Annotated in this window: 109 protein-coding genes, 1 tRNA gene, 2 pseudogenes and 1 riboswitch (2 of these 113 running past the window's edge); of the genes and pseudogenes, 60 read left to right on the forward strand and 52 right to left on the reverse strand. The window is 71.6% G+C overall.

The features are described from left to right. The 10 genes from GMA12_RS02735 to GMA12_RS02780 all read left to right on the forward strand — a co-directional run. A protein-coding gene (locus GMA12_RS02735) for a Na+/H+ antiporter subunit A (protein WP_156266980.1) crosses the window boundary here: on the forward strand, nt 1-1,241 show its final stretch. 1,870 nt of this gene lie to the left of the window's left edge; 1,241 of the gene's 3,111 nt are visible here — the last part of the coding sequence; the start codon falls outside the window, past its left edge; the stop codon is at nt 1,239-1,241. Further along, on the forward strand, nt 1,238-1,729 hold the full coding sequence (locus tag GMA12_RS02740; protein ID WP_156266982.1) for a Na(+)/H(+) antiporter subunit C: 492 nt from the start codon (nt 1,238-1,240) through the stop codon (nt 1,727-1,729). The genes GMA12_RS02735 and GMA12_RS02740 overlap by 4 nt, the downstream gene beginning before the upstream one ends. Then, entirely contained in the window at nt 1,726-3,366 is a 1,641-nt protein-coding gene (locus GMA12_RS02745) for a Na+/H+ antiporter subunit D (protein ID WP_156266984.1), read from the forward strand. Before GMA12_RS02740 ends, GMA12_RS02745 begins: the two co-directional genes overlap by 4 nt. Further along, a complete protein-coding gene (locus GMA12_RS02750; RefSeq protein WP_162459391.1) occupies nt 3,363-4,082 on the forward strand; it encodes a Na+/H+ antiporter subunit E in 720 nt (239 codons plus the stop codon). The genes GMA12_RS02745 and GMA12_RS02750 overlap by 4 nt, the downstream gene beginning before the upstream one ends. Further along, the gene (locus GMA12_RS02755) at nt 4,079-4,351 is read left to right on the forward strand and encodes an MrpF/PhaF family protein (RefSeq protein ID WP_162459392.1); all 273 of its coding nucleotides are present in this window, start codon (nt 4,079-4,081) and stop codon (nt 4,349-4,351) included. Before GMA12_RS02750 ends, GMA12_RS02755 begins: the two co-directional genes overlap by 4 nt. Before the next feature lie 5 nt (nt 4,352-4,356). Beyond that, nucleotides 4,357-4,866 carry a monovalent cation/H(+) antiporter subunit G gene (gene mnhG, locus GMA12_RS18715; RefSeq protein ID WP_370830028.1) on the forward strand — a complete coding sequence of 170 codons (510 nt, stop codon included), beginning with the start codon at nt 4,357-4,359 and terminating at the stop codon, nt 4,864-4,866. A 57-nt stretch (nt 4,867-4,923) separates the two neighbouring features. Further along, nucleotides 4,924-5,202, forward strand: a complete 279-nt coding sequence (locus GMA12_RS02765; protein WP_156266986.1) for a DUF4235 domain-containing protein — start codon at nt 4,924-4,926, stop codon at nt 5,200-5,202. A gap of 236 nt (nt 5,203-5,438) precedes the next feature. Next, a riboswitch (TPP riboswitch) is annotated at nt 5,439-5,560 on the forward strand. A gap of 88 nt (nt 5,561-5,648) precedes the next feature. Continuing rightward, nucleotides 5,649-6,269 (forward strand): ECF transporter S component, encoded by a 621-nt coding sequence (locus tag GMA12_RS02770; RefSeq protein ID WP_156266988.1) that lies wholly within the window; start codon nt 5,649-5,651, stop codon nt 6,267-6,269. Further along, on the forward strand, nt 6,266-7,867 hold the full coding sequence (locus tag GMA12_RS02775) for an ABC transporter ATP-binding protein (RefSeq protein WP_156266990.1): 1,602 nt from the start codon (nt 6,266-6,268) through the stop codon (nt 7,865-7,867). The genes GMA12_RS02770 and GMA12_RS02775 overlap by 4 nt, the downstream gene beginning before the upstream one ends. Continuing rightward, nucleotides 7,864-8,661: an energy-coupling factor transporter transmembrane component T family protein gene (locus GMA12_RS02780; protein WP_162459394.1), complete on the forward strand. Its 798-nt coding sequence runs from the start codon at nt 7,864-7,866 to the stop codon at nt 8,659-8,661. The genes GMA12_RS02775 and GMA12_RS02780 overlap by 4 nt, the downstream gene beginning before the upstream one ends. 120 nt (nt 8,662-8,781) lie before the next feature. Here the strand turns inward: GMA12_RS02780 and GMA12_RS02785 are convergent, their stop codons facing one another. From GMA12_RS02785 to GMA12_RS02800, 4 genes are all read right to left on the reverse strand, one after another. Next, a complete protein-coding gene (locus GMA12_RS02785; protein ID WP_162459395.1) occupies nt 8,782-9,663 on the reverse strand; it encodes an aminotransferase class IV in 882 nt (293 codons plus the stop codon). Nucleotides 9,664-9,692: 29 nt separating this feature from the next. Further along, nucleotides 9,693-10,286: a uridine kinase family protein gene (locus GMA12_RS02790; RefSeq protein ID WP_162459396.1), complete on the reverse strand. Its 594-nt coding sequence runs from the start codon at nt 10,284-10,286 to the stop codon at nt 9,693-9,695. Then, entirely contained in the window at nt 10,283-10,819 is a 537-nt protein-coding gene (locus GMA12_RS02795) for a low molecular weight protein-tyrosine-phosphatase (RefSeq protein ID WP_156266992.1), read from the reverse strand. Before GMA12_RS02795 ends, GMA12_RS02790 begins: the two co-directional genes overlap by 4 nt. A gap of 84 nt (nt 10,820-10,903) precedes the next feature. Further along, nucleotides 10,904-12,856, reverse strand: a complete 1,953-nt coding sequence (locus tag GMA12_RS02800; RefSeq protein WP_370830034.1) for a BCCT family transporter — start codon at nt 12,854-12,856, stop codon at nt 10,904-10,906. 323 nt (nt 12,857-13,179) lie between these two features. On the opposite strand from GMA12_RS02800, the gene dnaK reads away from it, so the two are divergent. From dnaK to GMA12_RS02820, 4 genes are all read left to right on the forward strand, one after another. After that, on the forward strand, nt 13,180-15,036 hold the full coding sequence (dnaK, locus tag GMA12_RS02805) for a molecular chaperone DnaK (RefSeq protein WP_156266994.1): 1,857 nt from the start codon (nt 13,180-13,182) through the stop codon (nt 15,034-15,036). A 2-nt stretch (nt 15,037-15,038) separates the two neighbouring features. Continuing rightward, the gene (locus GMA12_RS02810) at nt 15,039-15,677 is read left to right on the forward strand and encodes a nucleotide exchange factor GrpE (protein WP_206064629.1); all 639 of its coding nucleotides are present in this window, start codon (nt 15,039-15,041) and stop codon (nt 15,675-15,677) included. A gap of 152 nt (nt 15,678-15,829) precedes the next feature. Further along, nucleotides 15,830-16,846 carry a DnaJ C-terminal domain-containing protein gene (locus tag GMA12_RS02815; protein WP_156266996.1) on the forward strand — a complete coding sequence of 339 codons (1,017 nt, stop codon included), beginning with the start codon at nt 15,830-15,832 and terminating at the stop codon, nt 16,844-16,846. Nucleotide 16,847: 1 nt separating this feature from the next. Next, entirely contained in the window at nt 16,848-17,288 is a 441-nt protein-coding gene (locus tag GMA12_RS02820; RefSeq protein WP_156266998.1) for a heat shock protein transcriptional repressor HspR, read from the forward strand. Between the two features lie 63 nt (nt 17,289-17,351). Here the strand turns inward: GMA12_RS02820 and GMA12_RS02825 are convergent, their stop codons facing one another. Genes GMA12_RS02825 through GMA12_RS02835 form a run of 3 tightly spaced genes read right to left on the reverse strand, consistent with a single transcriptional unit; the run spans nt 17,352 to nt 19,367 of the window. Beyond that, nucleotides 17,352-17,840, reverse strand: a complete 489-nt coding sequence (locus GMA12_RS02825; RefSeq protein WP_162459397.1) for a GNAT family N-acetyltransferase — start codon at nt 17,838-17,840, stop codon at nt 17,352-17,354. After that, nucleotides 17,837-18,748: a tRNA (guanosine(46)-N7)-methyltransferase TrmB gene (trmB, locus tag GMA12_RS02830; RefSeq protein ID WP_156267000.1), complete on the reverse strand. Its 912-nt coding sequence runs from the start codon at nt 18,746-18,748 to the stop codon at nt 17,837-17,839. Before trmB ends, GMA12_RS02825 begins: the two co-directional genes overlap by 4 nt. A 4-nt stretch (nt 18,749-18,752) precedes the next feature. Then, entirely contained in the window at nt 18,753-19,367 is a 615-nt protein-coding gene (locus tag GMA12_RS02835; protein ID WP_156267002.1) for an LOG family protein, read from the reverse strand. Between the two features lie 234 nt (nt 19,368-19,601). Between GMA12_RS02835 and GMA12_RS02840 the strand changes: the two genes are divergently transcribed. From GMA12_RS02840 to GMA12_RS02850, 3 genes are all read left to right on the forward strand, one after another. Then, nucleotides 19,602-20,942 (forward strand): multidrug effflux MFS transporter, encoded by a 1,341-nt coding sequence (locus GMA12_RS02840; RefSeq protein ID WP_156267006.1) that lies wholly within the window; start codon nt 19,602-19,604, stop codon nt 20,940-20,942. Between the two features lie 158 nt (nt 20,943-21,100). Then, nucleotides 21,101-22,546 carry an alanine/glycine:cation symporter family protein gene (locus tag GMA12_RS02845; protein ID WP_156267008.1) on the forward strand — a complete coding sequence of 482 codons (1,446 nt, stop codon included), beginning with the start codon at nt 21,101-21,103 and terminating at the stop codon, nt 22,544-22,546. 78 nt (nt 22,547-22,624) lie between these two features. After that, on the forward strand, nt 22,625-23,500 hold the full coding sequence (locus tag GMA12_RS02850) for a D-hexose-6-phosphate mutarotase (protein WP_156267010.1): 876 nt from the start codon (nt 22,625-22,627) through the stop codon (nt 23,498-23,500). A 155-nt stretch (nt 23,501-23,655) separates the two neighbouring features. Here the strand turns inward: GMA12_RS02850 and GMA12_RS02855 are convergent, their stop codons facing one another. Together GMA12_RS02855 and GMA12_RS02865 are read right to left on the reverse strand one after the other, a co-directional pair. Then, on the reverse strand, nt 23,656-24,849 hold the full coding sequence (locus tag GMA12_RS02855; RefSeq protein WP_162459399.1) for an HNH endonuclease signature motif containing protein: 1,194 nt from the start codon (nt 24,847-24,849) through the stop codon (nt 23,656-23,658). A 693-nt stretch (nt 24,850-25,542) separates the two neighbouring features. Then, nucleotides 25,543-25,938, reverse strand: coding sequence for a hypothetical protein (locus GMA12_RS02865; RefSeq protein ID WP_156267014.1), 396 nt, complete (start codon nt 25,936-25,938; stop codon nt 25,543-25,545). Nucleotides 25,939-26,125: 187 nt separating this feature from the next. On the opposite strand from GMA12_RS02865, the gene GMA12_RS02870 reads away from it, so the two are divergent. From GMA12_RS02870 to GMA12_RS02880, 3 genes are all read left to right on the forward strand, one after another. Beyond that, the gene (locus GMA12_RS02870) at nt 26,126-26,905 is read left to right on the forward strand and encodes a type 1 glutamine amidotransferase domain-containing protein (RefSeq protein WP_156267016.1); all 780 of its coding nucleotides are present in this window, start codon (nt 26,126-26,128) and stop codon (nt 26,903-26,905) included. Nucleotides 26,906-27,038: 133 nt separating this feature from the next. Continuing rightward, a complete protein-coding gene (locus tag GMA12_RS02875) occupies nt 27,039-27,791 on the forward strand; it encodes an SDR family NAD(P)-dependent oxidoreductase (protein WP_156267018.1) in 753 nt (250 codons plus the stop codon). Between the two features lie 379 nt (nt 27,792-28,170). Beyond that, complete coding sequence (locus GMA12_RS02880) at nt 28,171-29,691, forward strand: DEAD/DEAH box helicase (RefSeq protein WP_162459401.1); 1,521 nt, start codon at nt 28,171-28,173, stop codon at nt 29,689-29,691. Nucleotides 29,692-29,824: 133 nt separating this feature from the next. Here GMA12_RS02880 and GMA12_RS02885 read toward each other — a convergent pair whose 3' ends face one another. Then, nucleotides 29,825-30,484, reverse strand: coding sequence for an HAD family hydrolase (locus GMA12_RS02885; RefSeq protein ID WP_162459402.1), 660 nt, complete (start codon nt 30,482-30,484; stop codon nt 29,825-29,827). Next, the gene (locus tag GMA12_RS02890; RefSeq protein WP_156267023.1) at nt 30,481-31,194 is read right to left on the reverse strand and encodes an HAD family hydrolase; all 714 of its coding nucleotides are present in this window, start codon (nt 31,192-31,194) and stop codon (nt 30,481-30,483) included. Before GMA12_RS02890 ends, GMA12_RS02885 begins: the two co-directional genes overlap by 4 nt. Nucleotides 31,195-31,437: 243 nt before the next feature. Between GMA12_RS02890 and GMA12_RS19485 the strand changes: the two genes are divergently transcribed. Together GMA12_RS19485 and GMA12_RS02900 are read left to right on the forward strand one after the other, a co-directional pair. Continuing rightward, nucleotides 31,438-32,637: an MFS transporter gene (locus tag GMA12_RS19485; RefSeq protein ID WP_156267025.1), complete on the forward strand. Its 1,200-nt coding sequence runs from the start codon at nt 31,438-31,440 to the stop codon at nt 32,635-32,637. Between the two features lie 9 nt (nt 32,638-32,646). Beyond that, nucleotides 32,647-33,198, forward strand: coding sequence for a DinB family protein (locus GMA12_RS02900; RefSeq protein ID WP_156267027.1), 552 nt, complete (start codon nt 32,647-32,649; stop codon nt 33,196-33,198). A gap of 22 nt (nt 33,199-33,220) precedes the next feature. Here GMA12_RS02900 and GMA12_RS02905 read toward each other — a convergent pair whose 3' ends face one another. After that, complete coding sequence (locus GMA12_RS02905) at nt 33,221-33,649, reverse strand: VOC family protein (protein WP_162459403.1); 429 nt, start codon at nt 33,647-33,649, stop codon at nt 33,221-33,223. A gap of 287 nt (nt 33,650-33,936) precedes the next feature. Between GMA12_RS02905 and GMA12_RS02910 the strand changes: the two genes are divergently transcribed. Next, nucleotides 33,937-34,515 (forward strand): CDP-alcohol phosphatidyltransferase family protein, encoded by a 579-nt coding sequence (locus tag GMA12_RS02910; protein ID WP_156267031.1) that lies wholly within the window; start codon nt 33,937-33,939, stop codon nt 34,513-34,515. A 183-nt stretch (nt 34,516-34,698) separates the two neighbouring features. Here the strand turns inward: GMA12_RS02910 and GMA12_RS02915 are convergent, their stop codons facing one another. The 7 genes from GMA12_RS02915 to GMA12_RS02945 all read right to left on the reverse strand — a co-directional run bounded on the left by GMA12_RS02915 (nt 34,699) and on the right by GMA12_RS02945 (nt 41,771). Then, nucleotides 34,699-35,130, reverse strand: a complete 432-nt coding sequence (locus GMA12_RS02915; RefSeq protein ID WP_162459404.1) for a DUF3592 domain-containing protein — start codon at nt 35,128-35,130, stop codon at nt 34,699-34,701. Between the two features lie 199 nt (nt 35,131-35,329). Beyond that, entirely contained in the window at nt 35,330-36,166 is an 837-nt protein-coding gene (gene ppgK / locus GMA12_RS02920; protein ID WP_156267033.1) for a polyphosphate--glucose phosphotransferase, read from the reverse strand. A 197-nt stretch (nt 36,167-36,363) separates the two neighbouring features. After that, complete coding sequence (locus tag GMA12_RS02925) at nt 36,364-36,666, reverse strand: hypothetical protein (RefSeq protein WP_156267035.1); 303 nt, start codon at nt 36,664-36,666, stop codon at nt 36,364-36,366. Between the two features lie 613 nt (nt 36,667-37,279). Then, nucleotides 37,280-38,803, reverse strand: a complete 1,524-nt coding sequence (locus tag GMA12_RS02930; RefSeq protein ID WP_156267037.1) for a SulP family inorganic anion transporter — start codon at nt 38,801-38,803, stop codon at nt 37,280-37,282. A gap of 248 nt (nt 38,804-39,051) precedes the next feature. After that, the gene (locus GMA12_RS02935) at nt 39,052-39,420 is read right to left on the reverse strand and encodes a MerR family transcriptional regulator (RefSeq protein ID WP_156267039.1); all 369 of its coding nucleotides are present in this window, start codon (nt 39,418-39,420) and stop codon (nt 39,052-39,054) included. Nucleotides 39,421-39,465: 45 nt separating this feature from the next. Then, a complete protein-coding gene (locus GMA12_RS02940) occupies nt 39,466-40,386 on the reverse strand; it encodes a ribonuclease Z (RefSeq protein ID WP_156267041.1) in 921 nt (306 codons plus the stop codon). Between the two features lie 29 nt (nt 40,387-40,415). Further along, nucleotides 40,416-41,771, reverse strand: coding sequence for an MFS transporter (locus tag GMA12_RS02945; RefSeq protein ID WP_156267043.1), 1,356 nt, complete (start codon nt 41,769-41,771; stop codon nt 40,416-40,418). An 808-nt stretch (nt 41,772-42,579) separates the two neighbouring features. Here GMA12_RS02945 and GMA12_RS02950 point away from each other — a divergent pair. Together GMA12_RS02950 and GMA12_RS19490 are read left to right on the forward strand one after the other, a co-directional pair. Then, nucleotides 42,580-44,034: a pentapeptide repeat-containing protein gene (locus GMA12_RS02950; RefSeq protein ID WP_162459405.1), complete on the forward strand. Its 1,455-nt coding sequence runs from the start codon at nt 42,580-42,582 to the stop codon at nt 44,032-44,034. Between the two features lie 741 nt (nt 44,035-44,775). Then, the gene (locus tag GMA12_RS19490) at nt 44,776-45,090 is read left to right on the forward strand and encodes an endonuclease domain-containing protein (RefSeq protein ID WP_162459406.1); all 315 of its coding nucleotides are present in this window, start codon (nt 44,776-44,778) and stop codon (nt 45,088-45,090) included. A 66-nt stretch (nt 45,091-45,156) separates the two neighbouring features. On the opposite strand, the gene GMA12_RS02960 is transcribed toward GMA12_RS19490, so the two are convergent. The 6 genes and pseudogenes from GMA12_RS02960 to GMA12_RS02985 form a co-directional block, all read right to left on the reverse strand. Next, a complete protein-coding gene (locus tag GMA12_RS02960; protein ID WP_156267049.1) occupies nt 45,157-45,396 on the reverse strand; it encodes a hypothetical protein in 240 nt (79 codons plus the stop codon). 7 nt (nt 45,397-45,403) lie between these two features. Further along, nucleotides 45,404-45,589, reverse strand: coding sequence for a hypothetical protein (locus GMA12_RS02965; protein WP_156267052.1), 186 nt, complete (start codon nt 45,587-45,589; stop codon nt 45,404-45,406). 27 nt (nt 45,590-45,616) lie between these two features. After that, nucleotides 45,617-45,934, reverse strand: coding sequence for a hypothetical protein (locus GMA12_RS02970; RefSeq protein ID WP_156267054.1), 318 nt, complete (start codon nt 45,932-45,934; stop codon nt 45,617-45,619). A gap of 12 nt (nt 45,935-45,946) precedes the next feature. Continuing rightward, nucleotides 45,947-46,465, reverse strand: coding sequence for a hypothetical protein (locus GMA12_RS02975; RefSeq protein ID WP_156267056.1), 519 nt, complete (start codon nt 46,463-46,465; stop codon nt 45,947-45,949). A gap of 396 nt (nt 46,466-46,861) precedes the next feature. Continuing rightward, entirely contained in the window at nt 46,862-47,677 is an 816-nt protein-coding gene (locus GMA12_RS02980) for a hypothetical protein (RefSeq protein ID WP_156267058.1), read from the reverse strand. A gap of 289 nt (nt 47,678-47,966) precedes the next feature. Then, a pseudogene (locus GMA12_RS02985) lies at nt 47,967-48,333 on the reverse strand (IS110 family transposase); the annotation flags it as partial. A 177-nt stretch (nt 48,334-48,510) separates the two neighbouring features. Between GMA12_RS02985 and GMA12_RS02990 the strand changes: the two are divergent. Next, nucleotides 48,511-49,752 (forward strand): IS30 family transposase, encoded by a 1,242-nt coding sequence (locus GMA12_RS02990; protein ID WP_206064630.1) that lies wholly within the window; start codon nt 48,511-48,513, stop codon nt 49,750-49,752. 109 nt (nt 49,753-49,861) lie between these two features. Here GMA12_RS02990 and GMA12_RS02995 read toward each other — a convergent pair whose 3' ends face one another. Then, nucleotides 49,862-51,172, reverse strand: coding sequence for a hypothetical protein (locus tag GMA12_RS02995; RefSeq protein ID WP_206064631.1), 1,311 nt, complete (start codon nt 51,170-51,172; stop codon nt 49,862-49,864). A 280-nt stretch (nt 51,173-51,452) separates the two neighbouring features. Between GMA12_RS02995 and GMA12_RS03000 the strand changes: the two genes are divergently transcribed. Beyond that, a protein-coding gene (locus GMA12_RS03000) for an IS5 family transposase (protein WP_162459407.1) occupies nt 51,453-52,282 on the forward strand; the annotation gives its coding sequence in 2 pieces (ribosomal slippage) (nt 51,453-51,804 and nt 51,804-52,282; 831 coding nt in all). Here GMA12_RS03000 and GMA12_RS03005 read toward each other — a convergent pair. Continuing rightward, nucleotides 52,276-52,626 carry a hypothetical protein gene (locus tag GMA12_RS03005; RefSeq protein ID WP_156267064.1) on the reverse strand — a complete coding sequence of 117 codons (351 nt, stop codon included), beginning with the start codon at nt 52,624-52,626 and terminating at the stop codon, nt 52,276-52,278. The two genes, GMA12_RS03000 and GMA12_RS03005, sit on opposite strands and share 7 nt — an antisense overlap. A gap of 244 nt (nt 52,627-52,870) precedes the next feature. On the opposite strand from GMA12_RS03005, the gene clpB reads away from it, so the two are divergent. After that, entirely contained in the window at nt 52,871-55,486 is a 2,616-nt protein-coding gene (gene clpB, locus GMA12_RS03010) for an ATP-dependent chaperone ClpB (RefSeq protein ID WP_162459408.1), read from the forward strand. A gap of 258 nt (nt 55,487-55,744) precedes the next feature. Continuing rightward, nucleotides 55,745-55,969 (forward strand): DUF3073 domain-containing protein, encoded by a 225-nt coding sequence (locus GMA12_RS03015; RefSeq protein WP_062735120.1) that lies wholly within the window; start codon nt 55,745-55,747, stop codon nt 55,967-55,969. Between the two features lie 181 nt (nt 55,970-56,150). Here GMA12_RS03015 and purM read toward each other — a convergent pair whose 3' ends face one another. From purM to GMA12_RS03040, 5 genes are read right to left on the reverse strand one after another with little or no spacing between them, the layout of a single operon-like run. Continuing rightward, on the reverse strand, nt 56,151-57,311 hold the full coding sequence (gene purM, locus GMA12_RS03020) for a phosphoribosylformylglycinamidine cyclo-ligase (protein WP_156267066.1): 1,161 nt from the start codon (nt 57,309-57,311) through the stop codon (nt 56,151-56,153). A gap of 2 nt (nt 57,312-57,313) precedes the next feature. Beyond that, complete coding sequence (gene purF, locus GMA12_RS03025) at nt 57,314-59,083, reverse strand: amidophosphoribosyltransferase (RefSeq protein WP_370830051.1); 1,770 nt, start codon at nt 59,081-59,083, stop codon at nt 57,314-57,316. A 15-nt stretch (nt 59,084-59,098) separates the two neighbouring features. Then, nucleotides 59,099-59,554 carry a hypothetical protein gene (locus GMA12_RS03030; protein WP_156267068.1) on the reverse strand — a complete coding sequence of 152 codons (456 nt, stop codon included), beginning with the start codon at nt 59,552-59,554 and terminating at the stop codon, nt 59,099-59,101. A 10-nt stretch (nt 59,555-59,564) separates the two neighbouring features. Then, a complete protein-coding gene (locus GMA12_RS03035) occupies nt 59,565-59,930 on the reverse strand; it encodes a sterol carrier family protein (protein ID WP_162459409.1) in 366 nt (121 codons plus the stop codon). A gap of 4 nt (nt 59,931-59,934) precedes the next feature. Next, entirely contained in the window at nt 59,935-60,966 is a 1,032-nt protein-coding gene (locus GMA12_RS03040; protein ID WP_156267070.1) for an asparaginase, read from the reverse strand. 206 nt (nt 60,967-61,172) lie between these two features. Between GMA12_RS03040 and purD the strand changes: the two genes are divergently transcribed. Both purD and GMA12_RS03050 read left to right on the forward strand, forming a co-directional pair. After that, complete coding sequence (gene purD, locus GMA12_RS03045) at nt 61,173-62,495, forward strand: phosphoribosylamine--glycine ligase (protein WP_162459410.1); 1,323 nt, start codon at nt 61,173-61,175, stop codon at nt 62,493-62,495. Continuing rightward, complete coding sequence (locus tag GMA12_RS03050; RefSeq protein WP_156267072.1) at nt 62,492-63,472, forward strand: phosphoribosylaminoimidazolesuccinocarboxamide synthase; 981 nt, start codon at nt 62,492-62,494, stop codon at nt 63,470-63,472. The genes purD and GMA12_RS03050 overlap by 4 nt, the downstream gene beginning before the upstream one ends. Nucleotides 63,473-63,492: 20 nt before the next feature. Here the strand turns inward: GMA12_RS03050 and GMA12_RS03055 are convergent, their stop codons facing one another. From GMA12_RS03055 to GMA12_RS19200, 3 genes are read right to left on the reverse strand one after another with little or no spacing between them, the layout of a single operon-like run. Further along, nucleotides 63,493-63,834, reverse strand: coding sequence for an MGMT family protein (locus GMA12_RS03055; RefSeq protein ID WP_162459411.1), 342 nt, complete (start codon nt 63,832-63,834; stop codon nt 63,493-63,495). 28 nt (nt 63,835-63,862) lie between these two features. Beyond that, a complete protein-coding gene (locus GMA12_RS03060; RefSeq protein WP_156267074.1) occupies nt 63,863-65,101 on the reverse strand; it encodes a sensor histidine kinase in 1,239 nt (412 codons plus the stop codon). Nucleotides 65,102-65,119: 18 nt separating this feature from the next. After that, entirely contained in the window at nt 65,120-65,248 is a 129-nt protein-coding gene (locus tag GMA12_RS19200) for a hypothetical protein (protein ID WP_276607342.1), read from the reverse strand. 220 nt (nt 65,249-65,468) lie between these two features. Here GMA12_RS19200 and GMA12_RS19495 point away from each other — a divergent pair, with 220 nt between their 5' ends. Continuing rightward, nucleotides 65,469-66,149 carry a response regulator transcription factor gene (locus GMA12_RS19495; RefSeq protein ID WP_162459412.1) on the forward strand — a complete coding sequence of 227 codons (681 nt, stop codon included), beginning with the start codon at nt 65,469-65,471 and terminating at the stop codon, nt 66,147-66,149. 393 nt (nt 66,150-66,542) lie between these two features. Here GMA12_RS19495 and GMA12_RS03070 read toward each other — a convergent pair whose 3' ends face one another. Together GMA12_RS03070 and GMA12_RS03075 are read right to left on the reverse strand one after the other, a co-directional pair. Further along, nucleotides 66,543-67,262: a FadR/GntR family transcriptional regulator gene (locus tag GMA12_RS03070; protein WP_156267457.1), complete on the reverse strand. Its 720-nt coding sequence runs from the start codon at nt 67,260-67,262 to the stop codon at nt 66,543-66,545. Between the two features lie 113 nt (nt 67,263-67,375). Next, nucleotides 67,376-69,028, reverse strand: coding sequence for an L-lactate permease (locus GMA12_RS03075; RefSeq protein ID WP_156267459.1), 1,653 nt, complete (start codon nt 69,026-69,028; stop codon nt 67,376-67,378). Between the two features lie 259 nt (nt 69,029-69,287). Between GMA12_RS03075 and GMA12_RS03080 the strand changes: the two genes are divergently transcribed. From GMA12_RS03080 to GMA12_RS03095, 4 genes are all read left to right on the forward strand, one after another. After that, nucleotides 69,288-70,151 (forward strand): (Fe-S)-binding protein, encoded by an 864-nt coding sequence (locus tag GMA12_RS03080; protein ID WP_156267076.1) that lies wholly within the window; start codon nt 69,288-69,290, stop codon nt 70,149-70,151. Further along, the gene (locus GMA12_RS03085) at nt 70,148-71,740 is read left to right on the forward strand and encodes a lactate utilization protein B (protein WP_162459414.1); all 1,593 of its coding nucleotides are present in this window, start codon (nt 70,148-70,150) and stop codon (nt 71,738-71,740) included. The genes GMA12_RS03080 and GMA12_RS03085 overlap by 4 nt, the downstream gene beginning before the upstream one ends. Then, complete coding sequence (locus GMA12_RS03090) at nt 71,737-72,381, forward strand: LutC/YkgG family protein (protein ID WP_156267078.1); 645 nt, start codon at nt 71,737-71,739, stop codon at nt 72,379-72,381. Before GMA12_RS03085 ends, GMA12_RS03090 begins: the two co-directional genes overlap by 4 nt. 91 nt (nt 72,382-72,472) lie before the next feature. Then, complete coding sequence (locus GMA12_RS03095; protein ID WP_162459415.1) at nt 72,473-73,669, forward strand: glycoside hydrolase family 26 protein; 1,197 nt, start codon at nt 72,473-72,475, stop codon at nt 73,667-73,669. 65 nt (nt 73,670-73,734) lie between these two features. Here GMA12_RS03095 and GMA12_RS03100 read toward each other — a convergent pair whose 3' ends face one another. Continuing rightward, entirely contained in the window at nt 73,735-74,550 is an 816-nt protein-coding gene (locus GMA12_RS03100; protein ID WP_156267080.1) for a VOC family protein, read from the reverse strand. 202 nt (nt 74,551-74,752) lie between these two features. Between GMA12_RS03100 and GMA12_RS03105 the strand changes: the two genes are divergently transcribed. From GMA12_RS03105 to GMA12_RS03160, 12 genes and pseudogenes are all read left to right on the forward strand, one after another. Next, on the forward strand, nt 74,753-75,946 hold the full coding sequence (locus GMA12_RS03105) for a glycosyltransferase (protein WP_240898564.1): 1,194 nt from the start codon (nt 74,753-74,755) through the stop codon (nt 75,944-75,946). Nucleotides 75,947-76,144: 198 nt separating this feature from the next. Beyond that, nucleotides 76,145-76,900 (forward strand): prepilin peptidase, encoded by a 756-nt coding sequence (locus GMA12_RS03110; protein WP_370830060.1) that lies wholly within the window; start codon nt 76,145-76,147, stop codon nt 76,898-76,900. Between the two features lie 245 nt (nt 76,901-77,145). Then, the gene (locus tag GMA12_RS03115; RefSeq protein ID WP_156267082.1) at nt 77,146-77,343 is read left to right on the forward strand and encodes a Flp family type IVb pilin; all 198 of its coding nucleotides are present in this window, start codon (nt 77,146-77,148) and stop codon (nt 77,341-77,343) included. 79 nt (nt 77,344-77,422) lie between these two features. Then, nucleotides 77,423-77,803: a TadE/TadG family type IV pilus assembly protein gene (locus GMA12_RS03120; protein WP_156267084.1), complete on the forward strand. Its 381-nt coding sequence runs from the start codon at nt 77,423-77,425 to the stop codon at nt 77,801-77,803. A 38-nt stretch (nt 77,804-77,841) separates the two neighbouring features. Beyond that, nucleotides 77,842-78,753, forward strand: coding sequence for a pilus assembly protein TadG-related protein (locus tag GMA12_RS03125; RefSeq protein ID WP_370830063.1), 912 nt, complete (start codon nt 77,842-77,844; stop codon nt 78,751-78,753). A 12-nt stretch (nt 78,754-78,765) separates the two neighbouring features. Beyond that, nucleotides 78,766-79,503: a Flp pilus assembly protein CpaB gene (gene cpaB / locus GMA12_RS03130; protein ID WP_162459416.1), complete on the forward strand. Its 738-nt coding sequence runs from the start codon at nt 78,766-78,768 to the stop codon at nt 79,501-79,503. Further along, a complete protein-coding gene (locus tag GMA12_RS03135) occupies nt 79,500-80,711 on the forward strand; it encodes a CpaE/TadZ family protein (protein ID WP_156267088.1) in 1,212 nt (403 codons plus the stop codon). The genes cpaB and GMA12_RS03135 overlap by 4 nt, the downstream gene beginning before the upstream one ends. Further along, entirely contained in the window at nt 80,708-82,156 is a 1,449-nt protein-coding gene (locus GMA12_RS03140; RefSeq protein WP_162459417.1) for a TadA family conjugal transfer-associated ATPase, read from the forward strand. The genes GMA12_RS03135 and GMA12_RS03140 overlap by 4 nt, the downstream gene beginning before the upstream one ends. Then, the gene (locus GMA12_RS03145; protein WP_306438936.1) at nt 82,153-83,094 is read left to right on the forward strand and encodes a type II secretion system F family protein; all 942 of its coding nucleotides are present in this window, start codon (nt 82,153-82,155) and stop codon (nt 83,092-83,094) included. Before GMA12_RS03140 ends, GMA12_RS03145 begins: the two co-directional genes overlap by 4 nt. A gap of 36 nt (nt 83,095-83,130) precedes the next feature. Further along, nucleotides 83,131-84,009 (forward strand): type II secretion system F family protein, encoded by an 879-nt coding sequence (locus GMA12_RS03150; protein ID WP_370830068.1) that lies wholly within the window; start codon nt 83,131-83,133, stop codon nt 84,007-84,009. Nucleotides 84,010-84,149: 140 nt separating this feature from the next. Next, on the forward strand, nt 84,150-84,740 hold the full coding sequence (locus tag GMA12_RS03155; RefSeq protein ID WP_156267092.1) for a thymidine kinase: 591 nt from the start codon (nt 84,150-84,152) through the stop codon (nt 84,738-84,740). Nucleotides 84,741-84,940: 200 nt separating this feature from the next. Then, nucleotides 84,941-85,747, forward strand: a pseudogene (locus GMA12_RS03160) (IS5 family transposase); the annotation flags it as partial. 52 nt (nt 85,748-85,799) lie between these two features. Here the strand turns inward: GMA12_RS03160 and GMA12_RS03165 are convergent. The 3 genes from GMA12_RS03165 to GMA12_RS03175 all read right to left on the reverse strand — a co-directional run bounded on the left by GMA12_RS03165 (nt 85,800) and on the right by GMA12_RS03175 (nt 88,215). Next, complete coding sequence (locus GMA12_RS03165; RefSeq protein WP_156267094.1) at nt 85,800-86,588, reverse strand: hypothetical protein; 789 nt, start codon at nt 86,586-86,588, stop codon at nt 85,800-85,802. 526 nt (nt 86,589-87,114) lie between these two features. Continuing rightward, complete coding sequence (locus GMA12_RS03170; protein ID WP_156267096.1) at nt 87,115-87,675, reverse strand: hypothetical protein; 561 nt, start codon at nt 87,673-87,675, stop codon at nt 87,115-87,117. A 463-nt stretch (nt 87,676-88,138) separates the two neighbouring features. Further along, nucleotides 88,139-88,215 (reverse strand) — tRNA-Pro (locus GMA12_RS03175). Nucleotides 88,216-88,452: 237 nt separating this feature from the next. On the opposite strand from GMA12_RS03175, the gene GMA12_RS03180 reads away from it, so the two are divergent. The 5 genes from GMA12_RS03180 to GMA12_RS03200 all read left to right on the forward strand — a co-directional run bounded on the left by GMA12_RS03180 (nt 88,453) and on the right by GMA12_RS03200 (nt 95,835). Next, nucleotides 88,453-89,694 carry a M28 family peptidase gene (locus GMA12_RS03180; protein WP_162459418.1) on the forward strand — a complete coding sequence of 414 codons (1,242 nt, stop codon included), beginning with the start codon at nt 88,453-88,455 and terminating at the stop codon, nt 89,692-89,694. Nucleotides 89,695-89,841: 147 nt separating this feature from the next. After that, a complete protein-coding gene (locus GMA12_RS03185; protein ID WP_156267098.1) occupies nt 89,842-91,431 on the forward strand; it encodes a M28 family peptidase in 1,590 nt (529 codons plus the stop codon). A 277-nt stretch (nt 91,432-91,708) separates the two neighbouring features. Then, nucleotides 91,709-93,151 carry a M28 family peptidase gene (locus GMA12_RS03190; protein WP_370830075.1) on the forward strand — a complete coding sequence of 481 codons (1,443 nt, stop codon included), beginning with the start codon at nt 91,709-91,711 and terminating at the stop codon, nt 93,149-93,151. A 149-nt stretch (nt 93,152-93,300) separates the two neighbouring features. After that, on the forward strand, nt 93,301-94,887 hold the full coding sequence (locus GMA12_RS03195; RefSeq protein ID WP_156267100.1) for a M28 family peptidase: 1,587 nt from the start codon (nt 93,301-93,303) through the stop codon (nt 94,885-94,887). A 189-nt stretch (nt 94,888-95,076) separates the two neighbouring features. After that, the gene (locus GMA12_RS03200; protein WP_240898565.1) at nt 95,077-95,835 is read left to right on the forward strand and encodes an HAD family hydrolase; all 759 of its coding nucleotides are present in this window, start codon (nt 95,077-95,079) and stop codon (nt 95,833-95,835) included. 74 nt (nt 95,836-95,909) lie between these two features. Here the strand turns inward: GMA12_RS03200 and GMA12_RS03205 are convergent, their stop codons facing one another. Genes GMA12_RS03205 through GMA12_RS03215 form a run of 3 tightly spaced genes read right to left on the reverse strand, consistent with a single transcriptional unit; the run spans nt 95,910 to nt 98,450 of the window. Then, nucleotides 95,910-96,575, reverse strand: a complete 666-nt coding sequence (locus GMA12_RS03205) for a cyclase family protein (protein WP_162459419.1) — start codon at nt 96,573-96,575, stop codon at nt 95,910-95,912. Continuing rightward, complete coding sequence (locus tag GMA12_RS03210; protein ID WP_156267102.1) at nt 96,562-98,028, reverse strand: purine-cytosine permease family protein; 1,467 nt, start codon at nt 98,026-98,028, stop codon at nt 96,562-96,564. Before GMA12_RS03210 ends, GMA12_RS03205 begins: the two co-directional genes overlap by 14 nt. Further along, nucleotides 98,025-98,450 (reverse strand): YybH family protein, encoded by a 426-nt coding sequence (locus GMA12_RS03215; RefSeq protein ID WP_156267104.1) that lies wholly within the window; start codon nt 98,448-98,450, stop codon nt 98,025-98,027. Before GMA12_RS03215 ends, GMA12_RS03210 begins: the two co-directional genes overlap by 4 nt. A 296-nt stretch (nt 98,451-98,746) precedes the next feature. Here GMA12_RS03215 and GMA12_RS03220 point away from each other — a divergent pair, with 296 nt between their 5' ends. Continuing rightward, nucleotides 98,747-99,445: a haloacid dehalogenase type II gene (locus GMA12_RS03220; protein ID WP_156267106.1), complete on the forward strand. Its 699-nt coding sequence runs from the start codon at nt 98,747-98,749 to the stop codon at nt 99,443-99,445. Here the strand turns inward: GMA12_RS03220 and GMA12_RS03225 are convergent. The 4 genes from GMA12_RS03225 to GMA12_RS03240 are packed head-to-tail and all read right to left on the reverse strand — an operon-like array spanning nt 99,435 to nt 104,410. Beyond that, the gene (locus tag GMA12_RS03225) at nt 99,435-100,442 is read right to left on the reverse strand and encodes an NADP-dependent oxidoreductase (protein ID WP_156267108.1); all 1,008 of its coding nucleotides are present in this window, start codon (nt 100,440-100,442) and stop codon (nt 99,435-99,437) included. The genes GMA12_RS03220 and GMA12_RS03225 overlap by 11 nt on opposite strands. Before the next feature lie 59 nt (nt 100,443-100,501). Then, nucleotides 100,502-100,924 carry an organic hydroperoxide resistance protein gene (locus GMA12_RS03230; RefSeq protein WP_156267110.1) on the reverse strand — a complete coding sequence of 141 codons (423 nt, stop codon included), beginning with the start codon at nt 100,922-100,924 and terminating at the stop codon, nt 100,502-100,504. 4 nt (nt 100,925-100,928) lie between these two features. Continuing rightward, nucleotides 100,929-101,519, reverse strand: coding sequence for a MarR family winged helix-turn-helix transcriptional regulator (locus GMA12_RS03235; protein WP_156267112.1), 591 nt, complete (start codon nt 101,517-101,519; stop codon nt 100,929-100,931). 56 nt (nt 101,520-101,575) lie between these two features. After that, nucleotides 101,576-104,410 (reverse strand): FAD-binding and (Fe-S)-binding domain-containing protein, encoded by a 2,835-nt coding sequence (locus tag GMA12_RS03240; protein ID WP_156267114.1) that lies wholly within the window; start codon nt 104,408-104,410, stop codon nt 101,576-101,578. Between the two features lie 185 nt (nt 104,411-104,595). Here GMA12_RS03240 and GMA12_RS18410 point away from each other — a divergent pair, with 185 nt between their 5' ends. After that, nucleotides 104,596-104,754: a hypothetical protein gene (locus GMA12_RS18410; protein ID WP_170301020.1), complete on the forward strand. Its 159-nt coding sequence runs from the start codon at nt 104,596-104,598 to the stop codon at nt 104,752-104,754. Further along, the gene (locus tag GMA12_RS03245) at nt 104,751-105,323 is read left to right on the forward strand and encodes an RBBP9/YdeN family alpha/beta hydrolase (protein ID WP_156267116.1); all 573 of its coding nucleotides are present in this window, start codon (nt 104,751-104,753) and stop codon (nt 105,321-105,323) included. The genes GMA12_RS18410 and GMA12_RS03245 overlap by 4 nt, the downstream gene beginning before the upstream one ends. A gap of 52 nt (nt 105,324-105,375) precedes the next feature. Here the strand turns inward: GMA12_RS03245 and GMA12_RS03250 are convergent, their stop codons facing one another. Both GMA12_RS03250 and GMA12_RS03255 read right to left on the reverse strand, forming a co-directional pair. Next, nucleotides 105,376-106,293 carry a metallophosphoesterase gene (locus GMA12_RS03250; protein WP_156267118.1) on the reverse strand — a complete coding sequence of 306 codons (918 nt, stop codon included), beginning with the start codon at nt 106,291-106,293 and terminating at the stop codon, nt 105,376-105,378. 14 nt (nt 106,294-106,307) lie between these two features. Beyond that, nucleotides 106,308-108,464, reverse strand: a complete 2,157-nt coding sequence (locus GMA12_RS03255; RefSeq protein ID WP_156267120.1) for a transglycosylase domain-containing protein — start codon at nt 108,462-108,464, stop codon at nt 106,308-106,310. A gap of 91 nt (nt 108,465-108,555) precedes the next feature. On the opposite strand from GMA12_RS03255, the gene GMA12_RS03260 reads away from it, so the two are divergent. The 3 genes from GMA12_RS03260 to GMA12_RS03270 are packed head-to-tail and all read left to right on the forward strand — an operon-like array spanning nt 108,556 to nt 110,186. Then, nucleotides 108,556-108,750, forward strand: coding sequence for a DUF4177 domain-containing protein (locus GMA12_RS03260; protein WP_047801917.1), 195 nt, complete (start codon nt 108,556-108,558; stop codon nt 108,748-108,750). Nucleotides 108,751-108,790: 40 nt separating this feature from the next. Continuing rightward, a complete protein-coding gene (locus GMA12_RS03265; protein ID WP_156267122.1) occupies nt 108,791-109,276 on the forward strand; it encodes a RidA family protein in 486 nt (161 codons plus the stop codon). After that, on the forward strand, nt 109,260-110,186 hold the full coding sequence (locus GMA12_RS03270; protein ID WP_156267124.1) for an NUDIX hydrolase: 927 nt from the start codon (nt 109,260-109,262) through the stop codon (nt 110,184-110,186). Before GMA12_RS03265 ends, GMA12_RS03270 begins: the two co-directional genes overlap by 17 nt. 106 nt (nt 110,187-110,292) lie before the next feature. On the opposite strand, the gene GMA12_RS03275 is transcribed toward GMA12_RS03270, so the two are convergent. After that, nucleotides 110,293-110,970, reverse strand: coding sequence for a Crp/Fnr family transcriptional regulator (locus GMA12_RS03275; protein WP_047801914.1), 678 nt, complete (start codon nt 110,968-110,970; stop codon nt 110,293-110,295). 256 nt (nt 110,971-111,226) lie between these two features. On the opposite strand from GMA12_RS03275, the gene GMA12_RS03280 reads away from it, so the two are divergent. Then, on the forward strand, nt 111,227-112,399 hold the full coding sequence (locus GMA12_RS03280; RefSeq protein WP_156267126.1) for a MarP family serine protease: 1,173 nt from the start codon (nt 111,227-111,229) through the stop codon (nt 112,397-112,399). 4 nt (nt 112,400-112,403) lie between these two features. Here GMA12_RS03280 and aroQ read toward each other — a convergent pair whose 3' ends face one another. Next, nucleotides 112,404-112,413: the 3' end of a type II 3-dehydroquinate dehydratase gene (gene aroQ / locus GMA12_RS03285; RefSeq protein ID WP_156267128.1), read on the reverse strand. Its footprint extends 440 nt past the window's final position; only the last 10 of its 450 coding nucleotides appear in the window; its start codon lies beyond the right edge, outside the window; the stop codon is at nt 112,404-112,406.

Here is a 112,413-nt window from a genome sequence, read left to right on the forward strand (position 1 = left end):
CGGCCCTGCTGGTGCCCCTGGCCACGAAGCGCTTCCTGGCCGTGCTCCTGGTCTCGGTCACGGGCTACGGCCTGGCGCTGATGTTCGCCCTGCAGGGGGCCCCGGACCTCGCCCTGACCCAGACGCTCGTGGAGACCATCCTGCTCGTGGCCTTCGTGCTGGCGCTGCGCTCGCTGCCCGCGCCGCTGTGGCACCGCAACCCCGCCGGGCGCCGGCTCCTGCGCGGCACCATCGCGGTGACCTTCGGGCTGTTCATGATGGCGCTGGCGGCCTTCAGCATCTCCTCGCGCACGGCCGAGCCCATCTCCCTGCAGCTGCCGCGGATGGCCTACGAGCTGGGCGACGGGCAGAACGTGGTCAACGTCATCCTGGTGGACATCCGGGCGTGGGACACCTTCGGGGAGATCTCCGTGCTGGTGCTCGCCGCCACCGGTGTGGCGTCCCTGATCTTCGTCACCGGCCGCGGGGACCGGATCGTGCGCTCCGGCGACGACCCGAACACCGAGCAGCTGCGGATCCTGCGCCGGCGCAGCGCCGCGGCCGTGGTCCCGTCCGGCGCGGACCTGGACGCCGTGGTCGACCGGCGCTCCCCGGAGGACCCGGAGGACCCCTACCTGCTGGCGGGGCGGACCCTGGCGCCCGAGCGGCGCTCGATCATCTTCGAGGTGGTCACCCGCCTGCTCTTCCACACGTTCATGATGGTCTCGCTCTACCTGCTGATCGCCGGGCACAACGACCCCGGCGGAGGGTTCTCCGGCGGGCTCATGGCCGGGCTGGCCCTGACCGTGCGCTATCTCGCGGGCGGGCGCTTCGAGCTGGAGCGCGCCACCCCCATCAACGCGGGCACGATGCTGGGGACGGGGCTGGCGCTCGCCGCGCTCTACGCCGTCACCCCGGTGTTCCTGGGCGGCTCGGTCATGCAGAGCTACACCGTGGAGGCGGAGCTGCCGCTCTTCGGCCACGAGAAGTTCGTGTCCGCCCTGGTCTTCGACGTCGCGGTCTACCTGATCGTCGTCGGGCTCGTCCTCGACATCCTCCGCTCGCTGGGCGGGCGGATCGACGAGCGGATCGAGGAGGACGCCGTGCGCCGGCGCCGGAAGGCGCCCGGGCGCGGCACCCGCATCCGGGTCACCCGGCAGCGCCGGGTCACCGCGGGGTCGTCCATGGCGACGTCGGCGACCTCACCCACCCCGGTCACGACCGCCGGGGCGGGGCCCGACGAAGGGAGCGAGCACCGATGAGCGTGAACCTGACCCTGCTGGTCGTGATGGGCGTGCTCTACGCCGTGGGGGTGTACCTCCTGCTGGAGCGCTCGCTCACCCGGGTGCTGCTCGGGCTGATGCTGCTCACCAACGGCACGAACCTGCTGATCCTGCACGCGGGCGGCGTCCCCGGCTTCGCCCCGCTCTACGACGGCTCGATCGCCGCGGAGGACTACAGCGACCCGCTGCCCCAGGCGCTCATCCTCACCGCCATCGTCATCTCGCTGGCCGTCACCGCGTTCCTGCTCGGGATGATCTACCGCTCCTGGGTGCTCGGCCGCCGCGACGAGATCCAGGACGACGTGGAGGACCGGCGCGTGGCCCGGCAGTCCTCCTACGACGTGGAGGACGACGCCGAGGTGCCCGCCGAGACGACCGAGTTCGAGGAGGCGCCCCGCCGCGACGACCCCGGCGAGGACCTCGAGACGCCCGGTCCTTCCGGGCCCCGGCGGGAGGGGAGTCGATGACCGTCCACCTCGCGCAGCTGGCCCCGCTGGCCGTCATCATCCCCTTCCTGGGCGCGGCCCTGAGCCTCGTGCTGCTGCGGCGCAACGCGCTGCAGCGGGCCGTGGCGATCGGCTCCCTCGTGCTCACCCTCGTGGTCGAGGCCATGGTGCTGGTGAGCACCTGGGACGTCGGTCCCCAGGCCGTCCACCTGGGCGGCTGGGCGGCGCCCTGGGGCATCGTCATGGTCGTGGACCAGCTCTCGTCGCTGATGCTCGTGGTCTCCACGGTGGTCTCGCTCGCGGTGCTGGTCTACGCCAGCGGGCAGGGCGTGGCCGACGGGGACAGGGAGGGCCCGATCTCGATCTTCCACCCCTCCTTCCTCATCCTCGTGGCCGGGGTCTCCAACGCCTTCCTCGCGGGCGACCTGTTCAACCTGTACGTGGGCTTCGAGATCCTGCTCACCGCGTCCTACGTCCTCATGACGATGGGCGGAACGGTCCAGCGGATCCGCACGGGCGTCACCTACGTGGTGGTCTCCGTCATCTCCTCGGTGCTGTTCCTGATCACCATCGCGATGGTCTACGCGGCCACGGGCACCATCAACATGGCCGACCTCTCGGTGAAACTCGCCGACCTGCCGGTGGGCACCCAGATGCAGCTGCACGTCATGCTGCTCATCGCCTTCGGCATCAAGGCGGCGGTCTTCCCGCTGTCCTTCTGGCTGCCGGACTCCTACCCGACGGCCTCCGCCCCCGTGACCGCCGTGTTCGCCGGGCTGCTGACCAAGGTGGGCGTCTACTCGATCATCCGCACGGAGACCGTGCTGTTCCCCGGGGAGCGGCTCGACACCCTGCTGATGTGGGTCGCGCTGCTCACCATGGTGGTGGGCATCCTGGGGGCGCTCGCCCAGATCGACATCAAGCGCATGCTGTCCTTCACCCTCATCAGCCACATCGGCTACATGATCTTCGGGGTGGCCGTGGGCAGCCAGGAGGCGCTGTCCGCCACGGTCTACTACGTGGCCCACCACATCGTGATCCAGACCAGCCTGTTCCTGGTGGCCGGGCTGATCGAGCGCCGCGGCGGGTCGACCAACGTGGATCGGCTCGCCGGCATGGCCAAGATCTCCCCGCTGCTGGCGCTGCTCTACCTGGTCCCCGCACTGAACCTGGGCGGCATCCCGCCGTTCTCGGGCTTCCTCGGCAAGACCGGGCTGCTGCAGGCCGGCGTGAACCAGGGCGATCCGCTCGCCTACGTGCTCGTGGCGGGCTCCGTGGCGGTGTCCCTGCTGACCCTTCTGGCCATGATCCGCGTGTGGAACCGCGTGTTCCTGCGCACCCCGGAGGACGCGGAGTACCCGGACCCGATCCTGCTGGCCCCGGTCCCGGCGGGCTCGCGCTTCCTCCTGACCTCCGGGTCCGTCGACGACCAGGAGGGGCGGTTCGCCGGCAAGGGCGACGTGCGCCTCATGTCTCCCTCGATGCTCGGCGGCGCCTCCGCGCTCGTGGCCGTGGGCGTCGCCCTCACCGTCTTCGCCGGCCCGCTCTTCCAGCTCGCGGACAACGCCGCGGAGAACCTGGTCCACCCCGAGCGCTACGTCACGGCCGTCCTGGACCCCGGATCGGTTCCCCTGCCCGTCGTGGAGGAGGCCCCGTGAGCTCGCGACCCAAGAACTCCCTGCTCGTCGAGTTGCCGCTGCTGGTGTGGCTCGTGCTCGTGTGGGGCGCCCTGTGGGGCGACTTCGGCCTCGGCAACCTGCTGTTCGGCGCGGTGCTGGCACTGCTCGTGACCTGGGTGCTCTACCTGCCCCCGGTGCAGCTCTCCGGCCGGTTCAACCTGCTGCAGTTCGCCGTCTTCGCCGTGACCTTCGTGTGGCAGGTCGCCAAGGCCAGCGTGGACGTCATGCTCGTCGCGATCCTCGTGGGTCCGCGGGCCCGCAGCGCGGTCGTGAGCGTGGACCTGCGCACGCGCTCGGACCTGCTGCTCACCGCCACCGGCCACACCATGGCCCTGATCCCCGGCTCCATCCTGGTGGAGGTGGACCGCGCCCGGTCCACCCTCTACTTCCACGCGCTCAACGTCCGCACCCCCGAGGAGGCCGAGTCCTTCCGGCGGTCGGCGCGGCAGGTCGAGGCCGCGTGGATCCGCATCATGGGCACCCGGGCGGAGCTCGCCGCCCTGCGGGCCGAACGGCGCGGGGGCGGCGGGACGCAGGCCGAGCAGCGGGACAGCGCGGCGATCAGCTCCCCGGTCACGGCCGGGCAGCAGATCGTCGGCGGCCGGCGGGGCGACGTCCCCACCGGGACCGCCCGGACGCCCCACACCACCCGGCCCACGCAGACGACCCGGACCACCGAGGAGGACCGCCCGTGATGGAGATCGCCGTGGCCGTCGCGGCCGTGCTGCTCAGCACGGCCGCCGCGGGCACCCTGTACCGGCTGGCCAAGGGCCCGTCGCTGCTGGACCGCGTGGTGGCCACCGACGTCCTGCTGGCCATCGTGGCGGCCGCGCTCGCCGTGGAGATGGCCTATCACCGGCACCTCAACAACCTCATCCTCATGGTGATCGTCTCCCTGGTGGGGTTCATCGGCGCCGTGACGGTGGCGCGCTTCGCCACCCAGACCGCCGAGCACGGGAAGTGAGCCCCGTGCTGGACACCGTCCTGGACGCCGCCGCGGCCGTGTGCCTGGTCCTCGGCGCGCTGATGTCCCTGGCCGCCGCGATCGGTCTGGTCCGGTTCCCCGACCTGCTGACCCGCATGCACGCGGGGACCAAGCCGCAGGTCTTCGGGCTGCTGCTCATGCTCACCGCCGTCGCCCTGGAGAACCGGGACCCGGTCATGATCCCGCTGATCGCACTGGGGTGGATCTTCCAGCTGCTCACGGTGCCCGTCTCGGCGCACATGGTGGGCCGTTCCACCTACCGGACCAAGCACCTCAACCGGGCCACCCTCACGCAGGACGACCTGCAGGAGGTGCTCAACCGTGCCGGCGAGCGGGACGGCAGCGAGCCGGCCGTGGGCGCGTCCGCGCCCGCCGGCACCCCACCGGCCCGCACCGACGAGACGCGCACCGACGAAGCCCTCGTCGACCCGCCGGCCGCGGACGGGCAGCACGCCGACGGACAGCAGACTGACGGATCCGGGAGGACGCGTTAGGCTGGGCACGATCGACGGGCGCATCCGCGCCGCCCCGACGACAAGGAGCAGCAGTCCATGAACACGAAGATCCTCGAACTCGCCGGCACCGGCCTCTCGCTGGGCGGCGTGGCGCTCTCGCACAAGGTGCTCGGTGCCGCGTGGACGCGCATCACGGGGGACCCGCCCCCCGCCAAGAACCCGGACCCGGACGAGGCGTGGACCGGCATCATCATCTGGTCGCTGGTGACCGGCCTCGTCGGCACGGTCATCAAGGTCGGGATCTCCCGCCAGATCGCGAAGATGGACAAGTCGTCCCGGAGCAACCCCAAGGCCTCGAGCCAGGCCGAGGTCTGAGCCCCGGCGGCCGGCTCGCGAGGGGGCCCGTCCGTGCGGACACCACAGCGGTGTCGGCACGGACGGGCCCCTTCGTCGCCCGTGAGCGCGGCGCGGGAGCGACGGCTGCGCCGTGGGCATGGGCGGAGCGGCCGACGTGCGGGCGGCAGCACGGGCGACGGTCCTGGCGACGGTCCGGATGACACCGCGTGCGGCAGTGCAGCAGCGGGGGCGGCGGAGGGGTAGACTCGGTGGCACTGAAACGACAGGGGAGCGCACCCCGCCGGCGACGGCGGCAGAGCGCTGAGAGTGCGGATCACCGCAGACCCTCGAACCTGCTCCGGTTAGCACCGGCGAAGGGAGTCGAGCACCTCAGGGGTGGCTCGCGGACGTGAGCTCCGGCCGTGTCCGCGCGGACCCCTCCCCTCCTGGCACCGATGGCTCGCTGAGCCCAGGAGGAACCCACCATGAACACCACCACGCACCGTCCCGCCGGCCGCAACCGCGCGCCCGGGTCCTCGTCCTGGCGGGTCGTCGACATCGTCGTGGCCGCCGTCCTCGCCGCCGTGTGCGCGGTGGTCTTCTGGGCGTGGTCGAACCTGCTCTACCCCGTGGTCGGCGCCGCCGCGGTGACCTATCCGCCCGCGGTGGGCCTGATCGCCGGCGGCTGGCTCGTGGCCGGCGTGCTCGGCGGTCTGATCATCCGCAAGCCGGGCGCCGCGCTGTTCTGCGAGCTGCTCGCCGCCGTCATCGAGGGCTTCCTGGGCACCCACTTCGGCTGGACCGTGATCCTGTCCGGCCTCCTCCAGGGCCTCGGGGCCGAGCTGGTCTTCGCCGCGGTGCGCTACCGCCGCTACAACGCGGCCGTGGCCGCCGCCGCCGGCGCGGTGAGCGGCATCTTCCTGGGCGTCAACGAGAGCATCATCTACAACTACGAGTGGACCCTCGGCCACCAGGTCGTCTACGTGGTCCTCGCGGCCCTCTCGGGCGCGGTGCTCGCCGGCCTGCTGATGTGGGCCGTGGTGAAGGCGCTCGCGGCCACCGGCGTGCTGCAGGGCCTGGCCTCGGGCCGGGTCGCTCGGCGATGACCGCCGCGGCGGTGCGCCCTCCCGGCACGCCCACCGCCGCTGGGGCCCGCGTCGAGGCCCGCGGCTTCGGCTGGCACCACCCCGGCCGGGAGGCCCCCGCCCTGCAGGGCGTCGACCTCGTGGTCGAGCCGGGGGAGCGGGTGCTCCTGCTGGGGCCGAGCGGAGCGGGCAAGTCGACGTTCCTGCACGCCCTCGCGGGGGTCCTGCACGACGACGACGGGCTCTCCCGCCACGGGGAGCTGCTGCTCGACGGCACGGACCCGGACCGGGCGCGGGGCCGCGCGGGGCTGGTGCAGCAGGACCCCGAGTCCCAGGTGGTGCTCTCCCGGGTCGGGGACGACACCGCCTTCGGCCTCGAGAACCTCGCGGTGCCCCGGGAGCAGATCTGGCCGCGGGTCCGCGCCGCCCTCGACGACGTGGGACTGCCCCTGCCGCTCGACCACCCCACCGCGGCCCTGTCCGGCGGGCAGAAGCAGCGCCTGGCGCTCGCGGGGGCCGTGGCGATGAGCCCGGGGCTGCTGCTGCTCGACGAGCCCACCGCGAACCTGGACCCCGCCGGGGTGCGGCAGGTCCGGGACGCGGTGGCACGGTGCCTGGACCGCAGCGGGGCCACCCTCGTGGTCGTGGAGCACCGTGTGGCGGTGTGGGCCGACGTCGTGGACCGTGTCGTCGTGCTCGGCCGCGACGGGGGGATCACGCACGACGGCTCCCCGGCGCAGGTCCTGGGGGAGGCCGCCGACGAGCTGAGCCGCGCCGGAGTCTGGGTGCCCGGCCGGATCCCGCCCACGCGCGCGCCGGCGCGCCCCCGGGAGGACGCGGAGCCGCTGCTGAGCGCGGGAGGGCTGGCCGTCTCGCGCACCCAGCCCTCCGCGCGGCAGCTGCGCGCCCGGCGCCGGGCGCGGCGCCGCGGCCGCCCGCTGGGCGACGCCGCGGCGGGCCGGGACCTCCCGGTCGCGGCGACCGGCGTCGGACTGGACCTGCGCCGTGGCCGGGCGCTCGCGGTGACGGGACCCAACGGCGCCGGGAAGTCGACCCTCGCACTCACGCTGGCGGGCCTGCTGGCGCCCGTGCGCGGGACCGTGACCGCGCACCCGGCCCTGGCCCGCGGCGCCGGGCCGGACCCCCTCGAGTGGACCGGGCCGGATCTGGTGGCACGGGTGGGGACGGTCTTCCAGGAGCCCGAGCACCAGTTCCTGCGCGCCACCGTGCGGGCCGAGCTCGAGCTCGGACCCCGTCTGGCGGGCACCCCGGAGGCCGAACGGGACCGCCGCACGGAGGAGCTGCTCGACCGGCTGCGGCTGACCCACCTGGCGGACGCGAATCCCTTCACCCTCTCCGGCGGCGAGAAGCGGCGGCTGTCGGTGGCCACGGTGCTGGCCACCGACCCCGACGTCCTGGTGCTCGACGAGCCCACCTTCGGTCAGGACGCCCTCACCTGGGCCGAGCTCGTGGACCTGCTCCTGGAGGTCGTGGGCGCCGGCACGGCCGTGCTCGCGGTGACCCACGACGAGGACTTCGTGCGGGCGCTCGGGGCCGACGTCCTGGAGCTGGGGACTGCCGTGCAGGGTTCCCGGCCGGCCACGGAGCACGTCCGGTGAGCGCGCCTACGATCGGTCCGGCGGCCCGGACCTCCCTGCTGGGCCGCGCCCATCCCGTGGTGAAGCTCGCCGGGGCCCTGGCCCTGACCGTGACGCTGCTGCTCAGCGCGGATCCCGTGACGTCGGGGATCGTGCTCCTGGGCGAGGTGCTGCTGCTGACCCTGGCCGGACGGCGTCCGCCGGCGCAGCTGCTGCGGGCCTGGCCCCTGCTGCTGGCGGCGCTCGTGAGCGGATGGGGCACGGCGCTGCTCGCCGAGGACTCCGGGCCCGTGCTGCTCGACCTGGGGGTCACCGAGCTCTCGGCCGGTTCGGTCGCCGCGGGCGCGGCGATCGCCCTGCGCGGGCTCGCGCTGGCGCTGTCGGGGCTGCTCGTGGTGCTCAGCACCGATCCCACGGACCTCGCCGACGGACTGGCCCAGACGGTGCGGCTGCCCGCCCGGTTCGTGCTGGCCTCCCTGGCGGCCCTGCGCCTGGTGGGCGTGATGCTCACCGAGTGGACCACGCTGGCGATGGCCCGCCGGGCCCGCGGCGCCGGCTCCGGGCACGGCCCGGTGGGCGCGCTGCGGGAGTTCGGCGGGCAGGCGTTCACCCTGCTGGTCCAGTCCCTGCGCCGCGCCACCCGCCTGTCGGTGACCATGGAGGCGCGCGGCTTCGGCGCGGGCCCGCGCACGTGGGCGCGGGTCCCGGAACACTCCTGGCGGGACGCCGTGGTGCTGGCGGGGTGCGTCGGCGTGGCCGTGGCGGGCCCGGCGGTCTCCGTCCTGCTCGGGACGCACCGGTTCATCTGGGCCTGAGCCGGTGCGTCGCGCGGGCCCCTGTCCGCCGGGTCCGCGGGTCCCCGCTCGGCCCGGGTCCGGTCCTCGGCCCGGCGTGCGGGCGCACGTCTGCGCGGCCGGGCCGCGGGCCACTGCCCGTCACGCCCGCGCGACCCAGCCCGTCACGAGCCGGGTGAGCTCGGGGTCCACCGGCAGGGGGCGGGAGTCGAGGCGGCGCACCGGCACGGCGAGCCGCACGCTGGAGACGAGCCAGACGGCGTCCGCCGCCAGGAGGTCGGCGGCCTGCAGCGGTCCGTGGCCCAGCTCCCACCCGTCGCCCCGGGCGGCGTCGAAGATCGTGGCCTGCGTGGTGCCGGGGAGGATCCCGTGCGAGGGCTCCGGGGTCACGAGGGTGCGGACGCCCTCGTGCACGCGGGCGCAGACCACGGAGGACGTGGCCCCCTCCAGCACCCGGCCGTCCGGGGCCGTGAAGACCGCCTCGTCCGCGCCGAGGGACCGGGCATGGCGCAGGGCGGCCATGTTGATCGCGTAGGACAGGGTCTTGGCCCCGGGCAGCAGCCACGGATACCCGGCGTCCTGCGCCGGGTCGTGGCCGCGGGGCAGCAGCACCGCGGAGACCCCCTCCCGGCGCTGCCGGAACGTGGACTCCGGTACGGGGCTGACCACCACCCACGACCACGGGCCGGCCTCGGGGGTGCCGCGGCTGACGACCACCTTGACGCTGTGCTCGGCGCCCAGCCCTCCGTCCCCGCCGGGGGCGGCGTGGTCGAGCCCCAGCTCGACGGCCTGGCGCAGCTCCTGCGCCGAGGGCACAGGGAGCTGCGCCAGGCGCGCCGAGGCGGACAGGCGCCGGTGGTGGACCGCGAACTTCTGCACCCGACCGTCGACGGCGCGCAGGCTCTCGAAGATCCCGTCCCCGCGGGTGAGGCCCTGGTCGTCGATGCGCACGAGCGGGACGGCCGGGTCGGCGAGGACGCCCCCGGGGTGGGCGGCGTCGAGGACGACGACGGTGCTGGTCACGGCTGCCTCCTGTCGGTGCGGGCGCCCGCTCAGTGGACGGGGCCGGGGTGCAGGATGTCCACCTGCTCCCAGACGTGGTCCTCCGCCAGATAGGCGTCCTCCTGCGCGGCCCACTGCTCCCAGTGCTCGGCGTAGTAGGCGCCGTCCCGGCTCAGGGCCCGGTCGTAGCGCAGCGCGGTGGGCAGCTCGACCCAGACCGAGACGTCCAGGAGGGCCCGGGCGGCGGCGGAGCAGGCCCCGACGCCCTCCAGGACGACGACCTCCGCGACGCGCGTCAGGCGCGGGGTGCCCGGGGAGCCGGTGACCCAGTCCCAGGCGCTCCACTCGGCGTCCCGGCCGGCGCGCAGGGGGGTGAGGACCTCCTCGACGTAGGTGCGGGTGCCGGGGCGGAGACCGTCCCAGCCCGGGTAGAGATCCTCCATGTGGAAGAGGGTCACGTCCCGCACGGGGCGCAGCACCTCGGCGAGCTGCTCCGCCAGGCTCGTCTTGCCCGCGCCCGAGCGCCCGTCGATGCCGACGAGCCAGGGTCGTCGGGTGGGGGCGGGGAGCAGCCGGGCCAGGTTGGTGCCGGCGGGGTGGGCCGCGGCGACCGCGGGGTCCAGCTCGAGCTCGATGTCGATCACGCGTCTCCGGCGTCCCGGGCGCGGCCGGTGCCGGGGACCGCGGCGCCCAGTTCCTCGGCGACGGCGCGGACCACCCCCGGCACGGCGGCGGCGATCATGCCGTAGGTGGTCTCGAAGTCCTCGGCGGCCCCGTACCAGGGGTCGTAGATGCCCAGCTCGCTGTGCTCGGAGCCGGCGACGGCGGGGTCGAACTCGCGCAGCAGCCGCACCTTCGCGGCGGTGGAGGTGTCGGGGGCGAGGGCGCGGAGGCGCCGGTGGTGGACGACGTCCAGGGCGAGCACCAGGTCGCGGTCCGCGAACCGGGCCGGGTCGAAGACCTGGGCGGCGTGCGCGGAGGCGTCCAGCCCCTCGCGGCGCAGCAGGTCCCCGGCCCGCGGGTCGACCGGGTTGCCGAGCTCCTCGTCGCTGACGCCGGCCGAGTCGACGCGCACGCGCTCGCCCAGACCGGCGTCCTCGAAGGCGCGGCGCAGGGCGAACTCCGCCATGGGCGAGCGGCAGATGTTGCCGGTGCACACGGCCAGGATCGAATACATAGCGGGCATTCTAAGCCGGACGGGCACGGGACGAGAAGTGCGGCCGCCGCCCGGGGGGCGACGGCCGCACGCGCGGGCACGGGCTCAGGACCGGCGGCCCGCCGGGTCGAGCTCGTGCTCCGGGCCCGTCCCCCGGTCTGCCGAGCGCTCCGGGCCCGCCTCCGGGTCCTGCGCGCGCCCGGCGTCGAGGTCGATCTCGTCGCCGTTCTCGTCGACCCGCCGGTACCAGTCGGTGACGGCCGGGTCGTGGGAGTCGAAGGTCTCGCCGGCGGCGCGGGCGCCCGGGGCGTGCTCCACCTGCAGGGCGAAGTCGTCGCCGTGCTCCTCGATGCCGTGGATCACGGCCTTGCGCACGGCCGAGAGGGCGAACGCGTGCCGGATCGTGGCGGGGTCGCTGCGGAGGTCCTTGTAGAAGGCCACCATGAGGAAGGCGACGACCACGGCGAAGGGCAGCGCCGAGACGGTCACGAGGTTCTGCATCCCGGTGAGGGCGTCGTCACCGCCCACGAGCATCATCACGGCCGCAATGGCCCCGAGGGACACGCCCCAGAAGGCGACGACGGGGCGGTTCGGCTCCGGCCGGCCGCGCTGGGACAGGGTGCCCATGACGATGGCCGCGGAATCCGCGCTCGTCACGAAGAAGATGCCGATGACGACCATCGCGAGCACCGAGCTCAGCGCGCCCAGGGGGAGGGCGTCGAGCATGCCGAACAGGACGGCCTCCTGGCCGCCGGCCGCCGCGAGGTCGGTCCCGGTGCGCTGCAGGTGCATGGCGGTGCCGCCGATCACCACGAACCACAGGACGCACATCGAGGAGGGGACCACGAGGACCACCGTGACGAACTGGCGCAGGGTGCGGCCGCGGGAGATCTTGGCGATGAACATCCCGACGAACGGCGACCAGGACAGCCACCAGGCCCAGTAGAAGACGGTCCAGCTGCCCGCGAACGCGGTGGCGTCCTCGCCCCAGCCGCCGGTCTGGCCGGTCATCCACAGGTACTCGTGCAGGTAGGTGCTGAACACGGCCGGGACGAGGTCCAGGATCAGGACGGTGGGCCCGGCGACGAAGACGAACAGGGCCAGCAGGAAGGCCAGCAGCAGGTTCGTGTTGGACAGGTAGCGGATGCCGCGGGCCACGCCCGAGACGGCAGAGACGACGAAGGCGGCGGTGAGCACGGCGATGATCGCGATCAGGCCGCCGTTGCCCAGCGGGCCCCACCCGGCGACGAGCTCGAGCCCGCGGGCGATCTGCAGGGCGCCGATCCCGAGGGAGGCCGCCGTGCCGAAGAGGGTCGCGAAGATCGCGAAGATGTCGATGAGCCGGCCCAGGCCGCCCTCGGCGCGCCGCTGGCCGATCAGGGGCACGAAGATCCGGCTGATGAGCGGGGGACGGCCGCGGCGGTAGGCGCCGTAGGCCACGGCCGCGCCGACCACGGCGTACATGGCCCAGGGGTTGAGGCCCCAGTGGAAGGCGGTCTGGACGAGGGCGTAGACGGTCATCTCCTCGGAGCCCGGCTCCGCGCCGTAGCCCGGGACGCCCGCGCCGAAGTGGCTCAGCGGCTCGGAGGCGCCGTAGAACATCAGGCCGATGCCCATGCCGGCGGCGAAGAGCATCGCGAGCCAGGAGAAGAAGGAGTACTCGGGCTTCTCGTCGTCCATGCCCAGGGGGATCCGTCCGGTGCGGCTGAAGCCGACGACGAGCATGAACAGGACGGCGGCCGTGGAGAGGGCGGTGAAGAACCAGCCGGTGTTGCCGGTCACCCAGGCCAGTGCCGCGGAGGAGGCCGCGGTCAGGGACTCGGTGGAGAGCACGCCCCACGCGATGAAGGCCACGATCAGCGCGGCGGTGACGCAGAAGACGATCCGGTCGGTGCCGTAGCGCAGCTTCTGGTCCTCGACCGCGAGGCCGGGGACGAGGGCGGGGTGGACGCCGTGCGGATAGTTGATCTCGCGCAGCACCTCACGGGGCCGCCCACGGCGGGCCGAGGAGGAGGGCGGTGCGGAATCCTGCGGGGAATGGGGTGGCGGAGTGCTCACGGGGGCTCCAGAGGTGTCGGGTGCGTGCGGTGTCGTGTCGGTGCGTGCGGTTGCGTGCGGGTCGGGCCCGGAGGTGTCGAGTGGGGCCCGGGAGTGCGGGCACAAGCAACACATCCTACCAATGCGGAATCGCGCCGGGGCCGGAATGGGCGGCACCTCACAATCGGCCCCGGGAGGTTGAGTCGGGCGGACTCAAGTTAACTTGACACCGCACGCTCACGTGGCAGACTTGAGCCAGGAAAACTCAAGACCTGAGACCTCCGGGACCTCAACGGGGCCAGCACGGCCCGCCCGGTTCAGCTCGACCCGAAGGAGAACACTCCATGTCTCGTGCAGTAGGAATCGACCTCGGCACCACCAACTCCGTGGTGTCCGTGCTGGAGGGCGGCGAGCCCACCGTCATCGCCAACGCCGAGGGCAACCGGACCACCCCGTCCGTCGTCGCCTTCTCCAAGGACGGCGAGACCCTGGTCGGCGACATCGCCAAGCGCCAGGCCGTCACCAACGTGGACCGCACCATCGCCTCGGTCAAGCGCCACATGGGCACCGGCTGGTCGAAGGAGATCGACGGCAAGAAGTACACCGCGCAGGAGATCTCGGCGCGCATCCTCATGAAGCTGAAGACCGACGCCGAGTCTTACCTGGGCGACAAGGTCACCGACGCCGTGATCACGGTCCCGGCGTACTTCAACGACGCCGAGCGCCAGGCCACGAAGGAGGCCGGCGAGATCGCGGGCATGAACGTGCTGCGCATCGTCAACGAGCCCACCGCCGCGGCCCTGGCCTACGGCCTGGAGAAGGGCAAGGAGGACGAGCTCATCCTCGTCTTCGACCTCGGCGGCGGCACCTTCGACGTCTCCCTGCTGGAGGTCGGCAAGGACGAGGACGACTTCTCCACCATCCAGGTCCGCGCCACCGCCGGTGACAACCGGCTGGGCGGCGACGACTGGGACCAGCGCATCGTCGACTGGCTGCTGTCGCAGGTGAGGTCCAAGACCGGCGCCGACCTGTCCAAGGACAAGATCGCCCTGCAGCGGCTCAAGGAGACCGCGGAGCAGGCCAAGAAGGAGCTGTCCTCCGCGACCAGCACCAACATCTCCCTGCAGTACCTCTCCGTGACCCCCGAGGGCCCGGTGCACCTGGACGAGCGCCTCACCCGCGCCAAGTTCGAGGAGCTGACCCGGGACCTGCTCGAGCGCACCGAGAAGCCGTTCAAGGACGTCATCGCCGAGGCCGGCATCTCCGTGTCCGACATCGACCACGTGGTCCTGGTGGGCGGCTCGACCCGCATGCCGGCGGTCGCCGAGACCGTGCAGCGTCTGGCCGGCCAGGAGCCGAACAAGGGCGTGAACCCGGACGAGGTCGTCGCCGTCGGCGCCGCGATCCAGGCCGGTGTGCTCAAGGGCGACCGCAAGGACGTGCTGCTGATCGACGTGACCCCGCTGTCGCTGGGCATCGAGACCAAGGGCGGCGTGATGACCAAGCTCATCGAGCGCAACACGGCCATCCCCACGAAGCGGTCGGAGACCTTCACCACCGCCGAGGACAACCAGCCCTCCGTGTCCATCCAGGTCTTCCAGGGCGAGCGCCAGTTCACCCGGGACAACAAGAACCTGGGCACCTTCGAGCTGACCGGCATCGCCCCCGCCCCGCGCGGGATGCCGCAGATCGAGGTCACCTTCGACATCGACGCCAACGGCATCGTCCACGTCTCCGCCAAGGACAAGGGCACCGGCACCGAGCAGTCGATGACCATCACGGGCGGGTCCTCCCTCTCCAAGGAGGACATCGACCGCATGGTCAAGGACGCCGAGGCCAACGCCGAGGCGGACCGGGTGCGCCGCGAGGCCGCCGACCTGCGCAACAACGCGGAGCAGCAGGCGTACTCGGTGGACAAGCTGCTGAAGGACAACGACGAGAAGCTGCCCGCGGACGTGAAGTCCGAGGTCCAGGCCGACGTCGACGCCCTGAAGCAGGCGCTCGAGGGTGAGGACGAGGCCGCCGTGAAGTCGGCCTACGAGAAGCTCCAGCAGTCCCAGACCAAGCTCGGCGAGGCCCTCTACGCGCAGGCGCAGGCCGACGGCGCCGACGGCGCCCCCGGTGCCGGCGCCACCGGCGCGGCCGGTGACGAGGACATCGTCGACGCCGAGGTCGTCGACGACGAGAACGAGAAGAAGTGAGCATGCCCGAGCCCACGCCAGGACCCGACGAGAACCCGGCGGAGAACGCTTTCGAGAACTCCGCCGGGAACCCCGACGAGCAGGCCGCGCAGGACTCCGGCCCCGGCTCCCCCGAGGAGGCCGGGCCGGAGGGCCTGACCGTGGACGACATCCTCTCGACCCCGCAGTCCACCGACGCCGGCTCCGCCGACGCCGGAGCGGCGGCCACGGCGGAGGACCCGTCCGCGGCGCTGGCCGCCGAGCGGCTCGAGGAGCTGCGCCGGCTGCAGGCCGAGTTCGTGAACTTCAAGCACCGCACGGCCCGGGAGAAGGAGCAGCTGCGCACGTTCGTGACGGGCGACCTGCTGCAGACCCTGCTGCCGGTGTTCGACGACATCGACGCGGCCCGCCAGGCCGGGGACCTCGCCGACGGCCCGTTCGCGTCCATCGCGAACAAGCTCGAGGAGATCCTCGTCCGGCAGGGACTGACCCGCATCGGGGCGGTCGGCGAGAAGTTCGACCCGAACGTCCACGAGGCGGTGCTGCAGCAGCCCACCAGCGAGGTCGAGCCCGACCAGGTCTCGATGGTGCTGCGCTCCGGCTTCCGGATCGGCGAGCGCGTCGTGCGGCCGGCCCAGGTGGCCGTCGCCGTCGCCGAGTGAGGCCGGGCCCGGCCTGACCGGCGCGGGAGGGGAGGCCCGTCCACGGGCCTCCCCTCCCGTCCCCCAGCCCTCGGCGCCGTGCCGGGGGACCCCAGGACTTCCACCGGGTGCTGCTCGTCAGGACCCCCACCGGCCCACAGAAAGGAGGCGTCATGGCCAGCCAGGACTGGATCGACAAGGACTTCTACAGCATTCTCGGCGTCTCCAAGGACGCGTCCGAGGCGGACATCAAGAAGGCCTACCGCAAGCTCGCCCGCCAGTTCCACCCCGACCAGAACCCCGGGGACGCGGAGGCCGAGCAGCGGTTCAAGGACATCACCGAGGCGAACTCCGTGCTCTCCGACCCGGAGGAGCGCAAGCAGTACGACGCGATCCGCGCCATGGGCTCCGGCGCCCGCTTCACGGCCGGCGGCCCGGCCGGCGCGGGCGGCTCGGCGAACTTCGAGGACCTCTTCGGCGACATCTTCGGCGCCGGCGGCGGCGGCCGGCGCCGGCGGACCAGCTACTCCACCGGCGGTGCGGGCTTCGGCGGGGCAGGCGGCTTCGAGGACCTGTTCTCACAGTTCGGCGGCCCGGGCGGCTACGGCGCCCCCGGGGCCGGCTACCAGGCCCCGCCCACCCGCGGGGAGGACATCCGCACGGAGACCAGCATCCCGTTCCGCTCCTCGGTGCACGGCACCACCGTGAAGCTGCGCCGCGGCAACGGGCAGGAGACCACGGTGCGCGTCCCCGCCGGGGTGCGCGACGGGCAGAAGCTCAAGCTCGCCGGCAAGGGTCACTCCGGTCCCGGCGGGCCCGGCGACCTGTACGTCACCGTGCACGTGGGCTCGCACCCGTTCTTCACCCGCGTGGACGGCACGGACGACGTCGAGGTCACCGTGCCGATCACCTTCCCCGAGGCCGCCCTGGGCGCCACCGTGGAGGTGCCCACCCTGGACGGCGGCACGGTGCGGCTGAAGGTGCCCGCCGGGACGTCGTCGGGCCGGCGCTTCCGCGTCAAGGGCCGCGGGTTCAGCACGGCCAAGGGCGCGGGGAACCTCATCGTGACCGTCGAGGTGCACGTGCCCGCCCACCTGGACGAGGCGGCCGAGGCCGCGGTCCGCGCGTTCGCGGAGGCGACCGCCGACGACGACCCCCGGGCGGGCCTGGCCGCGAAGGCACGGGTCTGAGATGGCTCTCGACGTCGACCAGCCGCTCTTCGTGATCTCCGTGGCCGCGGAGATCGCCGAGATGCACCCGCAGACGCTGCGCCAGTACGACCGGCTCGGCCTGGTCAAGCCCTCCCGCGCGCCAGGCCGGGCGCGGCGCTACTCCCAGCGGGACATCGAGAAGCTGCAGCAGATCCAGGTGCTCTCCCAGCAGGGCGTCTCCCTGGAGGGGATCCGGCGCATCCTGCAGCTGGAGAACCAGGTCGCGGCCCTGCAGGCGAAGGTGGCGGAGCTGGGGCAGGAGCTCGACGAGGCCCGGGAGCGGGCCGAGGAGTCCTCGCGCATCTTCGCCGCCGGCGTCGGCGGGGACGTGGTGCGGATGGCTCGTGGCTCCCGCCCGCGGGCCCGCAAGATCTCCCAGGCCGTGGTGCTCTACCGGCCGCCGCGGCAGCAGGAGCGCTGAGCCGCCCGCCGTCCGTGCCGACGGCCGGCGCTCCGTGCGCCGGCTCCCCGGCGCGGGCTCGGCTCAGCGCAGGTGCTTCTCGAAGCCCACGTCGTACACGCCGTCCGCGTAGCTGTGGGCGACACCGGGGAGCGGGACGTACCCGCTGCCCCGGTAGAGGGCGTAGGCCTCGGGCTGGCGGTTGCCCGTGGTGAGGTAGATGCGCCGGTAGCCGGCGGCGGCGGCGAGCCGCTCGAGCTCGGCCAGGACCCGCCGGGAGAACCCCCGCCGGCGGTGCCCGGGGTCCGTCCAGATGCGCTTGAGCTCGGCCGTGACGTCGTCGTGCCGCCGGAAGGCGCCGCCGGCCACCGTCAGCCCGCCCTCGAGCAGCAGCACCAGGGCGCCGGTGGGCGCCCGGAACTCGTCGACGGGGTGGTGCTCCATCTCCTCCGCGCCGATCGACGCACCGTAGCGCGCCACGTACTCCCGGTGCAGGCCCGCCAGCAGCGGCCGCGTGCGGGGGTCGCCCGGGGGCACGACGACGAAGCCGTCCGGGGCGGCTGCCGCGCTCACGGAAGCCGGCGGTAGGTCAGGTCGCGCGGCACGCGTCCCGCCTCCCGGGCCTTGCGCTCGAAGCTCGTCAGGACCCGGCCCTCCCAGCGGGGGGCCCAGCCCACGTCCGGGTGCTCGTCGTCCGCGAGCGGACCCGGGTGCAGGTTCTCGAACTGCGGGGCGGCGTCCAGGACCTCGCGCATCACGAGCGCGTACTCCTGCCAGTCCGTGGCCAGACGCCACAGCCCGCCCGGGGCGAGCACCCGTGCGGCCAGCTCGGCGAAGGCGGGGGAGACGAGGCGCCGCTTGTGGTGGCGGGTCTTGTGCCAGGGATCCGGGAAGAACACCCACAGCTCGTCGACCGAGGCGGGGGCGAGCATGTGCTCCAGGACCTCGGGGGCGTTGGCCTGGACCACCCGGACGTTGTCCACCCCGGCCTGGCCCGCCTTGAGCAGCAGGTCCGCGATCCCCGGCTTGTACACCTCGACGGCGAGGTAGTTCCGGGCGGGGTCCTGCGCGGCGGCGTGCACGACGGCCTCGCCCAGCCCGGAGCCGACCTCCACGACCAGGGGCGCCTCGCGCCCAAAGGCCGCGGCCGCGTCGAGCTCGTGGTCGGGGTGCACGGAGGTGTCGGTGCGCACCCGCGGGACGTCCAGCACGCGTGTGGGCGCCCAGTCGTCCCACGCCTTCTGGCGGCGGGCGGTCAGGCGGTCGCCGCGGCGCACGAAGGAGTACGGCCGGCGGTGGAAGGCCTCCGGGACGGGGCCCTGGCCCGCGCCCCCGGCGTGCTCTCCGGCGGCCACCTCGGCAGTGTCTTCGGACGTCGTCCCGGCGCTCTGTGCCGCGCTCTCTGCGGTGCTCTCAGCAGCGGGCTCTTCGGCAGGTGTGTCGGCGGGTGTGTCGGCAGGGGAGGGAGTGTGCTCGGTCATCGCCCTACATCCTAGGCGCAGGCCGGACCGGTGCGGTGGTGCTGTCCGGGGGGAGCGGTTCGGCCCAGCGCCGGCGAGGCGCCTCCCACACGGCGAAGCGGGCCAGCAGCTCGTCCGCGTCCTGGGCGACCACGGCGGCGTCACGGTACTCGGGGCGCACCAGCCCCGCGGCGGACATCTCGGCGACCGCCTCCAGCAGGGGCTGCCAGAACCCGGCGACGTCGAGGAAGCCGACGGGCTTGGCGTGCACGCCCACCTGCAGCCAGGTCCACGCCTCGAAGATCTCCTCCAGGGTGCCGAGCCCTCCGGGCAGGGCCACGAAACCGTCCGCGAGGCGGGCCATCTCCGCCTTGCGCTCGTGCATCGTCCCGACGACGTGCAGCTCGGTCAGGCCGGTGTGGGCCGTCTCGTCCTCGACGAGGGAGCGCGGCATCACTCCGATCACCTCGCCGCCGGCGGCCAGGGCGGCGTCGGCGACGACGCCCATCAGTCCCACGTGACCGCCGCCGTAGACCACGCCCACCCCGCGGCGGGCGAGCTCGGCGGCGAAGGCCGCGGCGGCCTCGGCGAACAGGGGGTCCGAGCCCAGGGAGGCTCCGGTGTATACGGCAAGTCTCATGGGGACATTCTCGCCGCACCGGCGCCGATACCATGAATCCGGCTGCACGGCGCCCCGCCACCCATCCGCAGCGGCGCGTGCCGCCCCGAGCACCGTCCGTCCCTGCACCCAGACCCAGACCCAGACCCAGCCTTAGACCCAGCCATCAGCGTCTGCACCCGCAGACCGCCCGCACCCCCAAGCCCCGCCCGCACCCGAAGCCGCACGTCCCCCGCCCCATCCCGAGGACCCACCATGAGCAAACCGACCCCCGGCCACCCGGTCCGTTCCCGTCTGCGTCTCAGCGGCAGGGCGGACCGGGTCGTGCTGGTGGCGGCACTGGGGATCCTCAGCGCAGTCAGCCCGATGGCCACGGACATGTACCTCGCGTCCATGCCGGCCATGGCCGTGCACTTCGGCGCCTCGACCTCCGCGGTGCAGCTGACCCTCACCAGCTACATGGTCGGCATGGCCCTGGGACAGTTCCTGCTGGGCCCGGTCTCCGACGTGCTCGGAAGGCACCGGCTCATGGTCGCCGGCAACGTGCTGTTCCTGCTCAGCTCCGTGGCCGTGGTCCTCGCGCCCAGCGTCGGCGCAGTGATCGTGCTGCGCGCGGTGCAGGGCGCCGCCGGCGCGGCGGGCGTGGTGATCGCCCGGGCCGTGGTCTCGGACATCGCCTCCGGACGCCGGGCCGCCCAGCTCTTCTCGGTGCTCGCCACCATCACCTCCCTGGCCCCGGTCGTGGCGCCTCTGCTGGGCGGGGTGATCGCCACCGTGGCTCCGTGGCAGACCGTGTTCTGGGCGCTCGCCGCGTTCGGGCTGCTGATGCTCGCGTGCTCGGTCCTCGTGGTCCCGGAGACCCTGCCGCCGCACCGGCGGCACCGAGGCGGGGTCGGGGCCGTCGTCGGCGGGTCCTGGCGCGTGCTGCGCACCCCGTCCTTCATGGGCTACGCGCTGGCCTTCGGGTCGGCGTTCGGGGCGCTGTTCTCCTACATCTCCGCCTCCTCCTTCGTGGTGCAGAACGTGCTCGGCTACTCGGCGCTCGGCTACTCCGTGATCTTCGCCGTCAACGCCTGCGGCTCGATCCTGGGGGCCCTCGTCAACACCCGGCTCGTCGGCAGGGTGGAGCCCGGGACGGTCCTGCGCACCGCGCTCGTGGTCATGGGAACGGTCAACGTGGTGGGCCTGGCCCTGGTCCTCGCGGGCATCACCGGGTGGACCACGCTGGCGCACCTGTTCGTGAGCCAGGCCTGCATCGGCTTCGTCCTCGGCAACGCCGTGGCGCTGGCCCAGTCGCGGGTGCCCGGCCGGGCGGGTGCCGGCTCGGCGGTGCTCGGGCTGGTCCAGTTCCTCATCGGTGGTCTCGTGAGCCCGCTGACCGGTCTGGCCGGGCAGCACAGCGCGGTGCCCATGGCCGTGTCCATGGCGGTGTGCTCCCTGCTGGCCGTGGGCGCCGTGCTGCTCGCGGGCCGGCTCTCCCGCCGTCCGCCGGGAAAGCCGAGCCCGTCCGCCGGCCCGTCCGCCGGCCCGTCCGCCGGCCCGTCTCCGGGCGGCGACAGCCGTGGACCACACCGCGGAGTGCCTCCCGATCCATGACCGGCACCCCGACGTCCCGGCCCTTGACCGGCAGCCGGCCGTCCAGCCCATGACCTGCGGATCGCCGGACCTGTGATTAGATGCCTCCTGCAGAGACGGAGATCACACCCTCGACCGGTTTCCGCTCGACCACCCACCCGACACCCACGGGAGAACACATGCTCCAATCCATCGAGACTGCCCTCGGCACGCTGGGCGGCATCATCTGGGGACCGTACGTCCTCATCCCCCTGCTGCTCCTCACCGGCCTGTACCTCACGGTCCGGCTGGGCGGGCTGCAGTTCCAACGGCTCGGATCCGCGCTGCGCCTGGCGCTGTTCGAGCGCAAGGACGAGGACGCCCACGGCGGCGACGTCTCCCAGTTCCAGGCGCTGACCACGGCGCTCGCGGCGACCGTGGGCACCGGCAACATCGTGGGCGTGGCCACCGCGATCTCGATCGGCGGCCCCGGCGCGCTGTTCTGGATGTGGGTCACCGGTCTGCTCGGCATGGCGTCCAAGTACTCCGAGGCCTTCCTGGCCGTGCGGTTCCGCACCACGGACGCCAAGGGCGAGATCTCCGGCGGCCCGCAGTACTACCTGGAGCGGGGCATCCGCTCCGGTTTCGGCAAGTTCCTGGCGATCTTCTTCGCGATCGCCGCCGCCCTGGCCGCGTTCGGGATCGGCAACATGACGCAGGGCAACTCGATCGCCTCCAACGTCGAGAGCTCCTTCGGCGTGCCGACCTGGATCACCGGCGTGGTGCTCGCGGCGCTGACCCTCGCTGTGCTCGTGGGCGGCATCAAGTCCATCGGCAAGGTGACGGCGGGGTTCGTGCCGTTCATGATCCTCTTCTACGTGCTGGGCGCGCTCTTCATCCTGATCGTGAACGTCGCGGCCCTCCCACAGGCCATCGTCCTGATCTTCACGGACGCCTTCACCGGCACGGCGGCGGTCGGCGGCTTCGCCGGGTCGGCCATCATGCTGGCCGTGCAGATGGGCGTGGCCCGCGGCATCTTCTCGAACGAGTCCGGCATGGGGTCGGCCGCGATCGCCGCGGCCGCCGCCCAGACCACCCACCCCGTCAGGCAGGGCCTGGTGTCCATGACGCAGACCTTCATCGACACCATCATCGTGGTCACCTGCACCGGTCTCGTGCTCATCACCACAGGGGTGTGGGAGCAGGGCGCGGACTTCGCCGCCACCATGACCGGCGACGCCTTCAGCCAGGGCCTGCCCGGACAGTGGGGACACATCGTGGTCACCGTCGGTCTGGTCCTGTTCGCCTACTCCACGATCCTCGGCTGGGCGTACTACGGCGAGCGCTGCATGGAACGGCTCTTCGGCGTCGCTGCGGTGATGCCCTACCGCGTGGTGTTCTCCGCGGTGGTCTTCGTGGGCTGCACGGTGCCGCTGGCCGTGGTCTGGAACTTCGCCGATGTCATGAACGGGCTGATGGCGATTCCCAACCTGGTGGGCCTGCTCATCCTCTCCGGCCTGATCGCCCGGGAGACCAAGCACTACCTGGACCACGACCCGCAGCTGCGGGCGAACCGGCAGCAGATCGATGCGTTCATGGAGGGCCGTCCCGGCTCGATCGACTCCTACGAGCGCACCGGCGTGTGACGCACCGGCGCCCGACCCGCCGGCGCCCGAGGGCCCGACTTCCTGACGGGGGTCGGGCCCTCCGTCTAGCCTGAGGGCATGAGCCGACTTCCCGACCCTCGCCCGTTCTCCTGCGCGGACGCCACCGGTGCGATCTACGACCAGGGCGCCCACGTGACCGACTGGACCCCCCGGGGGCAGGCACCGGTGCTGTGGCTGTCCCCGAGCACGGCGCTGGAGACGGGCACCCCGGTGCGCGGCGGCGTCCCGATCTGCTTCCCGTGGTTCGCCGACGGCGCCGCGGGCGGCCGTGCGCCGAAGCACGGCTTCGCGCGCACGCTCCCGTGGCACGTCGAGTCGCGGGAGTCCTCCGACCACGAGGCCGTGGTCGTCTACCGGCTCACCGACGAGGACGTCACCGACCCGGCCCACCGCGAGCAGTTCCCGTACCGGTTCGAGGCGTACTACGTGGTGCGCTTCGGGACCGAGTTGTTCCTGGAGCTGAGCATCACGAACACCGACGACCGTCCCTTCGACGTCGAGGAGGCTCTGCACGCCTACCTGGTGGTCGGGGACGTGCGGAAGATCCGCGTGGAGGGCCTCGACGGCGCCGGCTACCGGGACAAGGTGCTGGACCGCGACGACTGCGTCCAGGAGGGCGCGCTCCACCTCGAGGGCGAGACGGACCGGGTCTACCGCTCGGACTCGGAGGTCTCCGTGGTGGATCCCGTCCTGGGGCGCGTCCTGCGCATCCGCAAGGAGAACTCGCGGAACACCGTGGTGTGGAACCCGTGGGCGGAGCAGGCGGCCGCCATGCCCGACGTCGGCCCGGACGGCTGGACCGACTTCGTGTGCGTCGAGGGCGCCAACGTCCAGGCCGAGACCGTGCACCTGGAGCCGGACGAGACCCACACCATGGCCTACCGGGTGACGGTCGAGGCCACCGAGCAGGACCCGGGCCGGTCCCCCGCCTGAGAAGAAGGGTGCCCGGGGACCGACACCGGGAGTGGCTCCGGGCCTGCCGCACACGCAGTGCTGCGGAACACCTCGGGCGTCCGGCGGCCGGCACTGGCGGAGGGTGCGGGCCTGTTGCCCGCGCCGCGCTGCGGAACACCTCGGATATCTGACGGTCAGAACGGGGGAGGGTCTGCCGCCTCCGGCGCGCACTCGTCCGGCGGCGTCCTGCCCGGCGGCGTCCTGCCCGGCAGCGCTCGGTCCCGCGCCACTCCGTCCGCGGCCTGCGGCTGCGGCGCCCACGCCGGGGAGGATGTCCCGGTCCACGACGATCCGTCCGGCGACCCGGCCGACGGGTCCGGGACGGTCCGGTACGTCCGCCCGGCCGGGGACGTCCACTCGAGCACTCCGCCGGCGCGCGCCGGCCCCACCTGCCGCACCGACCAGCGGCCGAGCGCACCGCGGCGGTGCTTGACCAGATGGTGGTGACGGCACAGGTGGGCCAGGTTGTCCGCGGCGGTCCGCCCTCCGTCCTGCCACGCCACCGTGTGGTCGAGGTCGCACCGCTCGACCCGTCGGCGGCAGCCGGGAAAGCGGCAGGTTCCGTCGCGCAGCCGCAGCCGGCGGCGCAGGTCCGCGGGCACGGCGTAGGTGGTGCGGTCGTGGTCGAGGACGGCGCCCGTGACGGGGTGCGTCAGGACGCGCTGCCACGAGGATGCGCCCGCGGCGAGCTCCCGCGCGGCGTCCGCGCTGATCGGGCCGTGGCCGGCGAGCACCGGCGCGTCCTCGGGCACCCCGTCGGCGGGACCACCGGGGCGTGCTCCCAGCAGCGTGAGCACGGGAACCGTCACACATACCTGGCCCCGCACGCCGCGCGGGAACGAGGGGTCGTCGGAGACCTCCCCAGCGAGCAGGAGATCGGCGAGGACGTCCGCCCGCAGCTGCGCCTCGGTCCGGACAGCCGCGTGCCCACCGGACCCGGCGACGTGGTCCGCGGAGCTCGGTGCCTCGGCGCCCGGTGCCTCTGTGCTGGTCCCGAACGGCGTGTGCTCGCCGGGCTGCGCCTGCCCGCCGGGCTGCGCGGGCACGGGGCCCAGCGGGCCAGGTGCCGCCCCCGCCGCCGCGGCCGCCTGCTGGGGGTCGAGGAGCGCCACGAGGGCGTCGAGCCGGTCCTGCACCGCGAGCGCCGTGGGCGCGTCGAGCAGCGCGTGCAGGAACGCCATGCCGTCCTCGCCGTGCTCGATCCACACGCGGCGTCCGGCCCGGGCCGCCCGGTGCCTGGCCTCGTGGGTCTCCGCCAGCAGCGCCGCGCGGCGGCGCCGCGACCACGCGCGCAGCTGCGCCACCGTGCAGTGCGGAGCCCGTTCCACCAGTTCGTCAGCGAGCCGCCGCACCAGGGCGGGGGTGCCTCCCGGCCCGGCGGAGCGTCCTCGACCAGCTCCCGCCACTGGTCGGCGATCACCGAGGCGTGGCGGGCGCTGAAGCGGCCCGCCTCCAGCGCCTCGAGCGCTGCGGGGAGGTGCAGGCCCAGCACGAGGGCCTCTCGGACGCGTTCGAGCGCCGTGCCCGCGGGCAGGTGGAGCGCCGGGCCGATCTCGTCGGCGACGTCCCGCACGAGCTGGTCCTCGGTCTCCAGGAGGGAGCACACGAGGTCGTCGGCCGCGGACGGCATCAGCCCCGCGGAGGAGACCCAGTCGATCTCCCGGTCCTCCCAGGCCAGCAGCCACAGACGGTAGATGCCGTGCAGCTGGCGTCCCGCCTCCCGCGCCTGGGCGGCCGCGGAGTCCGCGAGCTGCCCGACGACCGCCCGGACCTCGGCCCGGACGCCGGCGTCCAGCACCCGCTCCCCGGCGGGAGGGGTCCGGTACGGGCCCGGAGCGGGACGGGACCGGCGGTGCGACGTCGTCGTCATGAACCCATTGTCCCGGGCGCCTCGGACGCCCTCAGGGCTGCGCATCCCCGTCCGGTGAACAGGCGGCGCCGGGCCCCGGGTGGGGATGCGAAACGGGTGCCGCCCGTCCGTCAGGACGAGCGGCACCCGCGGAGCTCCTCGGGAGCCGTGCCTACTTGGAGACCACCAGGGCCGCGGCGATCGCGGCCAGGAAGGCGTCCTTCGAGAGGCCGGTGCCGGCCTCGGAGGGGCGGATGCCGTCCTCCTGGGTCATGTCCGGGTTGCGGAAGTACATCGCGAGCAGCCCGGCGGAGAACGCGCCGAGGGCCAGGCCCGCGAGGCGCTTGTTGACGAACGGGGTCAGCAGGGCGGCGCCGATGCCCATCTCGGCGTAGGCCACGAACTTGCCGAAGGCGTCGGCGTCCCACTCCTTGAACTGGGGGACACCGGTGGCGGCGAACTGCTGGAGCCCCGCGGCGGCCTCCGTGGGGAGGTCCTTCTTGCCGTAGCCGGACTGCAGCAGGTAGGCGCCGGAGACGCCGCGCAGGATCGCGTTGGAGAGGCTCATGGTCGGTCCTTTCGGGAGGGGGAACTGGGTCATTGAGTCGTCAATGACCCTATCAGGGGCGGCCCCGCGCCCACCGGGGAACATCGGCCCGCAGCGGACAAGCCGTTCCGGGCGTCCGGCGGCGCCTAGGCTGGCGGTCCGCCCGCGGGACGCCCTCCGCGTCCTGCCACCCGACGGAAGGACAGACATGGACATCGAGACCATGAAGAAGGTTCTGCTCGTTCTCACCAGCCACGACACCCTCGGCGACACCGGGGAGCCCACCGGCTACTACGTCGGCGAGGCGGCCCACCCGTGGAAGGTCTTCCGCGACGCCGGATACGTCGTCGACTTCGCCTCGATCGCCGGTGGGCAGCCCCCGCAGGACGGCAGGGACGAGGACGACGAGGTCCAGCGGCAGTACCTCGAGGACGAGACCGTGCGGGCCTCCCTGTACAACACGCCGCGGATCAGCGTGGTCGACCCGGCCCAGTACGACGCCGTCTACCTCGTGGGCGGGCACGGCACCATGTGGGACTTCGCCGGCAACCCCGACCTGCAGTCGCTGGTGGCCGCCGTGCACGACGCCGGGGGGATCGTCGGCGCCGTCTGCCACGGACCGGCCGGACTCGTCGACGTGGAGCTCTCCACCGGCCTGCGCATCGTCGAGGGACGAAAGGTGGCCGCGTTCACCAACGCCGAGGAGGACGAGGTCGGCAAGTCGGACGTCGTCCCGTTCCTGCTCGAGGACAAGCTCGTCGAGCAGGGCGCGGACGTGCGCACGGCGCCGAACTGGACCGAGCACGTCGTCGTGGACGACCGCCTCGTCACCGGGCAGAACCCCCAGTCCGCGGCCGGTGTGGCCAAGGAGATGACCAAGCTCCTGACCGAGGTGGTGCGCGCCCAGAAGGCCGCCCAGGAGGCGGACTCCACCGCGCTGCGCCAGGCGCGCGACGCCGAGAAGGCCGAGGCCGACGGCGAGGCCTGAGTTCCGGCCGTCGGAGGCGGGCGGCGCGTGCGGGAACGACCCCTGTCCTGCTCGCGGACCCCGCCGTTTCCGGACAGACTGGGGGCGCCGGCCCACCCGGTCCGGCCCAGCGGACACACGGCAGGAGAAGCACATGGCTGACCACAGGAACAAGGTCGCGCTCGTCACCGGCGCCGCCTCCGGCATCGGCGAGGCCTGCGCCAAGGACCTCGCGGCGCAGGGCGCCAAGGTCGTCGTCACGGACATCGACACCCGGCGGATCGACGACGTCGTCCAGGCGATCATGGCCGCCGGCGGCGACGCCGCCGGGTTCCGGCAGGACGTGGCCAAGCCCGAGGACTGCGAAGCCGCGGTCGAGTTCGCCCAGCAGACCTACGGCGGCCTGCACCTGGCGGTGAACAACGCCGGCGTGGGCGGGTCCGCGGACTCCGTCGGCGAGTCGGACCTCGACGCCTGGGTGCGCACCGTGCAGATCGACCTGCACGCGGTGATGTTTGGCATGCGCTACCAGCTGCCGGCCATCGAGCAGGCCGGTGGCGGGGCGATCGTCAACATGGCCTCCATCCACGGCACCGTGGCCACGGCCGCGGGCAACAGCGCCTACACCGCGGCCAAGCACGGGGTGGTCGGCCTGACCAAGCAGGCCGGGGTGGAGTACGGGCAGCGCGGGGTGCGCGTCAACGCGGTCGGCCCCGCCTACATCGAGACCCCGCTGCTGAACAGCGCGCCTCCGGCGGTGCTCCAGGGTCTCGCCGCCAAGCATCCGCTGGGCCGGCTCGGCCGCCCCGAGGAGGTCGCCGCCCTGACCACGTTCCTGCTCTCGGACGCCGCCTCGTTCATGACCGGCGGCTACTACCTGGTCGACGGCGGCTACACGGCGCTGTAACCGGCCCGCCCGTCGCTCTCGCGCCGTTCTCGCCCGTCGCCCTCGCCCGTCGCAGCAGGCCCGTCGTGCAGGCGCGTGGCGCCCGCCGCGACGGGAGCGACGGGCGGCGACGGGCGTGCCGTCCGCCACATCCGGGTGGTGGCACGACGCCCGTGCTGTAGGGTGAGTCGTATTGCATATGGCACTGCTCCCCGTCCCCGGGTGAGCAGGCAGGCGTCGAGCACCCCGTTCTTCTTCCAGCGTGGCACCGTTCCAGACGGTCTCAGCCCGCTCGCAGGGGCTCCAGGAGTCATTCGGCGCAACCCGGCGCGCTACCCCCTTGCCGGGACATCCGATCGAAAGACGTATCCCAGTTTTGGCTACTTTCACCGACCTTGGCGTGCCCAAGGCCCTGTCCGCCGTCCTCGCCCAGCAGGGCATCGAGCAGGCGTTCCCCATCCAGGAGAAGACCCTCCCCGACTCGCTGGCCGGCCGTGACGTGCTCGGCCGCGGCAAGACCGGCTCGGGCAAGACCGTGGCGTTCGCGCTGCCGCTCGTGTCCCGGCTCGCCGGGCTGAGCGGCAACGGTGCCCGTGCGGCCCGCCGCGCCAACCGGCCCACCGGCCTGGTCCTGGCCCCGACCCGCGAGCTCGCCACGCAGATCGACCGCACCGTGGCCCCGATCGCCGAGGCGGCCGGGCTGACCACCACCGTGATCTTCGGCGGCGTCTCGCAGAAGAACCAGGAGAAGGCGCTGGCCAAGGGCGCCGACATCGTCATCGCCTGCCCCGGCCGGCTCGAGGACCTGCTCAAGCAGAACGTCCTCACGCTGGACGACGTCCGCGTGACGGTCATCGACGAGGCCGACCACATGGCCGACATGGGCTTCCTGCCCGTGGTCACCCGCATCCTCAAGCGCACCCCGCAGGGCGGGCAGCGGCTGCTGTTCTCCGCCACCCTCGACGGCGGCGTGGACAAGCTCGTCAAGCAGTTCCTGTCCAACCCGGTCAAGCACTCCGTGGACGCCCCGCAGGCGGCCGTGTCCACCATGGACCACCACGTGCTCGTGGTCGACGCCGACGAGAAGCAGGAGCTCATCGAGGCCCTGGCCGCCGGCACCGGGCGCCGCGTGATGTTCACGCGCACCAAGCACCGCGCCAAGAAGATGGCCCGCAAGCTCACCCAGATGGGCATCCCGGCCGTGGACCTGCACGGCAACCTGTCGCAGAACGCCCGTGACCGGAACCTGGCGCAGTTCTCCGCCGGTGACGTGCGGGTGCTCGTGGCCACCGACGTCGCCGCCCGCGGCGTGCACGTGGACGAGGTCGAGCTGGTCGTGCACATCGACCCGCCCACCGAGCACAAGTCCTACCTGCACCGCTCCGGGCGCACCGCCCGCGCCGGTGCCTCCGGCTCCGTGGTCACGGTGGCCACCAAGGAGGAGCGCCGCGAGGTCACCCAGCTCATGAAGGCCGCGGGCGTCACCGCGAACTTCGACACCGTGACCGTCGGCTCCCCGGCCGTGGCCGAGCTCGTGGGCGAGCGCGCCGAGAAGGTCGCCTACGTGCCGCAGCCGGTCCAGGTGCAGGGCCGTCCGGCGGGCGGTCAGCGCTCCGGCGCCGGCCGGTCCGGCGGCCGCTCCGGCGGCAACCGCGGCCGCGGCGGGCAGAACCGCTCCGAGCAGCCGCGCGGCGCCTCCCGCGACCAGCGCCCCGAGAACGGCGGGCGCGCCGGGTCCCGGCCGGGCAACGGCTCGGCCTCCCGCTCGGCGGCACCGGCGCGCTCGGCCGCGCCCACCCGCTCCGCCGCGCCCGCGTACTCCACCGAGTCCGCGCCGGACCGGGCGACGCAGGCCGCCGCGCGCCGCCGCAGCCGCAGCCCCCGCCGGGCGTCCTCCCCGCAGGGCGCCGCGACCCGCTGAGCCGCGGCTCGCTGAGCGCCGGCACCGTCCACGAGGGCCCGTTCCCCGCTGTCCCGCACTCCGCGGAGCAGCAGGGAACGGGCCCTCGTCGTCGTCCGGGGAGATCGTCCTGCGGGGGTCGTCCGGCGGCTCGTCAGACGGAGGGGGACAGCCCGCGCAGGAACGCCAGGGTGACGTCGGTGTGGGCTTCCACGGGGACGAAGCCGGGCGCGGGCTCCACGGGCAGCTCCCCGGGCACCACGACCACCGGCATCCCGGCGGCCGCCGCGCTCGCGGCCCCGGTCTGCGAGTCCTCGACCGCCACGCACTGCGCGGGGTCCACGCCCAGCCGCCGGGCCGCGAGCAGATAGGGCTCGGGGTGCGGCTTCGCGTGCTCCACGTCCTCCTGGGACACGACCACCCGCAGCACCTCCGGGGCCCCGGACGCGGTGCCCTGCGCGACCACGGTCAGCGCGTTGGTCACGACGGCACCGGGTATGCCGGCCCGTCCCAGCTCGTCGAGCAGCGCCCGCATGCCGGGCAGGAACGGGACCTCGCCCGTGAGGGAGTCGGCCACCTCCTGGCCGAGCTCCGCGGTGATGGCCTCCACGGTGCCCGCGGCCCCGCGCTCGACCATCAGCCGCGCCGAGGCGGGCACGGTCCGGCCCAGCGTGGCGTGGTCGTCCTCGGTGCTCCACCCGACGCCGTACCGGGCGGCCACCGCCCGCTTGGCCACGGCCCACTGGGGCTCCGAGTTCACGAGGGTGCCGTCGTGGTCGAAGAGCACGGCGGCGGGAAAGGCGGGGGAGTTCACGGGCGGGCCTCCTGGGCGGGGTGGAAGGGCGACGACGGGGACTGCGGGTCCAGCGAGCGCAGCAGCTCCAGGGTCAGCTCCCGGTGGGAGCGCAGGTGCAGCAGCCCGGGACCGGGCTCCACGTCCTTCTCCCCGGGCACGACCACCGTGGGCATGCCCGCGGCGACCCCGGCGGCCGCTCCCGCGGGGGAGTCCTCCACCACCACGCACCGCGCCGGGTCCACCCCGAGCCGGCGCGCCGCCGTGAGGTAGGCGTCCGGGTCCGGCTTGGGGCGCACGCCGCGGGCGTAGTCGTCGGTGCCCACGGTGGTCCGCACGAGTCCCGGCGGAGCCGCGGCGGCGGTGTGCCGGGCCAGCGCGGAGCTGGCATTGGTGACGATCGCCGCGGGGATCCCCGCGTCCGCCAGCTCCGTGAGCAGCTCCCCGATCCCGTCGATGAAGGTCAGCTCCGTCCCCTCCAGCACCCGCACGTTGTGCTCGAAGATCGCCCGGAACATCTCGTCGTCGTCGAGCGGCACCCCGATCTGCCGCATGCGGTCGATCGTGGCGGCCACCGGGCGGCCCAGGGTGTCGTCGGTGTCCTGGGGAGTCCAGATCCGGCCGTGCTCGGCGGCGAGGTCCTGCTTGGCGCGGTCCCACAGGGGCTCGGTGTCGACGAGCGTCCCGTCGTGGTCGAAGAGGACGGCGTGCGGGAAACCGGGGGAGGACATGCGCCCCAGCCTACCGGGAGGCCCCCGGCGCTCCCGGGGCGGGGCGGGCGGCGCGGGCGGAGCCGGCCGCCCGCATAGACTGGCGCGCGTGCCGCACGCCCTCGACCCCGCTCCGCCCTGCCCGGGCGCCCTCCTGCGCGGCGGGGCGCCGGCCCCGGGCGGGGACACGAGCGGGACCACGGGCGGGGACACAAGCGGGACCACGGGCGGGACCCCGGGTGGGATCCCCGGCCGGCGGGGCCCGTGACCCGGGCCGACCGCCTGGCCGGGTCCTACGCGCAGATGCTCCGCCGGCCCTGGTCCCGGTCCCTGATGCTGCTCGGCCTGGTGGCCAAGCTGCCCATGGCGATGGTCTCGCTGGCCCTCGTGCTCAGCGTCGACGCCGTGCACGGGCGCGAGCTGGCCGGCTGGTCCGCGGCGGTGCTCGCCCTGGCGCTCGCCGTGACCGGTCCCGCCCGTGGCCGCTGGGTGGACCGCTCGGGGCCGCGCACGGCGATGAGCGTCCTCGGTCTGGCGCAGGCCGCCGCCCTGCTGGGGCTCTGGGCCTCCCTGGCCCAGGCCCCCACGGCGGTGGTCCTGCTCTGCGCCGCCCTGACCGGCGCCCTCACCGCCCCGGGCACCTCGGTGCTGCGCAGCCTGTGGAGCATGCGCGCCCCGTCGTCGTCGTTCGGGCACGCGGCCCAGGCCTGGGAGTCCGTGACCCTGGACGTGGTCTTCATCCTGGGTCCCGCCGCGGTGGCCGCCGTGGCGGGGTGGACGGCGCCCCGGCACGCGCTGCTGGCGGTCGCGGTGCTCGGGGCGACCACGTCCGTGCTGCTGGCCCGTGCCGCAGGTGCCCACTGGCGGATCGCGGTGCGTCCGGCGGCGCCGCACCCCCTGCCCCTGCGGCTGCTGCCCGTCGTCGCCCTCGCGGGCGGCAGCGTGGGAGCCATCACCACCGCGGAGATGGCCGCCGTGGGCGTCGCCGCGGAGGCCGGGCGGGAGGCCCAGGCGGGCCTGCTCGTGGCCCTGCTCTCGGCGGGCTCGATCCTCGGCGGGCTCGTCTACGGGCGCACCGACCCGCCCGGCTCGCGGATCGCCCACATCCACGCGGCGGCGGCCGTGTGGGTGCTGGGCTGCCTGCTCGGGGCCTGGCGCGGCGGGCTCGTGTGGTCGGCGGTGGCCCTGACCGTGGCGGGGCTGGGCCTGGCGATCGTCATCACCGCGCAGTACGGGCTCGCCGCGGCCCGGGCGCCGGAGAGCCGGCGGACCGAGGTGTACTCGTGGATGGCCACCGCCGGGCAGATCGGTGCGGCGGTGGGGGCGGCGGGCTCCGGCTACCTGGACGGCCGGCAGTCCTTCCTGCTCAGCGCGGCCCTGATGGCCGTCGCCTCCGCGCTGGCCGCGGTCTCCGGGATGCCCCGTCCACGGCGCGTCCTCGCCTCGCGCCGGAGCCCCGGGTAGATTGGCCGCATGACCGCCGAGCGCCCCGAGGCCCCCGACATCTCCCCGGTCCCGCCCGAGACCAGGGACTGGACCGTGGTCATCGACCAGGGCTGTGCCGGGTGCGGCTTCGACCCGCGCCTCGACGTCTCCGCCACCGGCGAGCTGGTGCGGAGCACGGTCGACCGGTGGGTCGCCGTCCTCGAGCGCCCCCGGCTGACCGAGCGGCCGCGTCCGGGCACGTGGTCCCCGCTCGAGTACGCGTGCCACGTCCGGGACCTCTGCCGGGTCTTCCGCGAGCGCCTGCGGCTCATGCTCGACGAGGACGACCCGGTCTTCCCCGACTGGGACCAGGACGCCGTCGCGGTCCAGGAGCGCTACAACGAGCAGGACCCGTACGAGGCCTCCGGGGAGATCGCCCAGGAGCTGCGCGCCACGGCCGACGCCTTCGACGCGGTGTCGGCGGAGCAGTGGGACCGGACGGGGCGCCGCGGGGACGGCACGGAGTTCACCGTGGCGCGCCTCGCGGTGTACTTCCGGCACGACGTCGAGCACCACCTGCGCGCCGACGTCCGCGGCTGACCGCCCCGGCCGGGCGCCGGGCTCAGCCCAGGCGCACGGTCCCGTCGTCGTCGACCCGCCATCCGGGGTTGTGCGCGATCTCCCACACGACGCCGTTCGGGTCCGCCACGTGGGCGTGGAACACGCCCCCGAAAGGTCCCTGGCGCGGATCCGTGAGCACGGTCCCGCCGGCCGCCGTCATCGCCGCGACGGCCGCGCGCACCTCGTCCTCGCCGTCCACGTTGTGCGAGAGCGTCACGCCCTGCGCGGACGGCGTCCCCGTGCGGCCGAGGTCCTGGGCGAAGGACGCGGCGTCGAACAGGCCCAGCACCGTGCCGGGGGCCGTCTGGAAGAAGAGGATCTCCCCGGGGACGTCCAGCAGCGGCGCCCAGCCGAGGCCGTGCACGTAGAACCGCCGCGCGGCGTCGAGGTCCGGGGTGGCCAGGGTGACGAAGTGCACGCGCGGGTCCACAGGTGTCTCCTCGGGGTCCGGGGCGCAGTCCGGGGCGGGCTCCGCCTCACCCGACCAGCGTAGCCCGCGGCCGCTGCGCGACGTCAGCCCTGAGCGCGGCCCCGCAGGTGGACGTCACGTGGTCCAGGCTCCGGTGGACGGCGGCGTCGCCGATCGCTCCGAGGGCCCGGGAGGAGGCGGGGCGGTGGCGTCGCGGTGCCGTGTCGGCACCGCGACGGGCTACCCTCGGAAGCAGCGGGGGCGGGCCGGGCCCGCCCGTGCGGGGCGACGGACGGACGGGAGGCCGGATGGCACAGCACCAGGACGAGGTGGAGCCCGCGGAGTCGCCGTACTACCACCGCGTGGTCACGGTGCCCAACGTGGTCTCGGTGGTGCGCTTCGCACTCATCGTCCCGGCCGTGCTCGCGGTGCTGGACATCGAGGAGCGGCCGGTCCGGGCGCTGGTCCTGGTCGCCCTCTTCTCCCTGACCGACTGGGTCGACGGCACCCTGGCCCGGGCGCTGCGGCAGCGCAGCCGGGTCGGGGAGGTGATGGACCCCATCGCGGACCGGCTGGGGACCGTGGCGATCGCGGTGGCCGCGAGCGTCGTGGGGCTCTTCCCCTGGTGGGTCCTGGTGGTCATCGCGGTCGTGGACGTCGTGGTGGGCATCGCCACGCTGGTGCGCGGATCCCTCGGCGCGCTGCGGGTCACCACGGTCGGGAAGGCCAAGACGGCCCTGCTGATGGTCGGGACCGTGCTGGTGCTGGCGGGTCCCGCGTGGTCCAGCCCCGAGGTCACCGACGTGGGCCGGGTGCTGGTCCAGGTCGCCGCGGTCCTGCACGCCCTGGCGGGGATCCAGTACTTCCGCCAGGCCCTCCGGCGCTAGCCATCCGGCCCTGGGCCTCCGATGCCTGGCTCCCGGCGCCGGGGTCCACGGCGCGGCCCACCCCTGGAGGCGCAGCAACGTCCTCGGCGTCGCGTGCCCGCGCCCCGTCGCCGCGCGGCTCGTCCGCGATCGCTGCGGCCCGGCGCCCGTCCGCTCCCGTGTCACGGAGGGACCCGGCGCAGGTCAGGGCAACGGGAAGACGCTGATGAACCACAGGAGGACCAGCGAGAAGACCGCGAAGAAGGGGATGAGGCACCCCAGCACGGTGCGGGGCCCGGAGGTCACCTGGAAGGACTCCGCGGGGGCCGCCGGATCGTACGCCACGTCGATGCCCGAACCGGGGACGGGACGCTGCGCGAGAGGAACCTCCGATTCCCCGGTGACGGATCGTCCCCGGGCGTCGCGGAACCGGTACAGGGCGAAGAAGCGCCGGTTGCGGGTGGTGCCGTCGGCGCCGCTGGTCCAGCCCGCGCGGCTGCCGGTCACGGTGGCCTGCACGCGCGTCCACTCCGCGGCCCGCCGCTCCTGGCGTCCGGCCCGGCGGGCCATGTGGACGAGCGACAGCACCGTGGCCAGGACGAACAACGCCCAGATGACGTACAGCGCGATCCTCACGTGACTCCTCGGCTCCTTCTGGGTGGACACGCTCTCGGTGCACAGGGGGCCGGCTCCGGGTCCGCCCGTCCGCAGGATCGGCTCGGTGCACCCCGCCGCGCCGGGCGGATCCTCCTCGCCGCTGCCTCCTGCCTCGCGGAGGGGCGCGCCCGACGCCCACCGGCACGGGCAGCCACGCACGCTGTGGGGGAGGGGGACCTCAGGCCTCGGGAGGCGGCAGGGCCAGGTAGGCGTGGCGGGCGGCGCCGATGATGCCGGCCGCGTCCCGCAGCTCCGCGGGCACCACGCGCGTGTCGAGGCGCAGCAGCGGGAGGAACAGCTCGTGCTGAGCGGAGATGGCGCCGCCGACGATGATCAGGTCGGGCGAGAAGAGGAACTCGAGGTGGGCCAGGTACTCCTGGAGGCGCTCGGCGTAGACGGGCCAGTCCAGTCCCTCGCGCTCGCGGGCCAGGGCGGAGGCGCGCACCTCGGCGTCCACGCCCCGCAGCTCGAGGTGGCCCAGTTCGAGATTGGGCACCAGCTTCCCGTCCACGATCAGTGCGGAGCCGATCCCGGTGCCCAGGGTGATAAGCAGGACGGTGCCGGCGCTCCCGCGGCCGGCGCCGTAGCGGACCTCGGCGAGCCCCGCGGCATCGGCGTCGTTGATGACCTGCACGGTGCGACCCAGCCTGCCCGTGAGGAAGCGGCGGACGTCCAGCCCGATCCAGGCGTCGTCGATGTTCGCCGCGGAGCACGCCACACCCTGGCGCAGGATCGTGGGCAGCGCCACCCCCACGCTGGCCTCGGGATCCGGCGCGCTCGCCGCCTCGGACAGCTCCGCCACGACGAGCTCGAGCTGCGCGGCGACGGCCTCCGGGGTGGCGGGCTCCGGAGTGGGGCGCTGGAGCACCGGGGTGGTCAGCGCACCGTCGGCCATGTCCACGGCGGAGTACTTGATCCGGGTGCCGCCGACGTCCACGCCGATGTGGTGGCGGTGCAGGGTCGACCAGCCGGTCGAGGCGGGCGTGGGGGCGGAACGGGGCGAGGGACGGACCATCCGACATCCTTGGGTCGAGGTGGGAGCACGCGGCGGCGACGGACCGTGCCGACCGGTTCGACGCGCTCCACCGGAGGCGGGGCGCCGACGTGGCGGCACCCGGCCCATTCTGCCACTGCCTCCGCAGGGCGCCCGGGCAACCTCGAAGCGGTCCTGACCCGCCGCATCGAGGACTGCCGGTCCTCGACCGCGGGGCCTCAGCTGAGAGGTCCGGGGCCCGGCCTCCGACCGGTGCCGGATGAGCCCTCGAGCTCCCAGGAGAAGGGCGCCCGGGGAGCGGTCGTGCCGCCGGCCAGCTCGTTGACCGCGCAGGTGATCAGGTCCCGGTGCCCGGATGGCAGCTGCAGGCACTCGTGCAGGTACGCCTCGATCTCCAGGGCGCCGACCTCACCGCCGAGCTCGAAGTACTGCCACCACAGCTGGTCCGTGGCCAGACCGGCCTGCTCCGCGGCCCGGCGGGCCAGGCGCGCCTGCACGGCTGCGGCGGTGTCGTCGTGCATGGAACCCCCTGGGGTGCGGTCGCTGCGGAGGCGGCCCCGGGCCGGGCGCGACGCTGCGCAGCGGCCCGGGCCGTCTTCGGCGGCGGTGCAGTGGCACCGCCGGGGTCCATCGTCACCGGCGCTCCACAGGGTCGCCACCCTCCGCCCGGCGGCGGTGCGTTTTCCGGACCGGGGGTGCTCTCCTCGGACCACCTGCACCACCTGCACCACCTGCAGCACGGGAACCGTCCGGACGCGAGGGCGCGGGGAGGTCGTTATCAGCAGCCGACGGTGACAGCGGTCCTGGGCGGCGGGTCCGGACGGCGGTTCTCCTCGAGCTGTTTCCGGCGCCGCCTCGAAACAGGGGGAGCGGGGCGGCCCCCCAGCCTGCCCCGCTCCCTGCTGCTCCCCTCCGCGGACCGGTTCTCGACGGCGCCACGGTCCTTCCGGAGCCGGGGTGCCCCACCGGTCGACGCTGTGGGAGCCGGGGGATGGTCCTGTATCGACCACAGAATCCCCTCGTGAGAAGCAAGAATGCTCGCATCGGGGCCGCTCGGCAAGGGCTCGGGTGTGAGCTGGTTCACATGCAGACACAAAGGGTTGTCATTGCAAATTCCTCGCCCTCAGGTGGTGCTCAGTGCCCGCCGTTGAGCATCCCGCCCAGGCGCACGCGCATCCGGCGGCTGGCCTGGTTCAGGCCCACGACCCGGACCTCTGTGCCGTAGCGGGCGTACTTGTCGGTCACCGAGTCCAGGGCCGCGACGGTGGACGCGTCCCACAGGTGGGAGTCCGAGAGGTCGATGACCACGTGCCCGGGGTCCGCGGCGTAGTCGAACATCGTGTAGAGGTCGTTGGAGGAGGCGAAGAACAGCTCCCCGTGCACGGTGTAGACGGCCGTCTCCCGGCCGCTGCGCTGCTGGAGCTCCCGGTCCATGGTCACGAAGTGGGCGACCCTGCGGGCGAAGGCGACCATGGCGACGAGCACCCCGACGACCACGCCCAGGGCGAGGTTGTGGGTCCACACGGTCACGACCACGGTCGAGACCATCACGAGGGTCTCCGGCAGCGGCATCCGGGACAGGGTCGCCGGGCGGACGGAGTGCCAGTCGAAGGTGGCCCAGGACACGAAGATCATGACCGCCACCAGCGCGGCCATCGGGATCACCGCGACGACCTGGCCCAGCGCGACGACGAGGACCAGCAGGAACACCCCGGCGAGGAAGGTGGAGATCCGGGTGCGGGCACCGGAGGCCTTGACGTTGATCATGGTCTGGCCGATCATCGCGCAGCCGCCCATCCCGCCGAAGAGGCCGGAGACCACGTTCGCGGCACCCTGGGCCCAGGACTCACGGGTCTTGGCCGAGGGCGTGTCGGTGATGTCGTCGACGAGCTTGGCCGTCATCAGCGACTCCAGCAGTCCCACCACGGCCATGGTCAGCGCGTAGGGGGCGATGATCCGCAGGGTCTCCAGGTCCAGCGGGACGTCGGGGACGAACAGCGAGGGCAGGGACTCGGGCAGCGCGCCCTTGTCGCCCACCGTGGGGACCTTGGTTCCGAAGGTGACCACGAGCGCGGTGATCACCACGATGGCCACCAGCGGCGCCGGCACCGCCCGGGTGATCCGGGGGAGGAGGAACACGATGGCCAGGCCCAGCAGCGTGAGGGGATAGACCGCCCAGGGCACGCCGATCAGCTCCGGGATCTGCGAGCTGAAGATCAGGACGGCCAGGGCGTTGACGAAGCCCACCATGACCGAGCGGGGGATGAAGCGCATCAGCCGCGCCGCGCCGATCAGGGCCAGCGCCACCTGGAAGAGGCCCGCCAGGATCACGGCGGCGATGAGGTGGTCGATGCCGTGGGAGGCCATCAGCGGGGCGATGACCAGGGCCACCGCGCCGGTGGCGGCGGAGATCATCGCCGGGCGGCCGCCGAGGACCGCGGTGGTGACGGCCATGGTGAAGGAGGCGAACAGGCCCACCCTCGGATCCACCCCGGCGATGATCGAGAATGCGATCGCCTCCGGGATCAGGGCCAGGGCGACCACGAGTCCGGCCAGGACCTCGGTCTTGAGGTGGCGGGGCGAGCGGAGGGTGCGACGGACCGACTGGCGCTGCTCGGGGGTCAGCGCCGGGGCGGGGCCGGCGGTCGTCGTGGCCATGGGAGGGCTCCGTTCATGAGGACAGGAGAGCGGAAGGGCACCGGGGATGGAGTCCACGAGGGCGCGCGGGCCCCGGGGAGTGCGGTCGCGGGGAAGGTGATGCGCCGCGGCGGCACCCGGTGCGGCGCCGTCCGGCGGACGCGCCCCTGCAACCCTAACCTACCGTAAGGGTAGAGTTCGACTCGGGTCGTCCTCCGTGTTCGATCGCACATCCGGTGCGGGGCCGGGGGAGCCGACGACGGGGGCCGTCACCGGCCGAGGCGGTGCTCCAGCAGGGCGATGAACTCGTCCGCCTGGGCCAGCTTGCGGGCCAGCTTGTCCCGTTCCGGCCGCGCGCGTTCCAGGTAGTCCGCGAGCCGCTCCGGGGAGGCCGGCTCGGCGCCGAGCAGCTCCAGGAGCTCGGCCATCTCCTCCAGGGTGAACCCCAGCGGCTTCATCTGCCGGACGACCAGCAGCCGCTCCACGTCCTGCTCGGTGTACACGCGGAAGCCGCCCTCCGTGCGGGAGGCCGGCAGCAGGCCCACGTCGTCGTAGTGACGGATCGTGCGCAGGGACAGGCCGGTGCGCTCGGCGAGCTCGCCGATCTGCATGGTGCCTCCGCGGACACGGTGCGGCATGGGGTGACCTCCAGGATGTACGGGACCCCTGAGTCTAACAATCCGTCAGGGTCGCGCCCCCGGAGCCCCGCCCCGGGATCGGCCGGGACGTCGCGGCGGCAGGGGGAACCGCTCGAGGTCCTGGGCCGCCAGCACGGTGGCGCCCCCGGCGCGCCGGCGTGCCTGCTCCGCGAGCGGGGCGATGTCGGGATAGCGCGACGAGAAGTGGGTGAGGACCAGCGTCCCGGCGCCCCCGGCGGCCGCCAGCGCCCCGGCCTGGCCGGCGGTGAGGTGGAGGTACCGCGCGGCGAGAGCGGCGTCGTCGTCGGCGAACGTGGACTCGGCCAGGAGCAGGTCGGCACGCTCCGCGAGCTCCTCCGCGCCCGGGCACGGCGCCGTGTCCATGACCACGGCGACGCGCCGGCCGGGGCGGGGGACGCTCACGTCCTCGAGACGCACGCCGCGCAGGCGGCCCTCGCGCTGCAGCCGGCCGACGTCCGGGCCGGCGATCCCGGCCGCCGCGAGCCGCTCCGGGACCATCGTGCGGCCGTCGGGTTCGGTGAGCCGGTACCCGTAGGTCTCCACGCGGTGGTGCAGGGGGCGGACCTCCAGGCCGGCGGCCACGGTCCCCGGGCCCCCGTGCGGGTGCAGCCGCAGGTCGAGGCCGGGGGTCGCCAGGGAGACGAGGGCCCGGACGACCTCCTCGCCGGAGGCCGGGTAGTGCAGGTCCACGGGGTGCTCCACGCCGTCCAGGACCATGCGCGAGAGCACTCCGGGCAGTCCGTAGCAGTGGTCGCCGTGGATGTGGGTGAGGCAGATCCTCGTCACCTGCGCGGCGGAGACGCCCGCGTGGATCATCTGCCGTTGCGTCCCCTCACCGGGGTCGAAGAGCAGGCCGGCTCCGTCCCAGCGCAGCAGATAGCCGTTGTGGTTGCGGGTGCGGGTGGGCACCTGGGAGGCGGTGCCGAGGACGACGAGCTCACGCATGGTCCCGAGTGTGCCACCCGTCCCGGGGATCACTGCGGGACGAGCTCGCTCCAGGAGGCGGTGCGGGAGCTGCTCGCCGGGGCGGGGCCCGGCGGCGCGGTCTCGGGCAGGAGCACCACGAGCGTCCCGAAGGTCCGGGCGGGCCAGGAGGAGACGGCTCGCGCCGGGGTCCTCGCCGGAGCGGCACCGGAGCGCTGCATCCGTACGGCGTAGGCCAGGATGAGCAGGCCGGCCAGCGCCAGGCCCACGCCCACCCAGGCCGGGGCGCGGTAGCCCCATCCGGCGGAGATCACGGCCCCGCCGAGAAAGGCGCCCATGGCGTTGGCCAGGTTGAACGCGGCGTGGTTCATGGCCGCGGTGAGGGAGGGGGCGTCCTTGGCCTCGCGCAGCAGGCGCATCTGCAGGGACGTGGTGAACACGGACCCCATGACGCCGATCCACAGCACGCCGAGCACGGCCGCGACGGCCCACTGGGCGAAGAGGCCGAAGAAGACGAGCGCCACGGCGGAGACGGCGCCGGCGCCCAGGACGGTCTTCTCGATCGAGCGGTCCACCAGCGGGCCGACCAGGAGCGAGCCCAGGGTCATGCCCACGCCGAACACGGCCAGCACCCACGGCACCGCCGAGATGCTGAGGCCGGTGAGCTCGGTGAGGGTGGGGGAGATGAAGGTGTACACGGCGAACATGCCGCCGAAGCCCACGGTCCCCGCGATGAGGGTCAGCGTGACCTGGGGGCGGCCCAGGGCCCGGATCTCCTGCGCGACGGAGACGCCGCCGCCCTGCCGGGTCTTCGGCACGAACGCGGCCAGGGCCGCGACGGTCAGCAGGCCGATCAGGACCACGAGACCGTAGCCGGAGCGCCAGCCCAGCGCCCCGCCGAGGGCGGCGGCCAGGGGGACGCCCGCGATGTTGGCCACCGTCAGGCCCAGGGCGACGCGGGCCACCGCGGTGCCGCGCCGTTCGCGCGGGACGAGGGAGGAGGCCACGACCGCGGCCACCCCGAAGTAGGCGCCGTGGGGCAGGCCGGAGAGGAAGCGGGCCACGTAGAGCCAGTCGAGGGTGGGCGCCGCCGCCGAGAGCGCGTTGCCGACGGTGAAGGCCGCCATCAGCCCGAGAAGCAGGGTCTTGCGCTCCACCCGGGAGGTCAGGGTGGTGATCAGCGGCGCGCCGACCACCACGCCCAGGGCATAGAGCGAGATGGAGTGGGCCAGGGCGGGGATCGAGGCGCCGAAGTCCTCGGCGATGAAGGGCAGCAGGCCCATCGAGGCGAACTCGGTGGTGCCCACGCCGAAGCCCCCGAGGGCGAGGGCGAGGATGGCGAAGCGGGTGCCGGTGGGTCCAGGGGCGTTGATCACCTGGAGCACCGCAGTGCGAGGTGCGGACATGGCGGGTCCTTCCGTGTGGAACAGGAACGAGGAGGAAGGCGCGTCGTCGAGCCGGACTGGATGAAGCATCGACACTACGGAGAAAGTCGGCGGCACCCAAGGGTTCCGGCGTGTGATCTTGGACAAATCACCGGGCGTGTGATAGGCGTCGCTCCGGTCGGTGGTCGCCGCCGCCGGAGCGTCCACGCGGGGCGGCGCAGTGGCTGCGGCGCGCGTGCGCCGCTCGGTGCGGCCCGAGGTGTAGGTTCCGGCTGCATCTGCCAGAAGTACCTCGCTGTGACTGGGGAATACTCACGAAGGTCCAGTAGTGGGTTCTCACGAACTTGTCGGAATCCTCTGCCCAGAGGCGACGATGGTGCGACTGTCTACCCGTCGCGCTTCCTTCTAACCCCGCTGGACTCGGGTCGGAAGCTCGCCAGTCAACAACTCTGCCCTGAACACGATCCAGGAAGACCACATGCTCGCCGTGATTTCGCTCAGTGGCGTCCGGATGCGTAGCGGCTACTCTTCGACAATGGTCCCTCCGGAAGTGAGATTGAATATTGGTATGGGTAGTTCGCGAATGCTAGAGGGACTCAAGGCATTTCTGAGTCTGTGGTACGAGGACATTGCTTGGTGGCGTCCCCTCCGGAGGTACATCGATCGTCAGATCCGCGCGTTCTCCTGGACTGCGCTCACCTCCTACTTGGGTCAGTGGTATGAGGACATTGCTTGGTGGCATCCCCTCCGCGCGCGGCTCTCCCGTCGGTATCGAGAGAACCCTTGGAGTCTTCTCAAGGCTTCGGCAGTGACAATTGTATGTTTGGCCGTGTTTGCTGCCGCCCTGTGGGTCGCGCTGGGCTGGCTGTTTGGGCATAAGTGGGTATGGGAGCTCGACCAGGGTGCAGAAACCACTAGGTATGGCGTCTCGCGGATGGTTTTGTATATCGGGGCGGGCGTGGTGGGGGTCGTCGGCGTGCTCATTGCGTACCGTCGGCAACGAGGCGTCGAGGAGGGCCATTTCTTGGAGCAGTTGGCGGAGTCAGCGCGCCAACTTGGCGATGAAAATCCAACGGTACAAGCTGCAGGTGCTTATGCCTTGGCAGGTCTGGCTGACAGATCAACTCGTGAGCGCAGGCAACAGTGCGTCGATGTTCTATGTGCGTATATGCGATTGCCCTATGTCACGGACGGCGCCCAGGGCATTAGGGTCTCGTCCTCCGTGTCGGAGTTGGTGCATACACGAACCACACAGGGGGATGCAGGTGCAGAAGAGAAGGTGGAGCAAACAATTGTCATGCGTCCGCATGATCGGGCGACTCGTCAGACGATCATGCGGATTATTGTGCAACACCTTCGTGAAGGCGCATTGGTGACATGGTCGAATCTTGACTTTGATTTTAGCAATACCACATTCGACTACGTAGATTTTTCCAAGGCTCGTTTCGCTGGATCAGTGCGTTTTTCGGGCGCCACTTTTTCTGGAAGTGGTGCGAATTTTACGGAAGCTGAATTTTTGGGTGGGATTACTGATTTTGAAAACGTGAGGTTTTCTGGGGGCGGCACCAGTTTCATGAAAGCTGTCTTTAGGTCCGAGTCCACAAACTTCACCGAGGCCTACTTCTTGGCCGACAATGCCGAGTTCAGTGGGGCCCGTTTTGTTGGTTCGTACACGAGTTTCGCGGAGGCGCGATTTGCCGGAAAATATGTCGGTTTTGTAAGTGCCGAGTTTATAAGTAAAAATGTGAGCTTTGCGGACGCCCAGTTTGTCGCGGAGGACAGCGTCTTCCAGAAAGCTAAGTTCGCTGGTGATTATGCGGATTTTTCAGGGGTAAAGTTTATCGAGACGGCCGCGAACTTCCGCGAGACTGTGTTTGGGTCCGAGACGGTGCATTTCGGACATGCGGAATTTAGCGGCGAAAAAACTGACTTCCAGCTTGCCCTCTTTAAGAGCAGGCGCTCTGACTTTGTCGGGGCTGCCTTCTTGGCAATCTGGAGTGACTTTAGAGGTGCTGTTTTTGAGGGAGAGTACACAGGTTTCGTTGCCGCCGCCTTCGCTAGCAAGGTGGTGCATTTTGGGGAGGTTGAATTTAGAGGAGAGGCGACAGACTTTCAAAGAGCCGAGTTCACTGGCGCCTCGACACGTTTTGAGCACGTACTTTTCAAGGGAAGAATTAACTTTGATGAGTCCCGATGCCTCGGTGGGGAGATGAGTATGGGGGGCGTCAAGTTCGCTAGCGATTCGATTCCTTCCGGTAAATGCGATTTCCCGCGTCGGGACTGACCTAAGATTGCGGCAACTTGTTGCCGCGGTAGCGTGACACATCGACAGCGTATGTGCAGCATCCTTGCACGGAGTATGCCAAGTCATCTTTAAGGGTGGTTGCCATCGCAGAGAAAGCTGGAGTGAAGAGACGGTCAGACGTCTGCCGCTCCTTATCTCAGCACCGTTGACAGATGGCATCCCAGGGTGTGTAGTAAGTGCACCCATCCCTTCCCCCCGGTAACTGCATATCCCCGGAGACCCGTCACTCCACTGAACTAGGAGCGACTGGTGACACGGAAAAATTGGCGCGTTTGCTCGTTTGAGGGATGTGGCCGCCCCGCCCGCAACAAAGGTCGGTGCGCTGGCCACCACAAGCAGTGGTCGAAGGGCCAGCCGCTGACAGAGCTAACACCGTACGTCCCGCATACCGGAGTGGGTCGAACGTGCGCAGGGCCAGCATGCACGCGTCCTGTCAAATGGGCGACGTACTGCGAGGGCCATATGGCGCAGCTACGGCAAGGCCGTGAGCTTGCGCCGCTGAGGGCCTACAGTCCGCAAAATTTGCCACACGGGTCCGCAGCGATCCGGGACGAACAAAACCGTAAACAGTGTGTCAAGTGCCTAATCTGGAAGCCAGACACCTCAGAAAACTTCAACAAGAGCAAGCGCATGCCCGATGGACTGAGCCCCACATGCCGGTCATGTCAAAGGGAATACCGTGACAGGAATGAAGCGGCGTTCCGGGCTCAAAAGCGACTTATGACATACAAGATGTCGCCGGAGCAGTACGATGCGCTGATGTCCGCTCAGGGCGGGAGGTGTGGTTCTTGCTTCCGAACTCGGGAAGAAACGGGTGACGCTCGGGAAATGTGTGTCGATCACGACCATACGTGCTGTCCTAAGACGCCCACTTGCGGCAACTGCAACCGTGGGTTGCTGTGCCGGGAGTGCAACACGGGTCTTGGCATGTTCAGGGACGACCCGTGGCGCTTGATGTGCGGCATCATCTACCTACTCAAGTACCGAAAAAAGGGCCCGTACGGTGACGCGCAGGCCACGCCAGAAAACCTATGAAATGCGTCAAAGCTGGGGACGGACACTAACTGGTCGAAGTCCTCATCTGACCGCAGTAACAGCCAATCAATCGTTACGGTGCCCCTCGACTAGGGTACGATGCACCTCGAAGTTCCCCTTCGTTACGGCGTTGTGGGCGGCACAAGCCTTGCCGATAAGCAAGTCGACACCGCCTTGTAGGTCGGCCGTCTCGGCGGGACGGCCGCAGCGCACCCGTCCGGTCAAATTCGCAAAGATGTAGCCCCACTTGAATAGAGCATTCCAGCCTAGCGCGCAGACAAGCATCGCCGCCCCGGCGAAGTCCATGCGTTATTCATCGGTTGACATGCTCCGCCTCGGTGAGCAGGCGCTCCTCGAGCACCCGGCCGACCGGTTCCTCAGTGATGTCACCGTGCTTCAAGAGCTCTCGGAGGAGCTGCATCATCTCGGCGGTGTCCACCTGCCCGATCCGCCGCATCAGCCCGATTTGCAGGACCCGGCGCTCCAACTCGTCTCGCATTTCACCTATGGCTCCACCTCCACACGGTCACTGGATGAACATCCACAGAACCAGGGTCAGCGCCAGGAAGATGAAAGTCAGTGCTCCTAGCACCCATGCTTTCTTGGTCAGTCCGTGGCAGCCATTCGTCTTGTCGTTGGCTGGCGGCTGCGCGTCTCGGATCAGGCTGGGATGGTCCGGCACAGGAGGAGGAATCACCACGGGCTCATCAGAGGTGAGGGAAGGCTCCTCGGCGACGGGCTCAAGCTGAGGATCCTCGACAGCTACCGGCTCGGGAGAAACAGGGTCCGGCTCAGGTTCCGGGGTGAACTCGGGTTCGGGATCGAGCGGAGGTGGAGTCAACACCGCACGGCTATTTCACGGAATGGCGCCGGGTGTGTACACGTACTTAAGGTGCTCAGGTGGGTCAGAAGACTCGGCCTCCGGCGGAGTGCTGATCTTGCCGCACTTCTCGCAGTCGTCCTCAAACTTTTTGCGGTGCAGCGCCCGCTCCTTGGATCCCATCACGGTCTTGAACCTGATGTTGCACCCCTTCTCGGGACACACCAGATTCTGGTTGCTTTTGGCGGTGTCCTTGACGTTGGTTCCAGGCTTGGTGGCATGGATGATGTGCCAGTGCTCATCATTGTTGATGTCGTACTCGATGCCCGTCTGACTGTCCTTGCAGTCGTAGCGGTAGGTGGTCTTGGAGACGGGGGCGTGTCTAGAAGGGATGTACCCGAGGTCCGGGATGAGGGCCACCAGCTCATCGACCTTGTCGGGGTGGGCATACCAGTGCTTGTCCCCGTTGCTGTACCGGTTCCCGAAGTAGAAGGCGTGGTCCCCCATGAACTTTTTGATGCGCTCTTTGTTTTGGAAGGTCTCACCGGTCAGCATGACCCCGTTCCTCAACAACCACAGTTACTTTTCGTTGAGACCATGCGTGCCGCTCATCTAGGCTCCCCCATCCCCTCGGACCTCGCGGGCAGCGCCCTGATGCCGCTGCCATCACCCCTACTCCCAAAGGTAGAGGGTGCCTCCCACATGGGGATGATGGGGACTGCCCCGACTTCCATCGACGCTCTGTCATGTGGGACGCCTAGCCATGTGTGCACACGGCGGTGCGCGAACGGACGCCTCCCGCCTCGCACTGGCTGGTGGAGGAACTGGCGTGCGACCGGGACGTCTTGGTGCGGTCCGCCGCCCATCGTGCCTCGGGGCTTAGCGACGAGGTGTAAGACTGGTCAGGGACGCCACATCACCGCCGGATCCGATCTACTGCCCCTGCTGCGTTCAGTAGCATGGTTTGGCGGTAAGCTCGCCGTTCTCGTCCCGGGGCACGGCCTGTAAGCGGTCGCACAGTTCCCCGCCCATGTAGGACTCGGTGGTGTCTAGGCGGTCCTCAACCATCCACCAAATATCAGGGGCAATGGTCATCTCGTTGCCTTCACCCAGGACGCGCTGCTCCATCCGCTCCCCGTTCGCTTCCTCCACGGTCATGACGAGGTCGAAGGAGCACCACTTCGTTTCGCTGCGCAGCTCCACCAGCAGGAACTGCTGCTCGTTGCGCTTCAAGGTGATGGACTTGTTGTTGAAGTAGGGCGTCCCCTTCGACAGATCCACACCATCAGCCCCACCCGGCTTGTTCAGCACGTCCGGGTCGAACCCCATGGCCGGAGCGTTGGGGTCCTCCACATTGATGAACAGCCGTTCCGTGCTTGGGACGCCACCACCATGCGGCACGAGCTGAAACAGCGTGCCGTCACCAAAGTCGGAGCAGGTGGACTCGGGCCTGATGTCCACGACCCGCACCTGGTCCGGCCTGTTCCCCACCAAGGTCAGCTCCATTTTGCGGTCCCCGAACAGGACCGCGCCCCGCTGCGCCAGTTTCACCGCTTGCCCGTTGGGTTCCGTAGCCGCCAGGTCAGCGACATCGTCCGGCTTCAAGGTGGCGTTGGGCAGCCACATGTCGCCCGACTGGGGCCGCACGAATGGGTTTGCGACTACAGGTTCCCCGATGCGGGTGTGCTGATTGACTGCCGCCTGGACATCGGGGCCGAACCGTCCTTCAAGTGCACCGCCCACCATGCCGCCCGCGAAGGTCAGCACCGTCAGCCCAACCCATGTCCCGGCACGCTTCCAAAGGGGTGCCTTCGCAGGGGATACCACCGGGGGTGGGTTCCGGGCCGTTGACGCCGCAGCCGCCGGTGCGGGGTCGTGCTGCCTCGGCCCACTCTGGTGCTCCTGGTCCGCATGGTTCTTAACCCATGGTGCCCGCTTCTTGCTACCGCCCTGTCTTGCCACCGACCCGTTACCCGCTTCCTTGGCTCTACACGCCGCCCACCATCATGCAGCACCGGCGAACCCCTCCCATGCCGCACAGACCGCCAGGTGGGCGCACCCGGATGTTCCGCAGGGTGTGCGGCATGGTCCGGGCCGCCTCGGCGACAATCAACGCATCCCGGGCGTCGGTCTTCGCGGTGCCCGGGTGCAGGTCAGCGATCCGGCGCATCGCCAGACCGGGCAGATAGGCCACAGCGGCCCCGTCGAGGATCTCGGCGACGGCCACCGGCAGCGCCCCGATGATGGCCGGCTAGTCCACGATCATCAGCACCGGCCCGTGCCTTGTCGAACACCGTCTTCCCGACCGTTGTCACCGCTGCGGCGTGGTGGTCGGATTTGCCGACGTCGAGGCCGACGAACACCGCCGGTTGTGGTTGCTCCGACACGATCGAGTCCCTTCTCCTGCACAGGCATCTGCGCATGCTGGCCGGCAGGGTGGTGGTCATGCTCGGCGTCCACGTTACGAAGGTCCCGAAAGGGTCTCGCCTCTATTAGCGATCCGTGACCACCGGACCAGTCCTCGGTGACTACACCTTCCGAATCATGGGTGACTGGGTGCTTTCTCGTCATGGTCGCAACACCTGACCGAAAGTTAGGCCATGACAGCACCACTGCGAGGACATGATCGCCGCGTCGGGCGGCGGCCGATGTCGGCCAAGCGCGAACAGTTCCTGAAGATGATCGGGCAGGGCTGGGCCGTGGCCGCCGCGGCCCGTGAACTGGGGGTCAGTCGCAGCTCGGCGAACAACTGGAAGAACGGTTACCGGGTGGCCCGACCCGACGGCACCGTGGTCATCTTCGAGGCACTCACCGCGACCCCACAGCCGATCTCCGCCCGGTTCCTCTCCCAGGAAGAGCGGCTGGTCATCGCCGATGAGCTCCGGGCTGGCACCAGCCTGCGTGGCATCGCCGCGCTGCTGGGCCGGGCTCCCTCGACGATCTCGCGCGAGGTGCGCCGCAACCTCGGCGGGCTCACCGCCTACCGGCCCTTCACCGCCGAACAGCGCGCACGCCACCGCCGGCGGCGCCACCATCGGCTCAAGGTCGAGGCCGACGCCCAGCTGGGAGGCTGGGTCGCCGCGCGGCTGGCCGAGTACTGGAGCCCCTCGCAGATCGCCCATGCCCTGCCGGCGACCTTCCCGGGCCAGCGCAAACGCCACCTGGCGCACGAGACGATCTACCGCGCCGTCTACCGCCACCAGCTCCCGCCCCTGCCCCGGGGACAACGGTCCTGCCTGCGCACCGGACGCACCTATCGGAAGGCCCATCGCCACCCGTCCCGGCGCCGGGCCCGGTTCGGGCTGCCGCTGCAAATGATCAGCGACCGCCCCGCCCACGTGCTCGAGCGACTCGAGCCTGGGCACTGGGAAGGCGATCTCATCGCCGGCCCCGGGCACCGTTCCAACATCGCCACGCTGGTCGAACGCGCCACCCGCTGCACCGTGCTGATCCCGGTGCCCGGATCCCGCCATGCCGAACTTGTCCACCGCGGCCTGGTGGCCGCCCTGGGCACCCTGCCCCCGAACCTACGGCGCTCGATCACCTGGGACCAGGGCATCGAAATGTCCCGGCACCGAGAGGTCAGTGCGGACCCGGACTGCCCGGTGTTCTTTTGTGAGAAGGGCAAGCCCTGGCAACGGGGCACGAACGAGAACACCAATGGTCTGCTGCGCCAGTTCTTTCCGAAGGGCACCGACCTGTCGGTTCACGCCCCGGAGCACCTGCGAGGCGTCGCTCACCAGCTCAACCATCGGCCCCGAGCGGTGCTCGATGGTCGGACGCCGGCAGAGCTTTTTTCCGCCTTGCTACCCTTCCCGGACCACCCGCTGTTGCGACCATGACGAGAAAGCACCCTGGGGACAAATGATCATGCCGAGGACCGGCCGCTCAGCACCCCTCCATCCTGCTGGACGGACGGGTCACGAGAAAGGCATCGGGGGGAGGGGGAGATCAGTCCTCTTCCAGGAACACTGCTGTGAACAGGTCGGTTGCGTCGATGAGGCTGGCTGTCGGAACCCGGAGCTCGCCGCTGGTCACTGCGTCGTTGCCGTCCTCGGTGAGGACCCAGGTCACGGTCACCGACCTGGCCTGCGGATCCCGCGCGAGGATCACGTAGTCGTCCTGGTCGCTCGTCCATGGCACGTTCGGCCGAAACGATTCCGGCGTGAGGACAACTTCGGCGTCTTTGCCGCGGTTGCTCCAAGCGACGGGGTGTCCCCGGGGGAAGGGCCGGAGGGCCGAGTAATCGATTGCCGTGCCAAATGGGTCATGCCGCCGCACGACGGGCTCGATCACTTTCTCGTAGTCTGCATCGTCGGTCTCGAGATGATCGAGCAGTTCGCAGTCATGGAAGGTCACGATCAGATGTGGCTTGCCGATGAACCTATCGCGGCTGACCACACGGATGCCTGCTCCCGGCAGACCAACGCCGAGGAAGTGCTCTCGACCCTTCGCGATGTGCTCAGGCTTCCCGATCCGCCACGCATCCAAGGCTTCCTCCCGGTCCTCCGCTGACTGAGGCCCCGTTCCGCCAAGGATGCTCGACGCCAGGAAGGTCGATGTCGAAGCGAAGGCGTTTGTCGCGGGCTGTTCCTGCTTCTTGAAATTTTCCTCTTCGAACTCGTGCAGGTGCTCTAGGACTTCCCCCACGCGGTCGACTCGGCAGATGGAACCGAGCACTTCCACCTCGAGCTCGATGGGCGGCTTTCCACCGCCGCGGGCCCGCTCCACGAGGGCGAGGACTTCACCGGAGCGAGCTGGCCGCGTGTTGCTGGTGCCGCGCACGTAAATCGCGCCGTCCTCAAGGCTGTCGCGGCGTTCGTCGCCCTGGAGGCTCTTGTGGCACGGGAATATCGTCTGCCCGTCCTGCGGCGGCTGGGCGATGACGAACAGCACCTCGTTCTCGGCGTCAACGCCGATCCTCCCGAACTCGAACGCCGGGAATTGAGGTCCGAGGTAGGGGCGAAGCCGGTCCTCGAGCTCGTGGGCCTCGACGCCGCGAGGGACGCCCGGTGCAACGCCCTTCTGCGCGCCGATGACCAGCACCGCGTAGCCGTGGAGGTGCCTGGCGGCCTCGTGCGGACGCCGATTGGCGGCACCCAGGAGGAACTTCGCGACCTTGGCCACGCCCGCCTTGCTGCTGAGGTCGAGACTGCTCTTGACCTCGAGATAGGTGGTCTCCGCCTCGTCGCCCACGAGGGTCACATGGTCCAGGATGCTGCGCAGCGCGCGCTCACCAAGGGGGAGGACGTCGGTGTCCATGGAGACGACCTTGGAGGCCGAGCTATCGGAGCTCGCATGTTCAAAAGGCATGGTTCAATTCTCCCATTCGCAGCTGCTTTCCCGGGCAACGAAGAGTCTTGCGCCGTCAGATCGCGGGGCTCTGTGGTCGGCTCTCACTATCTGGCGGCTGGCGCGTACCTGCCCTCGCCGTTCAGCGCCGTGTAGATGGTCTGCCTGCTGACGCCGAGCTAAGAAATGGTTTCAATAGTTATGGGTGAGGCATTGAGCGGTGCCTGCCTGACTGGTGATCATGGCTGCCATGACGAGTCAGAAGGCCTCCGGGCGGCTGGTCAGCGACCAGTTGTGGGAGTTGCTGGAACCCTTGGTCCCACCGCCCCCGCCGGCGAAGAACGGGCGCACCGGGCGACCGCGCGTGGATGACCGAGCGGCCCTCAACGGCATCCTGTTCGTGGCCGAGAACGGCATCGCGTGGAAGAAGCTGCCCGTGGAGCTGGGCTTCGGCTCCGGGATCACCTGCTGGCGCCGGCTACGGGCCTGGCAGGAAGCCGGGGTGTGGGAGAAGCTGCACCACGCCGTGCTCGAGCAGCTCGGGCACGATGGGGCGCTGGACTGGTCGAGAGCTTGCCTGGACTCGGTGAGCGTCCGGGCGAAAAGGGGGGCGAGCTGACGGGGCCCAACCCCACGGATCGCGGCAAACTCGGCACGAAGTACCACCTGCTGGTGACAGCTGACGGACTGCCGCTAGCGGTGGCCATCACCGGAGCCAACCGCCACGACTCCATGCTGGTCGAGCCGATCCTGGACAGTTTGAGCCCGGTCAAGGGTCGAGGCCGCGGCCGTCCACGGCGCCGGCCGGTCAAGCTGCACGCGGACAAGGCCTACGACAACAAACGGGTGCGCCGCTACCTTTGCCGGCGCGGGATCACCGCCCGCATCGCCCGCATCGGCGTGGACTCCAGCGAACGCCTCGGCCGGCACCGCTGGGTCGTGGAACGCACCATTTCCTGGCTGCTGGCCTTCCGACGCCTGGCCGTGCGTTACGACCGCAGCGCCACCACGATCACCGCGGTGGCCACTTTGGCGATCACCATCATTTGCGCCCGGCGACTGCCCCGGAAGGACTATTGAAACCACTTCTTAGTAGCAAGCAGAAGGTCCGGCACGTGCCGACGTGACTCACTACCGTCCGGACCGGTGACCCGGAATGGCTGGGTCAGCAGGGCTGTGGTTTGTGGATCGAAGTCCGCCAACCAGAGGCGGTCCAGCTCTAGCAGGCTCTCATAGACGTGTGTACGGCCGGTCGTTGCCGACCAGAAGTCGCCGGGATAGTGGCGTTGGGACTCGAACGAAGGGGGTGTCCGCACGGCGATACCGCGTAACACTTCAGCGCTGTCCACCTGATCCAGCGTTGTCGTGACGAGCTCATTTCCAACTTCCCGCCGGTACTGCACCTCGAAGGCGGCCAGGTTCATCCTCTTATGGTCCGCCTGCGACAGGAAACTAGTAAATGTGACACCTACACGACAAAAAATGTGGAACGAGACATGTTATTCGGGAACCTACACGAGGGCCGAGCCGGCGAGTCCACCCCCGGGGAAATATGTGCTGGCCCGCCAGGGTTGAGTGACGTAGACTCAGGTTAGCTGAACTGCCCGACCGCACTCCGAGGCGAGAGGCGCCCGGGTCGGTTCGCCCGATCGTTCACAAGGAGCTGCTGTGGAGACCAAGTTCACCACCAAGTCGCAGGAGGCCCTCGCCGCCGCCTCCACCAACGCCTCGACCGCGGGCAATCCGCAGGTCGAGCCCGCCCACATCCTCAAGGCGCTGATGGACCAGCGCGAGGGCGTGGCCGTCGCCGTCCTGAAGGCCACCGGCGCCGACGTCGACGCCGTGTCCGCGCAGGCCAGCGCCGCCATCAAGGCCCTGCCCTCCGCGTCCGGGGCCTCGACCGCCCAGGCCCAGTTCAACCGCGGCGCGCTGCAGGTCATCCAGGCCGCGGAGCAGTTCGCCAAGTCCCTGGGGGACGAGTACATCTCCACGGAGCACCTCCTGTACGGCCTCGCCCAGCAGGAGGGCAGGGTCGGCGAGATCCTGCGCACCGCCGGCGCCGGCCCCGACCAGCTCAAGACCACCGTCCCGTCCGTGAGAGGAGACCGCCGGGTGACCACCCCCGATCCCGAGGGCACCTTCCAGGCGCTCGAGAAGTTCGGCACCGACCTGACCGCGATGGCCCGCGAGGGCAAGCTCGACCCCGTGATCGGGCGCGACTCCGAGATCCGCCGCGTGGTCCAGGTGCTGTCCCGCCGCACCAAGAACAACCCCGTGCTCATCGGCGAGCCCGGCGTCGGCAAGACGGCCGTAGTCGAGGGTCTCGCCCAGCGCATGGTCGCCGGGGACGTCCCCGAGTCCCTGCGGGACAAGACGCTGATCTCCCTGGACCTCGGGTCGATGGTCGCCGGCGCCAAGTACCGCGGCGAGTTCGAGGAGCGCCTCAAGGCCGTCCTGGAGGAGATCAAGCAGTCCGAGGGGCGGGTCGTCACCTTCATCGACGAGCTGCACACCGTCGTCGGCGCGGGCGCCGCCGAGGGCTCGATGGACGCGGGCAACATGCTCAAGCCCATGCTCGCCCGCGGCGAGCTGCGCCTGATCGGGGCGACCACCCTGGACGAGTACCGGGAGAACATCGAGAAGGACGCCGCCCTGGAGCGCCGCTTCCAGCAGGTCTACGTCGGGGAGCCCTCCGTGGAGGACACCGTGGCCATCCTGCGCGGGCTCAAGGAGCGCTACGAGGCCCACCACAAGGTCCAGATCGCGGACTCCGCCCTGGTCGCGGCCGCGACGCTGTCCAACCGGTACATCCCCGGCCGCCAGCTCCCGGACAAGGCCATCGACCTCGTCGACGAGGCCGCGTCCCGGCTGCGCATGGAGATCGACTCCGCCCCGGAGGAGATCGACCAGCTGCGCCGCGCCGTCGACCGGCTGACCATGGAGGAGCTCGCCCTGGAGCGGGAGACCGACCCGGCGTCGGTCGAGCGGCTGGCCGCGCTGCGCCAGGAGCTGGCCGACAAGCGGGCCGAGCTGGACGCCCTCAACGCCCGCTGGGAGGCCGAGAAGGCCGGCCTGAACCGTGTCGGCGACCTCAAGGAGCGGATCGACAACCTGCGCTCGCAGGCGGAGATGGCCCAGCGCCAGGGCGACCTCGCCGAGGCGTCCCGGCTGCTCTACGGGGAGATCCCCGCGCTGCAGAAGGAGCTCGACGTCGCCCAGGAGCAGGAGGACACCTCCGCCCCGCACGACACCATGGTCTCCGAGGAGGTCACGGCCGACGACGTGGCCGAGGTGATCTCGGCCTGGACCGGCATCCCCGCCGGGCGCATGCTGCAGGGCGAGACCGAGAAGCTCCTGCACATGGAGGAGCTGCTCGGCAAGCGGCTCATCGGCCAGCACCGCGCCGTGCAGGCGGTCGCGGACGCCGTGCGCCGCTCGCGCGCGGGCATCTCCGACCCGAACCGGCCGATCGGCTCCTTCCTGTTCCTGGGCCCCACCGGTGTGGGCAAGACCGAGCTGGCGAAGTCTTTGGCGGAGTTCCAGTTCGACGACGAGCGCGCCCTGGTGCGGATCGACATGTCCGAGTACGGCGAGAAGCACACCGTCTCCCGGCTGGTCGGCGCCCCTCCGGGCTACGTCGGCTACGAGGAGGGGGGTCAGCTGACCGAGTCGGTGCGGCGCCGGCCGTACTCGGTGGTCCTGCTCGACGAGATCGAGAAGGCCCACCCGGACGTCTTCGACATCCTGCTGCAGGTGCTCGACGACGGGCGGCTCACCGACGGCCAGGGCCGGACCGTGGACTTCCGCAACGTCATCCTGATCCTCACCTCGAACCTGGGCAGCCAGTTCCTGGTGGACCAGACGATCGACCAGGACGCCAAGCGGGAGGCGGTGATGAACGTGGTCAACGCCTCGTTCAAGCCCGAGTTCCTCAACCGGCTCGACGACGTCATCCTGTTCGACCCGCTGTCCACGGCCGACCTGTCGAAGATCGTGGACATCCAGGTCGCCCAGCTGGCCGACCGGCTGGGTCAGCGGCGCCTGAGCCTGGAGGTCACCCCGGCGGCGACCGAGTGGCTGGGCATCACCGGCTACGACCCCGCCTACGGCGCCCGGCCGCTGCGCCGGCTGGTGCAGCGGGAGATCGGGGACAAGCTCGCCAAGGCGATCCTGTCCGGGACGGTCGTGGACGGCGACACCGTGCGGGTGGACGTCAACGCGGACGTCGTGGCGGACGGGCTGACCGTCAGCGCGGTGCGCGAGGAGGCGCACGCCGCGGGCTGAGCCCCGAGGGGTGGCCGTTCCGGGCCGCGGGCCGGGACCGGGGGAGACCCGGTCCCGGCCCGCCCCGCGCGGTCGCGGACCGGGGTCCGGCCGTCCCCCGTGAGGTTCCCGACAGTCCACCGTGCGCGCGGCGGAGCGGGCGCACCGGACCGGCAAACCATGTACCCTGGTCTCACGAACCATTCATACGACATTTCCGGGGCCGTACTCTGTGCCTGAGTGCCGCCGTCCGGACCAAGAGACAGAGGGGGTCACGCCATGGGGCGCGGCCGTCAAAAGGCGAAGGCGACACGGCAGGCGCGGGAGATGAAGTACTTCAGCCCGCAGACCGACCTCACGGCACTCCAGCGGGAGCTGCGCGGCAGCGAGCAGATGCCGCCGCTGCGGGAGCCGGTCGAGGAGACCGTCGAAGAGGACGAGGACGACTACTCGGCCTACGTCGACAAGTACGCCGACGACTACGACGAGGACTACCGCCGGTAAAGGCCGGGGGCTCCGCTCGTCTCCACCGCATCACGCAACAGGTGCCCGTCCAGGACGAGCACCTTCTTTGCGTTCCCGGACCGCCCCGGAACAGCCCGGGACGCTCCCGGAACTTCTCTTCGCATGACAGGACCGCCCGAGCATCCGCCCGGGCGGTCCTGTCATGCGCTGCGGGGCCCGCTCAGCCGGCGTAGGCGCTGACCATGCGCACCGCGCCGCCGTCCACGCCCTTGGCGCCCTGCACCCAGTCGGGGCCGCTGTGCTCGGTGGCGGGGTCGATCTCGGCCACGGTGCCCATGACCCACGCGCTCAGGCCGCGGGCGGCGAGGTGGGCGACGGCGTCCTCGGCCACGGCCGGGTCGACGATCGCGACCATCCCCACGCCGAGGTTGAGGGTCCGCTCGAGGTCGGGCAGCGGGACGTTGCCGAGCTGGCCGATCAGCTGGAAGACCGCGGGCAGCTCCCAGGTGGAGCGGTCCACGGTCGCCTCCAGACCGGCGGGCAGCACCCGGGCGAGGTTGGCGGCGAGGCCGCCGCCGGTGACGTGGCTGAAGCCGCGCACGCCGTGGCCGGTGGTGCGGTCCGGGCCGTTGACGGGGAAGGCGGCCGCGAGGTCCAGGACGTCGGCGGCGTACACGCGGGTGGGCTCGAGCAGCTCCTCTCCCAGGGTCCGGCCGAGCTCGGTGACCTGCCGGTCCAGGGACCAGCCGGCCACGTTGATGACCTTGCGCACCAGGGAGTAGCCGTTGGAGTGCAGCCCGGAGGAGGCCATGCCGATGACCACGTCCCCGGCGCGGACCCGGTCCGGGCCCAGCAGCTCGTCGGCCTCGACCACGCCGGTGGCCGCCCCCGCCACGTCGTACTCGTCCGGGCGCAGCAGCCCCGGGTGCTCGGCGGTCTCCCCGCCCACCAGCGCGGTGCCTGCCTGCTCGCAGGCGGCGGCGATGCCGCGCACGATGTCGGCGATCCGCTCGGGCACCACCCGGCCCGTGGCGATGTAGTCGGTCATGAACAGGGGCTTGGCCCCCACCACCACGATGTCGTCGACGACCATGCCCACGAGGTCGAAGCCGATGGTGTCGTGCACGTCGAGGGTCTGGGCGATCGCGACCTTCGTGCCGACGCCGTCGGTGGAGGTCGCGAGGTAGGGCTTGCGGTAGCCCGTGAGCTCGGAGACGTCGAACAGGCCTGCGAACCCTCCGACCCCGCCGATCACGTTCGGGGTGTGCGTGGCCTTGACCGCGCTCTTCATGAGCTCGACGGCGCGGTCGCCGGCCTCGACGTCCACGCCCGCGCTGGCGTAGGTGACGGTGCGGTGCGTGGAGGAGGGGTGCTGGGCCATGGTCAGGCGTCCTTCGCGGTCTCGGGCTGGGTGGCGGGCTGGGCGGCAGAGGGGGTCCCGGGCCCGGCCGGGACCCGGTCCTCGGGCAGCAGCAGGTCCTCGAGGTCGGAGTCCGGCCCCGGGTCGCAGCCCGTGGAGCCCTCGTGCACGCCCGGGTCCTGGTCGGAGATGCGGGTGCGCCCGGCCGCCCGGCGGGACAGGCCGTCGTCGGAGGAGGGCCGGGTGTCGATGGAGACGGCGGAGGCGTGCTCGGGCCGCTGGGCCACGGACGGCCCGCCCGGCTCCCGCCGGGGCGAGGAGTCCACCGGGGTGCGGGCCTCGAAGACGTTCTTGCCCAGCTTGTCCGCGTCCGGCAGGCGGGTGGGGTACGTCCCGGAGAAGCAGGCCGTGCACAGCTCCGAACGCTCCTGCCGGGTGGCCGAGACCATGCCGTCCTCGGAGATGTAGCCGAGGGAGTCCGCGCCCAGGGACGCCCGGATCTCGTCGACCCCCAGGCCGTTGGCGATCAGCTCCGCCCGGGAGGCGAAGTCGATGCCGTAGAAGCACGGCCACTTGATGGGCGGGGAGGAGATCCGCACGTGGATCTCCGCGGCCCCGGCCTCGCGCAGCATCCGGATGAGCGCGCGCTGAGTGTTGCCACGCACGATCGAGTCGTCGATGACGATCAGGCGCTTGCCGGCCACCACCGACTTCAGCGGGTTGAGCTTGAGCCGGATCCCCAGCTGCCGGATGGTGTCCGAGGGCTGGATGAAGGTCCGGCCCACGTAGGCGTTCTTGACCAGGCCGTTGCCGAAGGGGATCCCGGACTCCTCGGCGTAGCCGATGGCGGCGGGGGTCCCGGACTCGGGGGTCGGCATGACCAGGTCGGCCTCGACCCGGTGCTCCCGGGCCAGCCGGCGGCCCATCTCCACGCGGGACTCGTACACGGAGCGGCCGTTGATGGTGGTGTCCGGGCGGGCCAGGTACACGTACTCGAAGACGCACGCCGCGCGGCGGGTCTCGGCGAAGCGCTGCGAGCGCAGGCCGTGCTCGTCGATGGCCACGAACTCGCCGGGCTCGATCTCCCGGACGAGGGACGCGCCCACGATGTCCAGGGCGGCGGTCTCCGAGGCCACCACCCAGCCGCGGTCCAGCCGGCCGAGGACCAGCGGGCGGATGCCCTGCGGGTCGCGGGCCGCGTAGAGGGTGTGCTCGTCCATGAACGCCAGGCAGAAGGAGCCCACGAGCTGGGGGAGCAGCTGCATCGCGGCGTCCTCGAGGGAGCCGTGCGGGTGCTCGGCCAGCAGCGCGGTCACCAGGGCGGTGTCCGTGGTGTTGCCCTGCGCCATCTCACCGCGCGAGGGGAAGCCGGACTTGTCGATGAGCTTGTCGTAGAGCTCGGCCGAGTTGGTGAGGTTGCCGTTGTGCGCCAGCGCCACGGTCCCGTGGGGGGTGGCGCCCAGGGTGGGCTGCGCGTTGGCCCAGTGGGAGCCGCCCGTGGTGGAGTACCGGCAGTGGCCCACGGCCAGGTGCCCGGTCAGGGTGTTGAGCGTCGTCTCGTCGAAGACCTGGGAGACCAGGCCCATGTCCTTGTAGACGGCGATGCGCTCCCCGTCGCTGGCGGCGATGCCGGCCGACTCCTGGCCGCGGTGCTGCAGCGCGTAGAGGCCGTAGTAGGCCAGCTTGGCGACCTCCTCCCCGGGGGCCCACACGCCGAACACGCCGCACGCGTCCTGGGGGCCCTTCTCTCCGGGGAGCAGGTCGTGGCTGAGTTGTCCGTCAGGGTGAACCACGTCGATCAGCTTCTCTCACGCTCGGGGGTCGGTGGGCCGCGGGTCCTCGGCCTCCGGATCCGCAGCTTCCGGGGCCGCAGCCTGGCGGTGCTCGGGCTGCGGGTCCGCGGGGTCGTCCTCGCCCACGACCTCGGTCGTCACGGCCCGCGCGCGGGCCACCGAGAGGCGGTCCAGCACGAGGGCGACCACCGCCCCGGCGGCGAGGCCGAGCACGGCGAAGACGGAGACCATGAACATGACCACGGCACCCTGGGTGAACTGGGCGCTCTCCCCGCCGGCCAGGCCGACCAGCACGCCCACGACGATGCCGACGACACCGCCGAGCACCACGAACGCCCAGATGTTGGGCGCGCGGCGCAGCGTCATCTGCTGGCTGCCGGCCGCGGCGAGCGGCACGGCCGCCGGCCGGCGGCGCCGGCGCGGCCACTTCCGCGCGGGCGGGCGCGACGAGGGGGATGCTGCGGAGGTCATGCCCTCAAGGCTACCGGGGAAAGAGGGGGAGGGCGTCCGCCAGATCGGTCCGTGTGCCCGAGGCCACAACCGTTCCCGCGGCCACGGCCTCGGACCAGGTCAGGGCGCCCGTGACCAGGCCCAGCCAGGTGCCGGCATCGGTCTCGACGACGTTGGGCGGGGTGCCGCGGGTGTGCCGGGGCCCGGCCACGCACTGGGTCACGCCGAAGGGCGGGACGCGCACCTCCACGCTGTTGCCGGGACGGCGCTCGGCCAGCTCCTCGAGGCTGTAGCGCACGGCCGTGGCCACGGTGGGCCGGGCGGCGGCGGCCGGGTCCCCGCGCCAGGCGTCCAGGGCGAGGACCCCGTCCGCGGGGTCGATGCGCCGGCGGGCCACGGCGCTACTCCTGCCCGAGCGCCCGGGCCAGGTCCGGGCCCAGGAGCTCCAGGAGCGGGTCCGCCGCACGGATCCGGCCCACCGGGCGGGCGGCGCCCATGATCGGGCGCACCACCCGGCCGATCACCGCGGCGGCGGCCGGGACGGGCACGGCCCCGGCGTGGGCCAGCAGGCTCAGCCCGATGAGCGCGTTGGCGCGGGAGCTGCCGTCGAGCACCTTGAGCGCCACCGACCAGCCGGCCCGGGTGCCGATCGCGAGGACGCCCTCGGCCCCGAGCTTCGCCACGACGTCGAGCTCCTCCATGACCACGGTGTTGTACCTACCGGGCCCGTGCACGAACTCGGGGTAGTCGAGCATGCACTGGGCCACCGTGGCGGCCCGGGCGTCGGCGTCGAGGTTGCCCGCGGCGCGGCCGAGGGTCGAGTAGGCGCGGGCGAGGCCGGTGAGGGAGATCGCCGCCAGGGGCGCCCCGCAGCCGTCCACGCCGACGTGGGCCACGCGCTCGCCGGAGAACTCCTCGACGGTCTCGAGCACGGTCCGCTGCAGCGGGTGCTCCGGGTCCAGGTAGCTGTCCGTGGGCCAGTCGTTCTCGGTGCACGCCCACAGGAACGCGGCGTGCTTGCCGGAGCAGTTCATGCAGATCCGGGTCTTGCCCCGCCCGGCCCGCAAGAGCTCGGCACGGACCTCCTCGTCCTCGGGCCAGTCCGGCGGGCACTGCAGCGCCTCCTCGGTCAGCCCGGAGGCCTCGAGGATGGAGCTGACGGCGCCCAGCTGCTCGAAGGAGCCGATGTGGGAGGCGGAGGCGATGGCCACCTGGGCGCCGCGCAGCGGGACCCCGGCCTTCATCGAGGCGATCGTCTGGAACGGCTTGAGCGTGGAGCGGGGGAAGATCGGGGTGCCGATGTCGCCGAGTTCCACGGCCACGTTCCCGTCCGGGTCCAGGACCACGGCGGAGCCGCGGTGGCGGGACTCGACGAAGCCGCTGCGCTCGATCACCGCGAGGTCCACGGCACGGTCCGAGGTGAAGGTCTGCATCCGCCCAGTATGTCAGCCGGGACGGGCCCGCCCGGGCCGCTCCGGGATGGGTCCGGGCGGGCCGGGCCACCGGGCGATCTCGGCGGAGGTCGTCGGCGCACGGGGACTCCACGAGGGAAATCAGGGTGCTGACCTGTCCCGGAGCGTCGGCTTGCGCCGGCGGCGACGATGTGTCGGAAGCCGCCGCCGACCACTAGCCTGAGGGCGTGAAGGTTCTGGTACTGGGCCCCGGAGGCCGCGAACACGCAATCATCCGTGCACTGCTGGCAGATCCCGAGGTCGCGCAGGTGCACTGCGCGCCGGGCAACGCCGGCATCGCGCAGCTCGTCCCGGTCCACGCCGTGGACGCCAACGACCCCGCGGCGGCCGCGGCCCTCGCCCGCGAGCTCGCCGCCGACCTCGTCGTGATCGGCCCCGAGGCGCCCCTGGTCGCCGGTGTGGCCGACGCCCTGCGCGCGGCGGGCTTCCCCGTGTTCGGCCCCTCGCAGGCCGCGGCACGGCTCGAGGGCTCGAAGGCCTTCGCCAAGGAGGTCATGGCCGCGGCCGGCGTGCCCACCGCGATGGCCCGGGTGGCCACCTCCGAGGAGGAGGCCGCCGACGCCCTCGACACCTTCGGCGCCCCCTACGTCGTCAAGGACGACGGGCTCGCCGCCGGCAAGGGCGTGGTCGTCACCTCCGACCGCGCGGCAGCCCTCGAGCACGCCGCGGCCTGCTTCGCGGCGGGCGGGTCCGTGGTGGTCGAGGAGTTCCTCGACGGGCCCGAGGTGTCCCTGTTCGTGCTCACCGACGGCTCCCGGGTCATCCCGCTGAGCCCGGCCCAGGACTTCAAGCGGATCCGCGACGACGACGAGGGCCCCAACACCGGCGGCATGGGCGCCTACACGCCGCTGCCGTGGCTGCCGGAGGGCTTCGTGGACGAGGTCGTGGAGCGGGTGGCCCGTCCCACGGTCGACGAGATGCGCCGCCGGGGCACGCCCTTCGTGGGGGTGCTGTACTGCGGGCTGGCCATGACCAGCCGCGGACTGCGCGTGATCGAGTTCAACGCCCGTTTCGGCGATCCGGAGACCCAGGCCGTGCTGGCCCGGCTCGCCACCCCGCTCGGCCGGCTGCTGCTCGACGCCGCGACCGGCCGGCTCGACGAGGCCGAGCGGCTGCGCTGGCGCCCGGAGTCGGCCGTCGCCGTCGTCGTCGCCGCGCAGGACTACCCGGACACCCCCCGCACGGGCGATCCGATCGGCGGGCTGGAGCAGGCCGAGGCGCTCGAGGGCGTCCACGTGGTCCACGCCGGCACCGCGGTGGCCGGTGAGGACCCGCACGCCGGGCGGATCGTCTCCGCCGGCGGGCGCGTGCTCGCCGTCGTCGCCCTCGGCGCGGACCTCGGGGCCGCCCGCGAGCGCGCCTACCGCGGAGTGGAGCTGGTCGAGCTGGAGGGCTCCCAGCACCGCACCGACATCGCCCTGAAGGCCGCCCGGGGCCTGATCACCGTCCCCGGCGTCCCCGACCCCCGTCCCCGGCAGGAGCAGGCATGAGCGAGCAGAGCACCGTCACCACCCCACCGCAGATCCCCGGCTGGACCCACATCTACTCCGGCAAGGTCCGGGAGCTCTACGTTCCCGAGGAGTCGCAGCTGCGGGCCACGGGGGTGGCCATCCACGACAACGCCGAGTACCGGGCGGGCTCCGTCCTGCTGGTCGCCACGGACCGGATCAGCGCGTTCGACGAGGTCGTCCCCACGCTGATCCCGGACAAGGGCACGATCCTCACGCAGCTGTCCCTGTGGTGGTTCGAGCAGCTGGCCGGGGTGCCCAACCACGTGCTCACCACCGACGTGCCCGAGCCCGTGCGGGGGCGCGCCGTGGTCTGCAAGAACCTGTCGATGTTCCCGGTCGAGTGCATCGCCCGCGGCTACCTGACGGGCTCGGGGCTCAAGGACTACCGGGAGACCGGGGAGGTCAGCGGGATCCGGCTGCCCGAGGGCCTCGTGGACGGCTCCCGGCTGGCCGAGCCGATCTTCACCCCGACCGGCAAGGCGGAGGTGGGCGAGCACGACCTGCCCATCACGTTCCAGGAGATGGCCGACGTGGTGGGCCATGCCGTGGCCGACCGGCTGCGCGAGCTGACGCTGACGATCTACGGCGCCGCCGAGGAGATCGCCCGCGAGCGCGGGATCATCGTGGCGGACACCAAGGTCGAGTTCGGCCTGGACTCCTACCGCGGCGCGATCACCCTGGGCGACGAGGTGCTCACCCCCGACTCCTCCCGCTTCTGGGACGCGGAGACCTACGCGCCGGGGACGGCCCAGCCGTCCTTCGACAAGCAGTACGTGCGGGACTGGCTGCGCTCGGACGAGTCCGGGTGGACGGGGACGGGCCCGGTGCCGCAGCTGCCGGACGAGGTCGTGGAGAAGACCCGGGCGCGCTACGTCGAGGCGTTCGAGCGGCTCACCGGCCGGTCCTTCGACCCGGAGGGCGGCTTCTTCGAGGTGGCCGGTCCGCCGGAGTACTGAGCCGGCTCGGGTCCCGGGGCTCAGGCGCTCGGGGCCTCCGGGGTCCACAGCGCGCGGGCCATGTCCACGCGCACCAGGTGCCGCTCGTCCTCGACCAGGGGTGTGCCCTCCTCGCGGTACCGCTCCCGGGCCTCGGCCTGGAGGTGGTCGGCCAGGGTGCCCTGCACGGTCACCACCCGCCACCACGGCAGCTGCGCTCCGGTGGGGTTGCGGGCCATGAGCGTGCCGATCACCCGCGGGGAGCGGCACTCGGCCAGCTCCGCCACGTCCCGGTAGGACAGCACCCGTCCCGGAGGGATGGCCGCGACGACGCCGGCCACCCGCTGCGCCAGCCCGTGCGGGCCCGCAGAGGACTCCGTCACGGGGTCCCCGTCACGAGGACATCGTCCGTCACAGGGCCTCCCGGCCGTCCACGGGCAGGCAGACGTCGAGCACCCACTGCCCGCCCTCGGGTCCGCTCTCGGCGTGGCCGCCCAGCAGCGAGACGCGCTCGGTGATCCCGCGCAGGCCGAGTCCCGAGGACAGCTCCGAGGACCGGCCCGCCGCGTGCGGGGACGAGCGGGGGAGCGGGTTCGTGACCCGCAGCTTCAGCTCGTGGTCGTCCGCCGCCACGGAGATCAGGCAGCGGGACCCCCGCGGGGCGTACTTGATGATGTTGGTGACGGCCTCCTGCAGGATGCGGGCCGCCGTGCCGCGCACGGTCGTGGGCGTGGCCTCGAGGTCCCCGGTGAGCGCCACCTGGGGGTCGAAGCGCAGGTCCCGCAGGCTCGCCGCGAGCGAGGTCACCACCTGGTCCAGGCTGCCGATGGCCAGGCCGGCGCCCGTCACGTCCCGCGGGTGGTCGCCGTCGTTCTCGTCCCGCAGCAGCCGCAGCAGCACCCGCAGCTCGTGCAGGGCCGAGCGGGCCGCGCCCTCCACGGTCTCCAGGACCTGGTGCAGCTCACCGACGTCCTCGGAGCGGCGCCGGCTCATGGTCTGCATCGTGATGAGCGTGAGCTCGTGAGCGACTACGTCGTGCAGGTCCCGGGCCAGCGCCTGCCGCTCGTCCTCGCGGAGCCGCTCGTTGAGGATCTCGAGATCGCGGACCTGTTGCTCGCTGCGTTGACGCTGTAGGCGGAAGTGGCGGATGCCGGCGCCGATGAGAGCGGCCACGAGAACGGGGATCAAAAGGTTCCAGAATACGGCGCCGCTGAATCCACCCTCCCGGAGAAAGGTGGCCATGAAGATCCACACGAAATAGACGAGCAGATGGGCCGCAATGAATCTGGACGTCGCGGTGGCGATCACGGCAGCTGTCACGACGAGGATCGGGATGATCACGGCGCCGAAGTTGTCGATCATGACGGATGTGATCATGCAACTCACGGACGCCACACTGGCCCAGGTGGCTCGCCAGGCCACCATGCCGACGACGACGTAGGACAGCACCCCGTCCAGAACGAGCATGAACTCCCGAGACAGGGAACCGTCGAAACTGCCCACGAGATGGGTCAGGTCATCGGCCAGGGATACGAACGCATAAACGACGAGCACCGCGGACAGCCACCAAGCGATGGGCTCGGCGTGGAAGAAGTCGCTCTTCCGGGCTGTGCGCGGTGCTCGTTCGATGGATGCGGTTACATCAGTCACAAGGACAGTGATACCGCATCAGCAGATGGCGGGCCACCAGCCGCACACGATGTAACGCGGCGCGGCATTGGCGGGGGCGACGGGGGCGACGACCAGAGTGGTGGCGACGAGAGTAGCGGCGAGGGCGCTGGTGATCTTCTTCTTCACGGGGGGCTCCTTGGATCACGAGAGCAGCACCGGATCGGGGGGGGTGCGGCCGGGATGGGGGGAGAGATGTCCCGGCTGCGAGGGGGGTGTGCTGCCCTGGTGACTCCAACTTTGCCAAAGCTAACGGTGGGGATCCATCTACCTTTGTCCAGAGTGTTTGTGACTTAAGTCGAAGATGACGCATTGCACTTTGGGGGACACGAAAAAATAGACTGTGCGGGTGACTGATACCAGAGTTCTCGTCGTGGACGACCAGCCGCTGATGCTGGAGGCCCTCAAGTCCTTTTTCTCCGCCGAACCGGGGTTCGACGTCATCGGGACGGCGTCCAACGGGCGTGAGGCCGTCGACCGCTGCCTGGTGTCCGATCCTGACGTGGTGCTCATGGACATGAAGATGCCCGTGATGGACGGCATCGAGGCCACCCGGGAGATCACCTCCCGCAGCCCCCGGTCCAAGGTGCTGGCCCTCACCACGTTCTCCACCCTGGAGTTCGTCGTGCCGGCCCTGCGCGCCGGTGCCGCCGGCTATCTGGTCAAGGACGCCCGGCCGGACGAGATCATCACGGCGGTGAACCAGGTCCTCGACAACGAGATCGCGCTCTCGCCGGCCATCGCCCGGGCCCTGGCGGACAACGTCATCTCCGTGCCGGACCAGCAGCAGGCGCGCTCGGCGGACGACGCCCTGCGCTCGCTGCTGACGGACCGGGAGATGGAGACCGTGACCCTGCTGGCCCAGGGGCTCAGCAACCGGGAGATCGCCGAGCAGATGCACGTCTCCGAGGGCAGCGTGAAGGCCTACCTCGGCCGGGTGTGCGAGAAGTTCGGCGTGCGCGACCGCGTGCAGGCGCTCATCAAGGCGTACCAGAGCGGTCTCGTGGATCCCCAGCTGCGCGACCTCTGAGTTCCTGCTGGCTCCTCGGGGCCCGGACCCCGCCGGAAGTCGAGTCGGAAGTCCAGCCGCAATGTAGACAAAAGTGCATTCATCTGCATGTGCAAGTCCGGCAGAATCGTCAGTGCGAGCAGAGAAAAGAAGTCGGTGGACGAGCGAGAGACGTCCCCACGGTGCACGGCCCGTCCCCCCATGAGGCCCTGCACCGGACCGGATGGTCCACCGACCTGCTCACGGTAGGGGGCCGCCCCGGGATAGTCCCCCCTGGACCGGGATGCGGCCGCGCAAGGCTTGGATCACCTTGCACCCCCACGGCCAAGGCCCCCTACCGTGCAACATCGCTGACGAGCGCAACGGCCCCACCGGTTCCGGCGGGGCCGTTCTCGTGTCCCCGGCCGGGGGCGGTCAGTCCCGTCCGTCCCGTCCGTCCTCGCCGGCGCGGCTGTGGCCGAAGAACCAGGTGATGTGCTCCCGCAGCGCGGCCGCGGCGTCCTGGCCCCGCCGCTCCTGGAAGGCCCGCAGGATCTCGCGGTGCTGCCGCTGCAGGGTGCGGCGAACCTGCGGCCAGTCCTCCAGTCCCGCCACCGTCTCCTGGACGTAGCCGATCGTGGCCTGGCGCAGCGAGGACATGACGGTCTCGACCACCACGTTGCCCGCCAGCGAGGAGAGCAGGACGTGGTACGCGGCGTCGTGGGCGTGGAACTGCTCGTCGGGCAGCTGCGGGTCGTCCATGGCCGCCACCAGCTCGGCCGCGTGCTCGAGCGCCGCCGCCCGCTCGGGGGTCTCCGGGGCGGTGGCCGCTTCCAGCGCCGACTGCGTCTCGAGCAGCAGCCGGGTCTGCACCAGGTCCCGCACCGGCAGGGACCGCGTGGCCACGTGCAGACGGAGGGCCCAGCCGAGGGCGGCCGAGGGCTCCGAGATGACGACCGCACCGGCGGCCGGGCCGGAGCCGGTCGAGGACCGGACGAGGCCCATGGCGTCGAGGATGCGGATCGCCTCCCGCACCGAGGCGCGGGAGATGCCGAACTCCTCGGCGAGCTGGCGCTCCCCGGGCAGCTTGTCGCCCACCGAGATCTCCCCGGAGCGCAGGCGTTCCTCGAGCCAGTCGAGGACGACGGTGTACATGCGCGAGGCCGTGGGCACGGGCTGCTCCTGACGTTGGACGGGATGCGCTCCAGTCTAGGGAACGGGTGAGGCCCTGCCGGATGCGCGGATCCGGCAGGGCCTCACGGGGGCGCTCAGGAGGTGGGCACCATCCAGGCCAGCACGTTGGACTGCAGGAACACCAGGGTGCACAGCAGGAGCAGCAGGCCCAGCGACCACCAGATGACGGAGCGGAAGATCGCGGACTCCTTGCCCTCCATGCCCACGGCGGTCGCGGCGATGGCGAGGGACTGCGGGGAGATCATCTTGCCGACCACACCGCCCGAGGTGTTCGCCGCGGTCATCAGGTGCGGGTCCAGACCCGTGCCCTCGGCGGCGGTCTTCTGGAGGTTGGAGAACAGCGCGTTGGCGGAGGTGTCCGACCCGGTGACGGCGGTGCCGAGCCAGCCGAGCACGGGCGAGAAGAAGGCGAAGGCCGCGCCGATGCCGGCCACCCACGTGCCGATGGAGATGGTCTGCCCGGAGGTGTTCATCACGTAGGCCAGCGAGAGCACGCTCATGATCGTCAGGGCGGAGAAGCGCATCTTCCAGAACGAGCGTCCGATCTCGGCCACCGCGTCGCCGACCGACAGCCGGAAGCGGCCGCCGGCGGTGAACACCGAGTAGATGACCGCCACGAGCAGGCCCGTGAGCAGCAGCAGTGTGCCGGGGCTGGAGAGCCACTGCAGCTTGTACACCGTGCTGCTGAGCGGCTCGCCCTCGGCGTCCACCAGGCGCCCGTCCAGGCCGGGCCAGGGGATCGACACGTCGGTGCCGGCCAGCGCGGCCGGCACGTCCGCGCCAAGGGTCCACAGCTTGGCGACCCCGAACACGGCCACCACCAGGACGTAGGGCAGCACGGCCATCCACACCCGGGCCGGGGTCAGGCCCTCGGGCGCCGGGGGCTTGTCCACGCCCAGGCGGGCGCGCACGCCGTCGGCGCCCTTCGGCCGCCAGAAGCGCAGGAGGATCACGGCCGCGGCCAGGCCCACGAGGGACGCGACCACGTCGGTGAGCTCGTAGGAGAAGTACGTGGCGGTCCACCACTGGGCGACGGCGAAGGAGACGCCGATCACGAGGGCGGCGAGCCAGGCCTCCCGGAGCCCGCGGACGCCGTCGATGATGAACAGCAGGATGAAGGGCACGAGCACGGCGAAGAACGGCGCCTGGTGCCCGACGACCGCGCCGATCCGGGCGGGGTCCAGCCCGGTGAGCACCCCGGCGGTGGTGATCGGGATGGCGATCGCGCCGAAGGCCACGGGGGCGGTGTTGGCGATCAGCACCACGGTGGCCGTCTTCAGCGGTTTGAGCCCCAGGGCCAGGATCATCGTGGCCGTGATGGCCACGGGGGCGCCGAAGCCGGCGAGAGCCTCCAGCAGGCCGCCGAAGCAGAAGGCGATGAGGACCGCCTGGATGCGCAGGTCCCCGCCGCCGATGGTGTCGAAGATCGTCCGCAGGTCCTCGAAGCGCCCGCTGAGCACCGTGACCTGGTAGAACCACAGCGCCATGACCACGATCCACACGATCGGGAACAGGCCGTAGACCGCCCCCTGCGTCGCCGAGAGCAGGGCCAGCCCCAGGGGCATCCCGAAGGCCAGGACGGCGACGACGATCGCCGCCAGGAGAGCCGTGGCCCCCGAGACGTGGGCGCGCGCCTTCACGCCCAGGAGCATGACGAAGAAGGTGAGCAGCGGGACGGTGCCGACCAGGGCCGAGAGCGCGACGCTCCCGCCGACGGCGTCGGTCATCGAGGTGAAGGTGGTCACGCGATCTCCGGGGGACGAGGGTGAGCGGGGCAGGGAGCACCCGTGGGCACGACCACCTATGGTCGGACCACAGGGGTGCGACCACGAACAGTACATGAGCCAGGTCACACGCCCAAGCCCGACGCGGCCCGGCGATGGCCGGAGCCGGCCCGATTGTGTGACCGCCCTCACCGGTCTAGCATGGTCAGACCACAGGCGGCGGCGCGTCGTCGCCCCGTTTCCCGCACCGTCCGGAGGCCGCATGAGAATCGCCCTGTTCGCCACGTGCATCGTGGACGCGATGTACCCGAAGGTCGCGCTGGCCACCGTGCGGGTGCTCGAGCGGCTCGGTCACGAGGTGGTGTTCCCGCCCGGGCAGGGCTGCTGCTCCCAGATGCACGTCAACAGCGGCTACATGGACGACGCCCTGCCGGTGGTCCGCAATCACGTGCACGCCTTCTCCGCCGCCGACTACGACGTGGCCGTGGCCCCCTCGGGCTCCTGCGTGGCCTCCCTGGGGCATCAGCAGCCCATGGTCGCCCGCGCCGGCGGCGACGAGGACCTGGCCCAGCAGGCCGAGGCCGTCGCCGCGAACACCTACGAGCTCTCCCAGCTGCTGACGGACGTGCTCGGCGTGACCGACGCGGCCGCCCAGCTGGGCTCCTGGTTCCCGCACACGGTGACCTACCACCCCTCCTGCCACGGGATGCGCCTGCTGCGCCTGGGGGACCGGCAGCGGGACCTGATCGCCTCGGTGGCCGACCTCGAGCTCGTGCCGCTGCCCGACGCCGAGGAGTGCTGCGGGTTCGGCGGCACCTTCTCCTTCAAGGTCCCCGAGGTCTCCGCGGCGATGGCCGAGGAGAAGATCGACAACATCGTGGCCACCGGTGCGCAGCTGTGCACCGGAGGCGACGCCTCCTGCCTCATGCACCTGGGCGGGGCCATGGCCCGCCGGGACACCGGCGTGACCACGGTGCACTTCGCCGAGATCCTGGCCTCCACCCGGAGCAACCCGCTGGAGGTCTCCGGGCCGGTGGAGCTGTCCATCCCGACCCCGAAGGGGCGCCGCGCGGCGCCGTCGTCGCGCCCGTCCGCCACGTCCGCCACCCGAGGAGGTGCCCGGTGAGCCGCACCGCCCTGGGAATGCCCGCCGTCCGTCCCGTCCACGGGCAGGGGAACCTGCACGCGTCCACCGCCTTCCCCGCGGCCGCCAAGGCGGAGCTGGGCAACACGCAGATGCGCGCCAACATCCGGCACGCCACCCACACCATCCGCGGCAAGCGTGCGCGGGTGGCCGGTGAGCTGCCGGACTGGCAGGAGCTGCGGGCCGCCGGCTCCGCGATCAAGGAGCGCGTCATGGCGCACCTGCCGGAGCTGCTCGAGGAGTTCGAGCGCAACGTCACCGCCCGCGGGGCCACCGTGCACTGGGCCCGCGACGCCGCCGAGGCCAACCGGATCGTCACCGAGCTCGTGCAGGCCACCGGCTCCACCGACGTCATCAAGATCAAGTCCATGGCCACGCAGGAGATCGGCCTGGACCAGCACCTGTCCGCGGCCGGGATCGAGGCCACGGAGACGGACCTCGCCGAGCTCATCGTCCAGCTGGGCCGCGACAAGCCCTCCCACATCCTCGTCCCGGCCATCCACAAGAACCGGCACGAGATCCGCGACATCTTCCTGGCGGAGATGCCCGAGACCGACGAGACCCTCACCGCCGAGCCCCGCGACCTCGCCGAGGCGGCCCGGTCCCACCTGCGGGAGAAGTTCCTCTCCACCTCGGTGGCGATCTCCGGGGCCAACTTCGGCGTCGCCGAGACCGGGACGCTGACCGTGGTGGAGTCCGAGGGCAACGGGCGCATGTGCCTGACCCTGCCCGAGACCCTGATCACCGTGATGGGCATCGAGAAGCTCGTGCCCACCTTCGCCGACCTCGAGGTCTTCCTGCAGCTGCTCCCGCGCTCCTCCACCGGTGAGCGGATGAACCCCTACACCTCCCTGTGGACCGGGGTCACCCCCGGCGACGGGCCGCAGGACGTGCACGTGGTGCTGCTGGACAACGGCCGCTCCGCGGTGCTCTCCGACCCGAAGGGCCGCTCGGCGCTGCACTGCATCCGCTGCTCGGCGTGCCTGAACGTATGCCCCGTCTACGAGCAGACCGGCGGCCACGCCTACGGCTCCACCTACCCGGGGCCGATCGGGGCGATCCTGTCCCCGCAGCTCACCGGCATCACCTCCGAGCAGAACGCCTCGCTGCCCTACGCTTCCTCGCTGTGCGGGGCCTGCTACGACGTGTGCCCGGTGAAGATCAACATCCCCGAGATCCTCGTGCACCTGCGCGACGAGGACGTGCGCACCCGCCACGGCGAACGGCCCGACGACGACGCCGCCGCCGCCGGGGCGCCGTCCCGGCGCGGGCCGCAGGTCCCGTCCCAGATGGACCTCATGATGAAGGGGGCGTCCTTCGTGATGTCCTCCGGCACGCGGATGGCGCTCGCCGAGAAGGGCCTGCCGCTGGGGCGGGCCGTGGCCGGGCGGGACCGGGTCATCTCCTGGCTGCCCGGCGTGGTGGGCGGCTGGACCGAGCAGCGGGACATCCCCGCACCGCCGAAGCAGTCCTTCCGCAACTGGTGGGCCAAGCACGGCGACGAGACCGAGCAGCGGCTGCAGCAGGACGGGGTCCCGGACCCCGCGGCCGACGAGGAGGGGACCGCATGAGCACCGACGCGAAGACCGAGATCCTGGCCCGCATCCGCGGCGCGCTGGGCGACGCCCCGGCGGCCCCGGAGGTCGAGCGCACCTACCGGAGGGCCTCCGACCGGGCGCGCGCGGAGGTCGTCGACATGCTCGAGGACCGGCTCGTCGACTACAAGGCCACCGTGCACCGGGAGACGCCCGAGTCCCTGCCCGCGCGGATCGCCGCGCTGCTGGGCGCGTCCTCCCGCTACGTGGTGCCCGAGGGCCTGGACCGCTCGTGGCTGCCGGAGGAGACCGGCATGCGGCGGGCGATCGTGGACCCCAACGACTCCCGGGCCGCCTCCGCCCTGGGGGTGCGCGAACTCAACGCGGTGGACGCCGTGATCACCTCATCCACGGTCTCCTGCGCCGAGACCGGCACGATCTTCCTCACCGGCCGCGCCGACGAGGGCCGGCGGGCGATCAGCCTGGTCCCGGACCACCACATCTGCGTGGTGACCCTGGACTCGGTGGTCGATCTGGTCCCGGAGGCACTGGCCCGGGTCGAGCCGACCGCTCCGGTCACGATGATCTCCGGGCCCTCCGCGACCTCGGACATCGAGCTCGAGCGGGTCGAGGGCGTGCACGGGCCCCGGCGGCTGGACGTGGTGCTGCTCGGCTGACCGCGACGGGGCCCGGCGGGCCTCCCGTCCCGATGCGTCGTTCCCGGCGCAGTTCCATGATTTGCGATGGAGAAGTGCCTAAGCTGACGGCGTGAAGGAATCCTCGCTCGTCGCCGTGGTCGTCGTCGGTGCCCTGGCCCTCGGCGGCGGCACCATCGCCACGCAGCTCTCCGCCCGCGCCGAGCAGGAGGCCCAGGCGCCGCCGCCGGTGTGCACCGTCCTGGACCGCTCCGAGCTGGCCCCCGGGTCCGGGGCCCTCTACGGCGTGAACCTGGACTGGGAGGACAAGCCGCTGGCCGACTACGCCGACCGCTTGGGTCACCGGCCCGCGGTCTCCGTGTCCTTCACCGGCTTCCCCTACGACGAGCGCGGGCACGACTACCTGCGGATGGCGGCCGACCAGGTCCGCGCCGACGGGCAGATGCTCCTGCTGACCCTCGAGCCCCAGGGCGGGCTCGAGAAGGTGACCGACGAGGCCGTGCAGGCGCTGGCGGCCGATCTGGCGGAGATCAACGACTCCGGGGTGCCGGTCATCGTGCGCTTCGCCCACGAGATGAACGGCTCCTGGTACGCCTGGGGCCAGCAGCCGACCGCCTACGTGGAGGCCTACCGCCGGGTGGCGGAGGCGGTGCACGAGCAGGCCCCCGGCTCGGCGATGATGTGGGCCCCCAACTACGGAGGCGGATACCCCTTCGCCGGTGGCGAGCACGAGGCCGAGCCCGGCACCGCGGACTTCGCGGCCCTGGACACCGACGGGAACGGCGAGCTGACCATGGCCGACGACGCGTACGCCCCGTACTACCCGGGCGACGACGCCGTGGACTGGGTGGGGATGTCCCTGTACCACTGGGGCGACCAGCACCCCTGGGGCGAGAACGAGGTCCCCGAGCCCGGCAAGTTCGCGGCCCAGCTCACCGGCACCTACGACGGCGCCGGCGGCGACGACCGCGCCGTGCCCGACTTCTACGCCGAGTACGGGGAACGGCGGGGCAAGCCCGTGGCCATCCCGGAGACCGCAGCCCTGTACAACCCGGCCGCGGGCGGCGCCGACGAGCTGGCGATCAAGCAGGCGTGGTGGGGGCAGGTCTTCGACCCGTCGATCCCGCAGGACTTCCCGCAGCTGAAGCTGATCAGCTGGTTCGAGTGGGACAAGCACGAGGTGGAGATCGACGGGCCCGTGGACTGGACGACCACCAACACCGCCGCCGTGCGCGAGGCCTTCACCGCCGACCTGCCCGACTGGCTGCGCTGGGGGCCCGAGGAGAGCTGCACCGCGCCCGGTGCTTGAGCCGGGCGCCGCTCCGGCGCCGGGCGCAGGAACCGGGCGCGGTGCAGGCCCGTCCGCTACATCGACTACATCGACGCGGACGGCGTCATGATCACGAAGGTCTCACCGTCCGGGCCGGTCGCCACGGCCATCCGCCCGTACTCGAAGTCGGACGGCTCCGCGGTGATCGAGCCCCCGGCGCGGCGGACGCGCTCCGCGGCGGCGTCGACGTCCTCGACCTGGAACGCCACGCCCCATCCCGGCTGGGCGCCGTCCGTGTTGGGGTCCGGGCCGCCGATCCCGCCGGCGGGCCGGTCTCCGTCCGGCACGCTGAACATGGCGTAGGGCATGGAGTCGTTGCCGATGTCCTCGTACCGGTAGCCGAACACGCGCCCGTAGAAGTCCCGGGCCGCGGCAGGGTCCCCGGTCATGAGGTCGCACCAGGCCACGGTGCCGGGCTCCTCGACGCGGCGGAAGCCGGTGTGGTCCTTGGCCTGCCACATCCCGAAGGTGGCACCCGTGGGGTCGACCCACATCCCCATGGACCCGAAGGAGCCGACCTCCATGGGCTCGTAGACCGGCTTGGCCCCGGCCTCGCCCGCCTTCGCGGCGTGGGCGGCGATGTCGTCGGTGGCGAGGTAGACCGACCACACGTGCGGGGCGTTCTCCATGCCCTCCATGGTGGGGGAGAGCCCGGCCACGGCGTCGCCGTCGCCGCTGCCACTGCCGTTGCCGTGGCCGTTCAGCAGGGCGTTGCAGTAGCCGCCGTACTCGGGCTGGGACTCGGAGTACGTCCAGCCGAGGACGTCGCGGTAGAAGGCCTGGGTTCGCTCCAGGTCGGAGGCCATGAGGTCCACCCAGCAGGGCGTGCCGGCGGGCCAGGGATTCGTGTGCGTGCTCATGTCGATCGTCCTTCGCAGAACCGATGGATGGTGTGCGCCGGAGACCCGCACCGGCCGGTGTGACCTCCGACACCGCCCATGCTAGGAACCGCCCCGGACGCGCTAACGGGCCGAGCGACAGGGTGACGAGGGCGTCGTCCTGGCGTCCTCGTGCCCGGGGACGCGCGGATCTAGGCTGTGCTCACGGAGAAGAGGGCGGGCCATGAGGATGATGCTGCTGACCGCGGGGTCCCGCGGGGACGTGGAGCCGTTCGCCGCGCTGGCCCGCCGTGCCGCCGCGCAGGGCCACGAGGCCCGGCTGGCGGTGCCGGAGAACCCGGGGGCCGATCTGTCCGGGCTGGACGCGGTAAGCCTGGAGGTCGACTTCCAGCGGCTGATCGGCACGCAGGGCGCCTCGCCATGGACGGCCGTGCGCCACTACCGCACCGAGGTGGGCCCCGGCATGCGCCGGATGCTCTCCGCCGCCGTCCGCGAGACCCTGGCCTACCGGCCCGACGTGGTGGTGCACCACCCCAAGGTCCTCACCGCGCCGGCGGTCGCCGACGCGCTCGGTGTTCCGCACGTGGTGGTGGAGACTGTGCCCGTCCTCACTCCCACCCGAGAGTTCCCGGCGCCGGGGGTGGTCAACCGTGACCTCGGGCCGTTCAACCGGTGGACCTACGCAGTCACCCGGGGCGCCGGGCGGATGTTCCGACGTGACATCGAGCGGGCCTGCGCGCAGCTGCCCAGCTTTACCCCGGACTCTGCTCACTCCGCTCCGGCGGCGTCGCTGGTGCCGATCAGTCCGCAGCTGCTGCCCCGTCCCGCCGACTGGCCCACCTCCGCCCACCTCACCGGCGCGTGGCACGACGACGCCGGCGCTCCCCCGCTCGATCCTGATGTGCTCCGATTCCTCCGGGGCGGGGCGTACCTGATGGCGACCTTCGGGTCCATGGCGGTCGGCGACCCGCTGGCCCGGGGGAGGGCGGTGGTGGAGGTCGCCCGCGCCCACGGCCTGCGAACGCTGCTGCTCACGGGCTGGGGCGGCCTGGCGCTGCCCGACGCGCTGCGCGGCGACGACGTGCACGTCACCTCTTCCGTGCCGCTGGACGCGGTGCTGCCCGGGGCGGCGCTGGCGGTGCACCACGGCGGGGCGGGGACCGTGCACACCGTGGCCCGGGCCGGCGTCCCGCACGTGATCGTTCCGTTCCTGGCCGACCAGCCGTTCTGGGGCCGGCAGCTGCACCGGCGCGGCCTCGCCGCGGCGCCCGTTCCCCGCCAGCGGCTGACCACGGAGCGGCTCACGGCGGCGCTCGTCGAAGCGGTCGCCTGCGCGGCCACCGCCGAGCGGGTGGGGCAGGAAATCCGGCGGGAGCACGGGGTGCAGACGGCACTCGACGTCGTTCTCTCGTGCTGAATCGGGAAATGCGCAGAATGCTGATCGTCATGGCTTACACCTGAATTTCTGCCTCTCGGGCCAGCAGGAATTCATCGTGCGTCACATTCCGTTTTCCCGGGCACCGGAATTCGATGAAGCGGAAATGCCGTGCGACGTGCTTCGACACCGGAAAAGGCCTGTGCTCGGTTAGGGTCTGTGCCGTACAGCACCCCTCATGTGGGGACAGCAGTCCACCGGGCGACCGTCAAGGCGCTCACGAACCCGAGGGGCCCGTCCGTGGAGATGGTCGTCAACGCCGCACCGCTCTGGCTCCTGCTCGCCACCGGCCTGGCCGGCGCGGTGCTCGGGGCGTTCCTCCCGCAGGTGGTCGTCCGCTGCAGCCCCGTCGAGGACGAGCCGCTGCCGGCTCCGCCCAAGCCGGTGCTCGCCATGGCCACGGCGGTCCTGTTCGTCCTGGTGGCCGTGGTACTCGGCCTCTCGTGGGAGCTGCCGGCGTACCTGTTCTTCGCCGCGGTCGCCGTGGTGCTCACCGTGATCGACCTGCGCCACCACCTCCTGCCCAACGCCGTGGTCCTGCCCGCCCTGGGCATCGGTGTCGTGCTCCTGACCTGTGCCGCCGCAGGGCAGGGCGACTGGGGTGCCCTGCTGGGGGCCGTGCTCGGCGCTCTCGTGCTCTTCGTCCTGTACCTGGTGCTGGCGCTGATCTCGCCGGCCGGTCTGGGCATGGGCGACGTCAAGCTCGCCGCTGTGCTCGGCCTGTTCCTCGGCTTCCAGGGCTGGGGTGCGCTGTTCGTCGGCGCCGTCTTGGCGTCGGTGATCGGCGCGGTGGTGAGCCTGGCCGTGCTGGCGTCCCGCCGCGGTGGCCTGCGCAGCGACGTCCCGTTCGGGCCGTCGATGCTGGCCGGCGCCCTGCTGGCCGTGGTGGTGGGGGAGCGGGTGGCCCGGGAATACCTGCTGCCGGGGCTGTACTGACGCGGTTCGGGGGACAAGCGTACGGCCTCCGAGCTGCATGCAGATGAATGTAGCGGCCCACTAGGCATTACGTCGCTGTTTGACGTCCCCCAAAGAGCATGCGTTCGAATGCTTGTGGCTTTGCTGGAGCAAAGTCTAATCTTCTTACAGGTCAGTAGCCCGGTACTGGGAGCCTTTCGCAGGCAGTGTCGGAAACAGCTGAAGACCCACTCCACCCTTTCTCCGCTTTGCGAAGGAGCTTTTCCATGCTGCCTCTTTTCATCACCCTCCAGACCCTCTTCGGCGACGCCAAGGCCCGCCTCTCCGGCGAGGAGAAGGGCGCGACCGCCGTCGAGTACGGCCTGCTGATCGGTCTCGTGGCCGTCGTCCTCGTGGCCGCGATCGCCCTGCTTGGGCCCGCCTTCGCGGGAATGATGGGCCGGATCATCGCTACGCTTCCCTGATCCCAGGGCCCACTACGCGCCGCGGCGTCCCCTGCGGGGGCGCCGCGGCGCGGCACGTTCCGGCTCGAAGGAGGGGACCATGAGCCGTTTCCGTTCCGAACGAGGAGCAGTGGCCGTCGAGTTCGCGCTCGCCATCCCGCTCCTTCTGACATTACTTCTGGGGATCGTCGAAATGGGGTTCGCGTTCAACTCGCAGATCTCGGTCACGCACGCCGCCCGCGAGGCCGTGCGAACCATGGCCATCCAGGATGATCCTGCTGCCGCTCGTGCCACGGCCATTGCCTCGTCACCGTCCTTGATCCCAGCCTTGACCGCAGGGGAGATCACGGTGACCCCCACCGCTTGCACTGCTGGCAGCACCGCCACGGTGACCATTCGGCACAATCACACTCTTGTCACCGGCCTGTTCGGCGCCAATGTCACCATCCGAGGAACGGCGGCCATGCGATGCGGGGGTTGATCCGCCGGCTACGGCGCGGAGAGCGGGGAGGTATCTCCGTGATCGTCGCCTTGTCTCTGGTGGTCCTGCTGGGTGTGGCGGCCCTAGTGGTCGACGTTGGGGCTTTGTACGCCGAGCGCGCAGAGCTGCAGAACGGGAGCGACGCCGCAGCCCTGGCCATCGCCCAGAACTGTGCGGTCGGCAGCTGCGGCGCTCCAGGTTCCACGGCGCAGGCGTTCGTCAACTCGAACGCCAAGGACAACGCCGCGAACGTCGACGCGCCGACGTTCCCCACGTCGACCTCGGTGCGCGTCCGCGCGACGACGAGGGAGACCGGTGGGGCTGGCTCGCTGGCGCTGATGTTCGCGCCACTGCTGGGAATCGACCGGGAGACCGTCTCGGCGACTTCCACGGCTGCTTGGGGCAGTCCTGCCGGCGGACCAGCGGTGCTGCCTCTGGCCTTCGCGCCGTGCGTGTTCAACCTCAGTGGCGGGCGGCAAGTGATCCAGACGCACGGCTCTGGAACACCCAGCTGCACCAGCACAAGTCCGTCGGGCCAGACCCTTCCCGGCGGATTCTCGTGGCTCAGCGGATCCACGAGTACGTCCTGCTCCGCGGACCTCACCATCAACACCTGGGTGCCGAGCAGCCCGGGTGCCAGTGTCCCCGGTGCATGTGACAGCGTGCTGGTTCCGTCACTCGTCGGCGATACCGTGCTGCTACCCGTCTACGGGGACAGGACCGGTACCGGTTCCGGCGCATCCTACCGCCTCACCGGTTGGGCCGCATTCAGGATCTACGGCTGGCGGTTCCCCAGCAACGCGGTGAACAACAACACTGCTGCCGGCCCCAATTGCACCGGCAGCTGCAACGGGATCATCGGCGAGTTCGTGCGCTTCGCCTCCCTGGACGAGGAGTTCACCACCGGGGGCCCGAACATGGGCGCCACCATAGTCTCCCTGACCGAATAGAAGGATCATCTCGTGAAAGTACGTGTCATCGCAGCCGTCCTGGCCGCACTCCTTGCCGTGGTCGGTTCCCTCCTCGTCTCCGGTTACGTCCGCGCCGCCGACGCACGTGCCCTCGAGGGCACGGAGACCCGGGAGGTCTTCGTGGTGCAGGACGAGGTGCGAGCCGAGATGCCTGTCGAAGAACTGACAAAGCATCTGCGCAAGCAGATGCTGCCGGTCTCCGCACTGGCCGAGGACGTGGTGACGGACCTCGACGAGTTCGAGGGCCGCGTCACTGCCGTCGAGCTCCGGCCCGGCGAGCAGTTGCTGGGCAGCAGGCTCGTCACGCTCAACTCCCTCCAGGAGCCCGGCCGCGTGGCGGTGCCGAAGGAGCTGCAGGAGGTCACCATCCAGGTCAGCGCTGATCGTGTGGTCGGCGGTCAGGTCAAGGCCGGTGACTTCGTGGGGGTGTTCGCCTCCTTCGACCAGGGTCCCGGGGACAAACCTGCTACGGAGCTGGTCTTCCACCGGGTGCTCGTCACGAGCGTCCAGGGCGCGCCGGCCGCTGCCGAGGCGAGCGGCGAAGAGGAGGCCGCTCCCGGTGCACCTCCTGTCCCGGAGGGGGCGATGCTGGTCACGCTCGCCCAGGACGCGGCTGACGCCGAGAAGACCGTCTTTGCGGCGGAGTTCGGCAAGATCTGGTTGTCGAACCAGCCCGTGGACGCCAAGTGGAACGACGACGGAGCCAGTATGGAGGACTTCTTCAAATGAGCAGATTCCTACTCGTCACCTCGGACGTGACGTTCGAGGAGCGCGTCCAGACGGCCATCTCCGGCCGGATCCCGGGCTCGGTGCAGACGGTCTACAACACGCAGGTTCCTGACACTCCCGACGAGCTTCTGCGCAAGGTCATTGGGGAACTGCCTTCGGTTCTACTCCTGGGTCCCGGGGTCGACCCGGGCGCCGCCCTCCGCCTGGCTTCCGTGTTCGACGTCCAGCACCCTGAGATCAGCCTGGTCCTCGTCGCGGAGGCAGACCCTGCTCTGGCACTGGCCGCGATGCGCTCCGGAGTGCGCGACATCCTCGAGCCCCAGGCGGAGGCCGACGTCATCCGCGTGCTGCTCGAACGGGCCTGCCACACGGCCGACAGCCGGCGTCGTGGTCTTATCCCCGATCCGTCCCTGGATGCTGCTCCGTCCCGTCGCGGCGGCCGGGTCATCGCGGTGACCTCCCCGAAGGGCGGCGTCGGCAAAACCACGGTGTCCACGAACCTGGCCGTCGGGCTCGGGAAGCTCGCTCCCATGTCCACCGTCCTGGTCGATCTGGACGTGCAGTTCGGCGACGTCGCGGCAGTGCTCAACCTCACACCCGAGCACACGCTCACCGACGCGGTGACAGGTGCGGCCGCGCAGGACACGATGGTGCTCAAGGCCTTTCTCAGCGTCCACCCTACTTCCATCTACGCCCTGTGCACGCCGGAGTCCCCTGCCGAGGCCGATCTCATCAACGCCGAGCAGATCGGGCACATGCTGGAGCAACTGGCCAGCGAGTTCCAGTTCGTCGTCGTGGACACCGCCCCGGGCCTGGGCGAGCACACCCTGGCCGCCCTCGAGGCGGCGACCGACGTGGTGTTCCTCTCCGGCATGGACGTCCCCGGAGTGCGCGGGCTGCGCAAGGAGATCGACGTCCTCACCGAGCTGCAGATGCTTCCCGGCTCACGGCACATCGTCGTGAACATGGCCGACCGCGCCAGCGGTCTGAGCGTCCAGGACATCGAGGCGACGGTCCGGACGCCGGTGGACGTGGTGGTGCCCCGGTCCAAGGCAGTGACCTACTCCACCAACAAGGGTGAGCCGATCCTGCAGGAGGCATCTCGGGACAAGGCAGCGAAGGCGCTCAATCAGCTGGTGGCGCGCTTCGATCCCGCTCACTCCACCGCGCCCCGCAAGGCCGTGCACCGCCGGGCGGTGCTCCAGTGAAACTCTCGCAGCGACTCGACGCGGCCCGCGGAGTGATTCCTGCGCCGGCTCCGGAGCACGATCAAATACAGGACACAGCAAAGGCCGAGAAATTCATTCCCACGTTCGGCGTGAACACCGCATCCGCCCCTGTGACGGTGAGCCAGGCGTCCGACGCCCTGGGCGCGCTCAAGGACCGCGTGGCCGAGGCACTGTTCGAGCGCATCGGCAGCCGGCTCAACGACTCGGGGCTGACCGAAGCCTCCCTCCAGATCTACGCCCGCGAGGAACTCACCCAGATCGTCGACGCCGAGCAGGTGCCGCTCACCACCGAGGAGCGGCAGCGCCTGGTCCGGGAGATCAGCGACGACGTTCTCGGCTTCGGTCCCCTGCAGCGGTTCCTGGACGACGAATCCGTCACGGAGATCATGGTCAACGGGCCCGACCACATCTTCATCGAGCAGGGAGGCCGGGTCCGCCTCAGCAACGCGCAGTTCAAGTCCGAGGACCACCTGCGCCAGGTCATCGAGAAGATCGTCTCGAAGGTGGGGCGCCGCATCGACGAGTCCTCACCGCTCGTGGACGCGCGCCTCGAGGACGGCTCCCGCGTCAATGCCGTCATTCCGCCGCTCGCGGTCAACGGTTCGTCACTGACCATCCGGAAGTTCGCCACTGATCCGCTCAAGGTCGCGGACCTCGTCCGTTTCGGCTCCATGTCCCCGGAGATGGCAGAGCTGCTCAACGCCTGCGTCAAGGCCCACCTGAACATTCTCATCTCGGGCGGCACCGGCACGGGCAAGACCACCCTGCTCAACGTGATGTCCTCGTTCATTCCGCACGACGAGCGGATCATCACCATCGAGGACGCCGTCGAGCTCCAGCTGCAGCAGGAGCACGTGGTGCGCCTCGAGAGCCGCCCGGCGAACATCGAGGGCAAGGGTGAGATCACCATCCGCGACCTCGTCAAGAACTCCCTCCGCATGAGGCCTGACCGCATCGTCGTCGGCGAGTGCCGCGGCGGGGAGGCGCTCGACATGCTCCAGGCCATGAACACCGGTCATGACGGCTCGCTGTCCACCATCCACGCGAATTCGCCACGGGACGTCATCGCCCGTCTGGAGACCCTCGTGCTGATGGCGGGCATGGATCTTCCTCTGCGGGCCGTCCGGGAACAGATCTCCTCGGCCATCGACGTCGTCGTCCAGCTGACACGGCTGCGCGACGGCACCCGGCGCGTCACCCACATCACCGAGGTGCAGGGCATGGAGGGCGACATCGTGACCCTGCAGGACGCCTTCGTCTTCGACTACAGCGCCGGTGTGGACAGCAGCGGGCGGTTCTTGGGTAAGGCGATCCCGACGGGGGTGCGTCCCCGTTTCGTGGACCGTTTCGAGGAGCTCGGCATCCACGTCTCGCCCACGGTCTTCGAGATGCCCGAGACGCCGATCCCGGGGAGGACGCGATGATGGCTGTCCTGCTCGGAGCCCTGTTGTGCCTCATGGCCTTCCTGCTGCTGCTGTTCGTCACCTTCAGCTCGTCGACGCCCCGACTGCCGATCGACCGCAGACGGCCGCCGCGCCTCGACGCAGCCCCACCCTCCGTGCTGAGCCGCGTCACCGGGATCACCACCAGCGCGATCGCCGACACGCTGAACCGGCACGGCTGGACGCGTTCTATCACCGACGCCCTGGATCGTGCGGGACTGCGCCTGTCCCCGGCCGACTTCATCGTCCTCGTCGGAGCGGCGGGACTGGTCTCCGCGGTTCTTGGCTTCCTCGTCGGCGGACCGCTGCTCGGCCTGCTCCTGCTCGTCGTGGCACCTCTGGGCGGAAAAGTGTTCCTGAGCCTGGCCGTCGGCAAGCGCCGTCGCGCCTTCGCCGACCAGCTCGACGACACGCTGCAACTCCTGGCCGGCAGTCTGCGCGCCGGTCACAGCCTGTTGCGCGCCGTCGACGCCGTCTCGCGAGAAGCGCAGGCCCCGACCAGTGAGGAACTGGCCCGCGTGGTCAACCAGACGCGTCTGGGCCGTGATCTCAACACGGCCCTTGAAGAGACTGCGGAGCGGATGAACAACGAGGACTTCAGCTGGGTCTCGCAGGCCATCGGCATCCACCGCGAGGTGGGAGGCGACCTGGCGCAGGTCCTCGACCAGGTCGGCCACACGATCCGGGAGCGCAATCAGATCCGCCGTCAGGTCAAGGCCTTGAGCGCAGAGGGAAAGATGTCTGCCTACATCCTCATTGCCCTTCCCATCATCGTGCCTGGGATCATGACTGCGATGAACCCTGCGTTCATCCAACCCCTGTTCGAGAGCATCATCGGTTACGGCATTCTTTTCCTGGCCTTTTCCATGCTGACCGTGGGAGCGCTCTGGATGCGCAAGATCGTCAGCTTCAAGTTCTGATCACGTCCAGTCCGTCCCAGTTCCAGGAGAGAATCCGTGGCCCCGACACTCACTTTCGCCGTAGTGGCCTTCAGCACAGCCTTAGCGCTGGGGTTGTGGGCGATGTTCAGCACCGTCGGAGCATCCGCCCGCCAAATCCGGGGCAATCTGTCCCGCGGCTTCAGCGCCGAGGCCGCCGCGCTCGGCGGGGGACCTGCGAGGCCGGTCTTCGGCGGCCTCGCCCGTTTGACGACGGCGAAGGGGGTGGCACGGCTCGATCGGTTGCATGCCCTCGCCGGTCGTCCGGCAGCCTGGCCGCTGTCACGGCTGCTCGCCGCCAAGCCGCTGCTGATGGGCGTCGGGCTGCTCTTGGGGTTGTTGTTGCTCGCCGGCAACGCCAGCGACCGGATGGTGGCGCTCGCCATCGTAGTCACGACGGTGTCTTACTTCGTGCCGGACCTGCTCCTCTACAGCCGCGGCATCGAGCGGCAGCGGGCGATCGGGCTGGAGCTGCCCGACACGCTGGACCAGATGCTGATCGCGGTCGAGGCCGGCCTCGGCTTTGAATCCGCCATGTCCCGGGCGGGAGAGAACGGCAAGGGCCCGCTGGCTGAGGAGCTGCAGCGCACGCTCGGAGACATGCGGGTGGGTGTGCCCCGCAAGGAGGCGTATCTCGCGCTGGAAGAGCGGACCAATGTCCCGGACCTACGCAACTTCACCCGTGCCGTGGTCCAGGCGGACGCCTACGGCATCTCCATCAGCTCGGTGCTACGCACGCAAGCCAACGAGATGCGGCTCAAACGACGGCAACGAGCGGAGGAGCAGGCCATGAAGATTCCGGTGAAGATCACCGTGCCTCTGATGCTGCTTATTCTGCCGGTCCTGCTCCTGATGATCATGGGACCTGTGGTGCTGACGGCCATGAAGCAGTTCTGACGACTCAGCCCTGAGGCCAGGTGGACGTACAGTGTCCTGGAACCGTTTGAGCGCCCCGGCCTCGGACCTGCACGACGCCCCAGGAGACACCCCCCCGTGAACGCCCCCATGTCCTCGACCCCGCACGTCCGCACTGCCTGATGGCCAAGCTCTACTTCCGCCACGGCGCCATGAACTCCGGCAAGTCCACGGTGCTGATCCAGGCCGCCCACAACTACGAGGAGCGGGACCAGACGGTTATCGTGGCCAAGCCGGCGGTCGACTCCAAGGGCGCCGGGACCGTGGTCTCGCGGCTGGGGGAGTCACGCACTGTCGACCTTCTGCTGGCTCCGGGGGACCCGGTGCGCGAGCAGTTCCACGCCGCCGTCGAAGAGCACGGCCCCGTGCACTGCCTGCTGGTGGACGAGGCCCAGTTCCTCACTCCCGAGCAGGTGGACGACCTGCTGCGCATCGCCGTGCTCGACGGCGTCCCGGTGCTCGCCTACGGCCTGCGCACGGACTTCCGCACCGAGGCCTTCCCGGGCGCGGCCCGCCTGCTGGCGGTGGCGCACACGGTGGAGGAGCTGCGGACGATCTGCCGCTGCGGCTCCAAAGCGATGTTCAACGCCCGGCGCGTGGGCGGGGAGTTCATCTTCGAGGGCGACCAGGTGGCCATCGACGGCGCGGCCGTCTCCTATGAGTCGCTGTGCGCGGCCTGCTACCTCGAGCGCTCCGGCGGCCGGCTGAGCTGATCGAAGCGGTCCCCGGCCGACCAGGGTACGACCATGGGTCCCAGATTCGGTCTGCTGGCATCTGAGCGAAGGGTCTATCAGATCTCCTCCCGCAACCTCTGTGGTTGCCGGATTCCTTGTCTGGCGCAGGTCCAAGAGTGGATTCATTGGTTATGGCTGAGGCTTTGAGTGGGGTCTGCGGGGTGCTGATCATGGTTGCCATGGCGAGTCAGAGAGCGCCCGGGCGACTGGTCAACGACCTACTGTGGGAGATGCCGGAACCGTTCATCCCACCGTCTCCGCCAGCGAAGAACGGGAAGGCCCGCAGTCGCAGGTTGGTGACCGAGTTGCGCTGGAGGACATCTTGTTCGTGGCCGAGCACGGCATCGCTCGGCAAAAGTTGCTCACCTAGTTGAGCTTCGGCCCGGGGATCCTCTACCGGCGCCGGTGGCGGGCATGGCAGGGAGTCAGAGTGTGGACAAGCTCCGCCACGCCGTCCTCGAGCAACTCGGCCAGGAAGGTGCACTCGAGTGGTCGCGGGTGTGCCTGGCATCGGTCAGTGTCCGGGCGAGGGGGGCGAGCTGACCGGAACCCACACCACGGATCGCAGCAGGCTCGTCACGAAGTGCCACCTGCTCGTCACCGCTGGCGCATTGCTACTGGCGGTGGCGATCAACGGGGCCAACCGGCACGACTCCAGGCTGGTGGATCCGATCCTGGACGGACTGAGTCCGGTCAAAGGTCGAGGCCGAGGTCAACCCAGGCGCAGGCCGGAGAAGCTGCCCGCAGCCAAGACCTACGACAACCGCCGCCTCTGCCGTCACCGGCGCCGACGAGGGATCACCGCTCGCATGGCCCGGATTGGTGTGGACTCCAGCAAATGCCTCGGCCGGCACCGCCGGGTGGTGGAACGCACCTTCCCCTGGTTGCTGGCCTTCTGCCGACTGGTCCTCCGCTGCGATCGCAGCGCCACGACCATCACAGCCGTGGCCATCTTGGCCATCACTGTCGTCTGCGTCCGGCGACTACTGAGGCGGACTGTTGACGTTGTTCCTCATCCTGAAGGAACGATGCATCCGCTCAGCGTCCGAAGTAGCGCCCCCAGCCCAGGGCCTCGCCCAGGGCCCCGTCGTTGAAACCTGGGTGTGCTTGGCGCAGGTGGGCCATGTCGGCGTCCCAGTCCCAAGGGCCCAGGCCCATGTCGATGCCTTCATCGATCAGGGCGTCGGAGCGATGCACCGCCTCGTCGATCTGCTCGCGGAAGTAGAGGTCCCCCAGTGCATCTTCCAGGTCGACCCGCCCCAGGCCGTACTCCCCGACGTGCCCGGAGAACCGCCGGTTGAAGTAGTGCAGGGCGAACACCGCATTGAGCACATCCATCTCCCGGGCATGGGCCACGTCCTTGGCGCGGCGGGCCCGCACACCCACCCGGTACTGCTCGATCCGCACCAGCGCCGCGTCGAGCTCGCTCTCGTAGCGCCCGGACGGAAAGCCCGGAACGGTGTGGCGGATCTGTTCCAGAGCCCCGGCTCGGTCTGTCTTGCCTTCGAGCATACGAGTGCCGCGGTACGTGGCGGCCCAGCGCAGCCGTTCCTCCCGGTGCTCAGGTGTCTCCTCCGGGCGGTGATCCGTCCTGGCCATGGCGGTTGCGTTCTGTGTGTGGTGCCCGGCCCGGTGCTGCGTGTGCCGTCGGTGGTCGATGAGGCGCCCGGTCCCGACACCGAGGAAGACCCCGGCAGCGAGCCAGGACAGCTGCCACGTCAGTAAGGCAAGCACCGCACCGGCGAGCACGCCGAGGACCAAACCCTTCTGCATCGGCTCCAGATCGCGCCAGGCGCCTTCCTTGAACACCGGTCGTCGAGGGGTCACCGGATCAGCGGTTCTCGTGGGCGCGGTCGGTCAGCACGTAGGGGTCCTCCGGTTGGGTCAAGTGGGTGACCCCGACGTCGAGGTCACCGATGCCAGTGTGCCCGAGCGTGCTCACGTCCAGGGGAAGCCCACGCCCGGCTCCGCCATCATCGAATCGATCGATTCAGAAGCTCTGTCCTGTACACCATCCAGTGCGGCCGCAGGCGGACATGAACGCGGGCACGGAACAAGTGGTTTCTGCTGACCCGGTGCCCCGATCCACGTACGAATCCTCGAAGATCCCTACGGAGCACACGGGCGGGGACTTCTTGCTCACAGCCGGATTATTGGAACCACTTCTGGCAGGTGGTTTCAACAGTTCCGAGTTCGGGGGTAGCCAGACCCGTGGATCGATGACGACCATGGTCGCCATCGCACTGATAAGGCGTCCCCCGAGCAAGCCCGCTGGGTCGGGGCGGCTGAGCCGGGCGAGGACATCGATGACCTCGGCCCCTGTGCCGACGTCCCGCGTGAGGCGGGCAGCGCCTCAGCGGTGGATGAGGTGGCCCCAGTCCAGAACCTGGCTCAGCGCCCGGTCGTCGAATCCGGGGTGAGCCCGGCGCAGGTGGGCCATGTTGGGTTCGTGATCCCAGGAGCTGATGCCCATGCGGATGCCCTCTTCGATCAAGGCATCGCAACGCCGCACTGCCTCGGTGATCTGCTCCCGCGCATACAGGTCTCCCAGGGCGTCGACGAGGTTGATCCGGCCCAGGCCGTACTCCCCGACGTGCCCGGAGAAGCGCCGGTTGAAGTAGTGGATGGTGAACACCGCATGGAGCCGGTCCAGTTGGCGGGCCTCGGCGATCAGCTGCTCCCGACGGGCCATGACGTCCACCTGCGCCTCGTCGATCCGGGCCAGGGCGGCCTCGAGCTCGGACTCGTAGCGCTCCGGCGGGAAGCCCGGGAGGTTGGCCTGCATCCGCTCGAGCACGGCCTCCCTGAAGTCCCGTCCCGCAACCAGGCGGCCCCCGAAGTGCATGGCCATCGAGCGCAGTTCGGACTCCCGCTGCTCCGGAGTCTGCTCCTGGCGGTGTTCCCCACGGCTCACGGGTGTTCCGATCTGAGTGGTACGTGATCTGCTGCCGGCGGCCCCGGTCGGGACACAGGCAGCGCCCCGGCCACGAGCCACATCTCGGTCATCGCGCTCCTCGCGCACCGCCGGGACCGCGTCGCTGGACTCATGGTTTTCCACTGCTCCCGAGCCACGCTCGGATGTGCCGGACAGTGCGAACGCTAGCCCACACCGACGCGGAGAACGGGGAGGCGCGATCTGTGCTCGCCGGATGTCCCCGAGTCGACGCAAATCCCTGGAGCTCCCGGGGGCGCACGAAGTAGGGAGCATGGCAGAGACACGGATCAAAGGCCTCCAGCGATGCGTGGTCGACGCCATCACCGGGGCTGCTGCACGAACTCGCCATCGGCCCCACCTGCGGCGACCACCCCCGGGCATGACAAAAGGCCCGAACCCACATCCGTGGGTTCGGGCCTTGCCGATGTCCTGAGACATCACATGGTCGGGATGACAGGATTTGAACCTGCGACCTCGTCGTCCCGAACGACGCGCGCTACCAAGCTGCGCCACATCCCGTGAAGCGTCCGGCCTCGGCCGGAAACAACTGCTCCATCATAGCCATCCCGTCCCGCGCGTGGGAAATCGAGTCCGCGTGGCCGTGTTGCACCGGAGAACGAAACCCTCCTGCAGACCATTGACGGGGAGTCCGGCCCGTGCTTGCCTTAGCACACAGCACCGTCGTCTGCCCACGGAAGGACGTCAGGGGGACGTCCGGTCCGGCACCGCACGGCGCCATGTCTCGGGGGAGGGGCCGTGCGTCGACGAGCGTCCAGCAGAGGACTCACCTGCGCCGTGCTGGGGGTGTTCCTTGCCCTCGCGGCCGGTGTCCCTGCCACGGCCCTCCCGGCAGGACCCGACGGCGCCGCCGCGACGGAAGAGATCACCCGGGCCGTCACCGCCGAGCAGCTGGCGGGCCACCTGCGGGCGTTCCAGGACGCCGCGGACGACCACGACGGCAACCGCGCCGTCGGCACCGAGGGCTACCGGGCGAGCGTCGACCACGTCGTCGAGCGGCTGCGAGCCGCCGGCTACGATCCCCGGGTGCAGGTCTTCACGGTTCCGGCCGACGAGCACCACCACGGGTACGACGACGAGGACTACGATGACGGGACGGACACGCAGTCCCGGGTCACCTACAACGTCCTGGCGGACACGGCCACGGGGGACCCGGACAGCACCGTCATGCTCGGCGCGCACCTGGACAGCGTGCCGGAGAGCCCGGGCCTCAACGACAACGCCTCCGGTGCCGCCGGCGTCCTCGCCGTGGCCGAGGCCCTGGCCGGCACCGACACCCGGAACAGGGTGCGCTTCGCCTGGTGGGGCGCCGAGGAGGTGAACCTCGACGGCGCCGACCACTACGTCTCCGACCTCCAAGCCAACGACCCCGAGGCGTTCGACGACATCGCGCTGTACCTGAACCTCGACATGGTCGGCTCTCCGAACTACGGGCGCTTCGTCTACGACGGTGACTCGTCCGGGGGCGGCTGGCACGGCGACTCCGTCGAGGCCCCGGCCGGATCGGAGGCCGTCGAGGCGGCGCTCGAGGGCTACTTCGAGTCCGTCGCCATGGCCGTCGAGGAGGTCCCGATCGACGACGGCAGCGACCACCTCGTGTTCGCCGAGGCCGGGATCCCCGTGGGCGGGCTCTTCACCGGCGACACGGGGGAGAAGACGCGGCAGCAGGCGGAACGGTACGGCGGTGAGGCCGGCGAGGACTACGACCCGTGCTACCACTCCGCCTGCGACGACCTGGACAACGTCGACCTGCGGGTCCTGGAGGAGATGAGCGACGCCACGGCCGCGGTCGTCCTGGGCTTCGCGTCGTCCACGATCGACGACGGAGCGCCCCTCCGTCCCCCGGACGGGTGGCCCCGGCACAGCGTGCTCGAGGAGCTCAGACCGGAGCTCACAGGCCTCGTGGCCCTGGGCGTGGTCGCCGCGGCGGCCGCCGTGGGAGCGGTCGCCGTGCGGCGCCGCGCCCGCGTGCACCGGTGAGTGCGGCCGGTCACACAGATCTGGACAAAAGTCGTTGACCCACTGGTAACCCAGCTGTGAGCATGTGCAAATCCGCGTTATCCCCCGATGACTGTGAAACGCGTCATGGCCGGGTCACCTCCCGGCCGTCGCTCACCTGGAGGTTCCATGCCCGTTCGCACGCCCAGCTCCTGGATCACGTCGGCCGCCCTGGCCGGCGCCCTGACGCTCACGGCCACCAGCGCCGTCGCGGCCCCCTCCCGCGACAACAGCAACAACAACACCACCCACAAGATCACCCAGGCGGTCTCCGAGCAGAAGCTCACGGAGCACCTGACCGCCTTCCAGTCCATCGCGGAGGCCAACGACGGCAACCGCGCCTCGGGCACCTCCGGCTACCGGGCCAGCGTGGACTACGTGGTCGAGCGGCTGCAGGCCGCCGGCTACACCCCGGAGGTCCAGGAGTTCACCTTCCCGTACTTCCAGGAGGTCAGCCCCGCCACGGTCAGCGCGGACGGCACGCAGCTCGCCGCGGAGGACGTCGCGGTGATGACCTACTCCGGCTCGGGCACCGTCACCGCTCCGGTGCAGGCCGTGGACACCACCGGCGACCGCGTGGCCAGCACCAGCGGGTGCGAGGCCGAGGACTTCGCCGACTTCCAGGCGGGCAGCGTGGCCCTCCTGCAGCGCGGCACGTGCGCCTTCGGGGTGAAGGCGGCCAACGCGGAGGCCGCGGGCGCCTCCGCCGTGCTGATCTTCAACACGGGCCTGCCGAACGCCGAGGACACCGTGGCCGGCACCCTCGGCTCTCCGGAGGCCACCACCCTGCCGACGGTCGGGCTCAGCTACCAGGCCGGTGTGGACCTGCTGGACGCCCAGGAGGTCACGGTCAGCACGGACACCGTCTCGGCGACCCGCACCACCTACAACGTCCTCGCGGAGACCGGCACGGGCGACCCCGAGAACACGGTCATGGTCGGCGCGCACCTGGACAGCGTGCTCGAGGGCGCGGGGATCAGCGACAACGGCACCGGATCGGCGGGCATCCTCGCCATCGCCGAGGCGATCGCCAAGACGAAGACCGAGAACAACGTGCGCTTCGCCTGGTGGGGCGCGGAGGAGCTCGGCCTGCTGGGCGCCGAGCACTACGTGACCGATCTGCGGGACAACGACCCCGAGGCGTTCGAGGACATCGCGATGTACCTCAACTTCGACATGATCGGCTCCCCGAACTACGGGCGCTTCGTCTATGACGGCAACGCCTCCACGTTCGACCCCGGTGACACCAACGTCCCCGAGGGTTCCGGCGCGATCGAGGCGGCGTTCCACGAGTACTTCGCCTCGGTGGGACTGGCCTCCGGCGACACCGAGTTCAGCGGCCGCAGCGACTACGGCCCCTTCATCGAGGCCGGCGTCCCGTCCGGCGGTCTCTTCACGGGCGCCGAGGGCGTGAAGACCGAGGAGCAGGCCGAGCTGTTCGGTGGGCAGGCCGGTGTCGCCTACGACTCCTGCTACCACTCCGTGTGCGACGACATCACCAACGTCAACCTCCAGGGCATGGAGGAGATGTCGGACGCCGCCGCGGCCGTCGTCCTGCGCTACGCGATGTCCACCCACGACGTCAACGGCGAGGGCGAGCCCTACCAGCAGAAGGGCAAGGGCGCCGTCGGCCACCCGAAGGGCAACGACCGCGGCCACGGCCCGCACTCCGAGCACGGCCACGGTCACGGCCACGGCCACGACAAGGCGGCCGCCTGACCGCCCCGGAGCTCGACGGCCGGACGGCCCCGCCGGGACGCGCACAGCGTCCCGGCGGGGCCGTCCCGTTTCTCAACATGGCCGGAATCCTTGTCCCGGTCACTCCGACCTGGAACTCTGTGCACATCGCTCCATCCGCACATCGCTCCATCCGCACGGTGGAGCCGCCGCTACGGTCGAGCCCCCGATCGGCCCCTGCCTCGGGAGGCACCATGCGCCAGCGCACCCACGACCGGACCCAGGCCGCCGTGCGGCCGCCCGCACCGGGGTGGTCGCGGTGAGCCCGGCCGCCGTCCCTCCGGGGCAGGTCATGCGGCACCTCGAGGTGTTCCAGGCCGTGGCGCACGCCAACGACGGCAACCGGGCCTCGGGCACACCCGGCTACCGGGGCAGCATGGACTATGTGCTCGGCCGGCTGCGGGCCGCCGGCTACGCCCCACGGGTACAGACGTTCTCCTTCCCGTTCTTCCGGGAGGTCAGACCCGCCACGGTCGCCGCGGGCGGCACCCAGCTCGCCGCGGAGGACGTCGCCGTGATGACCTACTCCGGCTCCGGCACCGTGACGGCACCGGTGCAGGCCGTGGACACCACCGGCGAGCCGGGCGCCGGCACCAGCGGGTGCGCGGCCGAGGACTTCGCGGGCTTCCCCGCGGGCAGCGTGGCCCTGCTGCAGCGCGGCGGCTGCTCCTTCGCGGACAAGGCCGCCGCCGCACAGGCGGCCGGGGCGTCCGCCGTGCTGATCTTCAACACCGGCCTGCCCGGGGAGGAGGGCGTGGTCACCGGCACCCTGGGCACGCCGGGCGTGGTGACCGTCCCCGTGGTCGGCCTCAGCCACGCGGCCGGCCGGGCGCTGCTGGGCGCGGACGAGGTCACCGTCACCGTGGAGGCCGTCTCGGAGCAGCGGGAGACCTCCAACGTCCTGGCCGAGACCGGCACGGGCAACCCCGAGCGCACGGTCATGGTCGGCGCCCACCTGGACAGCGTGCCCGAGGGCGCGGGGATCAACGACAACGGCTCCGGCTCCGCGGCGATCCTGGCCGTGGCCGAGGCGCTCGCCGGAAGGGTCACCGAGAACCGGCTGCGCTTCGCCTGGTGGGGCGCGGAGGAGTTCGGCCTGCTCGGCTCCCGGCACTATGTGGCAGACCTCAAGGCCAACGACCCCGCCGCGCTGGCGGCCGTGGCGCTGTACCTGAACTTCGACATGATCGGCTCCCCGAACTACGGGCGCTTCGTCTACGACGGCGACGGCTCCGCGTTCGGCCCGGACGTCTCGGCGGAGGCCCCCGCCGGCTCCGCCGCGATCGAGGCGGCCTTCCACGCGCACTTCGGCTCCGTGGGGCTGGCCTCGGGGGAGACCGAGTTCAGCGGCCGCAGCGACTATGGGCCCTTCATCGCGGAGGGCGTGCCCGCCGGCGGGCTGTTCACCGGCGCCGAGGGGATCAAGACGGCGGAGCAGGCCGCGCTGTTCGGCGGCCGCGCCGGCGTCGGCTACGACTTCTGCTACCACGCGCGGTGCGACGACCTCAGCAACATCGACGTCCAGGGTCTCGACGAGATGACCGACGCCGCCGCCGCGGTGATCCTGCGCTTCGCGACGTCCACCGGGGACGTCGAGGGGGTGGGCCGGCAGCTGCGCACGGCCGCCGCCCCCGCCCTGCCCGTCACCGTGGACCAGGGGCACGGGCCGAGCAACGCCGCGGAGGAGAAGCGGGCCCGGTGAGGCAGGAGCTGCCTCCTCCGCCACAATCAGGAGTGCCATTGCGCCTCTGACCTGGGGCTGGGATGCTGTGCGCACGTCTCCCCCGTTCGGTGGAGACGTGCGCAGGACACGGTCGAGCCCCCGATCGGCCACTGGTCACGGGAGGACCCATGTCGCACCGCACACACCGTCACCGGGCCGTGGCCGCCGCACTGGCCGGCGCCGTGTCGCTCACGGCGCCGAGCGCCGTCGCTGCGCCACCGGAGGAAGGTGCCGGCCCGGGCCTGGAGGTCTCCACGGGCCAGGTCCTGGAGCACCTCGAGGTACTCCAGGCCGTCGCGCACGCCAACGGCGGCACCCGCGCCTCGGGCACGCCCGGCTACCGGGGGAGCCTGGACTACGTGGTCGGCCGGCTGCGGGCCGCCGGTTACGCCCCGCGGGTCCAGGCCTTCACGTTCCCGTTCTTCCAGGAGGTCGTCCCGACGACGGTCGGCCGTCCGGGCCCGGACGGCACGCCCGTGGTGCTGCCCGCCACGGAGGTGTCCGTCATGGTCTACTCCGGCTCCGGCACGGTGACCGCTCCGGTGCAGGCCGTGGACACCACTGGCGCCCCGGAGCCGAGCACCAGCGGATGCGAGGCCGAGGACTTCACCGGCTTCACAGCAGGGAACGTGGCGCTGCTCCAGCGCGGCACATGCCCCTTCGGGGTGAAAGCGGCCAACGCCCAGGTCGCCGGCGCGTCGGCCGTGCTGATCTTCAACACCGGCCTGCCCGGGGAGGAGGGCGTGGTCGCCGGCACCCTCGGCGAGCCCGGGACCGTCACCGTGCCCGTCGTCGGCCTCAGCCACGCGGCCGGGACCGCGCTGCTGGCCGGAGGCGAGGTGACCGTGACGGCCCAGACCGTCTCGGAGAGCCGGCAGAGCTTCAACGTCGTCGTCGAGACGGGAACCGGCGATCCCGGGAACAGCGTGATGGTCGGCGCCCACCTGGACAGTGTCCCCGAGGGCGCGGGGATCAACGACAACGGCTCGGGCTCCGCGGCGATCCTGGCGATCGCCGAGGCGCTCGCGGGCACGGAGACCACCAACACCGTGCGATTCGCCTGGTGGGGCGCGGAGGAGTTCGGTCTGCGCGGATCGCAGCACTACGTCGAGGACCTCCGGGCGAACGACCCGGGCTCGCTCGAGAACATCGCGCTGTACCTGAACTTCGACATGATCGGCTCTCCGAACCACGGCCGCTTCGTCTACGACGGCGACCACTCCGCGTTCCCACCCGTGCAGGGTCCCGAGGGGCCCGTGACGGCACCGGAGGGCTCCGCCGCGATCGAGGCGGCCTTCCACGAGCACTTCGGCTCCGTGGGGTTGGCCTCCGGCGAGACGGAGTTCAGCGGCCGGAGCGACTACGGGCCGTTCATCGCGGAGGGCATACCCTCCGGTGGGCTCTTCACGGGTGCCGAGGGGATCAAGACGGTGGAACAGGCGGCGCTGTTCGGCGGGCGGGCCGGGGTCGCCTACGACTTCTGCTACCACGCCGCGTGCGACGACCTCGCCAATGTGGACGTCCGCGGCCTGGAGGAGATGACCGACGCAGCTGCCGCCGTGGTCTCGCGCTTCGCCGCCTCGACCCAGGACGTCGACGGTACGGGCACGGGCGAGACCGGTCAGCAGGGAGCCCGCGACCTCCCGCTCGGTCCGGCCACCGTGGACCAGGGCCACGGCCCGCACAGCGCCGCCGAGGACCCTCCGGCGCTGTGACCGGACAGGGCCAGGGTGTGACGACCCGGTGGCCCGTCAGTGCGGCTGCACGGTCCGCTGGAGCGTCCGGCACGGCCTCCGGGCTGCTCGGTTGAGGGGCGCTCGCCGTCCCCCTGGTGCCGCCGGCACCGGCCGGCCACCCGTCGGTCAGCCGTTGCCCGCCCGACCACCGGGTGGGAGGGTGAGGCCATGACTGCTCCCCGGACCCCCGACTCCTCCGCCGACTCCTCCGCCGACGCCTCCGCCGACGCCTCGGCCGGCTCCTCCGCGCCGACCCGACGCGGCGTCCTGTTCGACGTCGACGGCACCCTCATCGACTCCAGCTACCTGCACACCGTCGCCTGGTGGCACGCCTTCAACCAGGCCGGCCACGACGTGCCGATGCACCGCATCCACCGGCTCATCGGGATGGGCTCGGAGCAGCTGATCGACGAGCTGCTGCCCGCCGACCGGGACACCGACGAGGACGACGCCATCGGCGCGGCCCACGGCGCCCTGTTCTCCGTGCACTGGCCGGGGCTCAAACCCACCCGCGGGGCCACGGAGCTGCTGCGCCGCTGCACCGACGCCGGCCTCGTGGTGGTGCTGGCGTCGTCGTCGAACGTCACCGAGGTCGCCGCCATGCGCGAGGTCCTGGGCTCCGACGACGTCCTCACCGCCGTGACCACCGCCACCGACGCCGAGCGGAGCAAGCCCGCCCCGGACATCTTCGCCGCGGCGCTGGAGGCCGGGGACCTGCGCCCGGAGCACGCGATCGTGGTGGGCGACGCCCGCTGGGACGTGGAGTCGGCGTGGCAGCTCGGACTGGACGCCGTGTGCGTGACGAGCGGCGGGATCAGCGAGACCGAGCTGCGGGAGGCGGGGGCGGTGGCCGTCTACGCGGATCCGCACGCCCTGCTCGAGGACTTCGAGAACAGCCCGCTGGGCCGGCTCGCCGCCGGCCGCTGAGCGCCGCCGGGGACCCGGCCGGGTTCAGTGCTCACATGCAGCGGCCCGGCTCAGGGAGCCGCCGGCTCCCCGTCCTAGCCGGCGTCCGGCCACATCGCCACCGCCCGCACCGGGGAGCCGTCCATGCCGGCCAGGCGCAGCGGCAGGGCGGCGAACACGGCTCCGGGGCGGTCCACGGCCGCGAGGCCGGTGAGGTTCTCCACGATCGCCCCGCCCGCCCCGAGCACCACCTCGTGCACGGGCAGCGCCACCGGGCCGGTGGCGTCCGCGGTGGGCGTGGGGTCCGGGTTGAGGGTGTCCACCCCGAGGGTGCGCACCCCGGCCGCGACCAGGCGGCGGGCGATCTCTGGGTCCAGGACCGGGTGCTCGAGGTAGCGCTCGGTGCCGAAGTGCGCCGACCAGCCGGTGCGGAAGAGCACGATCGTCCCCGGCGCGAGCCGGTCGAGCTGTCCGGCCACGTCCGCCCAGCGGATCACCCGGCCGGGCGCGCAACCCGGGACGTCGACGACACGGGCCGGTCCCACGAGCGAGGACAGCTCGAGGGCGTCGACGTCGGCGCCGCCCTCGACCGTGTGCGAGGGGGCGTCCACGTGCGTGCCGGAGTGGGTGCCGAGGTGCAGCTCCGCGACGCGGAAGCCGTCCCGGGCCACGGTCGCGGCGGTGCGCGTGCGCACGTGCGGATCCCCCGGGAAGACCTGCATCCCGGTGCGCACCGGGTGGCTCAGGTCAACGACGCGCACCGGTGGCCTCCGGCTCGGCGTCGCCCCCGGGGATGCTGTCGGCCAGGTGCCGCGAGACGGGCCGGTCCGTGCGGATCCGGCGGGCCGCCGCGGCCCACGCGAGGTAGAGCACGAAGGAGATCACGAAGGTGGGGATGGTCGCCCCGACGGGACTGGCCAGCACGTAGGTCAGCAGCAGCGAGGAGCCCGCGCCCACGAGCCAGGTCAGCACGGCGGCCGCGTTCACCCCGCCGCGGTACCAGTACTTCCCACCGCGCCCGCGCAGGATGTCGGCGTCGTAGGAGCCCTTGTGGACCACGTAGTAGTCGGCCAGCATCACCGCGAAGACCGGCACGAAGAGCGCCCCGATCACGGTGAGGAACGCGGTGAACTGGCCCAGCAGGCCCAGCCAGGTGGCGCCGACCACGGAGATCGCGCCGAGCACCAGCGCGGTGGGCAGGAACCGGAGCCGCGAGGACGGCACCATGTTCACCACCGAGGAGACCATGCCGTAGACCACCATCGTGTTGGTCGCCATCACGGACAGGAACACCACGACGGCCAGCGGGGCGCCGAACGCCTCGACGATCACGGTGGGGTCGAACGGGACGGCCTCGCCGCCCTCGAGGACCACCCAGGCGATCGCGGTGGCGCCCAGGGCCATGGCGAGCGTGGTGGACAGCGTGTAGCCGACCGCCGAGCCGATCACGCCGGCGGACTGGGTCCGGGCCAGGCGGTTGAACTCGGCGGAGAGCACGGTCCAGGAGATCGCGGTGGCGATCACGACGTCCAGCACCGACACGGCGGTCCAGCCGGCGGACGGGTCCGCGGGCAGGGCCAGGAAGTCCCCGACCGGGTGGGTCGTGAACGCGACGACGAAGATCCACGCCATGATCGCCAGGATCACCAGCGCCAGCCACGGCTCGACCCGGGCGATGCCGGTGTGGCCGAAGATGGCCAGGCCCACCACCACCAGCTGGGCGAGCACGGAGAACAGCACGGGGCTGGAGAAACCGGTGGCCTGGGCCACCACGTGGTTGACGGTGACGCCGGCGAGCATCGCCTGCACCCAGCTCCAGCCCATCAGCACCACCACGTTGGCCGCGACCGGCAGGAACGAGCCGCGCAGCCCGAACGCGCCCTTGGTCAGCGCCATGGTGGGCAGGCCGGTGCGGGTGCCCATGTTGCCCACCAGCACCAGCACGGCCCCGCCCAGCAGGGTGCCCAGCAGGATCAGGCCCAGGGCCGTGGCCCAGGGGACGCCGGGTACGAACAGGGTGCCGGTGAGCAGGGTGGTGACCACGAGGTTCGCCGCGAGCCAGATCATGGTGATCCGCCCGGTGGGCAGCGTCCCGCGCAGGGGCCCGTAGCCGTCGGTGTTCTCGTCGAGGTGGTTCGACAGGCGGGCCCAGGGGGAGGTGGTGGATCGGGTCCTGGGGGCCTGGCCGGCGGGTGCGGGGTGCTGGGAGCTCATCGGCCCTCCTGGGCGCTCGTGGTGGGCAGGGCGGCGGGGGAGAGGTGCTCATGGACGGCCACGAGCGCCCCGGGGCCCCGGCGGGCGAAGACGATGGTCTCCCGTTCGTGCGTGGTCTCCGGGCCGTCCGGGGTGCGGACCGTGGTGCGGACGTCGTGGGTGAAGACCGCCACGGAGCCCAGCACCTGGACCCGGGCGGCGGTGCTGCGGCACTCGAGCACCCGCCACCCGGCGTCCAGCCACGAGCGCCACAGCGCCTCGTAGGCGGCGCGGTCCTCCAGCCGGGTCGGCTCCGTGTGGAAGACGAAAGTGGCGTCCTCGGCGAAGGCCGCGAAGTACGCCTCCGTGTCGGTGGCGGCGAACGCCGCGACGAGCGCGTCGGCGGCTCGGACGACCTCGTCCTCGGTCAGGGCAGCTGGCATGGTCCGCGCTCCGCTTCGTCGTGGTGGGGCATCGTGGTGGGAAATGGTGGTGGGAGATCGTGCTGGAACCGGGGACCCGGCCTGGCGGCCGGGTCCCCGGGGGCTTTCGGGTCTGATGCCTGTGGGGCAACAAATGTTGCCCTAGTTTGTTGTGACGACCACCACTCTGTCAACCGGTTCATGACGCGCAACCTGCGGCCCGGGCACGGGGCCGCCCGTATCCTGTGGGCACCACGGGCACCACGGGCTCTGCAGGGGAGCGCCACCGGGGAGTGCCGCAGGGCGAGGAGACAGGCATGACCGCCGACGAGAGACCGGTCCTGGTGTTCGACGTCAACGAGACGCTGTCCGACACGGGGCCGCTGCACGGGGTCTTCGAGGAGCTGGGGCTGCCCGGCCCGCTCGCGCAGACCTGGCTGAGCGGAGTGCTCCGGGAGGGCTTCGCGCTGGCCGTCCACGGCGAGTCGCAGCCCTTCGCGGTCCTGGGCGAGGCCGTCGCCCGCTCCCTGTTCGCCGTCCACGCCCCGGACCGGCAGGTGGAGGAGGCCGTGCGCCACGTCCGGGAGGGCATGCAGCGCCTGCCCGTGCACCCGGACGTCGCGCCCGGCATCCAGGCCCTGGCCGACGCGGGCTTCCGGATCGTGGCCCTGACCAACGGCTCCGAGGCCACCGCGGAGGGCCTGCTCGAGCGCGGAGGAGTGCGCCAGCACTTCGAGCACGTCCTCTCCGTGGACGACGCGCCGTGCTGGAAGCCCGCCCCCGAGGCCTACGCCTGGGCGAGCGGCGTCTGGGGCCTGCCGCTGGAGCGGGCCCTCATGATCGCGGCGAACCCCTGGGACCTGCACGGTGCCGCCCGGGCCGGGATGCGCACGGCGTGGATGGACCGCCACGGCGCGCCCTGGCCGGGATACGCGCGCGCCCCGGACCTCAGGGTGTCCGGGGTGCGCGAGCTCGCCGCACGGCTGTGCGGTGACGCCGTGGGTCTCAGAGCCTGACCACCATCTTGCCGGTGTTCGCCCCGGCCAGGAGGTCGATGAAGGCCTGCGGTGCGTCCTCGAGGCCCTCCCGCACGGTCTGGTCCCAGGCGATCTCCCCGGAGGCCAGCCAGCCGGCCATCTTCTCGCGGAACTCCGGGGCCATGTCCTGCCAGCCGCCGACCAGGAAGCCCTGCAGGCTCAGCATCTTGCCGATCGCCAGTGCCAGGTTCCGCGGCGCCGCCGGCGGCTCGGTGGCGTTGTACTGCGAGATCGCCCCGCACAGGCACACCCGGCCCCGGGTGTTCAGCACGGAGATCGCCGCCTCGAGGTGCTCGCCGCCCACGTTGTCGAAGTAGACGTCGATGCCCTCGGGCGCCGCCTCGCGCAGCCGCTCGAGCACGGGGCCGTCGTGGTAGTCGAAGGCGGCGTCGAAGCCCAGCTCCAGCAGCCGCTGCACCTTCTCCGGGGAGCCGGCGCTGCCGATCACGCGGGCGGCGCCGCTGAGCCGGGCGATCTGCCCGACCAGCGAGCCCACGGCCCCGGCGGCGCCGGAGACGAACACCGTGTCCCCGGGCCGGAACCGCGCGGCGCCCATGAGGCCCGCGTACGCAGTGAGGCCGGGCATGCCCAGCACGCCCAGGTAGGCGGACTCCGGGGCCAGCTCCGGGTCCACCACGGTGACGGACCCGGCGTCCAGCAGGGCGTGCTCGCGCCAGCCGGCGCCGTGCAGCACGGTGGCCCCCACCGGCAGCTCCGGGGCGCCCGAGGCGACCACCTGGCCGACGGCGCCGCCGTCGAGGGGCTGGTCCAGCTGGAACGGCGGGACGTAGGACTTCACGTCGTTCATCCGTCCGCGCATGTAGGGGTCCACGGACATCCAACGGTTGGCGACCAGGACCTGGCCGGGGCCGGGCTCGGGCAGCTCGGCCTCCTCGAGCCGGAAGTTCTCCGGCACGGGGGCGCCCTGCGGACGGGAGGCCAGGGTGATCCGGCGGGTGCGGGTGGGCTGCGTCATTCGGTGCTCCATCGTGGATCGGTCGGTCGGGTGCGGGGCCGCGTCAGGGGCGGCGCGGGTCAGTCCTGGGCGACGTCGACGACGACGTCGATGTTGCCGCGCGTGGCGTTGGAGTAGGGGCAGACCTGGTGGGCCTTCTCGGCCAGCGCCCGGGCCGTCTCCTCGTCGAGGTCCGGCAGGACGACCTCGAGGGCGACCTGCAGGGCGAACCCGCCCTGGCCGTCGGCGCCGATGCCCACCCGGGCCCCGACGCTGGAGTCGCCCAGGTCGACCTTCTGCTGCCGTGCGACGAGCTGGAGCGCGGAGTGGAAGCACGCGGCGTAGCCGGCGGCGAAGAGCTGCTCGGGGTTCGCGCCGTCGCCGGAGCCGCCCATCTCCTGCGGGACGGCCAGTCCCAGGTCGATCCGGCCGTCGCTGGTGCGGGTCCGGCCGTTGCGGCCGGCGCCGGTGGCGAGGGCCTCGGCGGTGTAGACGGTCTGCATGGGTTTACTCCTCGGTGGGGTGGTGGGTGGCGTGCTGGGTGGGGTAATGGGTGGTCCGCTCGCTGGTGTGCTGCGTGGCGAGCGGGGGTGTGGGGTCGGCCGGGGTGGGCCCGGGCACGGTGGGTACCGGGGCGGTGGCGCCGGGTCCGGTGGCACGGGGGGCGGTGGTCCCGGGGTCGGCCGCGCCGATCCGGCGCGCCAGCCGGCGCAGGGTGGCCATCTCCTCCGGGGTGAGCCCGGAGGCCTCCAGGACGCGGCGCTGCACGTCCGGGGCGCGCTCGCGCAGCCGGTCGCCGGCCGCGGTGAGGTGCACGGTGACCCGGCGCTCGTCCTCGCGGCCCCGGCGGCGCTCCAGCAGCCCGCCGGTCTCCATCCGCTTGAGCAGCGGGGAGAGCGTGCCGCTGTCCAGGCGCAGGCGGGCGCCCAGCCCGGTGACGGTCTGCCCGTCCTCCTCCCACAGCGCCAGCAGCGCCAGGTACTGCGGGTAGGTCAGGCCGAGCTCCGCCAGCGGCTCGCGGTAGGCCGCCGTCGTGGCCCGGGAGGCCGCGTAGAGCGCGAAGCACAGCTGTGCGTCGAGCCGGAGATCTGCATCCATGCCCCCATGGTTGCACCCAACTTGATTGCGCACAACCTAACTTGAGCTGGAGTCCCTCAGCGGGTGGCCGCCTCCAGGTGCTCCAGGACGTGCCGGTAGGCGTGCCCGGTGGCCTCCGTCATGCCCTGCTCGCACGTGCGGTTCAGGGAGGCGTAGGCGTCGAAGCGGCGCTGGTTGACCTCCCGCGCCTCGGCCGCCGTGGCCGAGGCGGTGAACTCCGGGTGCAGCATGCCGCGGTCCCCGGCGTAGGCGCAGCAGCCCCAGGCCTTCGGCACGACCACGTCGTCGCTGATCGCCCGGGCGATCGTCTCGAAGGCCCCGGTGACGCCCAGGTGCACGCTGGAGCAGGTGGGGTGCAGCGCCATGGAGCCCACGGGCCGGGTCACCCGCAGCCGCCCCAGCACCCGGTCGGCGACGAACTCCACCGCGTCCACGAACCGCAGCGCGTGGTACTCGCTCGAGGCCGCCGCCAGCTCCGCCATGGTCTCCAGGCCCTCGGTGCAGGACGCGGCGTCGCAGACCACCGGCAGCGCGCCCTGCCCGGAGGCCTCCCACAGCGCCGCGAGGGTGCGGTCCGACATCGTGGCCCAGCCGCTGGGCAGGCCCTTGGACTTCCAGGGCGTGCCGCAGCACAGGCTGCCGATGCCCTCCGGGACGGTGACCCGCACGTCCGCGCGGTCGCACAGCGCCAGGAAGGCCTGGGACGCCGTCAGGCCCTCGCCGTCCGGGGGCCCGAACATGGTGTTGATGCAGGCGGGGAAGAACACCGCCTCCGCGTCCGCGTCCTGCCGGCGCGGCCGGGCCGGACCGCCCGCGGGCAGCTCGTCCTTGTACTGCGGGACGTGCTCGGCGCCGAGCACCGCCCGGGCCGCGGCGGTCGCGGCGGCCGGCAGGGCGGTGGGCAGGGCCTTCGCGGCGGTCAGGCCGAGCCCGGCCCCCGTCGTCGTCGCGCCCCAGGCCTTCGCGGCGACGCCCCAGCCGGCGTCCGCCACCCTGCTGTGGTTCTCCGCCCGCAGCCGGCGCACCAGGTCGCCCGTGTTGATCAGCACCGGGCAGGCGGTCACGCACATCCCGTCCACCGCGCAGGTCTGCAGGCCCTCGTAGTCGTACTCGGCGCGCAGCCGGGCGGCGAGCGCCGCGTCCCCGCGATCCTCGGCGGCGGCGATCTCCCGCCGGCCCACGATCCGCTGGCGCGGGGTGAGGGTGAGGTCCTTGGACGGGCACACCGGCTCGCAGTAGCCGCACTCCACGCACCGGTCCACCTCCTGCTCCACCGTGGGCGCGGTCTTGAGGTCGCGCACGTACACCGTGGGGTCCTCGTTGAGGAGCACCCCGGGGTTGAGCAGTCCCGCCGGGTCCACCAGCCGCTTGAGCTCGACCATCACGTCGTAGAGCTCGTCGCCGTACTGGCGGCGCACGAACGGGGCCATGTTGCGCCCGGTCCCGTGCTCGGCCTTGAGGGACCCCCGGTGGTCCAGGACGAGGGCGACCATGTCCTGGGTGAAGCGCTCGTAGCGGGCCAGCAGGTCCGGGCGGTCGAACTGCTCGTTGAGCATGAAGTGGACGTTGCCGTCCTTGGCGTGGCCGAAGATGACCGAGTCCCGGTAGCCGTGGGCGTCGAAGAGCGCGGTGAGCTGCTCGCACGTCTCGCCCAGCTCGGGCACGGGGACCACGACGTCCTCCAGCAGCGCGTTGGACCCGCTCGGCCGGTTGCCCGCCACCGTGGTGTAGAGGCCCTTGCGCACCGTCCACAGCGCGGCCCGGGCCGTGGGGTCGTCGGTCAGGGCGGCCGGCGCGGCCAGGTCCAGGGAGCGGAACAGCCCGGCGGCCGCCGCGGAGAGCTCCCGCTCCTCCTCGAGCGTGGCGCCCTGGTACTCCACGAGCAGCGCCGCGTGCTCGTCGACGTCCACGTCCATGATCTGCGCCGGCGCCAGGCCCGTGCGCTGGGAGACCTTCAGGGACGTGGCGTCCAGCAGTTCCACGGTGGCCGAGTGCGTGCCCACCAGGGCGGGGACCGTGCGCGTGGCCGAGGCCAGGTCCGGGAACACCAGCAGCCCGGTCGAGGCGAACGGCAGGATCGGCACCGTGCGGAAGACCGCCTGCGCCACGAAGCCCAGCGTGCCCTCGCTGCCGATCAGCAGGTGCTCCAGGATCCGGACCGGCTCGTCGTGGTCCAGGAACGAGTTGAGGCCGTAGCCCATGGTGTTCTTCATCGAGAACTGCTGCTCGATCGTGCGCACCGACGCCGGGTCGGCCCGCACGCGGTCGCGCAGCCGCAGCAGCCCCTCGTGCAGCGCGGGCTCCAGCGCCCGCAGGCGGGCGTCCGCGTCCGGGGCGGCGGTGTCCACGGTGGTGCCGGAGGGCAGCACGACCACCATGGACTCGAGCGTGCGGTACGTGTTGGCCCGGGTCCCGCAGGCCATGCCGGAGGAGTTGTTCGCCACCACGCCGCCGATCGTGCACGCCGCCTCGCTCGCCGGGTCCGGGCCCAGCTTGTGCCCGTAGGGCGCCAGCCGGGCGTTGACCTGGCGCACCGTGGCCCCGGGCTGCACCCGCACGCGCCGGCCGCCGTCCAGCACCTCGACGTCCCGGAAGTTGCGGCGCACGTCCACGAGCACCTGGTCGGTCACCGCCTGCCCGGACAGGGACGTGCCGCCGGAGCGGAAGGTCAGGCCCAGTCCGTGCCGGGACACCGCGCGGAAGAGGTTGCCCATGTCCGCGGCCGAGCGAGGGCGGACCACCGCGGCCGGCTGCAGCAGGTAGTGCGAGGCGTCGTGGGCCAGCGCCCGGTGCTCGAGCTCCGAGTCCACCACGGCGTCGCGGCCGCACCAGGTCCGCAGGTCCTCCAGCAGCGCCTCGGCGGCGACGGGGCGGTGGTCGGCGACGGTCATGGGGATCCTCCGGGAAGTCGGGGCGGCCGGTGTGGTGCGTGCCACAGCCCATGGTAGGACCACACGGGCGGCAGCGGGGCATCCGCGTCGGGCCGTTGCGCGCGGGCGGTTGTGACCGGCGCCGATTTGCGGGAAGCTCGGCCCACGGGCCCCGGGCCCGCACCCCGACCCTGGAGGAGACGACCATGGACCCCATCTGCCCGTCCTGCGGAGGACCGCTGCGCCAGATCCCCGAGGACCAGTGGCCCGAGGGCGGACCGGTGCCCGACGGCACCGAGGAGATGTACCTCTGCGACCGCTCCAACCACCGGATCATCGTGGCTGTGCCCGAGATCTCCGGATGACCGCGCCGGACCCGGCCGTGCGCACCGTCGTGGTGGTGCACGGCTACGACGCCGCCCCCGACCAGCACTGGTTCCCGTGGCTGCGGGCGGCGCTGGCCGCCGACGGCGTGCACACCGTGCTCGTGGAGCTGCCCGAGCCCTCCGCCCCGGAGCCCGCGGCGTGGCAGGCCGCCGTGGCGCGGGCGGTGGGGAAGCCCCACGAGCACCTCCACCTGGTCGGCCACAGCCTGGGCTGCATCACGATCCTGCGCCACCTCGCCGGCCTGCCGCAGCCCTGGACGCTGGGCGGGCTCGTGCTCGTGGCCGGCTTCACCGGCCCGCTCCAGACCGAGCCGTCCCTCGACGCGTTCCTCGCCGAGGACGTGGACGTCGCCGCGGTGCGCGCCCACGTGCGGCGCCGGCTGGTGCTCCGCTCCGACGACGACCCCACGGTGCCGCCGGCCGCGACCGACGCGCTCGCGGCGCGGCTGGACGCCGAGCTGCAGGTGGTGCCCGGAGCGGGACACTTCCGCGGCCGGGACGGGATCACGCAGCTGCCTGCCGTCCTGGACGCCCTCGCGCCGCGCTGAGCGTGCTCCCGCCGTGGCGGGTCGGCCGGTGGGGCAGCCGGCCGGTGGGGGGTCAGTCGGTGAGCGTCAGCAGCACGGCCTCCGGCGGGCAGAACAGCCGGATGGGGGCGAAGCGGGAGGTGCCCAGGCCCGCCGAGATGTTGACCGGGACGCCGCCCTGGGTGATCAGGCCCTTGCAGCGCTCCGGTTCGAGGTCGCAGTTGCTCACCAGGGCGCGCCCGCCCGGCAGGCAGACCTGCCCGCCGTGCGTGTGGCCGGCGAGCACCAGGTCCGCGCCGTCGGCGGCGAAGCGGTCCAGGGTCCGCAGATAGGGGGCGTGGGACACGCCGAGGCGCAGGTCCGCCGACCCGGGGGTCCCGAAGCCGGGATGCCGGTCGTAGCCCAGGTGCGGGTCGTCCACCCCGGACAGGTCCAGGCGCAGGCCGGCGACCTCCATCCGGGCGGAGCGGTTGATCAGCGGGGTCCACCCGGCGGCGTCGAAGGCGTCGTGCATCGCCCGGGTGGGCAGCCGGGGCGCCTCCTCCCGGGCCTCCCCGGAGGTGTCCCGCCACAGGTAGCGCAGCGGGTTCTTCAGCCGCGGCGCGAAGTAGCAGTTGGACCCGGGGACGTAGGCGCCGGGGAGGCGCAGGAGCGGCTCCAGGATCTCCAGCAGCCAGGGCAGGGCCTCGGGGTGGGAGAGGTTGTCCCCGGTGTCCACCACCAGGTCGGGCTCCAGCTCCGCCAGCAAGTGCACGAAGTGCTGCACCGACCGCTGTCCGGGCCACACGTGCAGGTCGGACAGGTGCAGGATGCGCAGCGGCGGGCTGCCCGGGGGCAGCAGCCGCAGCCGTTCGGTGCGCAGCTGGAAGCGGCGGCGTTCGACGACGACGCCCCACACTCCGAGGCCCGCCGCCGCGGCGGCGCCGGCCCCCGCGGCGGCGGCCGCCGCGCGCAGGGCCGGGGCGGCGTGTGCGGTGTTCGTGGTGCTCATCCGGCGGTCCGGGGTCAGCCCGGCCGCGAGGTGCCGTTGCGGCCCTCGAGCACCCGCTCGGAGGGCTCCTCGAACTTGCCGGTGTCGTAGTCCCGGGCCACCTCGCGCATGAAGCGCTGCCACTGGCCGCCGGCGTAGGTGGAGCCGTCCACCCAGTCGTCGCCCTCGGTGCGCTTGCCGCCGATGGACAGCCCGTTGAGGGAGCGGGAACCGAACTCGTAGTTGCCGACCCACGAGGCGGTGGCCAGGCCCTTGGTGTAGCCGACCATCCAGGTCTGGGTCGAGTTGTCCGTGGTGCCCGTCTTGGCGGCGGAGGCCCCCGGCAGGTCGATGTCCCGCTGCCAGCCCGACCCGCGGATCAGGGTCTGGTTCAGGGCGTAGTTGACGCCGTCGGCGACGTCCTCGTCGATGACCTGCTCGCAGGAGGTCCCGGGGATCTCGTACTCCCGGCCCGTGTAGTCCACGACCTTCTCCAGGGCACGCGGCTCGCACATCTCGCCGCGGTTGGCGAAGGCCGAGTAGGCCCGGGCCATGGTCATCGGGGAGATGTCCACGGAGCCGCCCAGCAGGGAGGACAGGACCGTGGTGTCCACGGGCTCGCCCGCCTTGCCGTCGCGGATGCCCAGGGCCTCGGAGATCTCCCCGATGTGGCACAGGTCCAGGTCCTCGGCCATCGCGTAGATGGCGGTGTTGATGGAGTTGTACAGGCCGAAGTCGGCCTCCATCTCCCGGGTGTAGCCGGGCTCCGCGTTCTGGATCTCGAAGCCCGCGCCGTTGTTGCCCGGCTCGATCTTGTACCCGCGCTCCAGGCAGGAGGCCTTCCAGCGGTGGTCCGCCGGCCACCGGGTCTGCGTGGCGTCCAGGAGGTCCTCGGCCCCGTTGCCGGCGTCGAGCCACGTGGCGTAGGTGAGGGGCTTGTAGGTCGAGCCCACCTGGAAGCCGCCGGCCCCGCCCATCGAGCGGTCCACGTTGAAGTTGTACGTGGTGTTGGAGCCGCCCTCCTCGCCGGAGTAGTACGTGTTCTGCGCCATGGCCACGATGTCCCCGTTGGAGGGCTCGAGGGACACGAGCGCGGTGGAGACGTTGTCCGGGTTGTCGTCGCGCGGCTGCGTCTCGTTGACCGCCTCCTCGGCGCGGCGCTGGGCCTCGACGTCGAGGGTGGTGGTGATCGTGAGCCCGCCCAGCTGCAGGGTCTTGAGCCGCTCCTCGGGGGTCTCGCCGAACGCCGGGTCCTGCAGGATGAGGTTCTGGACGTAGTCGCAGAAGTAGGGGGCGATCTCCGCGGCCGTGCACCCGGAGTTCGTGCGGTGCAGGTCCAGCTGGATGGGCTCGGCCGCCGCGGCCGCGTGCTCCGCCTCGGTGATCGCCCCGGTGCTCAGCATCGTGTCCAGCACGATGTTGCGCCGCTCCGTGGCCGCCTCGGGGTTGGCGGCGGGATCGTAGTAGTTGGGGGACTGCACCATGCCGGCCAGCACCGCGGACTGGGAGATGCTCAGCTCCGAGGCCGGGATGCCCCAGTAGTACTGGGCGGCGGCCTCCACGCCGTAGTTCTGCCCGCCGAAGAGCACCATGTTGAGGTAGCCCTCCAGGATCTCGTCCTTGGACAGCTCCTGCTCCATGGACAGGGCGAGCTTGATCTCCTTGATCTTGTCCGCGTAGCCCTTGTCGGCGCCGATGGTCGTGGCCTCCTCGCCGGCGCGGACCTGGGAGTCGATGATCAGGTTGTTCACGTACTGCTGCGTGATCGTCGAGGCGCCCTGGCGCGCGTCCGGGCGGATGATGTTGTTGCCCAGCGCCCGGGCGATGCCGCCGATGTCCACGCCGCCGTGCTCGTAGAAGTCCCGGTCCTCGATGGCCAGGATCGCCTCCTCCATGTGCGGGGAGATCTGCTCCAGCGGGACGGGGGTGCGGTTCTGCGCGTAGAACGAGGCGATCTCGGTCCCGTCGCGGGCCACGACCGTGGAGGCGCGGGACATCGGCCCGGCCTCCATCTGGGCCGGGAGGTCCTTGAACCACCCGATCGAGGCGTTGGCGGCGAGGCCCGCGGCGGCTGCGGGCGGGACCAGGAGACCGGCGGCCACGATGCCGGCAACGATGCTGGTGGCGATGAACGCCACGACGTTGCCCAGGGCCGACGGTGACTGCGCGGCAGAGTTCTTGCGGGAAGCCATTGGGACAGTCTACAAGTGCGAACCTGGCCGGAACCGGTGGACGGGCCGTCACCGCGGAGCACGTCCCGCCGTTCGTGGCTACGCTGGGCCCATGACTACCTGGGAATACGCCACCGTGCCGCTCATGATCCACGCCACCAAGCAGATCCTCGACAACTGGGGTGACGACGGGTGGGAGCTCGTCACCGTGCTGCCGGGGTCCACGCCGGCCGACGTCCCGGCGGGCAACATGACCGCCCCGGTGCAGACCAACCCCATCGCCTACTTCAAGCGCCCCAAGGGCTGACGGCCGGGCGCCACGGCACCAGAGATCCGCGGAGGAATCCATGAGCAACCCATCCCTCGTCGACGCCCGCCTCGCCGAGCTCGGCCTCGAGCTGCCGGCGGTCGCGGCCCCCGTGGCCGCATACGTGCCCGCCGTGGTCACCGGCTCCTGGGTGCACACCTCGGGCCAGCTGCCCTTCGTGGGCGGCGAGCTGCCCGCGACCGGCAAGGTCTCCGCGTCGGGGGCCCCCGGCACCGTCTCCCCGGAGGCGGCGCAGGAGCTCGCGGCCCGGGCCGCGCTCAACGCCGTCGCCGCGCTCAAGGACGCGGTGGGGGACCTGGACCGGGTGGTGCGCATCGTCAAGGTCGTGGGCTTCGTCGCCTCCGCCCCGGACTTCACCGGCCAGCCCGCGGTGATCAACGGCGCCTCCGAGCTCCTGGGCCGGATCTTCGGCGCGGCCGGGGTGCACGCCCGCTCCGCGGTGGGCGTCGCGGTCCTGCCGCTCGACTCCCCGGTCGAGGTGGAGCTCGTTGCAGAGTTCCGCTGAGCTCCCGAGCGGCGCCCCCCGGAAGGGCCGGGCGCCGCAGGTGCGGTACTTCGAGGTCCCGGAGCGCCAGCGCGGGGCCGCCGAGGCCTGGCTGGAACGCGGCTCCGGCATCCCCGGCAGCACCCCCACGCCGGCCTCGGCGGTGGTGTTCGTCCGCGACGGGGAGCACGGGGTGGAGACATATCTCACCTACCGCCCGGGCAACTCGCCGATCGGCACCGTGGGCTTCCCCGGCGGGCCCGTGGAGGCCCACGACGACGAGCCCCTCGACTGGGCCGGCCCCGCGCCCACGGAGTGGGCGCGCCGGCTGGGCATGGACGGGGACGTCAGCCGCGCCCGGCGCGCCGTGGTCGCCGCGGCGCGCCACGCGTTCGAGGAGGCCGGCGTGCTGCTGGCCGGCGCGGACCCGATGAGCACGGTGGAGTCCGCGGAGGGCGCGGAATGGATGAGCTCACGGGAGGCGCTGGCGGTCGGGGACGTGTCCCTGGCCCAGGTGCTCGGACGCCGCCGGCTCGTGCTGCGCACGGACCTGCTGCGGCCCCTGGCGCACTGGGTCACCTCCGACTTCGCCCACCGCCGCTACGACATCCACTACTTCACCGCCGTGGTCCCCGACGGGCAGGTCCCCGCCCCGCTGCAGTCCAAGGGCGTCTGGGGCCGGTGGGTGGAGGCCGCCGAGGTCGTCTCCGACCCGGTGGGCAGCCGGCTCGGTGACCTGGTCGGCCAGGAGGACACCGTGGGCCGCTCGGTCGGTGACCTGTCCTCGCCCGGGGTCCAGTGCGTGCTGGAGTCGGTCGCCGAGTGCTCCTCGGCGATCGCCTTCCTCGCCCGGAAGCGGGCCGTCGTGACCCGCAACCCGGTGCTCGAGGTCCGGGACGGCCGCCCGGTGTTGCGCCTCGACTGGGCCTGAGCCGCCGCCGGCACGGCAGTCGGCACGGCAGCCGGCACGGCAGCCGGCACGGCCGCGGCCCCGGTCACCCGCGCGGGTGACCGGGGCCGCGGCCGTTCCGGCGGGGTCAGCGGCTGCGCTGCTTGAGCCGCTGCAGGTCCAGGATCACCACGGCGCGGGCCTCCAGCCGGATCCAGCCGCGCTGGACGAACTCGGCCAGGGCCTTGTTGACGGTCTCCCGGGAGGCGCCCACGAGCTGGGCCAGCTCCTCCTGCGTCAGCTCGTGCGCCACGAGGATGCCGTCCGTGGCGGGGCGGCCGAAGCGGTCGGCCAGGTCCAGGAGCGCCTTGGCCACGCGGCCGGGCACGTCCGAGAAGACGAGGTCGGCGAGGCTCTCGTTGGTGCGCCGCAGCCGGCGGGCCAGGGCCTGGAGCAGCTGCGCGGACACGTCCGGGGAGCGCTCGATGACCTTCTTGAGGTTCTCGTGCTTGAGCCCGGCCAGGCGCGTCTCGGACACGGCGGTGGCGGACGTGGAGCGCGGGCTCGGGTCGAACAGGGCCATCTCGCCGAACAGCTCGCCCGGGCCCATGATGGCCACGAGGCTCTCGCGGCCGTCCGCGGCGGTGCGCCCGAGCTTGATCTTGCCCGAGACGATGAAGTACAGCTGGTCGCCCGGATCGCCCTCGTGGAAGAGCGTGGAGCCGCGCGAGAGGTCGACCTCGGTGAGCTCCTCGGTCAGGGCGGCGAACGCCTGGTCGTCCAGGGACGCGAACAGGGGAGCGCGGCGGAGGACGTCGATATCCATGGTTCTCCTCAGAGTAACGCCGCCGTCGGGCCGTGGCCCGCGGCGGCCGATGTCAGCGGGAGCCGCCCGCACCTGCGTGTGAGCGACCTAACGTACCTGACGTTCACTGTAGTGTCTCCGGCGCGCGATTCCCAAGGACGGGCGTGGCGGGCCGGGGCCGGGGACAGGCGGGCCCTACGAATCTCACAGCCGGGGTCCCTATGCTGGTGGCTCGCTCCCGGGCCCCGGCCCCCGCCAGAACATCCGGAGGAACCCGATGTCCCCGTCCTTCAACCTGCTCGACGTCCTGCTGGTCGTGGTGCTGCTGGGCTATCTCTTCTACGGGTTCAGCCGCGGGTTCTTCAACTCCCTGTTCTCGCTGGCCGGGCTCGTGCTGGGCGCCGTCGCGGCGTTCACCGCCGCGCCGTGGGTCAGCGCGCAGGTCGACGCCCAGTACCGGATGGGCGCCGTGCTGGCCACGGTGCTCGTGCTGCTGATCGCGGGCCAGATGCTCGGCGGGATGCTCGGGCGCGCCCTGTCCGCGGTGACGGAGCGGATGCGCCTGGGGCTGCTGAACCGGATCGCCGGGGCGGCCCTCGACGTCACCGTGGCCGCGCTGGTGCTCTCGCTGCTCGCCTCGCTCGTGGGCCAGCTCGGCATCCCCTCGGTGTCCCAGCAGGTCGCCTCCTCCGCGGTGCTGCGCACCATCGACGAGCGCACTCCCGCCCCGGTCCGCGAGGTGGTGACCGAGGCCCGGGACGCCGTGGGCGGGGCCACCGGGATCCGGCAGCTGGACGCCCTGCTGTTCCCGGCCGCGGAGGCCCCCGCCCAGGGCACGGCCACGCCGGCGCAGGAGCAGGCCGGCGGGTCCGTGCTGAAGGTGTACGGCACCGCGGACGAGTGCCGGCAGAACCAGACCGGCTCCGGGTTCGCGACGGCCGCCGGTCAGGTGGTGACCAACGCCCACGTCGTCGCCGGTGTCGCCGAGCCCGTGGTGCAGACCCGGGACGGGCAGGTGCACACCGCCTCGGTCGTGTACTACGACCCGGACGCGGACCTCGCCGTGCTCTCCGCCCCGAGCCTGCAGGTGCCGGGCCTGGCGCTCGGGCAGGACCCCGCGCCGGGGGACCTCGTCGCGTTCATGGGCTACCCCCTGGGCGGGCCCTTCGCCGTCGGGCCCGCCACCGTGCAGGGCGCCGCCCTGGCCCCGGTGCCCGGCGACGGCGCCGCGCCGGCGACCATGGAGATCATCCAGCTGGCCGGTGCGGTGCAGCAGGGCAACTCGGGCGGGCCCCTGGTGGCCCAGGACGGGACGGTGGTCGGGGTGGTCTTCGCCAAGGCCCTCGAGGGGCAGGTCGGCTACGCCCTCACCCTGGCCGAGCTGCGCGGCGCCCTGGACCAGGCCGCGGGCCGGACGGAGGCGCTCGTGCCGGGCACGTGCGCGGCCTGAGGGCCTAGGCCTCC

Source organism: Kocuria sediminis, from assembly GCF_009735315.1.
GTDB classification, from domain to species: domain Bacteria; phylum Actinomycetota; class Actinomycetes; order Actinomycetales; family Micrococcaceae; genus Kocuria; species Kocuria turfanensis.

Coding starts and splice junctions, on each gene's coding strand:
- GMA12_RS03015 (WP_062735120.1), top strand. CDS start 55,745: ATGGGGCGCGGCCGTCAAAAGGCGAAGGCGACACGGCAGGCGCGGGAG.
- GMA12_RS03005 (WP_156267064.1), bottom strand. CDS start 52,626: ATGAACCTGGCCGCCTTCGAGGTGCAGTACCGGCGGGAAGTTGGAAAT.
- GMA12_RS02870 (WP_156267016.1), top strand. CDS start 26,126: ATGGACATCGAGACCATGAAGAAGGTTCTGCTCGTTCTCACCAGCCAC.
- GMA12_RS03235 (WP_156267112.1), bottom strand. CDS start 101,519: ATGGATGCAGATCTCCGGCTCGACGCACAGCTGTGCTTCGCGCTCTAC.
- GMA12_RS03120 (WP_156267084.1), top strand. CDS start 77,423: ATGAGCCGTTTCCGTTCCGAACGAGGAGCAGTGGCCGTCGAGTTCGCG.
- GMA12_RS03145 (WP_306438936.1), top strand. CDS start 82,153: ATGATGGCTGTCCTGCTCGGAGCCCTGTTGTGCCTCATGGCCTTCCTG.
- trmB (WP_156267000.1), bottom strand. CDS start 18,748: ATGACCGAGCACACTCCCTCCCCTGCCGACACACCCGCCGACACACCT.
- GMA12_RS03090 (WP_156267078.1), top strand. CDS start 71,737: ATGAGCACCGACGCGAAGACCGAGATCCTGGCCCGCATCCGCGGCGCG.
- GMA12_RS02965 (WP_156267052.1), bottom strand. CDS start 45,589: ATGCGAGACGAGTTGGAGCGCCGGGTCCTGCAAATCGGGCTGATGCGG.
- GMA12_RS03080 (WP_156267076.1), top strand. CDS start 69,288: ATGAGAATCGCCCTGTTCGCCACGTGCATCGTGGACGCGATGTACCCG.
- GMA12_RS18410 (WP_170301020.1), top strand. CDS start 104,596: ATGGACCCCATCTGCCCGTCCTGCGGAGGACCGCTGCGCCAGATCCCC.
- GMA12_RS03100 (WP_156267080.1), bottom strand. CDS start 74,550: ATGAGCACGCACACGAATCCCTGGCCCGCCGGCACGCCCTGCTGGGTG.
- GMA12_RS02835 (WP_156267002.1), bottom strand. CDS start 19,367: ATGAGACTTGCCGTATACACCGGAGCCTCCCTGGGCTCGGACCCCCTG.
- ppgK (WP_156267033.1), bottom strand. CDS start 36,166: ATGGTCCGTCCCTCGCCCCGTTCCGCCCCCACGCCCGCCTCGACCGGC.
- GMA12_RS03220 (WP_156267106.1), top strand. CDS start 98,747: ATGACCGCCGACGAGAGACCGGTCCTGGTGTTCGACGTCAACGAGACG.
- GMA12_RS03105 (WP_240898564.1), top strand. CDS start 74,753: ATGAGGATGATGCTGCTGACCGCGGGGTCCCGCGGGGACGTGGAGCCG.
- GMA12_RS03030 (WP_156267068.1), bottom strand. CDS start 59,554: ATGACCTCCGCAGCATCCCCCTCGTCGCGCCCGCCCGCGCGGAAGTGG.
- GMA12_RS02770 (WP_156266988.1), top strand. CDS start 5,649: ATGAACACCACCACGCACCGTCCCGCCGGCCGCAACCGCGCGCCCGGG.
- purM (WP_156267066.1), bottom strand. CDS start 57,311: ATGGCCCAGCACCCCTCCTCCACGCACCGCACCGTCACCTACGCCAGC.
- GMA12_RS03215 (WP_156267104.1), bottom strand. CDS start 98,450: ATGCCAGCTGCCCTGACCGAGGACGAGGTCGTCCGAGCCGCCGACGCG.
- GMA12_RS02745 (WP_156266984.1), top strand. CDS start 1,726: ATGACCGTCCACCTCGCGCAGCTGGCCCCGCTGGCCGTCATCATCCCC.
- GMA12_RS02940 (WP_156267041.1), bottom strand. CDS start 40,386: ATGCGTGAGCTCGTCGTCCTCGGCACCGCCTCCCAGGTGCCCACCCGC.
- GMA12_RS02840 (WP_156267006.1), top strand. CDS start 19,602: ATGAGCAAACCGACCCCCGGCCACCCGGTCCGTTCCCGTCTGCGTCTC.
- dnaK (WP_156266994.1), top strand. CDS start 13,180: ATGTCTCGTGCAGTAGGAATCGACCTCGGCACCACCAACTCCGTGGTG.
- GMA12_RS02850 (WP_156267010.1), top strand. CDS start 22,625: ATGAGCCGACTTCCCGACCCTCGCCCGTTCTCCTGCGCGGACGCCACC.
- GMA12_RS02930 (WP_156267037.1), bottom strand. CDS start 38,803: ATGGCCACGACGACCGCCGGCCCCGCCCCGGCGCTGACCCCCGAGCAG.
- GMA12_RS03240 (WP_156267114.1), bottom strand. CDS start 104,410: ATGACCGTCGCCGACCACCGCCCCGTCGCCGCCGAGGCGCTGCTGGAG.
- GMA12_RS02900 (WP_156267027.1), top strand. CDS start 32,647: ATGACCGCCGAGCGCCCCGAGGCCCCCGACATCTCCCCGGTCCCGCCC.
- GMA12_RS02765 (WP_156266986.1), top strand. CDS start 4,924: ATGAACACGAAGATCCTCGAACTCGCCGGCACCGGCCTCTCGCTGGGC.
- GMA12_RS03245 (WP_156267116.1), top strand. CDS start 104,751: ATGACCGCGCCGGACCCGGCCGTGCGCACCGTCGTGGTGGTGCACGGC.
- GMA12_RS02890 (WP_156267023.1), bottom strand. CDS start 31,194: ATGTCCTCCCCCGGTTTCCCGCACGCCGTCCTCTTCGACCACGACGGG.
- GMA12_RS03075 (WP_156267459.1), bottom strand. CDS start 69,028: ATGACCGACGCCGTCGGCGGGAGCGTCGCGCTCTCGGCCCTGGTCGGC.
- GMA12_RS03265 (WP_156267122.1), top strand. CDS start 108,791: ATGAGCAACCCATCCCTCGTCGACGCCCGCCTCGCCGAGCTCGGCCTC.
- GMA12_RS03195 (WP_156267100.1), top strand. CDS start 93,301: ATGTCGCACCGCACACACCGTCACCGGGCCGTGGCCGCCGCACTGGCC.
- GMA12_RS02990 (WP_206064630.1), top strand. CDS start 48,511: ATGACAGCACCACTGCGAGGACATGATCGCCGCGTCGGGCGGCGGCCG.
- GMA12_RS02740 (WP_156266982.1), top strand. CDS start 1,238: ATGAGCGTGAACCTGACCCTGCTGGTCGTGATGGGCGTGCTCTACGCC.
- GMA12_RS02875 (WP_156267018.1), top strand. CDS start 27,039: ATGGCTGACCACAGGAACAAGGTCGCGCTCGTCACCGGCGCCGCCTCC.
- GMA12_RS03185 (WP_156267098.1), top strand. CDS start 89,842: ATGCCCGTTCGCACGCCCAGCTCCTGGATCACGTCGGCCGCCCTGGCC.
- GMA12_RS02775 (WP_156266990.1), top strand. CDS start 6,266: ATGACCGCCGCGGCGGTGCGCCCTCCCGGCACGCCCACCGCCGCTGGG.
- GMA12_RS02995 (WP_206064631.1), bottom strand. CDS start 51,172: ATGGACACCGACGTCCTCCCCCTTGGTGAGCGCGCGCTGCGCAGCATC.
- GMA12_RS02810 (WP_206064629.1), top strand. CDS start 15,039: ATGCCCGAGCCCACGCCAGGACCCGACGAGAACCCGGCGGAGAACGCT.
- GMA12_RS03135 (WP_156267088.1), top strand. CDS start 79,500: ATGAGCAGATTCCTACTCGTCACCTCGGACGTGACGTTCGAGGAGCGC.
- GMA12_RS03230 (WP_156267110.1), bottom strand. CDS start 100,924: ATGCAGACCGTCTACACCGCCGAGGCCCTCGCCACCGGCGCCGGCCGC.
- GMA12_RS02925 (WP_156267035.1), bottom strand. CDS start 36,666: ATGCACGACGACACCGCCGCAGCCGTGCAGGCGCGCCTGGCCCGCCGG.
- GMA12_RS03250 (WP_156267118.1), bottom strand. CDS start 106,293: ATGAGCACCACGAACACCGCACACGCCGCCCCGGCCCTGCGCGCGGCG.
- GMA12_RS02820 (WP_156266998.1), top strand. CDS start 16,848: ATGGCTCTCGACGTCGACCAGCCGCTCTTCGTGATCTCCGTGGCCGCG.
- GMA12_RS03040 (WP_156267070.1), bottom strand. CDS start 60,966: ATGCAGACCTTCACCTCGGACCGTGCCGTGGACCTCGCGGTGATCGAG.
- GMA12_RS03260 (WP_047801917.1), top strand. CDS start 108,556: ATGACTACCTGGGAATACGCCACCGTGCCGCTCATGATCCACGCCACC.
- GMA12_RS03225 (WP_156267108.1), bottom strand. CDS start 100,442: ATGACGCAGCCCACCCGCACCCGCCGGATCACCCTGGCCTCCCGTCCG.
- GMA12_RS03155 (WP_156267092.1), top strand. CDS start 84,150: ATGGCCAAGCTCTACTTCCGCCACGGCGCCATGAACTCCGGCAAGTCC.
- GMA12_RS03070 (WP_156267457.1), bottom strand. CDS start 67,262: ATGTACACCGTCGTCCTCGACTGGCTCGAGGAACGCCTGCGCTCCGGG.
- GMA12_RS03050 (WP_156267072.1), top strand. CDS start 62,492: ATGAGCGAGCAGAGCACCGTCACCACCCCACCGCAGATCCCCGGCTGG.
- GMA12_RS02795 (WP_156266992.1), bottom strand. CDS start 10,819: ATGTATTCGATCCTGGCCGTGTGCACCGGCAACATCTGCCGCTCGCCC.
- GMA12_RS02845 (WP_156267008.1), top strand. CDS start 21,101: ATGCTCCAATCCATCGAGACTGCCCTCGGCACGCTGGGCGGCATCATC.
- GMA12_RS03115 (WP_156267082.1), top strand. CDS start 77,146: ATGCTGCCTCTTTTCATCACCCTCCAGACCCTCTTCGGCGACGCCAAG.
- GMA12_RS03275 (WP_047801914.1), bottom strand. CDS start 110,970: ATGGATATCGACGTCCTCCGCCGCGCTCCCCTGTTCGCGTCCCTGGAC.
- GMA12_RS02960 (WP_156267049.1), bottom strand. CDS start 45,396: ATGGACTTCGCCGGGGCGGCGATGCTTGTCTGCGCGCTAGGCTGGAAT.
- GMA12_RS03210 (WP_156267102.1), bottom strand. CDS start 98,028: ATGAGCTCCCAGCACCCCGCACCCGCCGGCCAGGCCCCCAGGACCCGA.
- GMA12_RS03200 (WP_240898565.1), top strand. CDS start 95,077: ATGACTGCTCCCCGGACCCCCGACTCCTCCGCCGACTCCTCCGCCGAC.
- GMA12_RS03255 (WP_156267120.1), bottom strand. CDS start 108,464: ATGGCTTCCCGCAAGAACTCTGCCGCGCAGTCACCGTCGGCCCTGGGC.
- GMA12_RS02935 (WP_156267039.1), bottom strand. CDS start 39,420: ATGCCGCACCGTGTCCGCGGAGGCACCATGCAGATCGGCGAGCTCGCC.
- GMA12_RS02910 (WP_156267031.1), top strand. CDS start 33,937: ATGGCACAGCACCAGGACGAGGTGGAGCCCGCGGAGTCGCCGTACTAC.
- GMA12_RS03280 (WP_156267126.1), top strand. CDS start 111,227: ATGTCCCCGTCCTTCAACCTGCTCGACGTCCTGCTGGTCGTGGTGCTG.
- GMA12_RS02945 (WP_156267043.1), bottom strand. CDS start 41,771: ATGTCCGCACCTCGCACTGCGGTGCTCCAGGTGATCAACGCCCCTGGA.
- GMA12_RS02865 (WP_156267014.1), bottom strand. CDS start 25,938: ATGAGCCTCTCCAACGCGATCCTGCGCGGCGTCTCCGGCGCCTACCTG.
- GMA12_RS19490 (WP_162459406.1), top strand. CDS start 44,776: ATGACATACAAGATGTCGCCGGAGCAGTACGATGCGCTGATGTCCGCT.
- GMA12_RS02975 (WP_156267056.1), bottom strand. CDS start 46,465: ATGCTGACCGGTGAGACCTTCCAAAACAAAGAGCGCATCAAAAAGTTC.
- GMA12_RS02815 (WP_156266996.1), top strand. CDS start 15,830: ATGGCCAGCCAGGACTGGATCGACAAGGACTTCTACAGCATTCTCGGC.